This is a genomic window from Buttiauxella agrestis, assembly GCF_900446255.1.
In the GTDB taxonomy this organism is placed as follows: Bacteria; Pseudomonadota; Gammaproteobacteria; order Enterobacterales; family Enterobacteriaceae; genus Buttiauxella; species Buttiauxella agrestis.
On the sequence record NZ_UIGI01000001.1, the window covers coordinates 4,712,106 to 4,827,448 of the forward strand.

Annotated in this window: 95 protein-coding genes, 9 tRNA genes, 5 rRNA genes and 1 riboswitch (2 of these 110 cut by a window edge); of the genes, 28 read left to right on the forward strand and 81 right to left on the reverse strand. The window is 50.9% G+C overall.

The window, feature by feature from the left end:
• The 7 genes from DY231_RS22280 to pepQ all read right to left on the reverse strand — a co-directional run.
• Positions 1-467: ribosomal RNA gene (locus DY231_RS22280) — 23S ribosomal RNA — on the reverse strand; it reaches 2,442 nt to the left of the window's first position.
• A gap of 218 nt (positions 468-685) precedes the next feature.
• A tRNA-Glu gene (locus tag DY231_RS22285) sits at positions 686-761 on the reverse strand.
• Positions 762-846: 85 nt separating this feature from the next.
• Positions 847-2,386: ribosomal RNA gene (locus DY231_RS22290) — 16S ribosomal RNA — on the reverse strand.
• Together the 16S and 23S rRNA genes with 1 tRNA gene alongside form the textbook arrangement of a ribosomal RNA operon.
• A gap of 409 nt (positions 2,387-2,795) precedes the next feature.
• Complete coding sequence (hemG, locus tag DY231_RS22295; protein WP_115631577.1) at positions 2,796-3,329, reverse strand: menaquinone-dependent protoporphyrinogen IX dehydrogenase; 534 nt, start codon at positions 3,327-3,329, stop codon at positions 2,796-2,798.
• A 12-nt stretch (positions 3,330-3,341) separates the two neighbouring features.
• Positions 3,342-4,793 (reverse strand): Trk system potassium transporter TrkH, encoded by a 1,452-nt coding sequence (gene trkH / locus DY231_RS22300; protein ID WP_034461629.1) that lies wholly within the window; start codon positions 4,791-4,793, stop codon positions 3,342-3,344.
• A 44-nt stretch (positions 4,794-4,837) separates the two neighbouring features.
• Complete coding sequence (locus tag DY231_RS22305; protein ID WP_115631578.1) at positions 4,838-5,449, reverse strand: IMPACT family protein; 612 nt, start codon at positions 5,447-5,449, stop codon at positions 4,838-4,840.
• Positions 5,449-6,780 carry a Xaa-Pro dipeptidase gene (pepQ, locus tag DY231_RS22310; protein ID WP_115631579.1) on the reverse strand — a complete coding sequence of 444 codons (1,332 nt, stop codon included), beginning with the start codon at positions 6,778-6,780 and terminating at the stop codon, positions 5,449-5,451. Before pepQ ends, DY231_RS22305 begins: the two co-directional genes overlap by 1 nt.
• Positions 6,781-6,974: 194 nt before the next feature.
• Here pepQ and fadB point away from each other — a divergent pair, with 194 nt between their 5' ends.
• Positions 6,975-9,164 carry a fatty acid oxidation complex subunit alpha FadB gene (fadB, locus tag DY231_RS22320; protein ID WP_115631580.1) on the forward strand — a complete coding sequence of 730 codons (2,190 nt, stop codon included), beginning with the start codon at positions 6,975-6,977 and terminating at the stop codon, positions 9,162-9,164.
• Positions 9,165-9,173: 9 nt separating this feature from the next.
• On the forward strand, positions 9,174-10,337 hold the full coding sequence (fadA, locus tag DY231_RS22325; protein WP_115631581.1) for an acetyl-CoA C-acyltransferase FadA: 1,164 nt from the start codon (positions 9,174-9,176) through the stop codon (positions 10,335-10,337).
• A gap of 51 nt (positions 10,338-10,388) precedes the next feature.
• On the opposite strand, the gene fre is transcribed toward fadA, so the two are convergent.
• Complete coding sequence (fre, locus tag DY231_RS22330) at positions 10,389-11,090, reverse strand: NAD(P)H-flavin reductase (RefSeq protein ID WP_034461638.1); 702 nt, start codon at positions 11,088-11,090, stop codon at positions 10,389-10,391.
• A gap of 47 nt (positions 11,091-11,137) precedes the next feature.
• On the reverse strand, positions 11,138-12,631 hold the full coding sequence (gene ubiD / locus DY231_RS22335) for a 4-hydroxy-3-polyprenylbenzoate decarboxylase (protein WP_167333319.1): 1,494 nt from the start codon (positions 12,629-12,631) through the stop codon (positions 11,138-11,140).
• 176 nt (positions 12,632-12,807) lie between these two features.
• On the opposite strand from ubiD, the gene rfaH reads away from it, so the two are divergent.
• Entirely contained in the window at positions 12,808-13,296 is a 489-nt protein-coding gene (gene rfaH, locus DY231_RS22340) for a transcription/translation regulatory transformer protein RfaH (protein WP_034492129.1), read from the forward strand.
• A 35-nt stretch (positions 13,297-13,331) separates the two neighbouring features.
• Here rfaH and hemB read toward each other — a convergent pair whose 3' ends face one another.
• The 10 genes from hemB to udp all read right to left on the reverse strand — a co-directional run bounded on the left by hemB (position 13,332) and on the right by udp (position 22,332).
• Positions 13,332-14,354 (reverse strand): porphobilinogen synthase, encoded by a 1,023-nt coding sequence (gene hemB, locus DY231_RS22345; RefSeq protein ID WP_115631582.1) that lies wholly within the window; start codon positions 14,352-14,354, stop codon positions 13,332-13,334.
• 15 nt (positions 14,355-14,369) lie between these two features.
• Positions 14,370-15,149, reverse strand: a complete 780-nt coding sequence (gene tatD / locus DY231_RS22350; RefSeq protein WP_115631583.1) for a 3'-5' ssDNA/RNA exonuclease TatD — start codon at positions 15,147-15,149, stop codon at positions 14,370-14,372.
• Between the two features lie 65 nt (positions 15,150-15,214).
• Complete coding sequence (gene tatC, locus DY231_RS22355) at positions 15,215-16,000, reverse strand: Sec-independent protein translocase subunit TatC (protein ID WP_034492136.1); 786 nt, start codon at positions 15,998-16,000, stop codon at positions 15,215-15,217.
• 2 nt (positions 16,001-16,002) lie between these two features.
• Entirely contained in the window at positions 16,003-16,536 is a 534-nt protein-coding gene (gene tatB, locus DY231_RS22360; RefSeq protein WP_115631584.1) for a Sec-independent protein translocase protein TatB, read from the reverse strand.
• A 3-nt stretch (positions 16,537-16,539) separates the two neighbouring features.
• Positions 16,540-16,800: a Sec-independent protein translocase subunit TatA gene (gene tatA / locus DY231_RS22365; protein WP_034492140.1), complete on the reverse strand. Its 261-nt coding sequence runs from the start codon at positions 16,798-16,800 to the stop codon at positions 16,540-16,542.
• An 85-nt stretch (positions 16,801-16,885) separates the two neighbouring features.
• On the reverse strand, positions 16,886-18,526 hold the full coding sequence (gene ubiB, locus DY231_RS22370; protein WP_115631585.1) for a ubiquinone biosynthesis regulatory protein kinase UbiB: 1,641 nt from the start codon (positions 18,524-18,526) through the stop codon (positions 16,886-16,888).
• Positions 18,523-19,143 (reverse strand): ubiquinone biosynthesis protein UbiJ, encoded by a 621-nt coding sequence (gene ubiJ, locus DY231_RS22375; protein WP_115631586.1) that lies wholly within the window; start codon positions 19,141-19,143, stop codon positions 18,523-18,525. The genes ubiB and ubiJ overlap by 4 nt, the downstream gene beginning before the upstream one ends.
• A gap of 13 nt (positions 19,144-19,156) precedes the next feature.
• The gene (ubiE, locus tag DY231_RS22380) at positions 19,157-19,912 is read right to left on the reverse strand and encodes a bifunctional demethylmenaquinone methyltransferase/2-methoxy-6-polyprenyl-1,4-benzoquinol methylase UbiE (RefSeq protein ID WP_034492146.1); all 756 of its coding nucleotides are present in this window, start codon (positions 19,910-19,912) and stop codon (positions 19,157-19,159) included.
• Positions 19,913-20,002: 90 nt separating this feature from the next.
• Positions 20,003-21,436 (reverse strand): DNA recombination protein RmuC, encoded by a 1,434-nt coding sequence (rmuC, locus tag DY231_RS22385; protein ID WP_115631931.1) that lies wholly within the window; start codon positions 21,434-21,436, stop codon positions 20,003-20,005.
• 134 nt (positions 21,437-21,570) lie between these two features.
• Positions 21,571-22,332 (reverse strand): uridine phosphorylase, encoded by a 762-nt coding sequence (gene udp, locus DY231_RS22390; protein WP_034492150.1) that lies wholly within the window; start codon positions 22,330-22,332, stop codon positions 21,571-21,573.
• 267 nt (positions 22,333-22,599) lie between these two features.
• Here udp and DY231_RS22395 point away from each other — a divergent pair, with 267 nt between their 5' ends.
• The 3 genes from DY231_RS22395 (at position 22,600) to DY231_RS22405 (ending at position 25,122) form a co-directional block, all read left to right on the forward strand.
• On the forward strand, positions 22,600-23,427 hold the full coding sequence (locus DY231_RS22395) for a dienelactone hydrolase family protein (protein ID WP_115631587.1): 828 nt from the start codon (positions 22,600-22,602) through the stop codon (positions 23,425-23,427).
• Between the two features lie 361 nt (positions 23,428-23,788).
• Complete coding sequence (locus tag DY231_RS22400) at positions 23,789-24,655, forward strand: hypothetical protein (RefSeq protein ID WP_115631588.1); 867 nt, start codon at positions 23,789-23,791, stop codon at positions 24,653-24,655.
• A 2-nt stretch (positions 24,656-24,657) separates the two neighbouring features.
• Positions 24,658-25,122 (forward strand): DUF1240 domain-containing protein, encoded by a 465-nt coding sequence (locus tag DY231_RS22405; RefSeq protein ID WP_115631589.1) that lies wholly within the window; start codon positions 24,658-24,660, stop codon positions 25,120-25,122.
• Between the two features lie 82 nt (positions 25,123-25,204).
• Here DY231_RS22405 and metE read toward each other — a convergent pair whose 3' ends face one another.
• Positions 25,205-27,466 carry a 5-methyltetrahydropteroyltriglutamate--homocysteine S-methyltransferase gene (metE, locus tag DY231_RS22410; RefSeq protein WP_115631590.1) on the reverse strand — a complete coding sequence of 754 codons (2,262 nt, stop codon included), beginning with the start codon at positions 27,464-27,466 and terminating at the stop codon, positions 25,205-25,207.
• A gap of 125 nt (positions 27,467-27,591) precedes the next feature.
• Here metE and metR point away from each other — a divergent pair, with 125 nt between their 5' ends.
• Positions 27,592-28,545 carry an HTH-type transcriptional regulator MetR gene (gene metR / locus DY231_RS22415; RefSeq protein WP_115631591.1) on the forward strand — a complete coding sequence of 318 codons (954 nt, stop codon included), beginning with the start codon at positions 27,592-27,594 and terminating at the stop codon, positions 28,543-28,545.
• Here the strand turns inward: metR and DY231_RS22420 are convergent.
• The 3 genes from DY231_RS22420 to pldB all read right to left on the reverse strand — a co-directional run bounded on the left by DY231_RS22420 (position 28,433) and on the right by pldB (position 31,277).
• Positions 28,433-29,332, reverse strand: a complete 900-nt coding sequence (locus DY231_RS22420; RefSeq protein WP_115631592.1) for a carboxylate/amino acid/amine transporter — start codon at positions 29,330-29,332, stop codon at positions 28,433-28,435. The genes metR and DY231_RS22420 overlap by 113 nt on opposite strands.
• Before the next feature lie 112 nt (positions 29,333-29,444).
• Positions 29,445-30,251 carry a sugar/pyridoxal phosphate phosphatase YigL gene (gene yigL, locus DY231_RS22425; protein ID WP_034492166.1) on the reverse strand — a complete coding sequence of 269 codons (807 nt, stop codon included), beginning with the start codon at positions 30,249-30,251 and terminating at the stop codon, positions 29,445-29,447.
• A gap of 33 nt (positions 30,252-30,284) precedes the next feature.
• Entirely contained in the window at positions 30,285-31,277 is a 993-nt protein-coding gene (gene pldB, locus DY231_RS22430) for a lysophospholipase L2 (protein WP_115631932.1), read from the reverse strand.
• Positions 31,278-31,355: 78 nt separating this feature from the next.
• Between pldB and rhtB the strand changes: the two genes are divergently transcribed.
• Positions 31,356-31,976, forward strand: a complete 621-nt coding sequence (gene rhtB, locus DY231_RS22435) for a homoserine/homoserine lactone efflux protein (RefSeq protein WP_034492168.1) — start codon at positions 31,356-31,358, stop codon at positions 31,974-31,976.
• On the opposite strand, the gene rhtC is transcribed toward rhtB, so the two are convergent.
• The 3 genes from rhtC to pldA form a co-directional block, all read right to left on the reverse strand.
• Positions 31,977-32,600, reverse strand: a complete 624-nt coding sequence (rhtC, locus tag DY231_RS22440) for a threonine export protein RhtC (protein ID WP_115631933.1) — start codon at positions 32,598-32,600, stop codon at positions 31,977-31,979. It lies immediately after the preceding gene.
• A 67-nt stretch (positions 32,601-32,667) separates the two neighbouring features.
• Entirely contained in the window at positions 32,668-34,494 is a 1,827-nt protein-coding gene (gene recQ / locus DY231_RS22445; RefSeq protein ID WP_115631593.1) for an ATP-dependent DNA helicase RecQ, read from the reverse strand.
• A 30-nt stretch (positions 34,495-34,524) separates the two neighbouring features.
• Positions 34,525-35,394 (reverse strand): phospholipase A, encoded by an 870-nt coding sequence (pldA, locus tag DY231_RS22450; RefSeq protein ID WP_115631594.1) that lies wholly within the window; start codon positions 35,392-35,394, stop codon positions 34,525-34,527.
• Between the two features lie 172 nt (positions 35,395-35,566).
• Between pldA and yigI the strand changes: the two genes are divergently transcribed.
• Positions 35,567-36,037, forward strand: a complete 471-nt coding sequence (gene yigI, locus DY231_RS22455) for an acyl-CoA thioesterase YigI (RefSeq protein ID WP_034492175.1) — start codon at positions 35,567-35,569, stop codon at positions 36,035-36,037.
• A gap of 51 nt (positions 36,038-36,088) precedes the next feature.
• Positions 36,089-37,003, forward strand: coding sequence for an EamA family transporter RarD (gene rarD / locus DY231_RS22460; RefSeq protein ID WP_115631595.1), 915 nt, complete (start codon positions 36,089-36,091; stop codon positions 37,001-37,003).
• A gap of 36 nt (positions 37,004-37,039) precedes the next feature.
• Here rarD and corA read toward each other — a convergent pair whose 3' ends face one another.
• The 8 genes from corA to lptM all read right to left on the reverse strand — a co-directional run bounded on the left by corA (position 37,040) and on the right by lptM (position 43,967).
• A complete protein-coding gene (gene corA / locus DY231_RS22465) occupies positions 37,040-37,990 on the reverse strand; it encodes a magnesium/cobalt transporter CorA (RefSeq protein ID WP_034492179.1) in 951 nt (316 codons plus the stop codon).
• 163 nt (positions 37,991-38,153) lie between these two features.
• The gene (ysgD, locus tag DY231_RS25640; RefSeq protein ID WP_370451543.1) at positions 38,154-38,210 is read right to left on the reverse strand and encodes a YsgD/CorL family protein; all 57 of its coding nucleotides are present in this window, start codon (positions 38,208-38,210) and stop codon (positions 38,154-38,156) included.
• A gap of 148 nt (positions 38,211-38,358) precedes the next feature.
• On the reverse strand, positions 38,359-40,521 hold the full coding sequence (gene uvrD / locus DY231_RS22470; protein WP_115631596.1) for a DNA helicase II: 2,163 nt from the start codon (positions 40,519-40,521) through the stop codon (positions 38,359-38,361).
• Positions 40,522-40,578: 57 nt separating this feature from the next.
• Entirely contained in the window at positions 40,579-41,295 is a 717-nt protein-coding gene (gene yigB / locus DY231_RS22475; protein WP_115631597.1) for a 5-amino-6-(5-phospho-D-ribitylamino)uracil phosphatase YigB, read from the reverse strand.
• Positions 41,295-42,200 (reverse strand): tyrosine recombinase XerC, encoded by a 906-nt coding sequence (xerC, locus tag DY231_RS22480; protein WP_115631598.1) that lies wholly within the window; start codon positions 42,198-42,200, stop codon positions 41,295-41,297. The genes yigB and xerC overlap by 1 nt, the downstream gene beginning before the upstream one ends.
• Positions 42,197-42,901 (reverse strand): DUF484 domain-containing protein, encoded by a 705-nt coding sequence (locus tag DY231_RS22485; RefSeq protein ID WP_115631599.1) that lies wholly within the window; start codon positions 42,899-42,901, stop codon positions 42,197-42,199. The genes xerC and DY231_RS22485 overlap by 4 nt, the downstream gene beginning before the upstream one ends.
• Entirely contained in the window at positions 42,898-43,722 is an 825-nt protein-coding gene (gene dapF / locus DY231_RS22490) for a diaminopimelate epimerase (RefSeq protein WP_115631600.1), read from the reverse strand. The genes DY231_RS22485 and dapF overlap by 4 nt, the downstream gene beginning before the upstream one ends.
• Before the next feature lie 38 nt (positions 43,723-43,760).
• Complete coding sequence (gene lptM, locus DY231_RS22495) at positions 43,761-43,967, reverse strand: LPS translocon maturation chaperone LptM (RefSeq protein WP_034492195.1); 207 nt, start codon at positions 43,965-43,967, stop codon at positions 43,761-43,763.
• A gap of 128 nt (positions 43,968-44,095) precedes the next feature.
• Between lptM and cyaY the strand changes: the two genes are divergently transcribed.
• Positions 44,096-44,416 carry an iron donor protein CyaY gene (gene cyaY / locus DY231_RS22500; protein ID WP_115631601.1) on the forward strand — a complete coding sequence of 107 codons (321 nt, stop codon included), beginning with the start codon at positions 44,096-44,098 and terminating at the stop codon, positions 44,414-44,416.
• Here the strand turns inward: cyaY and cyaA are convergent.
• Positions 44,413-46,968 carry a class I adenylate cyclase gene (gene cyaA, locus DY231_RS22505; protein WP_115631602.1) on the reverse strand — a complete coding sequence of 852 codons (2,556 nt, stop codon included), beginning with the start codon at positions 46,966-46,968 and terminating at the stop codon, positions 44,413-44,415. The two genes, cyaY and cyaA, sit on opposite strands and share 4 nt — an antisense overlap.
• Before the next feature lie 281 nt (positions 46,969-47,249).
• On the opposite strand from cyaA, the gene hemC reads away from it, so the two are divergent.
• The 4 genes from hemC to hemY are packed head-to-tail and all read left to right on the forward strand — an operon-like array spanning position 47,250 to position 51,340.
• On the forward strand, positions 47,250-48,191 hold the full coding sequence (gene hemC, locus DY231_RS22510; protein ID WP_115631603.1) for a hydroxymethylbilane synthase: 942 nt from the start codon (positions 47,250-47,252) through the stop codon (positions 48,189-48,191).
• Positions 48,188-48,928 (forward strand): uroporphyrinogen-III synthase, encoded by a 741-nt coding sequence (gene hemD / locus DY231_RS22515; protein ID WP_115631604.1) that lies wholly within the window; start codon positions 48,188-48,190, stop codon positions 48,926-48,928. The genes hemC and hemD overlap by 4 nt, the downstream gene beginning before the upstream one ends.
• 28 nt (positions 48,929-48,956) lie before the next feature.
• Positions 48,957-50,141: a uroporphyrinogen-III C-methyltransferase gene (gene hemX / locus DY231_RS22520; protein ID WP_115631605.1), complete on the forward strand. Its 1,185-nt coding sequence runs from the start codon at positions 48,957-48,959 to the stop codon at positions 50,139-50,141.
• Between the two features lie 2 nt (positions 50,142-50,143).
• Positions 50,144-51,340, forward strand: a complete 1,197-nt coding sequence (gene hemY, locus DY231_RS22525) for a protoheme IX biogenesis protein HemY (protein ID WP_115631606.1) — start codon at positions 50,144-50,146, stop codon at positions 51,338-51,340.
• A 628-nt stretch (positions 51,341-51,968) separates the two neighbouring features.
• Here hemY and DY231_RS22530 read toward each other — a convergent pair.
• The 16 genes from DY231_RS22530 to trxA all read right to left on the reverse strand — a co-directional run bounded on the left by DY231_RS22530 (position 51,969) and on the right by trxA (position 65,674).
• A tRNA-Pro gene (locus DY231_RS22530) sits at positions 51,969-52,045 on the reverse strand.
• Positions 52,046-52,081: 36 nt separating this feature from the next.
• Positions 52,082-52,168: transfer RNA gene (locus DY231_RS22535), tRNA-Leu, on the reverse strand.
• Positions 52,169-52,184: 16 nt separating this feature from the next.
• Positions 52,185-52,260 (reverse strand) — tRNA-His (locus tag DY231_RS22540).
• 73 nt (positions 52,261-52,333) lie between these two features.
• Positions 52,334-52,410 (reverse strand) — tRNA-Arg (locus tag DY231_RS22545).
• A 156-nt stretch (positions 52,411-52,566) separates the two neighbouring features.
• A complete protein-coding gene (gene wecG / locus DY231_RS22550; protein WP_115631607.1) occupies positions 52,567-53,307 on the reverse strand; it encodes a lipopolysaccharide N-acetylmannosaminouronosyltransferase in 741 nt (246 codons plus the stop codon).
• A complete protein-coding gene (wzyE, locus tag DY231_RS22555; RefSeq protein WP_115631608.1) occupies positions 53,304-54,680 on the reverse strand; it encodes an ECA oligosaccharide polymerase in 1,377 nt (458 codons plus the stop codon). Before wzyE ends, wecG begins: the two co-directional genes overlap by 4 nt.
• On the reverse strand, positions 54,677-55,756 hold the full coding sequence (locus tag DY231_RS22560; protein WP_115631609.1) for a TDP-N-acetylfucosamine:lipid II N-acetylfucosaminyltransferase: 1,080 nt from the start codon (positions 55,754-55,756) through the stop codon (positions 54,677-54,679). Before DY231_RS22560 ends, wzyE begins: the two co-directional genes overlap by 4 nt.
• Positions 55,753-57,003 carry a lipid III flippase WzxE gene (wzxE, locus tag DY231_RS22565; RefSeq protein ID WP_115631610.1) on the reverse strand — a complete coding sequence of 417 codons (1,251 nt, stop codon included), beginning with the start codon at positions 57,001-57,003 and terminating at the stop codon, positions 55,753-55,755. The genes DY231_RS22560 and wzxE overlap by 4 nt, the downstream gene beginning before the upstream one ends.
• A 1-nt stretch (position 57,004) precedes the next feature.
• On the reverse strand, positions 57,005-58,135 hold the full coding sequence (rffA, locus tag DY231_RS22570) for a dTDP-4-amino-4,6-dideoxygalactose transaminase (protein ID WP_115631611.1): 1,131 nt from the start codon (positions 58,133-58,135) through the stop codon (positions 57,005-57,007).
• 4 nt (positions 58,136-58,139) lie between these two features.
• Positions 58,140-58,829 carry a dTDP-4-amino-4,6-dideoxy-D-galactose acyltransferase gene (gene rffC, locus DY231_RS22575; RefSeq protein ID WP_115631612.1) on the reverse strand — a complete coding sequence of 230 codons (690 nt, stop codon included), beginning with the start codon at positions 58,827-58,829 and terminating at the stop codon, positions 58,140-58,142.
• 25 nt (positions 58,830-58,854) lie between these two features.
• Positions 58,855-60,117 (reverse strand): UDP-N-acetyl-D-mannosamine dehydrogenase, encoded by a 1,263-nt coding sequence (wecC, locus tag DY231_RS22580; RefSeq protein WP_115631613.1) that lies wholly within the window; start codon positions 60,115-60,117, stop codon positions 58,855-58,857.
• A complete protein-coding gene (gene wecB / locus DY231_RS22585; RefSeq protein ID WP_115631614.1) occupies positions 60,114-61,247 on the reverse strand; it encodes a non-hydrolyzing UDP-N-acetylglucosamine 2-epimerase in 1,134 nt (377 codons plus the stop codon). The genes wecC and wecB overlap by 4 nt, the downstream gene beginning before the upstream one ends.
• A gap of 62 nt (positions 61,248-61,309) precedes the next feature.
• Positions 61,310-62,359, reverse strand: coding sequence for an ECA polysaccharide chain length modulation protein (gene wzzE / locus DY231_RS22590; protein WP_034492231.1), 1,050 nt, complete (start codon positions 62,357-62,359; stop codon positions 61,310-61,312).
• Between the two features lie 23 nt (positions 62,360-62,382).
• Positions 62,383-63,474 carry a UDP-N-acetylglucosamine--undecaprenyl-phosphate N-acetylglucosaminephosphotransferase gene (wecA, locus tag DY231_RS22595; RefSeq protein WP_115631615.1) on the reverse strand — a complete coding sequence of 364 codons (1,092 nt, stop codon included), beginning with the start codon at positions 63,472-63,474 and terminating at the stop codon, positions 62,383-62,385.
• A 252-nt stretch (positions 63,475-63,726) separates the two neighbouring features.
• A complete protein-coding gene (gene rho / locus DY231_RS22600) occupies positions 63,727-64,986 on the reverse strand; it encodes a transcription termination factor Rho (protein ID WP_034492237.1) in 1,260 nt (419 codons plus the stop codon).
• A 358-nt stretch (positions 64,987-65,344) separates the two neighbouring features.
• The gene (gene trxA / locus DY231_RS22605; RefSeq protein ID WP_034461718.1) at positions 65,345-65,674 is read right to left on the reverse strand and encodes a thioredoxin TrxA; all 330 of its coding nucleotides are present in this window, start codon (positions 65,672-65,674) and stop codon (positions 65,345-65,347) included.
• A gap of 131 nt (positions 65,675-65,805) precedes the next feature.
• On the opposite strand from trxA, the gene rhlB reads away from it, so the two are divergent.
• Both rhlB and gppA read left to right on the forward strand, forming a co-directional pair.
• Positions 65,806-67,077, forward strand: a complete 1,272-nt coding sequence (gene rhlB, locus DY231_RS22610) for an ATP-dependent RNA helicase RhlB (protein ID WP_115631616.1) — start codon at positions 65,806-65,808, stop codon at positions 67,075-67,077.
• A 5-nt stretch (positions 67,078-67,082) separates the two neighbouring features.
• Entirely contained in the window at positions 67,083-68,567 is a 1,485-nt protein-coding gene (gene gppA, locus DY231_RS22615) for a guanosine-5'-triphosphate,3'-diphosphate diphosphatase (protein WP_115631617.1), read from the forward strand.
• Position 68,568: 1 nt separating this feature from the next.
• On the opposite strand, the gene rep is transcribed toward gppA, so the two are convergent.
• Positions 68,569-70,590, reverse strand: a complete 2,022-nt coding sequence (rep, locus tag DY231_RS22620; protein ID WP_115631618.1) for a DNA helicase Rep — start codon at positions 70,588-70,590, stop codon at positions 68,569-68,571.
• Between the two features lie 82 nt (positions 70,591-70,672).
• Here rep and ppiC point away from each other — a divergent pair, with 82 nt between their 5' ends.
• Positions 70,673-70,954, forward strand: coding sequence for a peptidylprolyl isomerase PpiC (gene ppiC, locus DY231_RS22625; RefSeq protein ID WP_034492243.1), 282 nt, complete (start codon positions 70,673-70,675; stop codon positions 70,952-70,954).
• Positions 70,955-71,002: 48 nt separating this feature from the next.
• On the opposite strand, the gene ilvC is transcribed toward ppiC, so the two are convergent.
• Positions 71,003-72,478: a ketol-acid reductoisomerase gene (gene ilvC / locus DY231_RS22630; RefSeq protein ID WP_034492245.1), complete on the reverse strand. Its 1,476-nt coding sequence runs from the start codon at positions 72,476-72,478 to the stop codon at positions 71,003-71,005.
• A 166-nt stretch (positions 72,479-72,644) separates the two neighbouring features.
• Between ilvC and ilvY the strand changes: the two genes are divergently transcribed.
• Positions 72,645-73,538, forward strand: a complete 894-nt coding sequence (ilvY, locus tag DY231_RS22635) for an HTH-type transcriptional activator IlvY (protein WP_115631934.1) — start codon at positions 72,645-72,647, stop codon at positions 73,536-73,538.
• Here ilvY and ilvA read toward each other — a convergent pair.
• The 6 genes from ilvA to ilvL all read right to left on the reverse strand — a co-directional run bounded on the left by ilvA (position 73,535) and on the right by ilvL (position 80,083).
• A complete protein-coding gene (gene ilvA / locus DY231_RS22640) occupies positions 73,535-75,079 on the reverse strand; it encodes a threonine ammonia-lyase, biosynthetic (protein WP_115631619.1) in 1,545 nt (514 codons plus the stop codon). The two genes, ilvY and ilvA, sit on opposite strands and share 4 nt — an antisense overlap.
• 2 nt (positions 75,080-75,081) lie before the next feature.
• On the reverse strand, positions 75,082-76,932 hold the full coding sequence (ilvD, locus tag DY231_RS22645; protein WP_115631620.1) for a dihydroxy-acid dehydratase: 1,851 nt from the start codon (positions 76,930-76,932) through the stop codon (positions 75,082-75,084).
• A 61-nt stretch (positions 76,933-76,993) separates the two neighbouring features.
• The gene (locus tag DY231_RS22650; protein ID WP_115631621.1) at positions 76,994-77,926 is read right to left on the reverse strand and encodes a branched-chain amino acid transaminase; all 933 of its coding nucleotides are present in this window, start codon (positions 77,924-77,926) and stop codon (positions 76,994-76,996) included.
• Between the two features lie 19 nt (positions 77,927-77,945).
• Complete coding sequence (ilvM, locus tag DY231_RS22655) at positions 77,946-78,203, reverse strand: acetolactate synthase 2 small subunit (protein ID WP_034492255.1); 258 nt, start codon at positions 78,201-78,203, stop codon at positions 77,946-77,948.
• A complete protein-coding gene (gene ilvG / locus DY231_RS22660; protein WP_115631622.1) occupies positions 78,200-79,846 on the reverse strand; it encodes an acetolactate synthase 2 catalytic subunit in 1,647 nt (548 codons plus the stop codon). The genes ilvM and ilvG overlap by 4 nt, the downstream gene beginning before the upstream one ends.
• A 138-nt stretch (positions 79,847-79,984) precedes the next feature.
• Positions 79,985-80,083 carry an ilv operon leader peptide gene (gene ilvL, locus DY231_RS22665; protein WP_072009493.1) on the reverse strand — a complete coding sequence of 33 codons (99 nt, stop codon included), beginning with the start codon at positions 80,081-80,083 and terminating at the stop codon, positions 79,985-79,987.
• Between the two features lie 354 nt (positions 80,084-80,437).
• Here ilvL and DY231_RS22670 point away from each other — a divergent pair, with 354 nt between their 5' ends.
• Positions 80,438-81,946: a YifB family Mg chelatase-like AAA ATPase gene (locus DY231_RS22670; RefSeq protein ID WP_115631623.1), complete on the forward strand. Its 1,509-nt coding sequence runs from the start codon at positions 80,438-80,440 to the stop codon at positions 81,944-81,946.
• A gap of 39 nt (positions 81,947-81,985) precedes the next feature.
• On the opposite strand, the gene DY231_RS22675 is transcribed toward DY231_RS22670, so the two are convergent.
• Positions 81,986-82,324: a MaoP family protein gene (locus DY231_RS22675; RefSeq protein ID WP_034492261.1), complete on the reverse strand. Its 339-nt coding sequence runs from the start codon at positions 82,322-82,324 to the stop codon at positions 81,986-81,988.
• Between the two features lie 118 nt (positions 82,325-82,442).
• On the opposite strand from DY231_RS22675, the gene hdfR reads away from it, so the two are divergent.
• Entirely contained in the window at positions 82,443-83,267 is an 825-nt protein-coding gene (hdfR, locus tag DY231_RS22680; protein ID WP_115631935.1) for an HTH-type transcriptional regulator HdfR, read from the forward strand.
• Between the two features lie 80 nt (positions 83,268-83,347).
• On the opposite strand, the gene DY231_RS22685 is transcribed toward hdfR, so the two are convergent.
• From DY231_RS22685 to btuB, 9 genes are all read right to left on the reverse strand, one after another.
• Positions 83,348-83,423, reverse strand: a tRNA-Trp gene (locus tag DY231_RS22685).
• 55 nt (positions 83,424-83,478) lie between these two features.
• A tRNA-Asp gene (locus DY231_RS22690) sits at positions 83,479-83,555 on the reverse strand.
• Positions 83,556-83,618: 63 nt separating this feature from the next.
• A 5S ribosomal RNA gene (gene rrf, locus DY231_RS22695) occupies positions 83,619-83,734 on the reverse strand.
• Positions 83,735-83,846: 112 nt separating this feature from the next.
• Positions 83,847-86,755, reverse strand: a 23S ribosomal RNA gene (locus DY231_RS22700).
• Positions 86,756-86,974: 219 nt separating this feature from the next.
• A tRNA-Ala gene (locus tag DY231_RS22705) sits at positions 86,975-87,050 on the reverse strand.
• A 55-nt stretch (positions 87,051-87,105) separates the two neighbouring features.
• A tRNA-Ile gene (locus DY231_RS22710) sits at positions 87,106-87,182 on the reverse strand.
• Positions 87,183-87,254: 72 nt separating this feature from the next.
• Positions 87,255-88,794 (reverse strand): 16S ribosomal RNA (locus DY231_RS22715).
• 384 nt (positions 88,795-89,178) lie between these two features.
• Positions 89,179-90,045, reverse strand: coding sequence for a glutamate racemase (murI, locus tag DY231_RS22720; RefSeq protein ID WP_115631624.1), 867 nt, complete (start codon positions 90,043-90,045; stop codon positions 89,179-89,181).
• A complete protein-coding gene (btuB, locus tag DY231_RS22725) occupies positions 89,990-91,858 on the reverse strand; it encodes a TonB-dependent vitamin B12 receptor BtuB (RefSeq protein ID WP_115631625.1) in 1,869 nt (622 codons plus the stop codon). Before btuB ends, murI begins: the two co-directional genes overlap by 56 nt.
• Before the next feature lie 67 nt (positions 91,859-91,925).
• Positions 91,926-92,110, reverse strand: a riboswitch (cobalamin riboswitch).
• 110 nt (positions 92,111-92,220) lie between these two features.
• Here btuB and trmA point away from each other — a divergent pair.
• Positions 92,221-93,321: a tRNA (uridine(54)-C5)-methyltransferase TrmA gene (gene trmA, locus DY231_RS22730; RefSeq protein ID WP_115631626.1), complete on the forward strand. Its 1,101-nt coding sequence runs from the start codon at positions 92,221-92,223 to the stop codon at positions 93,319-93,321.
• 45 nt (positions 93,322-93,366) lie between these two features.
• Here the strand turns inward: trmA and DY231_RS22735 are convergent, their stop codons facing one another.
• The gene (locus DY231_RS22735; protein ID WP_115631627.1) at positions 93,367-93,723 is read right to left on the reverse strand and encodes a YijD family membrane protein; all 357 of its coding nucleotides are present in this window, start codon (positions 93,721-93,723) and stop codon (positions 93,367-93,369) included.
• Between the two features lie 15 nt (positions 93,724-93,738).
• Positions 93,739-94,383: an HTH-type transcriptional repressor FabR gene (fabR, locus tag DY231_RS22740; protein WP_115631628.1), complete on the reverse strand. Its 645-nt coding sequence runs from the start codon at positions 94,381-94,383 to the stop codon at positions 93,739-93,741.
• Positions 94,384-94,576: 193 nt separating this feature from the next.
• Between fabR and sthA the strand changes: the two genes are divergently transcribed.
• Positions 94,577-95,977, forward strand: coding sequence for a Si-specific NAD(P)(+) transhydrogenase (sthA, locus tag DY231_RS22745; RefSeq protein ID WP_034500091.1), 1,401 nt, complete (start codon positions 94,577-94,579; stop codon positions 95,975-95,977).
• Here the strand turns inward: sthA and oxyR are convergent.
• The 5 genes from oxyR to argC all read right to left on the reverse strand — a co-directional run bounded on the left by oxyR (position 95,951) and on the right by argC (position 101,686).
• On the reverse strand, positions 95,951-96,877 hold the full coding sequence (gene oxyR, locus DY231_RS22750) for a DNA-binding transcriptional regulator OxyR (RefSeq protein WP_115631629.1): 927 nt from the start codon (positions 96,875-96,877) through the stop codon (positions 95,951-95,953). The two genes, sthA and oxyR, sit on opposite strands and share 27 nt — an antisense overlap.
• A gap of 267 nt (positions 96,878-97,144) precedes the next feature.
• Positions 97,145-98,518 carry an argininosuccinate lyase gene (gene argH, locus DY231_RS22755; RefSeq protein WP_115631630.1) on the reverse strand — a complete coding sequence of 458 codons (1,374 nt, stop codon included), beginning with the start codon at positions 98,516-98,518 and terminating at the stop codon, positions 97,145-97,147.
• A 123-nt stretch (positions 98,519-98,641) separates the two neighbouring features.
• Positions 98,642-99,859, reverse strand: coding sequence for an argininosuccinate synthase (locus DY231_RS22760; protein ID WP_034500087.1), 1,218 nt, complete (start codon positions 99,857-99,859; stop codon positions 98,642-98,644).
• A 30-nt stretch (positions 99,860-99,889) separates the two neighbouring features.
• On the reverse strand, positions 99,890-100,666 hold the full coding sequence (gene argB / locus DY231_RS22765; RefSeq protein ID WP_115631631.1) for an acetylglutamate kinase: 777 nt from the start codon (positions 100,664-100,666) through the stop codon (positions 99,890-99,892).
• Positions 100,667-100,681: 15 nt separating this feature from the next.
• Complete coding sequence (gene argC / locus DY231_RS22770; RefSeq protein ID WP_115631632.1) at positions 100,682-101,686, reverse strand: N-acetyl-gamma-glutamyl-phosphate reductase; 1,005 nt, start codon at positions 101,684-101,686, stop codon at positions 100,682-100,684.
• A 184-nt stretch (positions 101,687-101,870) separates the two neighbouring features.
• Here argC and argE point away from each other — a divergent pair, with 184 nt between their 5' ends.
• The 4 genes from argE (at position 101,871) to DY231_RS22790 (ending at position 108,795) form a co-directional block, all read left to right on the forward strand.
• On the forward strand, positions 101,871-103,022 hold the full coding sequence (gene argE, locus DY231_RS22775) for an acetylornithine deacetylase (protein WP_115631633.1): 1,152 nt from the start codon (positions 101,871-101,873) through the stop codon (positions 103,020-103,022).
• 241 nt (positions 103,023-103,263) lie between these two features.
• The gene (ppc, locus tag DY231_RS22780; protein ID WP_034500080.1) at positions 103,264-105,915 is read left to right on the forward strand and encodes a phosphoenolpyruvate carboxylase; all 2,652 of its coding nucleotides are present in this window, start codon (positions 103,264-103,266) and stop codon (positions 105,913-105,915) included.
• 211 nt (positions 105,916-106,126) lie between these two features.
• On the forward strand, positions 106,127-107,857 hold the full coding sequence (locus DY231_RS22785; protein WP_115631634.1) for a phosphoethanolamine transferase CptA: 1,731 nt from the start codon (positions 106,127-106,129) through the stop codon (positions 107,855-107,857).
• A 77-nt stretch (positions 107,858-107,934) separates the two neighbouring features.
• Positions 107,935-108,795 carry a helix-turn-helix transcriptional regulator gene (locus tag DY231_RS22790; RefSeq protein ID WP_115631635.1) on the forward strand — a complete coding sequence of 287 codons (861 nt, stop codon included), beginning with the start codon at positions 107,935-107,937 and terminating at the stop codon, positions 108,793-108,795.
• Here DY231_RS22790 and DY231_RS22795 read toward each other — a convergent pair.
• The 5 genes from DY231_RS22795 to DY231_RS22815 are packed head-to-tail and all read right to left on the reverse strand — an operon-like array spanning position 108,782 to position 113,739.
• The gene (locus tag DY231_RS22795; RefSeq protein WP_115631636.1) at positions 108,782-109,126 is read right to left on the reverse strand and encodes a PTS fructose-like transporter subunit IIB; all 345 of its coding nucleotides are present in this window, start codon (positions 109,124-109,126) and stop codon (positions 108,782-108,784) included. The two genes, DY231_RS22790 and DY231_RS22795, sit on opposite strands and share 14 nt — an antisense overlap.
• A 21-nt stretch (positions 109,127-109,147) precedes the next feature.
• Entirely contained in the window at positions 109,148-110,023 is an 876-nt protein-coding gene (locus DY231_RS22800; protein ID WP_115631637.1) for a [formate-C-acetyltransferase]-activating enzyme, read from the reverse strand.
• Positions 109,989-112,286 carry a formate C-acetyltransferase gene (locus DY231_RS22805; RefSeq protein WP_115631638.1) on the reverse strand — a complete coding sequence of 766 codons (2,298 nt, stop codon included), beginning with the start codon at positions 112,284-112,286 and terminating at the stop codon, positions 109,989-109,991. Before DY231_RS22805 ends, DY231_RS22800 begins: the two co-directional genes overlap by 35 nt.
• 29 nt (positions 112,287-112,315) lie before the next feature.
• Positions 112,316-112,636 carry a PTS fructose-like transporter subunit IIB gene (locus DY231_RS22810; protein ID WP_115631639.1) on the reverse strand — a complete coding sequence of 107 codons (321 nt, stop codon included), beginning with the start codon at positions 112,634-112,636 and terminating at the stop codon, positions 112,316-112,318.
• 20 nt (positions 112,637-112,656) lie between these two features.
• On the reverse strand, positions 112,657-113,739 hold the full coding sequence (locus DY231_RS22815) for a PTS fructose transporter subunit EIIC (RefSeq protein WP_115631640.1): 1,083 nt from the start codon (positions 113,737-113,739) through the stop codon (positions 112,657-112,659).
• Between the two features lie 308 nt (positions 113,740-114,047).
• On the opposite strand from DY231_RS22815, the gene ptsP reads away from it, so the two are divergent.
• A protein-coding gene (gene ptsP, locus DY231_RS22820; protein WP_115631641.1) for a phosphoenolpyruvate--protein phosphotransferase crosses the window boundary here: on the forward strand, positions 114,048-115,343 show its 5' portion. Its footprint extends 1,206 nt past the window's final position; the window shows 1,296 of its 2,502 coding nt (coding positions 1-1,296); it begins with the start codon at positions 114,048-114,050; its stop codon lies off the right edge, out of view.

Consider the following 115,343-nt stretch of genomic DNA (forward strand, 5'->3'; position numbering starts at 1 on the left):
CTCACGGTACTGGTTCACTATCGGTCAGTCAGGAGTATTTAGCCTTGGAGGATGGTCCCCCCATATTCAGACAGGATACCACGTGTCCCGCCCTACTCTTCGAGTTCACAGTATGTGTATTTTTGTGTACGGGAGTATCACCCTGTACCCTGCGACTTTCCAGACGCTTCCACTAATACACAAACTGATTCAGACTCTGGGCTGCTCCCCGTTCGCTCGCCGCTACTGGGGGAATCTCGGTTGATTTCTTTTCCTCGGGGTACTTAGATGTTTCAGTTCCCCCGGTTCGCTTCGTTAAGCTATGTATTCACTTAACGATAGTGCAACGAATTGCACTGGGTTTCCCCATTCGGAAATCGTCGGTTATAACGGTTCATATCACCTTACCGACGCTTATCGCAGATTAGCACGTCCTTCATCGCCTCTGACTGCCAGGGCATCCACCGTGTACGCTTAGTCGCTTAACCTCACAACCCGAAGATGTCTCGTGAGACACAATCGATGTTGTGAAAATTTGAGAGACTCGAACACACCGCATTTTCCTTTCTTATTACGGAGAAAGGAAACAGTGTGTCGTTTCAATTTTCAGCTTGTTCCGGATTTTTAAAGAGCAATATCTCAAACGTGACTCGAAAGTCAGTTTTGAGATATGTGTGATAATGTCTTTCACATCATTATCTTAAGATGGCGTCCCCAAGGGGATTCGAACCCCTGTTACAGCCGTGAAAGGGCAGTGTCCTGGGCCTCTAGACGATGGGGACACGATATCCCGTTGAAGGGATCGCTTGCTCATTTACTTCTATCAGACAATCTGTGTGAGCACTACGCGGGTTTGTATCTATTAGGTAAGGAGGTGATCCAACCGCAGGTTCCCCTACGGTTACCTTGTTACGACTTCACCCCAGTCATGAATCACAAAGTGGTAAGCGCCCTCCCGAAGGTTAAGCTACCTACTTCTTTTGCAACCCACTCCCATGGTGTGACGGGCGGTGTGTACAAGGCCCGGGAACGTATTCACCGTAGCATTCTGATCTACGATTACTAGCGATTCCGACTTCACGGAGTCGAGTTGCAGACTCCGATCCGGACTACGACGCACTTTATGAGGTCCGCTTGCTCTCGCGAGGTCGCTTCTCTTTGTATGCGCCATTGTAGCACGTGTGTAGCCCTACTCGTAAGGGCCATGATGACTTGACGTCATCCCCACCTTCCTCCAGTTTATCACTGGCAGTCTCCTTTGAGTTCCCGGCCGAACCGCTGGCAACAAAGGATAAGGGTTGCGCTCGTTGCGGGACTTAACCCAACATTTCACAACACGAGCTGACGACAGCCATGCAGCACCTGTCTCAGAGTTCCCGAAGGCACTAAGCTATCTCTAGCGAATTCTCTGGATGTCAAGAGTAGGTAAGGTTCTTCGCGTTGCATCGAATTAAACCACATGCTCCACCGCTTGTGCGGGCCCCCGTCAATTCATTTGAGTTTTAACCTTGCGGCCGTACTCCCCAGGCGGTCGACTTAACGCGTTAGCTCCGGAAGCCACTCCTCAAGGGAACAACCTCCAAGTCGACATCGTTTACGGCGTGGACTACCAGGGTATCTAATCCTGTTTGCTCCCCACGCTTTCGCACCTGAGCGTCAGTCTTTGTCCAGGGGGCCGCCTTCGCCACCGGTATTCCTCCAGATCTCTACGCATTTCACCGCTACACCTGGAATTCTACCCCCCTCTACAAGACTCTAGCCTGCCAGTTTCGAATGCAGTTCCCAGGTTGAGCCCGGGGATTTCACATCCGACTTGACAGACCGCCTGCGTGCGCTTTACGCCCAGTAATTCCGATTAACGCTTGCACCCTCCGTATTACCGCGGCTGCTGGCACGGAGTTAGCCGGTGCTTCTTCTGCGAGTAACGTCAATCACTGTGGTTATTAACCACAATGCCTTCCTCCTCGCTGAAAGTACTTTACAACCCGAAGGCCTTCTTCATACACGCGGCATGGCTGCATCAGGCTTGCGCCCATTGTGCAATATTCCCCACTGCTGCCTCCCGTAGGAGTCTGGACCGTGTCTCAGTTCCAGTGTGGCTGGTCATCCTCTCAGACCAGCTAGGGATCGTCGCCTAGGTGAGCCATTACCTCACCTACTAGCTAATCCCATCTGGGCACATCTGATGGCAAGAGGCCCGAAGGTCCCCCTCTTTGGTCCGAAGACGTTATGCGGTATTAGCTACCGTTTCCAGTAGTTATCCCCCTCCATCAGGCAGTTTCCCAGACATTACTCACCCGTCCGCCGCTCGTCACCCAGGAGCAAGCTCCCTGTGCTACCGCTCGACTTGCATGTGTTAGGCCTGCCGCCAGCGTTCAATCTGAGCCATGATCAAACTCTTCAATTAAAAGCTTGATTTGCTTCAACTCGTGAAGCGGTGCTCAAAAATTAACTTTCGTAATAATTCAACTAAATGAATTACTGCTTGGTCACTCTTCAAGACTTGATATTTTTTTGATACCCGAAGGTATCTGAGATATCAATCCTGCGAGTGCCCACACAGATTGTCTGATAAATTGTTAAAGAGCAGTGAGTCAGGCGCTTTCGCTTGCTAACTCGAGGTGGCGTATATTACGCTTTCCTCTTTCAGAGTCAAGCGTTTATTTTCGCTTTTCATCTGGCTGACGGCCCGGTTTGTAAGCCGTTGTGCCGTGTCAGTGGAGGCGCAGTATAGGGATTTTCCGGAAGCTGACAAGTGTTTATTGCAAAAAAATGACTGAGCGCCTCTTTTTTCGACAAAACGACCATTTTGTACATTATTTGCTGTTTAAATGGGCTATCTCTTGCGCGAAACGGGCCACCTGAGGCCAATCGGTATAAACAACTTCTTTACTAATATCTGTTTCGCCGCCAGTCATCTTCATGATTAAGCGAATCATCACGCGATCGTACCAACGATAACGCGGATAACGCAGCGCACCCGCAAACACCGCGCAGTGTTTTGGCTGCCAGGGGGACGTCAGCAAGAACTTGCGCGTATAAGAGTTAGTTTGTGGGGAGCGCTTCTCTGGTTTACGCGCCACCAGGTTTACAGAAAAGAAAGCGCTGGGGATCTTATTCAACGCTTGCTGATGCTTCTTCACGAAAGCCGCCACTGAAGAATGGAAATGCCCGTAACGGATAGAAGCACCAATCACTACACGTTCGTAATTGCCCCAGGCAATTTCGCCACTGCGATGCAAGTTAACCACATCACTCTCAACACCCAGCTCTTTCAGCTCAGATGCTATATAAGAAGCAATCTCGCGAGTTTGACCATCACGGGTCGAAAACAGAATTAAAGTTCTCACTACAGGCTCCGGTTACTCTCGCCAGAAAGTTGGCGTAAACAATACAAGTAAAGTAAACACTTCAAGACGACCAAACAGCATGTTAGCGATCAGTATCCATTTCGCCACAGGATTCATGCTGGCAAAGTTGTCTGCCACGACACCCAAACCAGGGCCAAGGTTATTCAGTGTTGCCGCCACGGAAGCAAAAGCTGAGAAGTCATCCACGCCCGTCGCAATAATCGCCAGCATACTCACGATAAAGACCAATGCATAAGCGGAGAAGAATCCCCACACCGCTTCAAGAATACGTTCGGGCAGCGCGCGGTTGCCGAGCTTGATGCTATATACCGCATTTGGGTGCACGAGGCGTTTCAGCTCGCGGTTCCCCTGCTTGAATAACAGTAGAATACGAATGACCTTCAGGCCGCCGCCCGTTGAACCCGCGCAACCCCCTATAAAAGCAGAGCACAGCAACAACACCGGTAAGAACAAGGGCCAACGCGCGATACTGTCGGTGGTGAACCCAGCGGTCGTGGCCATCGAGACAACCTGGAAGAATGCCTGATTCAGCGTTAACAGTGCCGTCTGGTAAGTATTATGGAACCACAATACCAGGGTACAAATAGCCACCAGCGTAAGTTGTACGCCAATGAACATACGGAATTCAGGGTCGCGCCAATAAACTTTTAAATTACGCCCGCTTAATAAAGAGAAGTGCAAACCGTAGTTACAACCAGAGATCAGCAGGAAGATGGCGATAATGGTATTAATGGTGGGACTATCAAAATAACCAATGCTGGCGTCATGAGTGGAAAACCCCCCAATCGCGATAGTCGCAAAACTATGGCCAATGGCATCAAACGCCGGCATGCCCGCAAACCAAAGTGCCAGAGCGCATGCAACGGTTAACAAGACATAGATGAGCCATAGGGTTTTTGCAGTATCCGCGATACGCGGGCGCATCTTATTATCTTTAAGCGGCCCCGGCATTTCAGCGCGATATAACTGCATCCCGCCCACGCCGAGTATCGGCAAAATAGCCACGGCCAGCACGATGATCCCCATGCCGCCAAACCACTGCAGCATTTGCCGATAAAACAGAATGGCGTGAGGAAGCGTATCAAGCCCGACTAGCGTCGTCGCCCCGGTAGTGGTTAAGCCCGAGAACGATTCAAAGAACGCATCGGTAATAGTGAGATTAGGCTGTTCCGCAAAAATAAAGGGCAACGCCCCCACGCTCCCCAGCACTGTCCAGAAGAGTACGACGATCAGGAATCCTTCTCGCGGTTTCAGCTCACTTTTTTGCCGCCTGTTAGGCCACCACAAAAAAGAACCAATGAGTAACGCTGCGAAGAAAGTCTGGGTGAAAGCTCGGCCAGCACCATCGCGATAAATTAAAGCTACCAACCCGGGAATAATCATGGTCACAGAAAATAAAATGACTAACAGACCAACGATTCGGGTTATGGCGCGAAAATGCATTTCAGCCGCTTCCTTAACTATCAAAAAATAACGAGAGGGAATTATTATTCAGCCGGCAATAAATGCAATGCACCGCGGCTAAAATCAGCAAGTCTGACTGAAAAGTCAGCGAGTTTTGCGTGCGGCAACGCCACACGTAATAATACAGATGCCTGAAAATCACTTTGCACCAGAATGCCATCGAACTGCTTAAGCAATGTTTCGATTCCCGTAAGCTGGGCATAATCACACTGCAAAGTATATTCGGTTAACGGAACTTTGAGCACAGTAGGCAATTGATTTAACGCCGCCTGCACGCCACCGCCATAAGCTTTTACCAGGCCGCCCGTTCCGAGCTTAATACCGCCAGAGTAACGCACGACGACAGCAGTGATTTCGCCGATACCACTTCCCATTAGCTGGGCAAGCATTGGCTTACCGGCAGTGCCTGCTGGCTCACCATCATCAGAAAAGCCTAATTGCTGGGAGTCATCAGGCGCACCAGCGACCCAAGCCCAGCAATAATGCCGGGCATCCGGGTGTTCAGTACGCACGTGTTCAAGAAACGCTTTCGCCTCTATTACGCCAGTCGTATGCGCGACCAGCGTAATAAAGCGACTCTTCTTGATTTCCTCAGTGACCGTGACGGACTCAGCAGGAATCAGCCAGCTATCCATTACGCCAGTTTCAAATCACGCGTCATGTTTTCAACACTGTTTTCGTAAACAATCACGTTGTCTTCAATGCGAACGCCACCGAAAGGTTTCATTGCTTCAATGCGCTGCCAATCGAAGTGTTTGCTGTACTGGCCTTCGCGCCACGGTGCGAGTAAAGACTCAATGAAGTAAATGCCCGGCTCGATAGTCAGAACCATCCGCGGCTCCAGAATACGCGTGCAGCGCAGATACGGATATTGAGAAGGCGCAGCCATGTGCGTCCCGGTGTCATCCTGCATGAAGCCAGCGACATCATGCACCTGCAAACCCAGCGGGTGACCCAGACCGTGCGGCATAAATGGCCCGGTAATCCCGGTTTCCACCATCGCTTCTTCGCTAATACCAGTTACTAGCTTATGGCGGTTCAGCAGCTTCGCAATACGTTGATGGAACTGAATATGGTAATCGGTGTAACGCACACCCGCTTTCAGGGTGTCAATCAGCGCCAGTTGTTCGGTATTAACGTCTTTCACCAGTTGAGCATAATCGTTATCGCTGTTTGCTGACCATGTGCGCGTCAAATCCGCCGCGTAACCGTTATATTCCGCGCCAGCATCCAACAGGAAACTGCGCATTTCAGCAGGCGCACGGTTATCGAGTTTGGTGTAATGCAGAACGGCTGCGTGCTCGTTGAGCGCCACAATATTGCCGTAAGGCACATCGGTATCGCGATGCCCGGTTGCGGTCAGATAAGCCTGGTTGATATCAAATTCGCTCATCCCGGAAAGGAAGGCTTCATGTGCAGCCTGATGACCAACCACTGCGGTTTTCTGCGCTTCACGCATACACGCCAGCTCGTAGTCAGTTTTATAAGAGCGATGATAATGCAGATAATCAATCACGCCTTTCGGGTTGATGTTAGCACCCTGAATTTCAAGCTGAATGGCGCGTTCTGGCACCGGCCCGATATAACCGATATTCCCACGCGCAGCAGGCAACTGACTGCCAATACCGTCTGCTTTTGGCAGAGCAATCACTTCAACTTCGTCAGTCCAGAAGGATTCTGGCAGCGGTTCAACGTTGTGCCAGTAATCAACCGGCAGGTAGAACCACAGCTTAGGTTTGTTCACGCCATCCACCAGCAGCCAGCAGTTTGGCACTTGTGTCACCGGAACCCAGGCTTTGAATTGTGGGTTAACTTTGAACGGATACGGATGATCATCGAGGAAGACGTTGACTAGCTCGCCCGAGTGAATCAACAGCGCGTCGAGATTAAAACGCGCCAGAACATTGCGGGTACGTTCCTGCAAAGTTGCCACATGATCTTTATAAAGTGAGGCCAGTGAATCCATGATTTACCCTTCTGTTTTTTTCATAAACTGAACGCCACGCATCTTAGCACACCGGAAAGTTTGCGAACTTATTTCCAGTGGCTGTGATCATCTTTGCAAATATTTAAAGAGTTATTTGCATTTCATTAACATCAATTCCACACTCCTCTCCATCTGGTACGACCAGATCCCATTGCTGGATTCAGGAGACTGACATGCTCTACCAAGGTGAAACCTTACATCTCGACTGGCTGGAAGATGGCATCGCAGAACTGGTATTTGATGCGCCCGGCTCAGTGAACAAACTCGACACCGCGACCGTAGCGAGCCTCGGCCACGCGCTGGATGTACTGGAACAGCAGCCCGGTCTGAAAGGCCTGTTGCTCAGTTCCAATAAAGCCGCGTTTATCGTTGGCGCTGATATTACCGAATTCCTGTCGCTGTTCCTGGTTCCTGCGGAGCAACTGACCCACTGGCTGCAATTTGCCAATAGCGTCTTCAACCGCCTGGAAGATTTGCCGGTCCCAACCATTGCTGCGGTAAATGGTTATGCGCTTGGCGGCGGCTGTGAATGCGTGCTGGCAACAGATTATCGTCTGGCCACACCAGATACCCGCATTGGCCTGCCAGAAACCAAACTGGGCATCATGCCTGGTTTCGGTGGATCAGTCCGTTTACCTCGTTTGCTGGGCGCTGATAGCGCACTGGAAATTATCACCGCAGGTAAAGATGTCGGCGCGGTTGAAGCGCAAAAGCTCGGCTTAGTCGACGGCATCGTTAAAACTGAAAAACTGCGCGACGGCGCACTGGCGATACTACGTCAGGCTATCAATGGCGATCTGGACTGGAAAGCCAAACGCGCGCCAAAACTGCAACCGCTGAAACTGAGCAAAATCGAAGCCACCATGAGCTTCACGATTGCCAAAAGCATGGTGATGCAGATTGCGGGTAAGCACTACCCTGCTCCGATGACGGCAGTCAAAACCATCGAAGCCGCGGCACGTTTGGGCCGTGACGAAGCATTACAACTGGAGACTCAAAGTTTCGTGCCGCTGGCGCGTTCTAATGAGGCCCGTGCGCTGGTCGGGATTTTCCTCAACGACCAATACATAAAAGGTCAGGCGAAGAAGCTGACCAAAAATACCGAAACCCCGAAACAGGCAGCCGTTCTTGGTGCCGGGATCATGGGCGGCGGCATTGCTTACCAGTCTGCCTGGAAAGGCGTACCGGTATTAATGAAGGATATTAACGAGAAGTCGCTGGAGCTGGGCATTAACGAAGCCAGCAAGCTGCTGAACAAACAGCTGGAACGCGGCAAAATTGACGGCATGAAACTGGCGGGTGTGATTGCCACCATTCATCCGACACTGGATTACGCTGGTTTTGAGCGTGTCGATGTGGTGGTTGAAGCGGTGGTTGAAAACCCGAAAGTGAAAAAAGCCGTTCTGGCAGAAGTGGAAGATAAAGTGCGCCCGGATACCGTTCTGGCGTCGAACACCTCGACCATTCCGATTGGCGAACTGGCTAATAGCCTGAAGCGTCCGGAAAACTTCTGCGGTATGCACTTCTTTAACCCGGTGCATCGTATGCCTTTAGTGGAAGTCATTCGCGGCGAGAAAACTTCTGAGCAAACTATCGCGAAAGTCGTGGCGTGGGCCAGCAAAATGGGCAAAACGCCAATCGTGGTGAACGACTGCCCAGGTTTCTTCGTCAACCGCGTGCTGTTCCCTTACTTTGCAGGCTTTAGCCAGTTGATGCGCGACGGTGCCGATTTCCGTCAAATCGACAAAGTAATGGAGAAACAGTTCGGCTGGCCGATGGGTCCGGCGTATCTGCTCGACGTTGTCGGGATTGATACCGCACACCACGCTCAAGCAGTGATGGCGGCAGGGTTCCCGCAGCGTATGCAGAAAGATTATCGCGATGCAGTCGATGCCATGTTTGACGCAGGCCGCTACGGTCAAAAAACCCAGCAGGGTTTCTATCGCTACAAACAAGACAGCAAAGGCAAACCGCGCAAAGAGCAGGATGAAGCGACTAACGGTCTGCTGGCCGATGTCAGCAAGCCGCGTCACGACTTCAGCGACGAAGAAATCATCGCTCGCATGATGATCCCAATGGTCAATGAAGTCGTACGCTGCCTGGAAGAAGGCATCATCGCAAGCCCAGCAGAAGCAGATATGGCACTGGTTTACGGTCTGGGATTCCCTCCATTCCACGGTGGCGCATTCCGCTGGTTAGATACCATTGGCAGTGCGAAATATCTCGATATAGCGCAACAGTACGAACATCTTGGCCCGCTCTACCAGGTGCCGGACGGTCTGCGTACTAAAGCGTCCCGTAACGAGCCGTACTATCCACCGGTTGAGCCAGCGCGCCCAGCCAGTGACCTGAAAAGTGCCTGAGGAGTGATTATGGAAAAGGTTGTAATTGTTGATGCCATCCGCACCCCGATGGGCCGTTCAAAAGGCGGTGCGTTTCGCAATTTGCGTGCAGAAGATTTATCAGCCCATTTGATACGTGGAATTTTGTCGCGCAACCCGGCATTAGAAGCCGCTGCGCTGGATGACATTTACTGGGGTTGCGTGCAGCAGACGCTAGAGCAAGGTTTCAATATTGCGCGTAACGCCTCGCTGCTGGCGGAGATCCCACATTCGGTTCCGGCTGTTACGGTAAACCGCCTATGTGGATCATCCATGCAGGCGCTGCATGATGCTGCTCGCATGATTCAGACCGGCGATGCACATGCTTGCCTGATCGGTGGCGTGGAACACATGGGTCACGTACCGATGAACCACGGCGTTGATTTCCATCCTGGCCTGAGCCGCAACGTCGCCAAAGCCGCAGGCATGATGGGTTTAACCGCCGAGATGCTATCGCGTATGCATGGTATTAGCCGTGAAATGCAGGATCAGTTTGCCGCACGTTCACACCAGCGCGCATGGGCTGCTACCGAAGCAGGTCATTTCAAAAATGAAATCCTGCCAATCGGCGGCCATGATGCAGACGGCGTGCTTAAGCGTTTTGATTACGATGAAGTGATTCGCCCGGAAACGACTGTTGAAGGTCTGGCGGCGCTGAAACCGGCATTTGACCCGGTCAACGGTACCGTTACGGCGGGCAGCTCTTCTGCGCTTTCCGATGGCGCATCAGCGATGTTGCTGATGAGCGAAACCCGAGCCAAAGAACTCGGCCTTAAAATTCGCGCATACGTTCGCTCGATGGCCGTTGTGGGCTGTGATCCCTCTATTATGGGCTACGGTCCGGTTCCGGCATCACAACTGGCGTTGAAAAAAGCGGGCCTGACTGCCGCCGATATCGACCTGTTTGAGATGAACGAAGCGTTCGCCGCGCAGATCCTGCCGTGCATTAAAGATCTGGGCTTGATGGATAAGATCGACGAGAAGATTAACCTGAATGGCGGTGCAATTGCGTTGGGCCACCCGCTCGGTTGCTCCGGTACACGCATTAGCACCACGCTGTTAAACCTGATGGAACGTCGCGATGCACAGTTTGGCCTCGCCACCATGTGCATCGGATTAGGCCAGGGTATTGCCACTGTTATTGAACGAGTTTAGTTGCTTTAATTGTTGTTATTCCCGCCCGTCAGGGGCGGGTTTTTTATTGCATCAAATAAACGAAAACGCATCGCCAAACATACGATCAACCTGCGCACTACGTTCATTGCAGAACAAGTCACGAGCAATTTTCGCCATTTCAAAACGTCCGGCAATATAGATGTCGTGTCCGGCAAGCGTTCCGTAATCCTGCATCACGGCAGTTAAAACCGTGCCCGTACGTCCACGCCAACCCTCTTCCGGCTGTTCAACAACCGCCTCAACGCGCAGGTTTGGATGAACCACTGACAACGCTTCTAATTCTGACAGGTCATAAAGATGTTTATCTTCACGGCCACCCCAGTAAATCGCGATTTCACGTTGTGGATTACGCGCCAGCGCCGTCAGCAGAATAGAACGGACGTATGAGAAACCGGTGCCGCCTGCAATCAAAATCAGCGGGCGATCTTCGTCATCACGCAGCCAGGCATCGCCGTGCGGGATATCAACGACGATTTCTTTCTCTTTGAGAATTCGGTCCATCACGGCCATGGCGTACAAATTGATCTCTGAAGCGCCAATATGCAGCTCGATAAACTCATGGTCGCTCGGCGTGGATGCCATGGAGAACGGACGTTTGTCGCGCTCATCCATCACCACCATCAAATACTGCCCGGCCTGAAAGGAGAATTTCGCTTCCGGCAGTAATCGAACGCGATATACCGTGTCAGTTATCGCTTCTACCGAGGTCACTTTACAGCTTAAGGTTGTCATGCTTCCCCTCTGTCGGGTCAATAATGCAAAACGGTAAAATCCGCCGCTCAGGCGTTTTTACTGTCGTCGAAAATAGCCAGCTCGTCCCAGATTGCATCTATACGCGCACATACTTCTGCATCTTTCTTAATAGGACGACCCCACTCACGTTGGGTTTCCCCCGGCCATTTATTGGTGGCATCCAGTCCCATTTTTGAGCCAAGACCGGAAACCGGCGAGGCAAAATCCAGGTAATCGATCGGCGTGTTCTCTACCAGAACGGTATCACGTGCCGGATCCATACGCGTGGTGATGGCCCAAATCACATCGTTCCAGTCACGCGCGTTAACATCGTCATCACATACGATGACAAACTTGGTGTACATAAACTGCCGCAGGAAAGACCAGACGCCCATCATCACGCGTTTAGCATGACCCGCGTATTGTTTCTTAATCGTCACAACCGCGAGGCGATAGGAGCAGCCTTCCGGCGGCAGATAAAAATCGACAATTTCCGGAAATTGCTTCTGCAAAATCGGCACAAACACTTCATTGAGCGCCACGCCCAGGACGGCAGGTTCATCCGGCGGGCGTCCGGTATAAGTTGAATGGTAAATCGGATTCTGCCGCTGAGTAATATGCGTCACGGTAAATACCGGGAAGTCATCTACTTCATTGTAGTAGCCCGTATGGTCGCCATATGGCCCTTCTGGCGCCATTTCGCCCGGCTCGATATACCCTTCCAGCACAATTTCAGCACTGGCTGGCACTTCGAGATCGTTCGAAATACATTTCACAACTTCAGTTTTGGTTCCACGCAGCAAACCAGCAAAGGCATATTCAGAAAGCGTATCCGGTACAGGGGTGACTGCACCAAGAATTGTTGCCGGATCAGCGCCTAATGCTACAGAAACCGGGAAGCGTTCACCGGGATGTTCCGCACACCATTCCTGGAAATCCAGCGCGCCGCCACGATGTGACAACCAACGCATAATCAGTTTGTTTTTACCGATAAGTTGCTGGCGATAAATGCCCAGATTCTGGCGCTCTTTATGCGGACCACGCGTTACCGTTAAACCCCAGGTAATCAGCGGTGCGGCATCTTCCGGCCAGCATTGCATGATAGGGATACGCGATAAATCGACTTCATCCCCTTCAAAGATTTGCTCCTGACAAGGGGCATTACGCAGCCGTTTGGTCGGCATATTCAGGACTTGCTTGAACTGAGGAAGTTTATCGAATAAATCGCGGAAGCCTTTTGGCGGCTCAGGCTCTTTCAGGAAGGCCAGTAACTTACCGACTTCGCGCAGTGCAGAGACATCCTCCTGTCCCATTCCCATCGCGACACGCTTCGGCGTACCAAACAGGTTGCACAGCACTGGCATATCGTACCCTTTTGGGTTTTCAAACAGCAGTGCGGGGCCATTGGCGCGCAAAGTACGATCGGCAATTTCAGTCATTTCCAGGTATGGATCGACTGGCATCGCGATACGCTTGAGTTCGCCGCGTTGTTCGAGTAGTTCCAGAAAGTCGCGTAGGTCGTGGTATTTCATGCAATTAATCGTAGTCAGGATTTTGCGCTCATTATACGGTCTTCATGCACCGCATGCTGTATTTTTGTTAATAACGCGTAAATGGGTAACGGATGACCAATCGGTGTTTGGTTATACTTATGCTGTCTATCCCTCATAACGGCCTTTTGCTATTCTTCCTCGGTTGATTAGGAAAAAGAGAAATTATGGAATCCTGGTATCTGCTCTACTGCAAACGGGGTCAATTACTGCGGGCGCAAGAACATCTTCAGCGCCAGGAAGTTAATTGCCTCACCCCGATGATCACACTCGAAAAGATCGTGCGAGGCAAACGCACTGCGGTCAAAGAACCATTGTTCCCAAACTATATGTTTGTCCAGTTTGACCCTGAAACTATTCACACGACGACAATCCATTCAACCCGTGGTGTCAGCCATTTCGTGCGCTTCGGTGCCCAGCCTGCGACCGTTCCGGCTGATGTCATCGAACAACTGGTGAATTACCAGCCTGAAAATGTCACCGACCCTGAAACGCCGTACCCTGGCGATAGCGTGGTGATAACTGAAGGGGCATTTGAAGGTCTGGAGGCGATTTTTGGCGAGCCGGACGGCGAGGCTCGTTCGATGCTGCTGCTTAATCTGTTAAATAAACAGGTTATGCAGAGTGTGAAGAACACAGACTTTAAAAAGAAATAAGTAAGGCCAGCAAATGCTGGCCTTACTTTTAGCATCTAGCGCTGCATTTGTTCATCGTGCAACCACTGCGCGACACGCTTCGAGAAGTACGTCAACACGCCATCAGCGCCAGCACGTTTAAAGCACAACAGTGATTCCATAATGGCCGGTTTTTCTGCCAACCAGCCATTTTGAATCGCGGCCATATGCATCGCATATTCGCCAGAAACCTGGTAGGCGAAAGTCGGCACACCGAAAGTATCTTTCACGCGACGAACCACATCCAGGTACGGCATGCCCGGTTTCACCATCACCATATCCGCGCCTTCTTGCAGATCTTGTGCGACTTCCTGCAATGCTTCATCACCATTGGCTGGGTCCATCTGATAAGTCTTTTTATTGCCGCCTTTCAGATTGCCTGAAGAACCAATTGCATCGCGGAACGGACCGTAATAACAGGAAGCGTATTTTGCCGCATAAGACATGATTTGCGTATTCACGAAGCCATCCCTTTCAAGCTGGTCGCGAATCGCACCGATACGGCCATCCATCATATCGCTTGGTGCAATAATTTCGGCTCCGGCTTCTGCATGAGACAACGCCTGGCGCACCAGAATCTCACGGGTAATGTCGTTGATAACATAACCGTCCTGGTCGATGACGCCATCCTGGCCGTGGGTGGTATACGGATCGAGCGCAACGTCAGTCAGTAAACCCAATTCCGGCACAGCGTCTTTCAGCGCACGCACCGCACGCTGGACCAGGCCATTTGGGTTATAGGCTTCTTCGGCGTGCAGTGATTTTCCGGCGCTTTCAATAACCGGGAACAGAGACAATACCGGCACACCCAGCTTCGCAACGGTTTCCGCCTCTTTGAGCAGCAAATCGATAGTCATGCGGTAAACACCCGGCATCGACGTGACTTCTTCCTGGCGATTCTGACCTTCCATCACGAATACAGGATAGATAAGGTCATTAACCGTTAATTGATTCTCGGCGACCAGGCGGCGGCTGAAATCGTGACGACGGACGCGGCGCATACGGCGACCAGGAAACGTACCGGGAAATGCATAGCTCATTGATTTTCTCCTGATTTAAGCCAGCCGAAAAAGACGACGGGCATTGTCATCTGTTACTTGCGCAAGCCAGGCGGGGTCTTCTCCGCGCCATTCGGCCACCTTGTTCAGGATATGAGGCAAGTAGCAGGGTTCGTTCCGCCGGGAAGCAGGTTTTGGTTTTAGATCCCGCGGTAACAAATAAGGCGCATCAGTTTCCAGTAATAACTGATGCGCTGGAATCACCGGCAATAACTCACGTAATTCAAGGCCGCGACGCTCATCGCATACCCAGCCGGTTACACCGATGAAAAGCCCACGAGCCAGACATTCACGGGCCTCGTTTTCAGTGCCTGTAAAGCAGTGCAGCACCACGCCGGGCAATTTATCGAGCCACGGGTCGAGCAATGCAATAAAGCGTTCGTGTGCTTCACGGCAGTGTAAAAATACCGGCATCATCAGGTCGGCCGCCAGGGCCAATTGTGCGGTAAAAGCGCGTTCTTGTTCAGCAGGTGTTGAAAAATTACGGTTAAAATCCAGGCCGCACTCGCCAATAGCCACGACTTCCGATGCACCAGCAAGTTCACGAATGGCGAGTGCCGTTTCGTCCTGCCATTGGCTGGCGTCATGCGGGTGAACACCGGCTGTAGACCAACAACCCTGATACTGTTGCGCCAGTAAAAGCGCCTGCTGGCTTTCGTGAAGGTTTGTGCCCGTCAGCAACATACCGCTCACTCCTGCAAGCTGTGCACGGGCAACAACATCCGCATGCTCTTTGGCAAATTGAGAGCTGGTAAGATTTACACCGATATCAAACATAGTGCCTTCTAAATTGTGCCTTCCAAACGACGACCGCCCTGATGGGCGGCCTGATATTATGACTCTTACTTAGAGTGATCGTCTTCTGCTTCTGGTGCTTCTTCCGGGTCTTCTTCCTCACCTCTTCTACGCCCTTTACCGACATAGAAACGAGAGAAGAAAATCCCTACTTCAAACAGGCAGTACATCGGAATCGCCAGCAGCGTCTGCGAGAACACATCCGGTGGTGTTAACAGCATCCCGACCACAAACGCACCAACTAAAATGTACGGGCGTTTCTGTTTCAGCGCTTCGGGTGAAGTTACTCCCATCCAGCACAGCAAAATAATGGCAACCGGCACTTCAAACGCCACACCGAACGCCATAAATAAAGCCATGACAAAATCGAGGTATTTCGTAATGTCGGTCGATACGATTACACCAACTGGGGCTGTTTTGGTCAGGAAACCAAATGCCAGCGGGAAGACAACGAAGTAAGCAAAGGCGATGCCGATGTAGAATAACAGCGTGCTGGAAAACAGCAGTGGCATCACCAATTTGCGCTCGTGCTTATAGAGTGCAGGCGCGATAAACGCCCAGATTTGATAAAGAATGACTGGAGCCGATAAGAACACGGCGACATAAATTGTCAGTTTAATTGGGGCAAAAAACGGCGACGCAACATCGGTCGCAATCATCGTTGACCCAATCGGCATCTGCTTAATCAGCGGGGCTGAGACAATCTGATAAATGTCGTTGGCAAAGTAAACCAGTGCCAGGAAAATCACCAGCACAGCGATAATGCTATTTAACAGTCGCTTGCGCAGCTCTATCAGATGGCTGATAAGCGGTTGGGTATCTTCAACGGCCATGTTTACGGTTTATCACTCGAAGGTTGAGAAGAAACTGGAGTTTTGACTGGCTCTGCTACGGGCTTAATCTGAGGCTGAACTAACTCGACAGATGCTTCTTCCGTTGCAGTTTCAGGCACTTTTTCAGGTGCACTAGTCTGATGTGCAGCCGCTGCAGGTGTCACACCGTCGTGACTGTCCTCGGCATCTTTGACCAGCGGGTTATGGATGGTATGAGCCTCGTCACTCGCCTTTTCGGGTTCATGCGTGTACGAGCGCTTCATAGACTCAGCCGCCTGACGCAGCTCATCCATGGAGGCTTTTAACTCCGGAGTCAGGTTATCCATGCTCGCTTTTTCAACCTTCTTCAGGCTGTCTTGCAGCTCCTGGATTTTCAGTTCCTGAACCAGTTCATTTTGTACGGTTGCCGCAAGCGAACGCAGGGCGCGCACCCAGCCAACAACCGTTTTAACGGCCACAGGCAAACGTTGTGGCCCGAGAACAATCAGGCCAATTACGAATACCAGTAGCAGTTCACCGAAACCAATATCGAACACGGTTTACACCTGCTCTTTATCGTTGCTCTTTGCTTCGTCTTTCTTCACTTCGCCAGGTTGCTTATCAGCAAGCGTTTTCGCTGTGAAATCAGCATCCTGAACGGATTTGTCTTTCTCTTTGTCTTCATCGTCACCCATGGCTTTTTTAAAGCCTTTGATGGATGCGCCCAAATCAGAGCCGATAGAACCGAGTTTTTTGGTGCCGAAAAGCAGAACGACGATCACGGCAATGATCAACAATTGCCAAATACTGATACCACCCATAATGTTGCCTCAAAGTCACAGTGATAAAAAGAATAACGGTCTGTATTGTACCGCACGTTGTCTGTTAAAAACGATTAAAAACAACTCAGGCCGAACGCCGCCAGCCAATCAACCAGGTCACAATGCCGCCAGCCATTATCCAGGCGGGCATGAATTCCCATTCGGGCTTGTTAATGAGTAATAACGTGCCGCTTATCATCAGCGTCGCACCGATGCCGAACAGGTAGCGAGATTGCGCCTGCCGAACCTGATTGCGTTGTAAATCACGCGTTATTTTATCAACACTATTTTGTAATTGTTTACCCTGGCGCAAACTGTCGTACATCAGTTCCGGTAGTTCTGGCATTTTTTCAATCCAGAACGGCGCTTTCTCTTTAAGGGTACGAATAAGTGCCGGTATTCCAACCTGATCTTTGATCCAGTCTTCCAGGAAAGGCTTGGCCGTTTTCCACAAATCCAGTTCTGGATAAAGCTGTCTTCCGAGGCCTTCAACGTAAAGAAGCGTCTTTTGCAGCAAAACAAGCTGCGGCTGAACTTCCATATTAAAGCGTCGAGCCGTGTTAAACAGGTTCAGCAATACATGGCCAAAAGAAATCTCTGCCAGTGGTTTCTCGAAGATAGGTTCGCAAACAGTACGAATCGCAAACTCAAAGTCTTCAACGTTGGTATCGGGAGGCACCCAGCCAGAGTCCACATGCAACTCGGCCACTTTGCGATAATCACGGTTAAAGAAAGCAATAAAGTTCTCTGCCAGATAGCGCTTATCTTCTTTATTGAGCGAGCCAACAATGCCGCAGTCGATACCGATATATTGCGGATCTTCCGGGTGCTCGTAGCTAACAAAGATGTTGCCAGGATGCATATCAGCATGGAAGAAGCTGTCGCGGAAAACCTGAGTGAAGAACACCTGCACGCCACGTTCTGCCAACAATTTCATGTTAGTGCCTTGTTTGTGAAGCATGGCAATATCAGAAACGGGAATGCCGTAGATGCGCTCCATCACCATCATGTCCTGGCTACAATAGTCAGAGAACACTTCCGGCACATACAGCATTGGGCTGTCTTCAAAATTCCGGCGCAACTGGATAGCGTTCGCAGATTCACGCAGAAGATTCAGCTCATCAATGAGTGTTTTTTCGTATTCACGCACCACTTCCAGCGGACGCAAACGCCGACCATCAGGCAGGAGCCGCGGCACCCAACGCGCGAGGCGATAGATAAGCTTCATATCGGCTCGAATAATCGGCAGGATATCCGGGCGAATCACTTTGATCACCACTTCTCGGCCATTTTCTTTCAGGCGAGCCGTATGAACCTGAGCGATAGAAGCCGACGCCAACGGTGTGATATCAAAATCATCAAACCAGGACTCAACAGGAATGCCGCCCATCGCTTGTTCGATTTGTTGTTTTGCTAAAGCCCCATCAAACGGTGCTACGCGGTCCTGGAGCATGGCAAGCTGGTCGGCTATTTGCGGTGGAAACAGATCGCGACGAGTTGAGAGCATCTGCCCAAACTTAATCCACACCGGCCCCAGTTCCTGTAATGCCAGGCGTAAACGCTCACCGAGGAGTTTGTCTTTATGGCGGTTTGGCATCCAGAAAAGCATGCGTCGCCAGATACGTAACGGCAGCGTTATGCGAATACGTGGGATCAGCTCATCCAGACCGTAACTCAAGAAAGTGCGAACGATGAAATAGAGGCGGCGAATTTCTCCAGGCGTCATTTGTTCTCCAGTTTTTCCAGTCGCGCAACGAGTGCTTCGACCTGACGTTCGACTGCTGCCGTTTCCTCAGCAAACCATGCGACTTCCAGCGACCCCGGAGCCATCTTCCACTCTTCAGTAATCGCTTCTGAAAGATATTGTTGGTTGCGGGTAAAGCCTTTTTTTAGCAACTTACTGCCGCCGCGAATCACCTTGCCGATGCCTTCTGCAGCAATGTCTCCGATATACGGAGCCATTAATTCTGCCGGATCAAATTCAGCAAGGTCCATCAACGCAACCCAATTCTGAACGACCTGAAGATCGCCTTCCACTTCCAGCTCACCGCTACGAATCAGCGCCGTAAGCTGTTGCCTGTCGCGCAGTTTTGGCAGAGTGCCAAGCGCGGTTTTCACCACGCAATCAGCGTCACCTTCCCATTGACCTAACACGTCAATTTGCTGCTCGCTGAAGACTAAAACGAGGGGCGAAGCGAACTCTTTTAGCTCGACACGCAACACCTTACCCATTAAGCGCTGACGTGCCGCTTTTAATCCCCGGTCACGCCAGAGAAAGGTATTGAGAACACTTTCAATCCCGGCAGTGATTAGCGGCGTAACTGAAGAAAGCAGCAAAGGCATCACGAACTCCCTGTCAGAATTTATAACCACGGTGCAAAGCAACAACGCCAGCGGTCAGATTGAAGTAAGTGGTGTTCTCAAAGCCTGCATCTTCCATCATCGCTTTCAGCGTTTCTTGATCCGGGTGCATGCGAATCGACTCCGCCAGATAACGGTAGCTTTCTGCATCCTGCGCCACGATTTCACCGATACGCGGCAGAATATGGAATGAGTACGCGTCGTAGGCTTTACTCAGGGGTTCGATAATCGGTTTGGAGAATTCCAGAACCAGCAGGCGACCACCTGGCTTTAATACGCGATACATAGAACGCAGAGCTTTCTCTTTGTCTGTCACATTACGCAGGCCGAAAGAGATAGTGATGCAGTCAAAGAAGTTATCCGGGAATGGCAAAGCTTCGGCGTTAGCCTGAACATAGTTCACATTGCCAACCACACCGATATTGCGAAGTTTCTCGCGGCCCATTTTCAGCATTGAGTCGTTGATATCTGCCAGAACCACTTCACCTGTTTCACCGACCAGACGAGAGAATTTAGCGGTTAAATCACCGGTGCCTCCCGCTAAATCGAGTACACGCTGACCACGACGGACACCACTGCAATCAATGGTGAAACGCTTCCAGATGCGATGGATGCCGAATGACATCAGATCATTCATTACGTCGTATTTTGCGGCCACAGAGTGGAACACATTAGCGACCATATCGGCCTTTTGCTCTTTCGCTACAGTGCGAAAACCAAAGTGTGTTGTTTCCTGGGATTCTTCAACCATCTCAATGCCTGCTTGTCCAAAAAATGTTTGTGAAGTGTAACAGAATGAGGCCTAAAGCCCTATGCTTCAAGCCATGCGCTTGACCCGGGTTTAACGTTCACCCACGATATGTCGGTTATCCAAACTATTGTCAGCCAGGTTTTCTTCATCTAATTCATGCTCGTGGCGAGCTGAATTATCGTCTTCTTCAAATCTGGCCTGCTCGACCAAATCTGGATTAATCTCACGTTTAACTTCAACGCCCAGGCCACGAAAAGCATCGGCCTGCACGAGAATATTGCCACGTCCCGAAGCGAGTTTTTTCATCGCCTGTCGATAGTTATCCTGCGCTTTATCGAGGCTCTGGCCTATCGCCGACATATCATCAACAAAGAGGCGCATTTTGTCATACAACCGACTGGCACGTTCGGCAATTTGTTGCGCATTCCGGCTTTGATGTTCATAACGCCACAAATTGGCAACGGTTCTTAATGCCACCAACAATGTGGTTGGGCTAACCAGCATGATGTTATTTTTGAGCGCTTCACTGATGAGTTCAGGCTGGCGGTCAATCGCCAGTAAAAATGCAGGTTCGACGGGGATAAACATCAACACATAATCCAGCGAACGCAAACCCGGTAACTGCTGATAATCTTTGCGGCCCAGCATACGAATGTGATTACGCATCGCTGCAATATGTTCATTGAGCGCACTTTCTCGCGTTAACTCGTCGTCGCCATTGTAATAACGTTCATAGGCCACCAGCGTCATCTTGGCGTCGATCACCACATCTTTGCCTTGCGGCAAACGTACGATGACATCTGGCTGCATACGGCTGTTATTTTCGAGCTGGATATTCACCTGAGTTTCGTATTCATAACCTTCACGTAAACCGGATGCTTCCAGTACGCGGGTCAATACGACCTCGCCCCAGTTACCCTGCGTTTTGTTATCCCCTTTCAGGGCTTTGGTGAGGTTAAGCGCCTCTTGCGCCATCTGAGAATTTAGCTGCTGAAGGTTGCGGATCTCGTGAGTCAGCGTGTGCCGCTCGCGAGCCTCCTGCCCAAAGCTTTCTTGCACCTGGCGGCGAAAGCCATCCAGTTGTTCGCGCAATGGCGACAGCAAGCCATTCAAACTTTGGCGGTTTTGTTCTTCAACTTTTCGGCCGCTTTGTTCAAAGATTCGGTTGGCAAGGTTTTCAAATTGTTCGCTGAGGCGTTGTTCGCTGTTAAGCATCTGGCGATGTTTATCGTCAGCATTAAGACGGGTTTGCTCAAGCAACGTGGAAAGCTCACGGATGTCTGCTTCCTGCGCACTGTTGATTTCTAGCTGCGTGCGCAATTCGCGATTGAGTTGCTCACACTCTTCTTTCCAGTGCTGATTTTGCTGCAACTCCTGCCGGGAGGCAGTCAGTTCACCGTAGATTTCTCGTTGTTCTTCATACAGAGCGGATTGCCGCTGCGCTGCCCGCAAACTTGCCAGCAACCAGCCGGTCAGAACCCCAGCCAGCGCAATACCAGTCCCGAATAAAATAGAAATATCCACAGTCACTCCCAAAAAGTCATGCCAGGCATCAGCAAAATAAAATTCTGCTGTATAAATGTCCAGATGAAAAGGGATTTCCTGCGAGGCGTTACGCAAAGCGTAAAAATAAGCCGGCTTGCACCGGCTTTAGGGGATTAAATTAAGCGACGAGCCGCTTCGACCACGATTTTCACCGCGTGGCTTTCGGTTTTCTTCATGGTTTCCGCGTTAGGAATTTCTTGCTGGGTACGGTTCACAATCACGCCTGCAACCATACCGGCACGCAGACCCTGGCTTGCGCACATGGTCAACAGTGTGGCGGATTCCATCTCATAGTTCATCACGCCCATCTGCTGCCACTCTTCCATGGAGCCTTTGTAGCGGTTCACTACGCGGCCTGAGAAGGTGTCGTAACGCTCCTGGCCCGGGTAGAACGTATCGGAAGACGCCGTCACGCCAATGTGCGTGGTCGCGCCGATAGATTTCGCAGCTTCAACCAGTGCGGTGGTACACGCAAAATCAGCAACCGCAGGGAATTCCATTGGCGCGAAGTGCAGGCTGGCACCATCAAGGCGCACAGAAGCCGTAGTCACCAGAACATCACCAACATTGATATGTGGCTGAATTGCACCGGTCGTGCCAATACGCAAGAAGGTACGAATGCCCAACTGCGCCAGTTCTTCCACAGCGATAGAAGTAGACGGACCACCGATACCGGTTGAGCAGACGATCACTGGCTTGCCGTCTAACTCAGCACGCCAGGTAGTAAATTCACGGTGGGCAGCCAATTTGACCGGCTTGTCCATCAGTACAGCGATTTTTTCAACTCGCTCAGGGTCGCCCGGGACGATGGCAAGTGTTGCCCCCTGCAGGTCGCTTTTAGTGAGGCCGAGGTGAAAAACATCAGACTTGGACATAACAGACTCCTCTGTTTAATAGGTTGGCTTGCATTGCTTAGAGGTACTGTACAGAACCCCGACAAAGAATTTCGTGACGCATTTCACTTTGAATGAAACAAGTTACATTATTTTCAACTGAAATAGTGATGAAAATCACATTTATGCAGATATTCATTCATTGCGCTTATACCGAAACAACTGACACCGACCCCCCCCCAAATTCATTCAATTTGCACGGGGTTGGCTATAGTTACCGCTGTGCGCTATTAAAAAAGGATAATGACAATGAAAGAAGAACGACAATCAGGTCAATCGCCGGGCGGAAATTTCGCACCCGCGGCCTCCCCTCTTGCTTCCACTGTATTACATACCCCGGACGACAGAGTTTTGGCAGGGGAAACCTCTATACCCACTCAGGGCGAAAACATGCCCGCTTACCACGCCAGGCCGAAAGGTGTTGAAGGCTCTTTACCGATCGTCATTGTGGTGCAGGAAATTTTCGGCGTACATGAACATATTCGCGATGTCTGCCGTCGCCTGGCGTTAGAAGGCTATCTCGCTGTCGCGCCGGAACTCTACTTCCGCCAGGGCGATCCTAATGATTTTGCTGATATTCAGACGCTGTTTAGCGGGCTGGTTTCTAAAGTTCCCGATGCGCAAGTTCTGGCAGATCTCGACCACGTTGCCAACTGGGCAGCGAGAAATGGCGGTGATGCGCACCGCCTGATGGTGACTGGTTTTTGTTGGGGCGGACGTATCGCATGGTTATACGCCGCGCATAATCCGCAATTGAAAGCGGCGGTCGCCTGGTACGGTAAACTGGTGGGAGAAAAATCGCTGAATTCTCCTCATCACCCGGTCGATGTGGCTATCAACCTTAATGCACCAGTACTCGGACTATACGGCGGGCAAGATACGGGAATACCGCTGGATACCGTAGAAACCATGCGCCAGGCGTTACGCGCAGCGAATGCTAACGCGGAAATTATCGTCTATCCCGAAGCAGGCCATGCCTTCAATGCAGATTATCGTCCAAGCTACCATGAAGAATCAGCAAAAGATGGCTGGCAGCGTATGCTGCGCTGGTTCGAGCGTTACGCGGCCAAGAAGTAACGGATTTCGCCCTGGTACTACCGGGGCATTTACCCTATCAATAATAAGTGTATTAGCTCACACTCTTCACTCTGCTTTTTTTAATTCTGTCGCCTTCCAGCACGTTGGTGTATGGATTATTTATTACATCTGGAAGTGAAGGTGGGCTTAAGTGGGGGAAGTTAGTTCTATAGCCTGTTACATATTTTTATTTGCTTATATATTTAATCAATAATTTACAGGATGGGCATTAACTATATAAATAGTTAATAACCGGATTGATTCTATAAATAATTTGCATCCCTTTATTCTTAAGAACAGAATCTAAAAATATTTTGTTTACAGCACATTTCTTAAGAAACCATGATAAAGGGAATAAGTCATGTCAGAACTGAGGCCGCATAAACCCAAAGACTATTTGTTAGACGAGCATACCTTTAGCTCCTATCCCAGCATGAACCCCGCAATGCGTGATATGGCCGTAATGAATGGTTCATTTATTACAGAAAGTCGCTACATTATGTTGCTGACACTGGATGAAGCACAAAGTGTAGTAGATGAACTTCTCGGCAAAGTTGATTATATGTTCTCTTACCGGGCTGGCCCCGGGAATATCAAAGACGGTCTGGATGGCTTTCGAACAGCCAGTAAATTGATGACATACCATAATGAATTTGGAAAACTCGTTATCAGATTCCAGTCACTGGGAATCAGAGCGCTAAAATGCCGTATAGGCGGAACGGATTATATTAAGTTAACAGGCTACCCTGCATTACGGCGTGTTCTCAATGGCACTCGTTATAGTTTACGCAATCCACAAATACTGGAAATGGGGATTGGAATACGTGGACTCGGTTCTTCAATTGTTAAAGGCACTAAATTTTGTATTTGTTGCTCACTTGCCTGGCGAGCCGTAGAGCTGATATTTAAATCGAATTATGATCTGGTTGATTTTTTAGTTGATGTCACGATGGACGTGGCAAAGATTATTGTGTCGAGTGTGGCGGTTGGGGTTGTGGGTGGGGTTGCTGTTTTGGCAAGTCTGCCGGTAATTGTTACAACATCTGTTGTTATCATAGCAGGTATAGCTCTAAATATAGGATTAAATGCATTAGATGATCAGCTTGGTTTATCTGCCAGCCTAAAAGAAAAATTACGCATTGCCCTGGCAGAAGAGCAACGGATCAACGAGTGGAATCAACAGCATTCTTCACCATTTTTAAACTTACTCGCGAATACATCGGACTAAAAATGAGCAGAGAAACTATTTTAGAATGGCTACTGTATCGTGGCGCTGCTTTCGTTTTGATTCTCATAATGTACGCATTACTTTATTTCATATTGTTTTCCGTACCGATGTACGATCTCCGATCATTATTATTACATAATGAGATCATTGTTTATCATGCTAAAGCTGTCGCTTGTGTAGGGGCCATACCTCTTTGCATCTATTCTATATTCGTTGCTCTTCGAGTATTTTTTACCAAAGGAGTTAAACCACCTACAACACAAACCTCTATTGGTAAGGTCTGTAGCGGCGTTTGTGTCATTGTAACTTTCTTATCATTCATCATCGCATTCTTAATCCCCATCGGATTAATGTTTTCACCTTATAGCAATTGCCCGCAAGAAAAACTCGGCAATTATTATGTCACTGATTTGGAACTCTGTAAGACCATCGAACCCAGAAACTGGAAGATAGAGAAAAAGCAATAATGCCGGATGAGGCTGTGCTTATCCGGCATAAACGTTTAAATTTTGTAGGGTGGATAAGCGCCAGCGTCATCCACCGGTTTACTTAAGCGTTACGCAGATTCTGTGCCGCTTTCACCATGTTTGCCAGTGCCTGGCGAGTTTCCGTCCAGCCACGGGTTTTCAGACCGCAGTCCGGGTTCACCCACAAGCGTTCTGCCGGAACAGACTCTGCCGCGTTCCTTAGCAGAGCTTCAATCCATTCCACACTCGGCACATTCGGTGAGTGAATGTCATATACGCCCGGCCCGATTTCGTTCGGATATTCAAACTCTTTAAACGACTCCAGCAAGTCCATATCCGAACGTGATGTTTCAATGGTAATCACATCTGCATCCAGCGCCGCAATGGAATCCATGATGTCGTTGAACTCGCAGTAACACATGTGAGTGTGGATTTGCGTGTCGTCTCGCACCACGGCGGCGTTCAGGCGGAAAGCTTCCACACCCCATTCCAGATATGCCTGCCAGTCGGACTGGCGCAGCGGTAAACCTTCGCGCAGTGCCGGTTCATCAATCTGAATGATGCCGATACCTGCGGTCTCGAGATCCTCCACTTCATCCCGCAACGCCAGAGCGATTTGTTTCGCGATGGTTTCACGGCTCACATCTTCGCGCGGGAATGACCAGCACAAAATCGTCACCGGGCCGGTCAACATGCCTTTTACCGGTTTATCCGTCAGAGACTGGGCATACTTCGCCCATTCCACAGTGATCGCTTCCGGGCGGCTGATATCACCAATCACAACCGGCGGTTTCACGCAGCGGGAACCGTAGCTCTGAACCCATCCATTTTGGGTAAACGCGAAGCCGTCGAGGTGCTCGCCGAAATATTCCACCATATCGTTACGCTCTGCTTCACCATGCACCAGCACATCGAGGCCTAAACGTTCCTGCTCGGCAACAGCCTGTTTGATGTGTTCCGCGATGCCGGTGCGGTAATTATTGGCATCCAGGTTCCCTTTCTTGAAATCGAGGCGCAGACCGCGAATTTCAGTGGTTTGCGGGAACGAACCGATGGTGGTCGTCGGCCATGCTGGTAAGTTAAAGCGCTGACGCTGGGCCTGAGCACGAACGGTATATTCGCTCTGACGTTGGCTATCTTGCGCGGTGATTTTTGCCAGGCGCTGTCCTACTGCTGCGTTATGTACGCGCTGTGAATGGCGACGAGCCTGAATCGGCGCACTCCACTCTGCCAGTTTTTCTGTGTTGCCACTGTTCAGCGCATCAGTGAGCAAAGACAACTCGGCACATTTTTGCAGAGCGAAGGCAAACCAGCTTTTTACTTCTGCATCCAGACGAGTTTCAACGTTCAGGTCGATTGGGCTATGTAACAACGAGCAAGAAGAGGCGACCCAAAGATCACGCTTGCCCACCAGATCTTTAAGATGCGCATATTTTTCCGTTAAATCAGCACGCCAGACGTTACGGCCATTAATCACACCCGCCGACAGCAGCCAGTTGGCTGGCAGTTGTTGATGCAGTGCATTGATATCGTCTTTGCCATGCACGAAGTCGACGTGCAAACCCTGAACGGGCAGCGCCGTAATCGTATTCAGATTGGGCGTCACGCCTTCAAAATAGGTGGTCAAGAGCAGTTTAACGTTACCCGCCAGCGCATCGTAAGCCGATTGGAACGCATCCAGCCACTCCTGCGGTAACTCCAGCACCAGCGCCGGTTCGTCGATTTGCACCCATTCGATGCCGCGTTTTGCCAGTTCCGCCAGCACCTGTTGGTAAACTGGCAGAATATCTTTCAGCAGGCTCAGGCGGTCAAACGGCTCGCCTTTCACTTTACCCAGCCACAGATAAGTCACCGGGCCAAGCAGCACAGGTTTCACGTTGTGGCCGAGTGAGAGCGCTTCGTCGACTTCATCCAGAAGCTGCGTCCAGGTCAGCTTGAACTGCTGGCCTTTGGTGAATTCCGGGACCATGTAGTGGTAGTTGGTGTTAAACCATTTGGTCATTTCAGCGGCTGCGGCTGGCTCACCTGTGGGTGCGCGGCCACGACCCAAACGGAACAAAGTATCGATATCGACGCTACCGTCCGCGTTCTGATGACGAGCCGGCACATTGCCAAGCAGCAAGCTGGTGGTCAGAACGTGATCGTACCAGGCGAAATCGCCCACCGGCAGCAGTTCCACGCCAGCTTCTTTTTGTTGTTCCCAGTGGCGAGCACGCAGTTCGCGGCCCACCGCCAACAATTCTTCCTGGGTGGAGTTGCCAGCCCAGTAACTTTCTTGCGCTTTTTTCAGTTCGCGACGTAGACCAACGCGAGGAAAACCGAGGGTGTGATTTTTAATAGTCATTTTTTTACCTCATAAGATTTATGAAACCCGAAGGATTTAGCCGTCCAGATGTTTACACATCCATATTGTGCAGGTACTGTATATTCCTCAAGCGCAATTTGCTCATGCCGAAGTGAAGGACTTTCATGATCGAGATCAAACACCTGCGGACGCTCCAGGCGTTACGAAATTGCGGCTCTTTAGCCGCCGCCGCCTCCGCGTTGCATCAAACCCAATCGGCGCTCTCTCATCAGTTCAGCGATCTGGAGCAGCGGCTTGGGTTCCGCCTGTTTGTCCGTAAAAGTCAGCCGCTGCGCTTTACTCCGCAGGGCGAAGTGCTGTTGCAACTGGCAGAACAAGTGCTGCCGCAGATTAGCCGTGCGCTTCAGGCATGCAATGAACCGCATCAAACCCGGCTTCGCATCGCGATTGAGTGCCATAGCTGTATTCAGTGGCTAACGCCTGCACTGGAATACTTCCACAAGACCTGGCCGCAGGTAGATCTGGATTTCAAATCTGGCGTGACGTTTGACCCACAACCAGCTTTGCAGCAGAGCGAGTTGGATATCGTTTTAACGTCTGACATTCTGCCGCGCAGCGGTCTGCACTATTCGCCGATGTTTGATTATGAAGTGCGCCTGGTGCTGGCAACGGATCACCCGCTGGCGAATAAAACGCGTATTGAGCCGGAAGATTTGAGCAGCGAAACGTTATTGATTTACCCGGTCCAGCGCCAACGTCTGGATATCTGGCGGCATTTCCTGCAACCCGCAGGCGTTAGTCCATCGCTGAAAAGTGTCGATAACACGTTGTTGTTGATTCAGATGGTGTCGGCACGCATGGGAATTGCAGCGCTGCCGCATTGGGTAGTGGAGAATGTTGAACGCCAGGGTCTGGTTGTAACCAAAACCCTGGGTGAAGGACTGTGGAGCCGGTTGTACGCTGCCGTGCGCGATGGCGAGCAGCGTCAACCGGTGACGGAAGCCTTTATTCGCTCGACGTGTTCACACGCTTGTGAGCATCTGCCGTTTGTGAAGAACGCGGAGCGACCCAATGGCGATGTACCCATAGCGAAGCCATTATCACCGACCCACCAATAATAAAACTCGGCCAGTGGGGTTGCTCTTGCCAGATGGCGAGGTTAACCAGCAGCCCCGCCGGAACATGCACGTTGTTCATGATGCCGAGCGTGCCCGCATCCACCTGCGTGGCACCGTAGTTCCACATGAAGTACCCCAATCCTGACGCGACAACCCCAAGCCACACCAGAATGCCCCATTGCAGATGGGTCGTCGGCAGTTTTTGCGGGTTCCCAAGCGCAAACCAGGCCGTAACGGCCACGATTAAAGCCCCGAGATAAAACCATGAAAATGCGCAATGCTGTGGCATCGGGCGCGTTTCCATCAGGCGTTTGTAGCCCACCATTCCGATAGCGAAACAGAGGTTTGCCGCCTGTACCAAAAGCAGGCCAATCCAGAAGTGATCGCTAACTTTATCGTAGCGAATAATTGCCGCACCAATCACCGCAAGCCCTGCGCTTAACGCATAGCCCCAGCGCAGTTTGTTGCCACTGATCAGGTCGTAAATCAGCGTAACGTAAAGCGGCGTCATTACCGTAAACAGCAGGAATTCCGAAACGGTGAGGTAGAGGTAAGCCTGGAAACTAAACAGGTACATCACGCCGAGTTGTAACGCGCCCACCAGCATGTACAGCAGCAGCGTTTTCGCGCTGTAGCCTTTGAAGCGCAGGAACGGCAGGAACACTAACGCTGCAAGTCCGACGCGCATCAGCACGGAAAAATAGCTGTCGACATGCCCGGCGAGATATTCGCCAATCAGGCTAAAAGAGAAGGCCCACAGGATTGTGGTGATGATGAGTAACGGCACGATGAAGTCTCAACTACAGGCAATTTATTCACCATTGTAGCGAAGGGGATGAACCAGATCTGAACTATTTGGTTGACGAGTGGTGATTTATTCACCACTCGCTTTTCACGAATCAATCTTTACCGAGGAACATCTTACGCAGGTAATGTGGAACCGCGTTATCCGCGTTGGTGCCGATGACTTCCAGTTCTGGCAGCAAGTCTTTCAGGCGCTGGTGAGCGTTGCCCATGATGCAGCCTTTGCCCGCCATGCTGAGCATTTCAGCGTCGTTCATGCCGTCGCCAAAGGAAATACAGTCTTTCAGGCCGTAGCCCATCGCTTTGGATACTGCCTCCAGCGCATGGCCTTTTGACACGCCACCCGCCATCACTTCCAGGCAAGTCAGCGTCGAGAAACTCACGTTCACGCGGTCACCCCAGCGAGCGAGCAACGCTTGCTCCAGCGGCAGCAATTTTTCGTGAGAATCACAGGTGAAGAACACTTTGCTGACGCCATCGGCTTCCAGCAAACCTGGCTCAAACAGGCTGTAGTTAAACACGGCTTCTTTAAAATACTTCATCTCTTCAGGACGATGGCGGTTCATAAACCACTGGTCGCCGCGATAGACGTTGGTCACGATATCTTGATTGGTATGCACGACACCAAAGAGATCCTGAGCGATGTCATGGTCGAGATCGTGGCTGAACACCAGGTTGCCGTCAGTATCATGTACGCGCGCGCCGTTAGAGGTGATCATGTAGGCTTTGATTTCGAGGTTATCGCGAATTTGCCCCACGTCGATATGGTGGCGGCCCGTTGCGAAGACGAAATTAACTCCTTCAGCAGTGAGCAGTTTCAGCGTTTCTTTTGCATACGGAGTAAGAAGGTGATCGGGGGACAGCAACGTGCCATCTAAGTCAGACGCAACGACATGGTACATAGGATTTGGAACCTCTGGTGTTTAAGTCGGTATTTAGTTATGCCTATCAAAAAAAGCGATGATGGCATTCAGCGCTTCGGTCCGCATATCGTCCTTTTCGAACAGGATCTCATGATACGCACCGTTTATGACGTAAGGTGTTTCCCCCTCACAAGGGTTGCCCGCCGCGGCTCGAATTTCACAGAATTGATCATGCGCGCGATTATCAACTACACGTTCTTCTTCTGCTTGCAGGATAAAAATCGGCGTGGTGATAGCAGTGGCTCCCGCTAAAACCTGTTCTCCTGCGAGTATCCCTTCTCTTACCCAGTGATTTGTTGGCCCGCCAACCCGTAACGCTGGCTCGTCAGCATAAAAACGCAGGTTGCGGCGGTAACGTTCACGGCTATGAGTCAGGACATTAACGCTAAATGGTAAGGCACGCCAGCGGCCTGTTCCGATTGCATAACCTTCACGAAAACGCTGATGTCCCTCGGCCCAGTCAAGAATATGGCGCACCATCCAGTCCGGCCAGCGCAGCGCGATGCCAAACATTGGCGCACAAAGTGCAACCGCATCAAAACATTGTGAGTTTTTTTCAAGCCACAGCGTGATGATTGCGCCTCCCATGGAATGCGCTAACGCATAGCGTTTTCTCCACGGGCCATTAGCGACTTCATGTTGATAAAAGCGGTCAAAATCGTCGACATAGTCGCTAAATCTCGCAACATGGCCACGATGTGAATCCGATAGCATGCGTCCTGAACGGCCTTGCCCGCGATGGTCGATGATTAAAACATCGAATCCACAATGGAATAAGTCATAAGCCAGTTCAGCATATTTGACGTAGCTTTCGATGCGCCCAGGGCAAACAACAATCACCCGGTCATGATCCTGCGAGCGAAACCGTACGTAGCGTACCGGCACTTCGTCGACGCCTGAAAATTCACACTCTTCGCGCTGTCGCCAGAAGTCCATCAGCGGACCGGTGGTGAAAGCTGCAAAGGCGTTTTCCCTGTTTGACCATCCATTTTTATGCTGAGTCATATCGCTTTTTGTGATTCGTAGCACGCTCATCAACAATAGCGTATTGTGGCATAAAAGTGTCCATCCAGGGAATTTCACATGAGCGTTGAGTGGTGGTTAACCTATCTTTTGACCACGATAATTCTGAGTCTTTCACCCGGTTCCGGGGCGATAAATACAATGACCACCGCCATTAGCCACGGCTATCGCGGAGCAGCGGCGTCGATTGCAGGGCTGCAAACCGGGCTGGCGATTCACATCGTATTAGTTGGGATTGGCCTCGGCGCATTGTTTTCACGTTCGCTGCTGGCATTTGAAATTCTGAAATGGGCGGGGGCGGCTTATCTCATCTGGCTGGGCATTCAGCAATGGCGTGCCGCTGGGGCCATTGACTTGAACACTCTCGCCACGAGCCAGCCACGCAGTCGTCTGTTTAAACGTGCAATTTTTGTGAATCTGACCAACCCCAAAAGCATTGTGTTTCTGGCTGCACTTTTCCCGCAGTTTATCGCACCCCATGAGCCACAAGCCGCGCAGTATTTAGTGCTCGGTGTAACCACCGTAGTGGTCGATATTATTGTGATGATTGGCTATGCGACGCTGGCAACGCGAATTGCAGGCTGGATTAAAGGGCCAAAGCAGATGAAAGCGTTGAACCGTGTATTTGGCTCATTGTTTATGCTGGTTGGCGCACTCCTTGCGGGAGCACGCCAGGCATAATTAACGGGAGATGATCAGGTGAATACCGAATCCGGCAAACAATGCACCGGCAACTCCATCAATCCACTTCGCAACGCGCTGATAACCACGGCGCATTTGCGGCAGTGCGAACAAGCTGGCCACGACGGTGAACCAGGCAAAGGTTTCCAGGGCAATCATGATGAATAACCCCCAACGCTCGGCGCTGCCAACATCATTACTGACGAACAGTGAAAACACGCTGCCGAAGTAAATGATAGCTTTAGGATTCGAGAGATTGGTCAGCAGGCCTTTCAGGAAACTACGTCCGCTGCGAGCCAGCTCAACACTGACTTCTTCTGTCGGCTTAACCGTTTCTTTTTTCAATGCGCTGCGTAGCATCTGATAACCCATCCAGCACAGATACAAGCCCCCGCCGACCATAATAATACTGTGTAACCATGCCATTTTTTCAAGGATAAGGTTAAGGCCGAGTAACGCCACACCTGCCCAGACCATGACGCCGCAGGTAATACCCAGCACACCCATCATGGCTTCTTTACGTGAACGGCTAACGGCTGTCTGCGAGACAAAGAAGAAATCCGGGCCAGGGGTAATCAGTGCGACGATATGTAGAACCGCCACCGTGAGGAAAAGCATCAACATAGGAAATAACTCGCGCAAAAAATATTCAATGAAGGGTTATCCTGCCACGTTCGGGCAGGACTGGCTACTACTCATCTTCGCCGTCGACATGGCTACGAATAAGTGCCATAAACTCGCGGCCAAAGCGTTCCAGTTTTCGCGTGCCGACACCGTTAACGCCCAGCATTTCACCTGGAGAGAGCGGCATTTGTTCAGCCATTTCGATAAGTGTTGCGTCGTTAAACACCACATAGGGCGGGATATTTTCTTCATCCGCAATGGCTTTACGCAGCTTGCGCAATTTGGCGAACAACTTACGGTCGTAGTTCCCGCCGAAGACTTTCGGGCTGGATTTTGATTTGATTGCCACAATACGCGGCACCGCCAGCATTAACGGTTCTTCGCCACGTAAATACGGGCGAGCCGCGGCGGTGAGTTGCAACGCCGAGTGTTGAGCAATGTTTTGCGTCACCACGCCGAGGTGAATCAACTGGCGGATAACGCTGACCCAGTGCTCGTGGGTCTGGTCACGGCCAATGCCATAGACAGGTAATTTGTCATGTTGTAACTCGCGGATACGCTGGTTATTAGCACCGCGCAGCACTTCTACCACGTAACCCATACCAAAGCGCTGATTGACGCGATAGATACACGACAGTGCTTTTTGCGCATCCACCAGCCCGTCGTAACGACGCGGCGGATCGAGGCAAACATCGCAGTTGCCGCAAGATTGCTGGCGACCTTCACCAAAGTAATTCAACAACACCAGGCGGCGGCACGTTTGCGCTTCGGCAAATGCGCCCATCGCGTTGAGTTTGTGGCGCTCGATATCCTGCAATTGTCCGACCGGTTTTTCTTCGAGACATTTACGTAACCACGCCATATCGGCCGGATCGTAAAATAACATCGCTTCTGCGGGGAGGCCGTCACGCCCGGCGCGGCCGGTTTCCTGGTAGTAAGATTCGATATTACGTGGGATATCAAAGTGCGCGACAAACCGCACATTGGGTTTGTTGATGCCCATACCAAAAGCCACGGTGGCGACAACAATTTGCAGATCGTCGCGCTGGAATTTTTCCTGCACTTCGGCGCGAACCTGGTGTTCAAGCCCGGCGTGATAAGCGCCAGCGCTAATCCCCTTGCTTTGCAGACGCGCGGCGGTGTCTTCAACTTTTGCGCGGCTATTGCAGTAAATAATGCCGGATTTACCGCGCTGGTCTTGTACGTAACGCATCAATTGATCGAGAGGTTTAAACTTCTCCATCAGCATGTATCGGATATTTGGACGGTCGAAGCTGCTGATTTGAATAAGCGGATCGTGCAGGCCGAGTAGGCGCACGATATCGGCACGCGTGGTGTCGTCAGCCGTTGCGGTGAGGGCAATAAATGGCACCGTCGGCAGGCGTTGACGCAACTGGCCTAAAGCGGCGTATTCCGGGCGGAAATCGTGACCCCATTGTGAAATACAGTGCGCTTCATCCACCGCGATCATCGACAAATGCCACTGGCTGATTTGGTCGATGAAGTTATCCATCATCAGACGTTCTGGTGCGATATAAAGCAGGCGGATTTGCCCGGTACGGCAACCCGCCATCACTTCTTGCTGCTGTTCACGAGTTTGCGTGGAGTTAAGACAGGCCGCCGCCACACCGTTTGCCAGCAGCTGATCGACCTGGTCTTTCATCAGGGAAATCAGCGGGGAAACGACAACCGTCAGCCCGCCAAATACCAATGCCGGAATCTGGTAGCACAGGGATTTGCCACCGCCGGTTGGCATGACAACCAGGGAATCACGCCCTTCCAGCACCGTTTCGATGATGGTTTCCTGACCCGGGCGGAACTGTTGATAGCCAAAGGTATCTTGCAAAACCTGTCTGGCCAGCACTGCCTGATTAATTACTTCCGCCTGTGTCACGCTTTCCCCACCACAAAAACCGCCAATTTCTTAGAACAGATCGTTAAGCATAACGCCGACACCGAAGCGTGTCTGGTTAAAGTTGTAATCAATTAATGACTCGCCGTAGCCGCTATAAAGTTGGGTATAGAGGCGAACGTGTTTAGTCACCGGATAACTAAAGCCTAATTCCGCGCCGCCGTAGCCGGTATTCCAGTTGTACTGGCCTTTCATACTCAAAATGGCATCGCCAAACTGGTAGCCGACGCGCAACTGGTAATAGCCCATGTATTTCGTGATGTCCGGGTTATCGTCAGTGCTGCCGATGACATACCACGGCTTCGCTTCCACCATCCAGTTACCGTTTTCCGCCATCAGACGCGTGTAGAGGCGGTTCCAGCTACGGGAGGTTGGGTCGGAACGACCATTGGAGTCGTGATTATAGCCAAATTCAACATCACGCAATGTCCAACCCGCGAATGACTCGTCCGTTGCAAAGCCCAGGAAAACTTGCGGCTCATAGTTGGTTTCGCGGAAAGGTGCAGATTCACCGCTGTTCGACAACTGCCACCAGGATTTCTGAGTATAGGAAGCGCCCAGAACGGAATTTGGCCCGACAATGCCACGCCAGATAGGGAACGCGAGGCTCAGTTGGAATTTCACTTCGTCTTTTCTGGCATTATCAGACCAGTTGTAACTGCGGATCGCTTCTTTATTGAGATCGTCTGTCACCGTATAAATCAAATAGTTAGTTTCATACGGATAGAGCGTGAATGGATTATCGTGCTCCAGAAGCATATTGGCGATGATGCTACCGCGTACCGCGGGTTTGTCATGCACTTGTTTGATTGTTGCTTCCTGTGCGTAAGCAGTCAGAGGCAACAGGCTCGCAGCCACTAACCATCCCAGAAACTTGCGCATCGGCAATATTCTCCTGAATAAAAAAGGTTTCAAATTATTTTCTGAGACACATTCTACATAGGAATGAATGTGCACGCTCGGTCTACATTTCTTAAAGTGGCAATCAACGATTACGAAGCATAAAATAAACAACTAATTAACATTGAGACTTTGTTTTGATCGAGGATGATCCATGTCTACCCCATTTCTGACCCCTGAAGCTGCCCTCCAACTGGTTGGTGAGATTTTTGTTTATCACATGCCTTTTAACCGGGCGCTGGGTCTGGAACTGATACGTTACGAGAAAGACTACGCCGAGCTTTGCTTCAATAACCAGCCGATGATGGTAGGAAACTGGGCACAAAGTATTTTGCACGGCGGGGTGATTGCCTCTTCGCTGGACGTCGCGGCAGGCCTGGTTTGCGTGGGCAGCACGCTGACTCGCCACGACAGCATTAGCGAAGAAGAACTACGCCAGCGTCTGTCAAAAATGGGCACCATCGACCTGCGTGTCGATTACCTGCGACCAGGGCGTGGGCAACGTTTTACCGCCAGTAGCAGCCTGCTGCGTGCCGGGAATAAAGTCGCGGTTGCGCGTGTGGAATTACACAACGAAGACCAGCTGCATATCGCCAGTGCGACGGCGACCTACATGGTAGGGTGAGAAGATAAATCCTGTTACTATTTGCACACTATTTACCAACGAGTTCTTTTCATGGATGCGAAACAAACCCGCCAGGGCGTGTTACTTGCGCTGGCGGCGTACTTTATGTGGGGCATCGCGCCTGCATATTTCAAGTTAATCCACTATGTCCCGGCTGATGAAATCCTGACGCATCGCGTGATTTGGTCATTCTTCTTTATGGTGGTGCTGATTAGCCTGAGCCGCCAGTGGCCACAGGTGAAAAAATCCTGTCAGAACCGTAAGAAGGTTTTTGCCATGGCACTCTCGGCGGTGCTGATTGGTGGTAACTGGCTGCTGTTCATTTGGGCGGTGAATAACAATCACATGCTGGAAGCCAGCCTGGGGTATTTCATCAACCCGCTGGTTAACGTATTGCTGGGAATGATTTTCCTCGGCGAACGTTTCCGCGCAATGCAGTGGGTGGCGGTAGGTCTTGCCGCTTGTGGTGTTCTGGTTCAACTGTGGACATTCGGCTCGCTGCCAATCATTGCTCTGGGCCTGGCGTTTAGCTTCGCGTTTTACGGGCTGGTGCGTAAGAAAATTGCCGTGGATGCACAAACTGGCATGTTGGTGGAAACGCTATGGCTGTTGCCCATTGCCGCAATTTACTTATTTGGCATCGCTGACAGCTCGACCAGTCATATGGGGCAAAACTCGATGTCGCTGAACTTACTGCTGATTGCGGCGGGCGTGGTAACAACGATTCCATTGCTGTGTTTTACCGCAGCGGCCACCCGCCTGCGCCTCTCGACACTGGGTTTCTTCCAGTATATTGGCCCAACGCTGATGTTCCTGCTGGCAGTGACGTTCTACGGTGAAGTGGTGGGCAAAGATAAGTTGCTGACCTTTGGCTTTATCTGGGCCGCGCTGGCGCTGTTTATTCTTGATGCGGTTTATACGCAGCGAAACTCACGGATTGCGGCGCGCACGGTCGCGCAGAAGTAAAAAAGGGAGCCAATCGGCTCCCTTCTCATTTTCTTCTCACAACCAGTTTTTACGCTTGAAGTAGAGATACGGCGCGAGGCCTGCGAGGATCATGACGATAATCGCCGCCGGATAACCGAAGCTCAGTTTCAACTCGGGCATAAACTCAAAGTTCATCCCGTAGCTGGATGCCACAAGCGTCGGCGGCAGGAATACGACCGATACCACCGAGAAGATCTTGATGATGCGGTTCTGCTCGATATTGATAAAGCCCATCGCCGCCTGCATCAGGAAGTTCACCTTCTGGAACAGCGATTCGTTGTGTGGCAACAGGGATTCGATATCGCGCAGGATCTCACGCGCCTGCTCAAGCTGACCGCTCGGCAAACGTGCTTTACGCACCAGGAAGTTGAGCGCGCGTTGGGTATCCATCAGACACAAACGGACTTTCCAGCCGATATCTTCAAGCTCAGCCAGCGTTGAAAGTGCTGCGTCATATTCATCGCCCTGGTGCCCTTCCATGATTACACGGCTAAGTTTTTCGAGATCGCTATAAATGTTTTCGATTTCGTCTGCCAACTGTTCGATTTTGGTTTCGAACAAGTCGAGCAGTAATTCGTAAGCGTTGCCGTCAACCATATTCTGGCTACGAGCACGCATACGATAGAGGCGAAACGCAGGTAATTCGCGCTCACGCAGCGTAAACAGGCGGCCTTCACGAATGGTGAATGCCACGGTGCTGTTGCCCGCGTGATCGTCTGCATCTTCATAAAAGAAAAATGAGTGGATGTGCAAACCGTCTTCGTCTTCAAAAAAACGCGCGGATGCTTCGATGTCTTCCAGTTCCGGGCGGGTTGCCAGGCTTTGTCCAAGTTCCGTTTGCACGCGCTGACGCTCGCTCTCTTCAGGCTCGACCAAATCAACCCAAACAGAATTGCTCAGGTTATCGGCCTCATCAAGCTCGAGACGGGACAGACGATTGTTTTCCAGTTGAAATGCGCTCAGCATGACCGGTACTCCCAATGCAAAAAATATCAGGGACAGTTCGGTTGGCACACAGACAGAAACAATATAAGTTTCAGACCATTAAAAAGTCTGACTCATTGCGACGGGATATACGAGATATGGGGTCGCCGACAACCACTAAGGCTATCAGCATTCGAGGATAGCCTTAGAAGTTGTACCTGGATGACAGGTAATTGAGCCAGTATTTACTGGGTGTGTCCAAGGCGAGTGTCCTCTTAGCGTAATCGTGCGCGCATGTTACGCCACCACAAATATGGCGTCAACACGCAACGGGACACCGCTTGCGAATAAATACCCTCGGTGTTTAAAGGGTAGCAAAAGCGTAAAAAACTATGAGTTATTCCGCTGACTTACACGGTTTCAAGACGTGCATAAGCGGCAACTAACCACTTAATTCCTTGTCCTGGGAATGCCACCTGAACCCGGCTATGTTCGCCGCTCCCTTCCAGGTTAACGATGGTGCCTTCACCAAATTTTGCATGACGGACACGCTGCCCAAGTTTGTAGCCAGTGTCGTTTTCGGAAATTGGCGTTCCCATGCGTTGATGGCTTACCGGGCGGCTAATGCTGGCGCGCAGGCGAACTTCTTCCACGCAGTTTTCAGGCAACTCGCCAATGAAACGAGAAGGACGGTGGTACACCTCTTTGCCGTACAGACGGCGGGTTTCGGCATAGGTAATCGTGAGTTTTTGCATCGCTCGCGTCACGCCGACGTAAGCCAGGCGGCGTTCTTCTTCCAGACGCCCGCCTTCATCCAGCGACATCTGGCTTGGGAACATGCCCTCTTCCATACCGACGATGAATACTTGCGGGAACTCCAGCCCTTTCGCCGAGTGCAGCGTCATCAGTTGAACTGCGTCTTGCCAGGTATCGGCTTGCCCTTCCCCGGCTTCAAGTGCCGCGTGAGACAAGAACGCTTGCAGCGGCATCAGGTCTTCGTCTTCATCCTGATAGCTGAACTGGCGTGTTGCCGTGACCAGTTCTTCTAAGTTTTCGATACGCGTCTGGCCTTTCTCGCCCTTTTCCTGCTCATACATAATCATTAAGCCCGAGTCTTTAATAACCCGGTCGGTTTGTACGTGCAGCGGCATATCGATAGTTTCATGAGCCAGCGCGTCGATAAGTTCCATAAAGCGTTGCAGCGCAGAAGCCGCACGGCCCGCCAGCGCTTTTTCTTGCAGCAGCAAACGGCAGGCCTGCCACAATGTGAGTTGTTTATCGCGGGAGGTCTGGCGCACCACGTCTAATGTGCGATCGCCTATGCCGCGCGTTGGGGTGTTAACCACGCGTTCAAACGCCGCATCGTCATTACGGTTAGCAATCAGGCGCAGATACGAGAGCGCATCTTTGATTTCCTGACGTTCGAAGAAGCGCATCCCGCCGTAAATGCGGTATGGCATGCTGACCTGCAACAATGCTTCTTCGAGCACGCGCGATTGGGCGTTGCTGCGGTACAAAATCGCGCAGTGTTCAAGCGCTCCGCCATTTTCCTGCCACGTTTTGATGCGGTTAACCACAAAACGCGCTTCATCTAATTCGTTGAATGCGCAATAAAGTGAGATCGGCTCGCCGTCGCTGCCATCCGTCCACAATTCTTTGCCTAAACGACCTGAGTTATTGGCAATCAGGGCGTTGGCGGCATTCAGAATGTTGTTGGTGGAACGGTAGTTTTGCTCAAGGCGAATCGTTTGTGCGCCGGGGAAATCGGTCAGGAAGCGTTGGATGTTCTCCACTTGCGCCCCGCGCCACCCGTAGATTGACTGATCATCGTCACCCACGATCATCACTTTGCCAGTATCACCCGCCAGCATGCGAATCCACGCGTACTGAATGCTGTTGGTATCCTGGAATTCGTCCACCAGAATGTTGGTAAAGCGTTCGCGGTAGTGGTTAAGAATATGGGGTTTGTTCAGCCACAACTCATGAGCACGCAGCAATAGTTCGGCAAAATCCAACAGGCCTGCGCGGTCACAGGCTTCCTGATAGGCCTGATAAACTTTCTGCCAGGTTTGCTCGACTGGGTTGCCATAGCTTTCAATGTGATGCGGACGCAAACCTTCGTCTTTTTTGCCGTTAATAAACCACATTGCCTGGCGTGCCGGCCACTGTTTATCATCGAGATTCATGGCTTTAATCAGGCGTTTTAACAAGCGCAGCTGATCTTCGCTGTCCAGTATTTGAAAATCCTGCGGCAGGTTAGCGTCCATGTGATGCGCACGCAGCAAGCGATGTGCAAGGCCGTGGAAGGTGCCCACCCACATACCGCCCTGGCTGGTTCCCATCAACTGGCCGATACGGTGGCGCATTTCCGCCGCCGCTTTGTTGGTAAACGTCACCGCCATAATGGAATACGGCGAGCAGTTTTCCACGCTAATCAACCACGCAATGCGGTGCACTAATACGCGCGTCTTACCACTACCCGCCCCTGCCAGCACCAGCATGTTGCTACGCGTGGCTGCGACGGCTTCGCGCTGTTTGTCATTGAGGCTGTCGAGCAGGTAAGAAACGTCCATTGGCACCGCCGTTGAGGAGATAAAAATATACTGTGGTTTTATACAGAATTAATCAGATTATATCAGCGCGGTGAGGGATGCCAACTGCGAAATTTCCAGATGTGGCAATAAACGGCTGTCATTAATCTGCATCAGGTCGCCATCGCGCAGGTTTATCCAGCATGCCTGCATCCCACAGCGGACGGCTCCGGCAACGTCTGTCGTCAGGTCATCACCCACATGCAAAATGTGGCCGAGCGGTACATCGAGCTTTTCAGCCGCCAGGTGATACATGTCGTTGAATGGCTTAGAGCGTCCGTCAGGTCCGGCACGCAGTACAAACTTGAAGTACTTATCGAGGCCGAAAAGGTGCGGCTCGGCGTTACCGTTGGTAATCGCCACCAGCGGCCATTTCTCACCCAGTTTTGCTAATGTGTCGTGCGTTTCTTGCGGCACGTCGATTTGGCTGCGCCAGTGGGCGAAATTCGCCATACAAGCCAGTGCGCCAGCGGCTGCTTCATCTGCTGACAAACCCGCGTCCAGCATCGCTTGTTCAACGGCACGGCGACGCCATTCGGTCACATCGTGGTAAATATCCGGTTCTGCGAGGCGCAGCGCATGCCGAATATGCAGAAAATCTTGACGTTGCAGGTGGTTAAGCTTCGGATGGTAATTCTGCACGAAGCTCATTGATTCACGTTCGGTACGCGTAATCACTTCGCGGTTGTCGTACAGGGTGTCGTCGAGATCGAAAGTGAGCGCGGCAATAGGCCCAAGTGGACGGTAAAAGTGCATTACGATTTCCCTCGTTTAGCGCGTGGATGCGCTGCATCATACACTGAGGCTAAGTGTTGGAAGTCGAGATGGGTATAGATTTGCGTAGTAGAAAGGTTGGCGTGGCCTAATAATTCCTGCACGCCGCGCAGATCCCCGCTCGATTCCAGCATATGCGTGGCAAATGAATGGCGCAGTTTATGTGGATGCACATGGCTGTTTAGCCCCTGTTTTATTCCCCACTCGCTAAAGCGTTTTTGAACGTTACGTGCCGAGATACGTTTCCCCTGCTTTGAGAGAAATAACGCATCGTCATCCGGACCAAAAAGCTCACGCAGATCCAGCCAGTGCTCAATCCAGGTCACAGCAGATTTCCCCACCGGCACCCGACGCTCTTTGCTGCCTTTCCCCATCACCCACACTTCACCCGTCGCCAGATCGATGTGGCGGCAGTCCATATTCACCAGTTCGGAAAGACGCAAACCTGCGCCGTACATCACTTCAAGCATCGCACGGTCGCGTACCGCGAGCGGATCGTTAATGTCGATATCCAGCAGGCGGCTCACGTCATCGACGTCGATATTTTTTGGCAGGTGGCGACCTGCTTTCGGCGTGGAAATCCCTTTTGCGGGATTGGCTTTGAGTTGGCCCTGGCTAACACACCAGTCGAAGAAACTTCGTAATGCAGAAAGACGTAACGCCAGGCTTGATGCCCCTAGCCCCGCCTTGCGGCTGCGAACCGTGATTGAACGAACCGCTGCGGCGTCGCACTGTTGCCAGGTACTCAGTTTCATCTCGCTTGCCAGGCCGATTATCGCGGTGAGCTGGCGGCCATAATTGAGTAGAGTCAGCGGGCTTAACTGGCGCTCCACTTTCAGGTAGCGCAGAAAGCCGTCAACAGCGATTTGCAGCGGGGAGTCGGTCATACCCGCTCAACCCAACGCTCCAGCAAATCTGGCAACATCAGCGCCAGTTCATGCAGTAATTGTGTGCCTTGCCCTTCCTGGTAATGCTGAGGATCACGACTACTGAATACCAGTACGCCTAAATCCGCATCGCTACCCATCAGAGAAAGCGCCACCGAGCCAATCGCTTTCGCCTGAGGCAAAACGACCAGTAACTCAGGGCCATTTAATGATCCAAGATAATGCTGCCTGTCGCCCAGGCGTTGAATACGCAGCGGCTCAAAAGCCTGGCGATTCAATGCCAGATGGGTGAAATCAGAAGGAGCACCAATCCGCCAACGGTCTGCAAAAAGACGCACATTCGCGCCCGCCAGACCCATTTCACGCGCCCAACGATGCAAGCGATTCAGCATGTCCTGCAAGCTGGTGGCAGAAGCCAGACGGCCTTGCAACTTCAGTAAGCGGTAGAACAAACCTTCGTTGGTACTCGCCTGCTCCATCAGCAAGGTCATGTTTTCTTCAAGAAAATTGATGTGGTTACGGCTACGCGCCATATGCCATTCAACCAACGAAACGCTGCCACGCACCGGGTGCGGGACTTGCATCTGTTCTACATGCTGGGCGTTACGAATAAAGAAATCGGGATGACGTAACAGATATTCCGCCACCATGCGGTCATCCAGTTCCAGTACGGCTTCTTGCTGTTCCTCGGCGTTCTTCATAGATGTATAAATCCATCATAGACGTGGGCCGCCGGGCCGGTCATAAACAACGGGGTTCCCGGCCCTTTCCAGGCGATATCAAGACGGCCACCAGGCAGCTCCACGCGAACCTGTTCCGCAAGTATTCCTTGCAAAATGCCTACGGCGACTGCGCCGCAAGCGCCACTGCCACAAGCTTGTGTTTCTCCGGCACCGCGTTCATAAACACGCAGGCGGATATGTTCTTTGGTCACGACTTGCATAAAACCGATGTTCGCGCGCTCAGGGAAGCGTTCGTGGTTTTCCATCACCGGCCCCAGTGTTTCCACGGCGGCGGTCGTCACTTCGTCAACCTGAATAACGCAGTGCGGATTACCCATCGACACGACGCCGCACATAATGGTCTGTTCGGCGGCACGCATAATATAGGTCTTTTCCGCTTTGTTGGCGCGGAACGGCACGGCGGACGGTTCGAAATTCGGCTCGCCCATATTTACGCGCACCAGTTCATCTTCCGTCACGCTGAGAACCATGCGGCCATTAGCTGTACTGACACGAATATCGCGTTTGTTCGTCAGCCCTTTCAGGCGCACAAAACGAGCAAAACAACGTGCGCCATTGCCACATTGTGAGACTTCGCTGCCGTCGGCATTGAAAATACGGTAATGGAAATCGAGGTCAGGATCGTACGGCGGTTCAACCACCAGCAACTGATCGAAACCCACACCTAAATGCCGGTCGGCCAGGCGACGAATCAACTCAGGGGAGAAATAGACATTTTGAGTCACCGCGTCGACGACCATAAAGTCATTGCCAAGGCCATGCATCTTTGAGAACTGCATCTTCTGCTCCATATACGCGGCTACTTTTTAAATGTTTTCTAGTAGATAACCTGAGTCGGTGCGTTATCAGTCCCACGGTCGTTACGTTCCGGCGCGGTAGATTGTGTTTGTTTATCCGGTGTTACCTGGCTCGTAGGCTTGGTTTTGCCATCAGCGGGCGGAAAATACAGAGGCCCTTTAAGACCGCAGCCAGAAAGACTGGAAAGTGCCAGCAAGAGCGCCAGTGGGCAGAAAATTTTCTTCATTATTGAGATGCCTGTAATCCAATATTCTGTCTTCTATCATCGCAGGTGATCCCTGAAAAGCAATACTCTTTTCTATTGGCGGGCGTTGCTTTTATACTGCCCTAAAGACGAACAACTGAGAAAAACATATGAACGACAGTGAATTTCATCGCCTGGCTGACGGCCTGTGGTCAACAATCGAAGAACGCCTGGATGACTGGGATGGTGACAGTGATATCGACTGCGAAATTAATGGTGGCGTGCTGACGCTAAGTTTTGAAAATCGCAGCAAGATTATTATCAACCGCCAGGAGCCTTTGCATCAGGTGTGGCTTGCCACCAAAAGTGGGGGTTACCATTTTAATCTGAAAGACGATAAGTGGATTTGCGACCGCAGCGGCGCTGAGTTTTGGCAGTTGCTGGAAGAAGCCTGCACACAGCAAGCTGGAGAACCAGTTAGCTTTAGCTAGCTATTGCTGTACTGCTGAAGCAGCGGGGTTGAGCTATCGTCATGATTAGCCGACGTCGCTGCTGTAATAGCCTGGGTGCGGAATGGAATCACCTGCGAGCGCCCATCTACTTTCACAATCTGATAAAACTGTGGCAAGTTGAAGTTGATAAAGCTTGAGCCATAGGTAAAGCGGTCGTGTGAAGACGAGTAGAAGCGGCTGACGTCGCGCACTAAATCTTCTTTGCTTCCTTCACAGTGGTGATAAACCTCTGCCCGGTTAGTCTCATCCAGAATATAGATATTAAATCCCTGGTCCTCATTCGATTCTTCAAAGAAGAACTGAATGATCCCTTCACTGGCAAAACCATCTACCACCGGCGGCAACTGAACCTGCTGGTTAGTTTCAACCTGCACCGACAAGCCATGCAGTTTGTTATGGGAAATCGCGCCGTAGAACTCGACCGCATTCTCCAGTTTTTGCACTGAAACGCTCAGGCGTTCAAAGAACAGTCCCCACGTTTGGCCAGAAATACGCAGCGCTTTAAAGCGACCCGGCTCCTGACGTGTGCTCGATAAACGGAAATCGATACATTCAGAAACCAGTTGCTGAACGCGCGTGCGGATAAGTCCGCGCAGATGCTGGCTATAGCAGAACACTTCAACGCTATCCGGTGGCGCGGCATCCTGGTGCATTTTGCCCAGAATAGTTTTCAGCGCCTCAATCATTGATTGTTCACCGTTGAAATGCAGGGTACGCACTTCATTCCACGAGTTGCGGTAAAGCAGGTCAACGCTTCCCACCAGGCACTGTTGCTGCTGCCCGAAACTGAACACATCCAGTTTACGGAAATCGAAATGAACCACCTGATTGCGGAACGCCGCCGTCGGGTCGTATTCGAGGTTAATGATAATAGAAAGATGACGAATTTCGCACGGGCTATACAACGCTTTGGCGGTTGGCGCAGGCAAACGCAGCGGGAAGTGGTGCGAAACGTCAGCCACCATTTCCTGCAATTTTGGCAAATCACAAATGCCGTTGCCCTTAATAAACAGGCGGGTGCGCGAGGTCAGCAGGCCGTTGAAGTAGGCCCATGCCACCAGCTTATTAAGATAACGGTTATATTCCAGCGGTTGATGGCTGATGATGGAATCCATGTTTGGCGCGCGGTTGTAGAGATACCAACCTGAACGGTTAGCACGACCCGGCGGAACATGAATAAAGGTCAGGTTCGGTTCTGACAAATCAGGGGAAATCTGCGGGTTAACCAGCGTGACTTTCCCCGGTAGCGCTTCAAACGCAGCGTACAGTTTACGGGTCAACACACCGATATCCTGCGGGCTGGCACTCACGCTGAGGTTGTTACGGCGAGCGAAGCGAATCAGGTTGCGATAGCTTTGCATCATCGCATCCAGAAGTTCGTTGTGCGCATCGCGGACCTGGTCGATTTTCCAGTTAGCGCGGTTATCGAGCATCGCCAGGCGTGGTTCATCCCAGCCCCAGTCTTTGACCAGTTGGCTTAAGACTTCACGACGCCAGCCTACACAGGCACGCTCGCGGGACAATTTTTCGCACACTTTCAGATAGAAACAACGACGCACTAAATCCAGGCGCGCAGTGTCTTCGATTTGCGTGAGGTAATGGGTCACACGCTCCAGCATCATGCAGTACGGATCAAGCCCAAAAGAGACTATCTCGCCATCATGCAAGCGCTGCTTAATGTCTTTTGCCAGTAAACGAGTATTCGGGTATTCCCAGGAATAGGCTTCCAGCAGCAGCGTTTTGAGCACCGCTTTATAAGGTGAATCGATACTTTTATAGAGCTGCCACAAACTGGCACCAAAGTACTCTTCCGCCGACAGCGTGCTTAAACCACCAAGATCCAACCATTCGTTTGGCGTGAGCACGCCCTGCGAGTAGAGGCTCATTACGTAATCGTCGTAATGATCTTCTTCGTCGCCAGGCACCATACTCCACAGAATACGTTTACCCGCCAGGCGCACTGCGGTGCGGTAGAATTCATCGAGCAACAAGATGTGTTGGGTTGACCCACAATCTTCGCCGCCCAGACTGCCACTTTCGTTGTGGCGGAAGCGGTTTTCATCAATCAGGAAGAAGCTGACCTCAACGCCTAGCGAAGCGGCCCAGCTTTCCAGCACGCTACATTTACGTTGCAGCAACTGACGCTCGTCGTTATCGAGCCATGACTGGTGACAAACCCAAATATCCAGATCGGATGAACAGCTCTGCCCAACGGACGAGGTGCTGCCCATTGAATAAAGGCCAGTGATAGGCAATTCACCCGATTCTGTTGTCTGCGGCGGCATGCCGCGCATCAATTCGAGTTCGTTGAGGTAGTGACGTTGGGTTTCATCAGGCGTGTAGATGCATATGCCATGTGGAACGTTACCCTCAAGGTAACCTGGCATCAGCGGGTGATGATAATGTAACAATGTTGGCAGAAGACTGTAGACCTGTTGGAAAGCAGGCCCCATGGCAGCAAGTGCGCGATCTACACGCAGTTGGTTAATGGCATCCAGTCTCTGTTTAAGAGTCTCAATATAGAGGTACAAGACATATCGCCTGATGGTTTCAGTATTACGAAAAAACCCGTTTCCCGGTTGTTGCCTCTATTATAAACGACAAGGCAAAGAATTGCTGGAAACGTGATCAATTTAACACCTTGCTGGTTGACCGTAAAGAAAGATGCGCTACTCGCCAAGTTCCTTACCGTCTACCCGCTTTATCTTCCATAATACGAAATATGTCCCTCTTTTCCGCAAACCCGTTGAAACTGACAGCCTTCCTTGAAGAGTGGTAGGATGGTCAGGGACGATAATTACGGTAACAAGCAATGTTAGACAATGTATTAAGAATTGCCACTCGCCAAAGCCCATTAGCACTTTGGCAAGCACAATATGTCAAACAACGCCTCGAAGCGTGCCATCCCCAGCTCACGGTTGAACTGGTACCTATGGTTACGCGTGGCGACATCATTCTTGATACACCGCTGGCAAAAGTCGGCGGCAAGGGATTGTTTGTCAAAGAGTTGGAACTCGCACTGCTTGAAGGCAGGGCAGATATCGCCGTGCATTCAATGAAAGATGTGCCGGTCGAATTTCCTGAAGGCTTAGGTTTAGTGACCATTTGCGAACGCGACGATCCTCGCGACGCCTTTGTCTCGAATAATTTCGCCAGTCTGGATGATTTACCCGCAGGCAGCGTCGTGGGTACTTCAAGCCTACGCCGCCAGTGTCAGATTGCCGAACGTCGCCCGGATCTGGTGATTCGTTCTTTGCGCGGCAACGTTGGCACCCGTCTGGGTAAACTCGACAACGGTGATTATGACGCGATTATTCTGGCGGTCGCCGGGCTTAATCGACTGGGTCTGAAATCACGTATCCGTTACGCATTGCCTGCGGAAGTATCTCTGCCTGCTGTTGGCCAGGGCGCGGTGGGTATTGAATGCCGTCTTGATGATGAACGCACTAAAGAACTGCTCGAATCGCTCAATCATGAAGAAACGGCCATTCGCGTGCGTGCTGAACGCGCCATGAATATGCGCCTTGAAGGTGGATGCCAGGTGCCGATTGGCAGTTATGCAGAATTGAGAGACGGTGAGCTATGGCTGCGGGCATTAGTGGGCGCACCTGACGGCTCTGTTCTGGTTCGCGGTGAACGTCGCGGCAAACCAGAAGACGCCGAAGTCATGGGCGTTTCGCTGGCGGAAGAGCTTCTCGATAAAGGCGCGCGCGAAATTCTTGCTGCCGTTTATGACGGAGATGCTCCGGCATGACGATACTGGTCACCCGCCCTTCCCCCGCAGGGGATGAATTAGTGAGCAGACTGCGCGCACTGGGGCAGGTGGCGTATAGCTTTCCTCTCATCGAGTTTTCCCCAGGACGGCAGTTGGATAAATTGCCGTCCATGCTGGCGAGCCTTTCCGAAGGTGACCTGGTATTTCTGTTATCGCAGCACGTCATACATTTTGCTCATCCGCAATTAAAGCAGAACGCTATGTCATGGCCTGCAAGTCTTGCCTGGTTTGCTATTGGACGTACAACTGCGTTAGCTTTTCACACTGTGAGCCATTTGCCGGTTCGTTATCCGCAAGACAGAGAAACGACGGAAGTGTTGCTACAATTACCTGAATTACAAAATGTTGCCGGGAAACGGGCGCTCATTTTGCGTGGGAATGGTGGTCGTGAACTGTTGGGCGAAACGCTGGCAGAACGCGGTGCAGAAGTCACCTTCTGCGAATGCTACCAAAGAAATGCCAGGATTTATGATGGAACGGAAGAAGCCTTTCGCTGGCGCGAACGTGGGGTTTCAACGCTGGTCGTAACGAGCGGTGAAATGCTACAACAACTTTATGCGCTCATTCCCGAATGGTATCGAACAAATTGGTTACTCCGCTGCCGGCTTATCGTCGTCAGTGAGCGTCTGGCAGGCCTTGCCCAGGAACTGGGTTGGCAAGATATTCGGGTCGCCGATAACGCTGACAATGATGCGCTGCTTCGCGCATTACAATAAACCTAAAATATTATAATGGGACGCCACAATGACGGAACAACATAATACCTCCGCCATGGTTGAAGAAACCAAACCGGCGGTGGAAAGCACGCCACTTCCAGAACAACCACCGCAAAAAAATCGTAGTGGAATTGCGGGCATTGCGCTGGGTGCTATCGCCATTGCTATTGCACTTGCGTTAGGTGGCGGTCTTTACAGTTATGGTAAGCATCAGGCAGCGGCGCAAAATGCCAACACTGATGCCCTGGCAACGCAACTGACCGCGCTACAAAAGCAGCAAGAGCAGCAAGAGCAGCAGCAATCAGCTCTGGAAGCCACCATCAAGCAGCAGGCCACTGCACTTGAAGAGTCGAATCGCCAACAGGCAAATCTGGCGCGTGAACTGAATGAAGTACAGCAAAAAGTCGCTACTATTTCTGGCAGCGATGCGAAAACATGGTTACTGGCACAATCCGACTTTCTGGTGAAATTGGCAGGGCGCAAACTGTGGAGCGATCAGGACGTCACGACCGCCGCCGCATTATTGAAAAGCGCCGATGCCAGCCTGGCAGATATGAATGACCCAAGCCTGCTTCCCGTTCGCCGTGCGCTAACAGACGACATTTCAACGCTGTCTGCGATTACTCAGGTTGATTACGACGGGATAATTCTCAAGCTCAATCAGCTTTCTAATCAAGTTGATAACCTGCGTCTGGCGGATAACGATACCGACGATACGCCGATGGATTCCGACGGCAGTGAACTTTCCTCTACCGTCACTGAATGGCGTCAAAATCTCACCAAAAGCTGGCACAACTTTATGGATAGCTTCATTACTATCCGCCGCCGTGACGAAACGGCCGTTCCGCTTTTGGCTCCGAACCAGGATGTTTATCTACGTGAGAACATCCGTTCGCGCTTGCTGGTTGCAGCGCAAGCAGTGCCACGTCATCAGGAAGAAACCTACAAGCAATCGCTGGAAAATGTTTCGACCTGGGTGCGTGCTTATTACGACACCAGCGACAGTGTGACAAAATCCTTCCTTGATGATCTGGACTCTCTCAGCCAGCAAACCATCAATATGGATGTCCCGCAAACTCTGGAAAGCCAGCCGCTACTGGAAAAGCTGATGCAGACTCGGGTGCGTAATTTGCTCGCTCAACCCGCTGCAAATGGCAGCGCTCCAGCAGAACCCGCGCCTGAACAGGCTCCTGCACCCGCTCAAGGAGAATAAGCATGATTAAAGTCTTATTACTCTTTCTGCTGTTGATCGCCGGGATCGTTCTTGGGCCAATGTTAGCCGGGCACCAGGGTTACGTTCTGATTCAGACTGACAACTACAACGTCGAAACTAGCGTCACGGGTCTGGTGATCATTCTTATCCTGACCATGGTAGTGCTCTTCGCCATTGAATGGGTGCTGCGCCGTGTATTCCGCACCGGTGCTCGTACTCGTGGTTGGTTTGTTGGGCGCAAGAGCAGTCGCGCACGTAAGCAAACAAAAGCTGCATTGCTGAAACTGGCTGAAGGTGATCACCAGCAAGTTGAAAAACTGATGCTGAAAAATGCCGATCATGCCGAGCAACCTGTGGTGAACTACCTTATGGCGGCCGAAGCTGCACAGCAACGCGGGGATGAAATTCGTGCTAACCAGCATCTTGAACGTGCTGCCGAACTGGCGGATAACGATCAATTACCGGTCGAGATTACCCGTGTACGTTTGCAGTTAGCCCGCAATGAAAATCATGCCGCGCGTCATGGTGTCGATAAGCTGCTGGAGATTTCTCCGCGCCATCCTGAAGTTCTGCGTCTGGCAGAAATGGCATATGTCCGCACCGGTGCGTGGGGTTCGTTACTCGATATTTTGCCAGCAATGGACAAAGTACAGATTGGTGACGAAACTCATCGCCTCGCATTGCAACAGCAAGCCTGGATTGGCTTGATGGATCAGGCAATGGCAGAGCAAGGCAACGATGGTCTGAAAACCTGGTGGAAAAATCAAAGCCGTAAGACTCGTCACGAAACCGTGCTGCAAGTCGCGATGGCAGAGCATCTTATTGAATGTGACGATCATGACGCCGCGCAGGAAATCATTCTTGATGGCCTGAAACGTCATTATGACGAACGTTTGATATTACTGATGCCGCGCCTGAAATCTGGCAATCCGGAGCAGCTTGAAAAAGCTCTGCGCCAGCAGATCAAAACGCAGGGCGATCGCCCACTGCTATACAGCACGCTCGGCCAGTTGCTGATGAAACACGGTGAATGGCAGCAGGCATCCGAGGCTTTCCGTGAGGCAATTAAACAGCGCCCAGACGCTTTTGATTACGCATGGCTGGCTGATTGCCTGGATAAACTGCATAACCCGGAAGAAGCGGCTCTGATGCGCCGTGACGGCCTGCTACTCACCCTGCAAAACAACACGGGTTCGTAACACCCAAGGGCGATCTCTTCGCCCTTTTCCTTTCTCAAATTCCTTTTCCGTATGCAAAAAAAAACACCTGCCAATTGGCAGGTGTTAAAACAGGTCTGTATGACAACTAAGTGGTGCTTCACTCAACGTTGTGTCCATGGTGTTGGATGAGGTCTGAAAGACGACATCTGTCGGTGGACGATAAGCACCGTAATCGGCTCTGCGTCATTCCTGGGTTTATGAAGCCTAAGCAAACATAAGAAGTGGAATGAGCATCTACACATATATTATTGCATGATGCATGCCAGGTTTGTATTCGAAATTAATATGACAATGTAATTTCTTTTTGATCAGTATGTTATGCGATTCATTGTTGCCGCGGCGCTGACTGTTTAAGGACCCAGGATGGATAGCACGAGTGTCTCCATTTAGAGACATATAAACAGACAATTAAAACTAATCATTTATATCAATGAGTTATGAGTCACCAAACGACGACAATAAAAGCAGGAATGTCGCGAATAAGAGACTGGGATTGAAATGGACTGTTTTCGTAAGGGTGTCGGATGACGCTGCGCTTATCCGACCTACGAAACGGTAAACTACAGACGTAAAAAAACCCAATCTTTCGATTGGGTTTTCTTGAATTTGGTCGGCGAGAGAGGATTCGAACCTCCGACCCACTGGTCCCAAACCAGTTGCGCTACCAAGCTGCGCTACTCGCCGAAATACTGCTTCACTTCTTATTGCTTAACTTAGAGATGGTGCGAAGAGAGGGACTTGAACCCTCACGTCCGTAAGAACACTAACACCTGAAGCTAGCGCGTCTACCAATTCCGCCACCTTCGCAATATCACTAAATTAATGGGGTGGCTAATGGGACTCGAACCCACGACAACTGGAATCACAATCCAGGGCTCTACCAACTGAGCTATAGCCACCACTGTAAATCTTTTCGCGCGGTCTACCTTCTTAAGAAGGGATTCCGCCGCAGCTCCAGCGCCATTCAATCAATGGTGCGCCCGACAGGATTCGAACCTGAGACCTCTGCCTCCGGAGGGCAGCGCTCTATCCAGCTGAGCTACGGGCGCATAGCGCCGTTGCGGGGTCGGATATTACGGCCTTCATGCCCACCTGTCTAGTGCTTATTTCAATAAAATGCGCATTTGGTTACGCTTTGCACATTCTGATGATTATACAGCCAAAAATACCCGCTAAACTCGCTTTATCTCTACAAACACTGCCGCTTACAGCCGTCCTGTGTAATGCCAGCCCAGATAACGCAGCAGCTTTATTTGACGCGTAATGCGGCTCGGTTGCGACAATAAGCGATATAACCACTCCAGACCCAAGTTTTGCCAGACCTTTGGCGCACGCTTCACATGGCCGGTGAAAACATCGTAGGTGCCACCCACGCCCATATACAAAGCATCTGGATAAACCTTGCGGCAATCGCGCATGAAGATTTCCTGGCGTGGCGATCCCATCGCGACCGTGATTATCGCCGCACCACTGTCGCGAATACGCTCGAATAAAGCGGCTTGTTGTTCGGGTTTAAAGTAGCCATCCTGGCTACCGACAATATTGACCTGCCACTGCCCACGCAGCTTTGCTTCAGTTTGCGCCAGTATTTCCGGTTTGCCGCCAATCAGAAACACAGGTGTGCCTTCCCGCCCGGCACGCTGCATCAATGCTTCCCAGAGATCGGCTCCTGGTACACGCGACACCACGGCCCCCGGAAACTTTTTACGAATCGAGCGCACAACGCTGATGCCATCTGCGTATTTGTATTCCGCATTTTCGATTAACGTTCGCACTTCTTGCTCGCGTTCAGCAGCAAGGATTTTCTCAGCGTTAATCGCCACCAGCGTCCCGCTACGCAGCGAGCCGCCTGCGTAGAGATAATCCAAAGCATGTTGCATATCGCGCCAGCCCAAAAGCTCCAGACCGCGAATCGCATAAGACGGTGCGGTAGTTAGCTCGTTCATGATATTCCTTGTGATGCATTTTGGGAGTCAGACATCACGCGTGGCGAACGACGTAGCCGTTGATGTACCAATCCCGCACTATCAAATAACCAGTAAAGGAGTTTTGCCAGCAACAGGCAGGCGCCAAAAATCACAATGAAAAACACCACGCGTGAAACAAAGGAATCCAGCCCCTCTCGCGCCAGCACAATCATGTTAAAGATGGCCCCGAAACAGAAGCTATGCAAAATGGCGGCTTTATACTTGTTGGTTTCACGGTTGCCCAGTTCATACAACCAATCAAACCATTTGATAATCAGACCCACCACAACGGCACCCAGCGGGATAAACCACACGCCGCCCATAACCACCAGCGATCCAATTAACGTCGGTGAAATCGCCAGCCCTGAATGGTTGTTGAGGATTTCCCAGGTAAAGTAGTTCGCGCTATTCAGGACGATACCTGGGCGACTCGGCCATAGCCAGGTGGGGATAAAGACATAGAAATCACGCACAATCGGTGCCAGGCCCTGGAACTCAATTTTGTCGTAATTTTGCAGCAGTAACCCTAGATTTTCCCACGGCGAGAAAGTATCGCGCGTCAGATACAAGAAGGTATAAAACGCTTCGTCGCCGCTCACGTCCATGCCGTAGCGCTTTAGCGCCAACCAGAACATGCCGACAATGCCGAATATCCCCGCAGCCGCCAGCATCCACAACGAAATCCAGCCGCGAATAATACCGATGAACAAGAAGATGGCGAACGCAATGATAATATTGGCGCGAGTCCCGCCGACAATCATGTAAGTCAACAAACCAAACGCGACGGTGCTGACCAGGAAAAACATCCAGGAACGGCCATCCTGTTTGAGGAAATAGACCACCAACATCGCGGGAATAAAGAAGTAGAAGAAGCGTTTTAACGCAACGCCCGAGACTTCGCTGGAGAATATCTGGCTGTACGAATGCAGTTTAAACAGCAAAAAACCGTTATGCATAAAGAAGATGCCGACGCTCACCAATGCCACTACGGCCAGCATCACCCACGTCAAATGCGTTTCAACGCGATTCATCGTAAACACCGGCCGCCGCACCGCGTTGCTGCGTTTCTCCCGCAACCGTGTTTTGTAGGCAACATAATAGATGCCGTAAAAACATGCGGCGGCTAGCTGCGCTTGCAACAGAACGTCTGCTGGAACGACGGACACCCCAAAGCGGAAGACTAATGTGCAGGTAAACGGAAAGCCGAAGAAAAACGTCAGCAAATACAATAATGAGAAGAAGACATTGAAATTGAAACGTACCCGGCGGAATTCCTGGTACGTTAAAACGCCAATGAACATTACCGAGGCAAACCAGACCACAAACAAACCGCCAAATTGCAGCAAACTCATGCGGTTTCTCCTGATGCAATGTCCAGTGCCCGAGTCCACCCATCAATATAATTAGGGTTAAAGAAGGCAATTTGCTGTTTATCCAGTAAGCGTAGCTGACGCTGCGCTTCGCGCACAATAGGCTCATCAAGCGGGTCGCCGGCGAATAACACCGGAATGTGCTGCTCCGTCATATCCTGCCAGAAAGGGTTTTTGCGGCTCAATACGCAGGGTATTCCCGCCTGAATCAGCAGACAAAGGGTACCGATTCCTTGCTGGCGATCGAAAATGAAATAGCCGAGGTCACACTGACGCAACATCGCCAGATAATCATTAAATTCCATTTTTTCGGTCAAAATTTGCAGGTTTTCTTCGCTGAATAACGCTCGACCAGCCTGCTGCACTTCATTGATATAAGTATTATTGTTGGCCGGATAACCCATTGGCACGACCACGCGAACCGTATCGCCAAACTGATCGTGAACAGCTTTGAGCGCCGCAATATGCTGGTTGCTCAGGTCGCCTGAATTGCCGACCAGCACCGTCATTTTGCCTGTTTTAGGTTCACTGTTGGCAAGCGTGTTGAGCGCTGGGTCCATACGCGTCGGGAAATAAATCAGTTCACCCGGCACGCGCGGGTAGCGTTCGTGAAAATAATTCAGGTCGCCGCGAGTTGCAAACACGCGTCCCACTCGGCCCTGCGCGATGCGACGCAGCAGGTAAAACAGCCGAAACTTGAGGCTATTGGAGGCTTCATACAGATCGGCGCCCCAAATGTGCCAGTTCATCTGAGCAGGTTTCAAACCGCCCGTCAGCAGGGAAATCCACAACGCACTATTAAATTGACCATGGAAGAAAAAGCGTTGTTGCCGATTATCACGGGCCTTTTCAATGACGGCCTGTGCCAGCGCTTTTTTGGTTGGATAAAGCATGACTGCAAGCGTCGGAAAAGCCGACAGCAGCGAGTCGTCCTGTGACACCACCATAAACTGGCGGGCGTGCGGATTCTCGGTAGCCAGTGCGTCATGAAAGAAACGCAGTACCGTTTGATTATGATGCGGGATATCCGATCCCAAAACGTGAATCAGTGTCGTCATGCTCGTCTACGATAAATAAGAAAAACGCTGCAACAGAGCGTGAAGTAAATGATATACGTTGCCATATAAGCCTGCGCCGCGCCGAGGGCGCCATGCGCAGGTATAAGCCAATGCGAAAAACCGGTCAATAAAGCAAACTGGCTGATTTCAGTCAAAATATAGAAGCGAAGCGAGGCTTTCGCTATCACCAGATAACCAAATACGTAGGAGCCCACTTTCAGTACGTCACCCACCAGTTGCCAGGCGAAAAGATCGCGCATCGCAATAAACTTATGCGAAAAAAGCAGCCAGATGGCGAAGTCACGTAATAGCCAGACGGTGAAACTCGCCAGAGCTACGGCGGGCAGCACAAATTTCAGTGAGCGAAGAATCTCGCGGCTGATGTCATGTTTGCTGGTCAGGCGGGAAAGCGTTGGCAGCAAATACACGCTAAACGAAGCGGTGATAAATTGCAGATACGCATCTGAAATACTGCTCACACCTTGCCAGATTCCGACATCATCCCAGCTGTAATGCGCGGCAAGCAGATTTCGCATCATCACATACGCCACCGGCAACGTTACCGAGGTAATCAGCGCCATGATGGTGAACTTGCCAAGACTGCTGGCGTAGACTTTATCCCACTGCGGTTTGAGATAACCGAGCGGTACGTGTTCGCGGCGAACCAGCATAATGCCAGCAGGAATCAGTACCAGCGCAGGCACCAACGCCAGTCCCAACAGCGCCCCCTGATAACCACCCAGGCGGTAGCAAAGGTAATATGCCAATACGCCAATCAGGCTGCCGCCAATCAGTGCCAGCGCATTGCCCGCCGCATCACGAAAGCCCTTCATGATAGCCAGCGACAAGTTCGCCCAGGCAATACCCATTTGCACGAGCGCAACCAGACGCACTAATCCCTGGTAGTTTTCATGCCCGAATAATCCAAGGCTAATCGGCTTTGCGGCCACCACAAAAATAATGGCTAAAAGCGTCGAGAAGCCCAACACCATGGCTGATGACGTCCCGATGACTTTGCGTAGCTGCTCGGGTTGGTCGTGATACTGCGCGACATATTTAGTCACGCCATTGAAGATCCCGGCCCCGGCAAGCACACCTAAAACGGTGACCATCTGGCGGAAGTTTCCAGCCTGTCCAACACCACTTGGGCCGTATGCCACTGCCAGCAGTTTCACCACCAGCAAACCAGCAGCAATTTTTACCAGCGTGGACCCTGCGGTCCACACTGAAGCTTTCGCGAGTGACATATCAGGAGAAGAAGCTTAACAACGTATTGATAACAGTACGCTGGTTCGCTGGAGACAGGTTATAGAACAGTGGCAAGCGCAGCAGGCGCTCGCTTTCTTTAGACGTGAAACGGTCTTCGCCGTGGAAGTAACCAAACTTCTCGCCAGCCGGGCAATCATGTAATGGGATGTAATGGAACACCGCCATAATTTCTGCCTCTTTGAGATAGGCAATCAGCGCGCTGCGGTCTTCGATATCCCGCAGCTTGATATAAAACATGTGCGCGTTCTGCACACAGTCTTTTGGAATCGATGGCAGTTCAATGCGCCCGGCTTTAGCCAGAGGTGCCAGCGCGTCGTTATAGGCATGCCACAGTTTCAGACGCTGTTGGTTAATCTTTTCAGCGGCTTCCAGTTGCGCCCAAAGATACGCGGCTTGCAGATCTGCCATCAGGTAGCTTGAACCAATATCGCGCCAGGTGTATTTGTCCACCTGCCCACGGAAGAACTGGCTGCGGTTGGTGCCTTTCTCGCGAATAATTTCCGCACGCTCGATAAGCGATGCGTCGTTTATCAGCGTCGCCCCACCTTCACCGCCTGCGGTGTAGTTTTTGGTTTCATGGAAGCTGAAACAGCCAATGTGGCCAATTGTTCCTAAAGCGCGGCCTTTATAGGTCGACATCACACCCTGTGCGGCATCTTCCACCACAAAGAGTTTATGCTTAGTCGCAATCGCCATAATGGTGTCCATTTCGCAGGCAACCCCCGCATAATGAACCGGAACAATCGCACGCGTTTTCTCGGTGATAGCCGCTTCAATCAACTTCTCATCGATGTTCATGGTGTCCGGACGAACATCGACAAACACAATTTTGGCCCCGCGCAATACAAACGCATTAGCCGTGGAAACAAAGGTATAGCTCGGCATGATCACTTCATCGCCGGCCTGGATATTCAACAGGAGTGCCGCCATTTCCAGCGAGGCGGTGCAGGATGGCGTCAGCAGCACTTTTTTGCTGCCAAAACGATGCTCCATCCACTGCTGGCAACGACGAGTGAAACCGCCATCGCCACAGAGCTTGCCGCTACCCATCGCAGCCTGCATGTATTCGATTTCGGTACCTACTACTGGAGGAGCATTAAATGGGATCATTTTTTCACCTGTATAACCAGAAGGCGGTGCTTTCAATATTGGCACCGCTTTGAATATAACGTCGCAGAGCAGCAGTATTGCTGGTTTGCGTAGCCACTCGCAGCGTATGTAAACCGCGTTGCTGACACCATGAACGGGCAGCATCCATTAACTGTCCGCCCACTCCGCGTCCAGCGAGTAATCCGATACGCGCTTCAGTTTCGCTGAGTTGGCGCATGCTCACAAAACCCTGTACCGCTTCGCCATTTTTTAGCACGAGGCATTCATGGTCGAAGGTGCCAAGCACGGCGTTCTCAATCCACTGGGCGTAAAATCGACCACTATCAGCAGGCTGATACCAGGGTGCGCGAAAACGGCTTTGTATGAATATTTGGGCAGCCATTTCCCGCAAAATAGCGATATCCGCGTGGGTCGCACGCGGCAATGCAAGTGCAGCATTTTGCGTGCCAACGGTTAGTGCAAAATCGACTTCCCCTTCAACCAGTTTAAAACCGAGTTGCTGTAAACCATCCAACAGAGCGGTTTGATGGGTAGCGATTTTCGCCTGCACACGGGAATAAGCGTCGAGATGATGTGAAGTCAGCAGCGGGGTATCGTCTGCAAAACGCAGAATTGCGCTGTTCACCGCAAAGAATTGATTCTCCCAATCAAGAGATTCAATTCTTGCGTGAACAGGAAGAGATAAAAGCGTCATGGGCTTTTTCAGTGCCTGGCGTGGTTTAGCGCCAGACTCCTTTGGTATCAACAACCCAGCGTTGCTGAACTTGCTCACCCGGGATGGCTTTGAATGCCTGGTGATCAACCAACATCACCAATACATCCGCTTGCGCGAGGGCTTCATCTGTCGAGGTGAGTTCACAGTGCCCGACCAGTTTTTTCGGCAACTGGTGGATGTTTGGCTCAACAGCCAGTGTTTTACCGCTATGCCAGGCGCTGAGCATCTCAGCAATTTCCATGGCTGGGCTTTCACGCAGGTCGTCAATATTGGGTTTAAAGGCCAGACCGAAGCAGGCAATCGTAATTTCACTGGCCCGTTTGCCTGTTTCTGCAAGGCAATCAGCAACGGCCGCTTTCACCTGGTTGATGACCCAGTGCGGTTTACCATCGTTAACTTCACGCGCGGTACGAATCAGTTGTGCCTGTTCCGGGTTCTGCGCCACGATAAACCACGGATCTACCGCAATACAGTGCCCACCGACCCCAGGGCCAGGCTGCAAAATATTGACGCGCGGATGTCGATTCGCCAGGCGAATCAATTCCCAGACGTTGATCCCTTGATCGGCGCAAATCAGTGAAAGCTCGTTGGCAAAGGCAATATTCACGTCACGAAAACTGTTCTCGGTGAGCTTGCACATTTCCGCAGTACGGGAGTTCGTCACCACGCACTCGCCCTCCAGGAAGATTTTGTACAGTTCGCTCGCACGAGCAGAACAGACTGGCGTCATACCGCCAATCACACGGTCGTTCTTGATAAGCTCGACCATCACCTGGCCTGGCAGCACGCGCTCAGGGCAGTAAGCGACGTTGATATCTGCCGCTTCACCTGCCTGGTGCGGGAAAGTCAGGTCAGGACGCAATTCGGCTAACCACTGCGCCATTTGTTCGGTTGAACCAACGGGAGAAGTGGACTCGAGAATGACCAGTGCACCTTTCTTTAAAACTGGGGCGATAGACTCAGCCGCAGCTTTGACAAAAACCATATCTGGCTCGTGGTCGCCTTTGAAAGGAGTCGGCACCGCAATCAAATAAGCATCTGCTGCAACGGGTTGGGTACTGGCACGTAAAAAACCGCCTTCCACCGCCGTTTTAACCACCTTATCCAGATCCGGCTCAACAATATGAATAGCACCACGATTTATGGTGTCTACCGCATGCTGGTTGATATCAATACCGACGACGTTTTGCTGTTTTGAAGCAAAAGCAGCCGCAGTCGGTAATCCGATATAGCCAAGACCAATAACAGAGATGGTTGCAAAACTCATTGTTGTGTCACCTGATTATTCTTCAATGCAGCCAAAATTTGTTCACAAGCTTTGCCATTTCCGTAAGGGTTATGTGCCCGGCTCATGATTTGATATTCATTTTCGTCTTTCAGCAAACGTGTAACCTGGCGGACAATTTCTTGAGTATCCGTCCCGACCAAACGAACAGTACCTGCATCAACAGCTTCAGGACGCTCAGTGGTATCACGCATAACCAGCACGGGTTTACCCAGTGACGGTGCTTCTTCCTGGATGCCGCCTGAATCAGTGAGGATCAGGTAAGCCTGGTTCATCAAATAGACAAACGGTAAATATTCCTGTGGGTCGATCAGCACCACATTTTTGACATCGCCAAGAATACGAGTCACAGGCTCGCTGACATTCGGATTCAGATGCACTGGATAAACAATCTGAACATCACTGTTTTCTTTGGCAATTTCAGCTAACGCGTGACAAATTCGCTCAAAACCATCGCCAAAGCTTTCGCGGCGGTGGCCGGTAACCAGAATCAGTTTTTTGCTGCTGTCCAGGAACGGATGGCACTCCGCCAGGGAAAGGCGCAAGTTGTTATCGGCATAGACACGGTCACGAACAGAAATCAGCGCATCAATGACAGTATTACCAGTCACGAAGATTTTACTGTCACTGATATTTTCACGTAGCAGGTTCTGTCGGGAATTCTCAGTCGGCGCAAAATGGTACATCGCCAGATGCCCGGTAATCGTTCTGTTCGCCTCTTCAGGCCACGGAGAATAGAGATCCCCAGTACGCAAACCCGCTTCAACATGCCCGACAGGAATACGCTGATAAAAAGCGGCCAGACTAGTGGCAACTGTGGTTGTCGTATCGCCATGAACCAGCACTACATCGGGTTTAAATGACTCAAGTATCGGCTTTAATCCCTCGAGAATGCGGCAGGTAATTTCTGTCAGCCCTTGCCCCGGCTTCATGATGTTCAAATCATAATCCGGCTCGATAGAAAATAGATTCAGCACTTGATCCAACATCTCGCGATGCTGTGCTGTCACGCAGACTTTTGCGTCAAAAAACGCGTCTTTTGCCAACGCTTCAACCAGAGGAGCCATTTTAATAGCCTCCGGACGCGTGCCAAAAACAGTTAACACTTTCACAGCAATTCTCTTTGGTTAAAAAAGGTGAAGGCCGTCCATCGAGCCTTCACCGGGTAAGGGCGTTATAACAATTTTGGACGGCGGGCTAATGCCACACCAGCGCCAATCAGGGCCCCAACCATACCCCACATAATCAGCAAGAATGCCCGGCGCGGGCTATCGCGCTTCACAGGTTCTTCAGGGGTACGTAAATAGCGGTAGGTTTGGAAGCGAGCGTCGAGCGTTGGCCCCACGTTCAGCGTCGACAACATGGCACGATTCTGGTCATAGTCGATGTCATAGTTTGGCCCTACTGCCTGCAAGCTTTCAAGGCGTGCTTGCAACATAGGACGTCCTAACATGAACATTTCGGAATCGGGTAACTCGTCGGCAGGAACTTCGGTTTCACTTTTAGCAATATTTTGCTGCTGCGCAATCTTCAGCGCTTGCTCAACGCTATGAACTTTGCGGTCGTAAATAGACTTAGCGACTTCTTCCTGGCGTTTAACTTGCGCCTTCATCTGTACAGTGCGAGCAGACCAGGCACCCGTCAACTCTTCGTTCAGATGGCTCGCCGCACGCTGGCTGGCAAAAGCCACATACTGACGCAGCAAGTTATTGGCATCAGCCGCAGTCTCAGCGATTAATTTCACACTGTCGCTGGTATTACGAGCGATGTCACCGGCTGTAAATTGAATATTATCAACAAGTTCATCTAATAGTGCGGCATCAACTTTACTGTTGCCAACCTGACGCTGCTTGTAATAGTCAGTCTGTAACCAAAAATCACGGCGTGTATCGTAGGCAGACAGCTGCATGATGAATTCTTTGTACGCTTCATCCATCACCGAAGGTTGATCAACCGGCAGCATGTTGGCTCTGAGGTCGAGATTACGCAGGAACTGCTGCTGCGAATAATATCCACCCAACATATTGACTGTCGGGCGATCGGTTATCGCGTTAGCGCTCCATTCTTGCCTGGCAAAGAAGGTGTAGATTAACGCAATGGCAGCAAACAAGACTGCGATACCCATAATCCACAACTTCCCTTGCCACAGTGTCCGGAATAAACCACGAATGTCCAACTCGTTGTCTACCATCCCCGGGTTATTTCCTGGCACGTTTTGTTTCATCACTTCCCCAATTACTTTCAGAATTAAGAAATGTTGCTGCTGTTTCTGCGTTGCCGACGTTTATGACGTCTTATGAAACGCGCCACTTTCCAGGCTCGTTTGATGCAATAATCATATAGGACAAATGCTAGCAAGAATAATGCCAACATTACCCATTCAGGTATGGAATGTATGTATTCTGCTGCTACGCCAATGCCCGCGAGTAACGCTGCGGCAGCGGTGATGAGCACAAAGGCCTGACGGGAAGTAAAGCCCGCGCGCATGATTAAATGGTGAATATGCTGGCGGTCTGGAGAGAATGGACTCATCCCCTTACGTAACCGGCGATACATAATGGCAATCATATCCATGAGTGGAATAGCGATAATCCACAGCGCTGTTACCGGGCTAATAGGATGCGTTTGCCCTTGCGTGGTTTCCAGCAAGATCCAGATAACGGTAAAGCCAATAAGTGTACTGCCTGCATCACCCATAAATACTTTATAGCGACGACCCAGTACCCCGAGGTTTAAAAGAATATAAGGCAAGATGGCAGCTATCATTGCGAAGCACCACATCGCCAGACTCAATTGCCCGTCGAAATAAAGGATGATTCCCATTGCCGCAAAGGAGACGCAAGAAAGGCCACCTAACAGGCCGTCAATACCATCAACCATGTTGAAAGCATTTATTGCAGCCCAGACTGCGAACAAGGTTAAAAAATAACCGAATGGGCCGAGCACCATTTCCCACGAGCCGAAAATATACCCAAGACTTACCAGGTATAATTTACCGACAAACATCATCACAAGGCCGATTAATGCCTGAACAGACGCTCTAATTTTTACGCTGATATCAAAGCGGTCATCCAGAGCACCGACAAGCACCAGTACCCCTGCACAGGTTAAATAAAGCCACGCATGCGGGATGTAATAATTAGCAATCAGGAAGGTAAAGCAGATACCGGCATAAACAGATATGCCTCCGACCAAAGGAATGAGCCCCTGGTGGCGTTTGCGGAAGTTAGGTTTATCGACCAGACCGATTCTTTTTGCTGCCTTGCGCGCAAAAAAAAGAAATACGGTAGTAAATAAAAAAATACTTATCAGGTCAGTTCCAGCGGTGATTAAATTCACAGTGCAAGCTCTCTGCAAAATAAAAGGTCAAGGCAATCTCATTCAAAGTGTGCCCCGTCCAATGGTTATATACATCTAATCCCTGAACATCCTGCTTATTATTTAAGCAACACTGTCCGAGTGTTGATACTAATAACAATATGGCATCCGTTGCCACAGTGGGTGCTTAACTGCGATCGTTAATTCTATATCGTATATACCACTAAAGAAAAACGCCACGTCTAAGCGTGGCGTTCCCCGAGTTTTTGTTGCTTACGAGCGCTTCATCATATCGAAGAAGTCTTCGTTGGTTTTCGTCATCGCCAATTTGTTGATGAGGAATTCCATTGCATCAATCTCACCCATTGGATGGATGATTTTGCGTAAGATCCACATTTTCTGCAGTTCTTCCTGGGTAGTCAGCAGCTCTTCTTTACGTGTACCTGAACGATTATAGTCGATAGCAGGGAATACGCGTTTCTCAGCGATTTTACGCGCCAGATGCAATTCCATGTTGCCGGTACCTTTAAATTCTTCGTAGATAACTTCATCCATTTTAGAACCGGTATCAACCAGAGCCGTTGCGATGATAGTCAAACTACCACCCTCTTCCACGTTACGTGCCGCACCGAAGAAACGCTTAGGACGATGCAGGGCGTTAGCATCCACACCACCGGTCAGTACTTTGCCTGATGCAGGTACAACGGTGTTGTAAGCACGAGCCAGACGAGTAATGGAGTCGAGAAGAATGATGACGTCTTTCTTATGCTCAACCAGACGCTTCGCCTTCTCGATGACCATTTCAGCAACCTGAACGTGGCGAGATGCGGGTTCGTCAAAGGTGGACGCGATAACTTCGCCTTTCACCAGACGCTGCATCTCAGTCACTTCTTCCGGACGTTCGTCAATCAGCAGAACCATCAGCACGCAGTCTGGGTGGTTATAAGCAATGCTGGTTGCAATGTTTTGCAACAGCATGGTTTTACCGGCTTTAGGCGGAGCCACAATCAGGCCACGCTGGCCGCGACCGATTGGCGATGCCAGATCCAGTACACGAGCGGTTAAGTCTTCGGTAGAACCATTACCACGTTCCATGCGTAAACGAGAATTTGCATGCAGCGGGGTTAAGTTTTCAAACAGGATTTTACTACGCGCGTTTTCTGGTTTGTCGTAGTTAACTTCATTAACTTTCAGCAGCGCAAAGTAACGTTCACCTTCTTTCGGCGGACGAATCTTACCGGAGATGGTATCCCCTGTGCGGAGGTTGAAACGGCGGATTTGGCTGGGAGAAACGTAGATGTCATCAGGACCGGCGAGGTAGGAGCTGTCTGCAGAGCGGAGGAAACCAAATCCGTCCTGCAATATCTCCAGCACACCGTCACCAAAGATATCTTCGCCACTCTTCGCGTGTTGCTTCAGGATGGAGAAAATAATGTCCTGCTTGCGCATACGGGCTTGGTTTTCCAGCCCCATATTTTCGCCGAGAGTAATCAGCTCAGAAACCGGCGTATTCTTTAATTCGGTAAGATTCATAATGGTGGGTTCTTAAACTCGGGGTAAATCTCGAACATGTATCGTGAATGGTATGGCAGGATCATCCATGCCTGTTTAATGGCCACCACCACATGTCTTATCGCTGCCTGGTCATAGGAAAAACGCAGAACTGAAACGACACGACGGAATGGGTGATACGCCCGAAATCGATTATGCGACCTGATGTTCACTGTAAAACAGCGTCTTAGTGAAATTTAACGGGAAGCATCGGGTATTACAAAGATTCAAACTACAAGACAAGTTCAAAATGCAGTAAAAGTAACTTAGCATGACTGACGCCGGGCGTCCAGCAGCTCACAAAAAATTGCAAACCGCGCACGCACCGGCTGAGATTCCGTTATGCCAGATTAGCGTCGAGGAACTCTTTTAACTGGCCTTTAGACAGCGCACCAACTTTGGTCGCAGCCACTTCACCGTTTTTGAACAGCAACAGAGTTGGGATACCACGGATACCATATTTTGGCGCCGTGCCCGGGTTCTGATCGATGTTCAGTTTAGCAACGGTCAGATTGCCCTGATATTCATCAGCGATTTCATCAAGAATCGGGGCGATCATCTTGCATGGACCACACCACTCTGCCCAGAAATCAACCAGAATCAACCCATCAGCTTTTAGCACGTCCGTGTCGAAACTGTCGTCAGTCAGGTGAATAATTTTATCGCTCATGTTCTACTCCGCAGGATTGTGTCTACCTTGTTGGTGTAGCCTCAACCAACTTGGGGTGACTTTATTTCACCCCGTTTATTTCAACGGATGTGCTTTCGTAAAGCAATAGTAAACTGATATTCTACCACACTATGAGCAAAACACATTTGACCGAACAGAAGTTTTCCGACTTCGCCCTGCACCCTAAGGTGATTGAAGCCCTTGAAAATAAAGGGTTCCATAACTGCACCCCAATTCAAGCACTGGCACTACCGCTGACACTAGCGAATCGTGACGTTGCAGGGCAGGCGCAAACCGGTACTGGCAAAACGATGGCGTTTTTAACGTCAACGTTCCATTATTTACTCTCTCACCCGGTTCCAGAGAATCGCCAGGTGAACCAGCCGCGTGCTTTAATTATGGCACCGACTCGTGAACTGGCAGTGCAAATTCACTCAGATGCAGAGCCACTCGCGCAATCAACCGGCCTCAAACTCGGCCTGGCATACGGTGGTGATGGCTACGACAAACAGCTTAAAGTGCTGGAAAGTGGTGTTGATATTCTTATCGGCACGACGGGTCGTTTGATCGATTACGCAAAACAAAACCACATTAACTTAGGCGCAATTCAGGTTGTGGTGCTCGATGAAGCCGATCGTATGTACGATCTGGGCTTTATAAAAGATATTCGCTGGTTGTTCCGTCGTATGCCGCCCGTCACTCAACGCCTGAACATGCTGTTCTCCGCTACATTATCTTACCGTGTGCGTGAGTTGGCGTTTGAGCAAATGAACAACGCGGAATACGTTGAAGTTGAACCGGAGCAAAAAACCGGTCATCGCATTCAGGAAGAGCTGTTCTACCCTTCTAATGAAGAGAAAATGCGCCTGTTGCAGACACTCATCGAAGAAGAGTGGCCAGACCGCGCAATTATCTTTGCTAACACCAAACACCGTTGTGAAGATATCTGGGGCCACCTCGCCGCTGATGGACATCGTGTCGGTCTGTTAACTGGCGATGTTGCACAGAAAAAACGTCTGCGCATTCTTGAAGAATTCACCCGTGGCGATCTCGATATTCTGGTCGCAACCGACGTAGCAGCACGTGGCTTGCATATTCCTTTAGTCACACATGTGTTCAACTACGATCTTCCGGACGATTGCGAAGACTACGTTCACCGTATTGGCCGTACTGGCCGTGCTGGCGAAAGCGGTCATTCCATTAGCCTGGCATGTGAAGACTACGCGCTGAACCTGTCCGCTATTGAAACCTACATCGGTCACTCAATCCCGGTCAGCAAGTACAAAACTGAAGCACTGTTAAGCGAACTTCCTCCACCGAAACGCCTGACTCGTTCCCGCCCGGGTAACGGTCCTCGTCGTAATGGTGGCGCTTCCCGTGGTAATCGCCGTCGCACAGGTTAAAATTTATGCTCAGCTCCACCTCACTGTATGCTGCAATTGATTTAGGCTCTAATAGCTTTCATATGTTGGTGGTACGTGAGGTGGCAGGGAGTATACAAACCCTTGCCCGGATTAAGCGAAAAGTCCGCCTGGCTGCGGGTTTAAGCAAAGATAATACGCTTTCACGTGAAGCAATGGAGCGCGGGTGGCAATGCCTGCGCTTGTTTGCTGAGCGCCTCCAGGATATCCCCCAAACACAAATTCGTGTGGTCGCCACCGCAACTCTCCGCCTTGCCACCAACGCTCAGGAATTCATTGACCAGGCTGAAAAAATTCTTGGCTGCCCGGTGCAAATTATTCAAGGCGAAGAAGAAGCACGTCTGATTTATCAAGGTGTTGCCCATACTACCGGGGGTGCCGATCAACGCTTAGTCGTTGATATAGGTGGAGCTAGCACTGAGCTTGTGACCGGAACAGGTGCGCAAACTACAGCCCTATTTAGTTTATCGATGGGCTGCGTAACCTGGCTTGAGGGGTTCTTTAGCGACCGAAACTTAGCGAAAGAGAACTTTGATGCCGCCGAAGCCGCCGCAAAAGAGGTTCTGCGCCCGGTATGCGACTCATTAAAACATCATGGCTGGAAAGTGTGCGTCGGTGCGTCGGGTACTGTGCAAGCACTGCAAGAGATCATGATGGCGCAGGGAATGGACGAGCGAATTACTCTGGCTAAACTTCAGCAGTTGAAGCAAAGAGCAATTCAGTGCGGGCGGCTTGAAGAGCTGGAAATTGAAGGTTTAACGCTGGAAAGAGCGTTGGTATTTCCAAGCGGCCTTGCGATTTTAATCGCTATCTTTGAAGAGTTATCAATCGATTGTATGACGCTTGCCGGCGGTGCGTTACGTGAAGGGCTGGTTTACGGAATGCTTCATTTGACCGTGAATCAGGAAATCAGAAGCCGCACGGTGCGCAATATCCAACGTCGTTTTATGGTGGATACAGGCCAGGCAGAACGCGTCCAACAACTCGCTCAGGCTCTTGCAAAACAGGTTGCAGATGTATGGAACCTGACGCCACTCAGCATTGAAATGCTTAACAGCGCCGCTTTGCTTCATGAAATTGGCCTGAGTGTAGATTTTAAACAAGCGCCACAGCATGCTGCATATCTGGTGAAAAACCTCGATTTACCGGGTTATACGCCAGCACAGAAAAAACTGCTGGCGACTCTGATGCTGAACCAAACCAACCCGGTCGATCTTTCTTCTCTCCACCAGCAAAACGCCGTCCCGCCACGCATTGCTGAAAATATTTGCCGCCTGTTGCGACTGGCTATTATCTTTGCCAGCCGTCGTCGCGACGATATCTTGCCAGAAATCACTCTGAGCGTTGAAGGTGAAAACCTACAGCTTGGACTGCCTGAAAAGTGGCTCGAATGCCACCCTCTCGGTGCAGAATTACTTGCGCAAGAAAGCCTGTGGCAAAGCTATGTCCACTGGCCTTTGACGATTAAGTAACTTAACTTTTACGTGCTTTTGCCAGCATTTCACGGATGTTGGCAACATTACTCTGACCTTTATTCATCCGTTCTTCTGGCGAAACTACCTTCCGTTCCGTTTCCCATTGCAAATCATCTTGCGGTAATTCAAGCAAGAAACGACTCGGTTCCGGGCGAATTAATTCACCATATTGTCGGCGCTCTTTGCACAGCGTAAAAGTCAGCTCTTTCTGCGCACGGGTAATTCCTACGTACGCGAGACGGCGCTCTTCTTCGATATTGTCTTCATCAATACTGCTCTGATGCGGAAGAAGCCCTTCTTCCATTCCCACTAAAAATACATAGGGGAATTCCAGCCCTTTCGAGGCATGAAGAGTCATCAGCTGAACCTGATCGGCTTCTTCGTCACTTTCACCGCGTTCCATCATATCGCGCAGTGTAAAGCGAGTGACTACTTGAGTTAACGTCATCGGTTCGTCGATTTCTGAACCCTCAAGCATTTCTGTCATCCAGCTAAACAGTGTGTTGACGTTCTTCATGCGCATTTCGGCAGCTTTCTGGCTGGGAGATGTTTCGTACAGCCAGCTTTCGTAATCAACGCCGTGAATCAAATCGCGAACGGCCGCAATGGGCTCACGCTCAGCCAAAGTAGCCACGTCACGAAGCCAGTGAGTAAAACGCTGGAGCGACTCAAGGCCGCGCCCGCTTAACGTCTGGCTCAGGCCCATATCGAAACTGGAGTGAAACAAACCTTTATTACGTTGCATCGCCCAGGCACCTAGTTTTTGCAACGTCGCAGAGCCAATTTCACGTTTTGGCGTATTCACAATCCGCATGAATGCACTGTCGTCATCCGGATTAGTCAGCACGCGAAGATAAGCCAACAGATCTTTGATTTCCGGGCGCGAGAAGAACGAAGTGCCACCAGAAATGCGATAAGGAATGCGATTCTGCATCAGCATCTTTTCAAATACGCGCGACTGGAAATTCCCGCGATAAAGTATGGCGTAGTCTTTGTAGTTGGTTTTATTGATAAAGTGATGAGCAATCAGCTCGCCAGTCACCCGCTCGGCCTCATGATCTTCACTATTTGCCGTCACCACTTTTAGCTCGGTGCCGTATCCCAGCTCAGAAAAAAGGCGCTTTTCAAAAACGTGCGGGTTGTTGGCAATAAGAATGTTTGCCGCCTTCAGAATACGTCCGGAAGAACGGTAATTCTGTTCAAGCTTAATGACCTGCAATGCGGGGAAATCCTGGCTCAACAGCACCAGGTTTTGTGGTCTGGCACCGCGCCAGGAGTAAATCGACTGGTCGTCATCGCCTACCACGGTGAATCTTGCCCGCGCACCGACCAGTAATTTCACCAGTTCGTACTGGCTGGTGTTGGTATCCTGATATTCATCCACCAGCAAATAGCGAATGCGATTTTGCCAGCGTTCCCGGACTTCTTCATTACGTTGTAAAAGCAGCGTCGGCAGCAAAATTAGATCGTCAAAATCCAGCACATTGCAGGATTTCAAATGCGTATCATACAGGCCGTAGCAATGAGCAAAGATTCGGTCACGCTCGCCTTTGGCCTGCGCAGCGGCCTGCGATGGCGACATCAGATCGTTTTTCCAGTTTGAGATCGTCGAGATCAGTTGCTGCAATAATGTCTTATCGTCTTCAAGCAATCCTTCCGTCAGATCTTTCAACAACGCCGTCTGGTCGGTGTCGTCGAATAACGAGAAGTTAGGCTTCATCCCCAGCGCCGCGTACTCACGTTTAATGATCTCAAGGCCTAAGGTGTGGAAGGTGGAGATCAATAAGCCGCGCGCTTCTTTGCGCCCCAGCGTTTGCGCCACGCGTTCTTTCATCTCTCGCGCCGCTTTATTGGTAAAAGTCACGGCGGCAATATGGCGAGCCTGATAACCGCATTCGCGGATCAAATACGCCATTTTATTGGTGATCACACGTGTTTTGCCCGAGCCAGCGCCCGCCAGGACCAGGCAGGGTCCAGTGACAAATTCGACGGCTTGTTGTTGGCCAGGGTTTAAACGCATAGGGTCACTCAGTGAAAGTCAGGAGGGTATAAAAAGTACATGGTATTATATCCACCATAATCCATACTACCAAGGCACTATCATGGCAAAAACCGCGGCAGCATTGCATATCCTTGTTAAGGAAGAAAAACTGGCCCAGGAAATTCTGACTCAGCTTCAGAATGGCGGCGATTTCGAAAAGCTAGCTAAAAAACATTCCACCTGCCCATCAGGCAAAAAAGGTGGTCACTTAGGTGAGTTCCGCCAGGGCCAGATGGTTCCAGCGTTCGATAAAGTGGTGTTCTCCTGCCCGCTGCTGGAGCCATACGGCCCGCTGCACACGCAGTTCGGTTACCACATCATCAAAGTGTTATACCGTAATTAACAGAAAGGCCGGGGAATTCCCCGGCCTTTTTATTTTTTGGCTTCGCGATTAGCCCGCGACAGCGATACGCTTCATATCTTTCATATAACCGCGCAGTTTCTTGCCAACGGTTTCGATTTCATGGTTACGAATCGCTTCGTTCACATCACGCAGTTGCGCGTTATCAACCGCTCCAGCTGGGATTTCTTTACCCAAATCACCTGCTTGCAGCGTGGTCATGAACTCTTTCAGCAATGGCACTGCCGCGTAAGAGAACAGGTAGTTGCCGTACTCAGCGGTATCAGAGATAACCACGTTCATTTCGTACAGACGCTTACGGGCGATGGTGTTCGCAATCAGCGGCAGCTCATGCAGTGATTCGTAGTAAGCTGATTCTTCGATGATGCCCGCATCAACCATGGTTTCGAATGCCAGCTCAACGCCCGCTTTCACCATTGCGATCATCAGAACGCCTTTATCGAAGTATTCCTGCTCGGAAATTTTACCGTCAAACTGTGCAGCGGTTTCGAATGCAGTTTTGCCGGTCTCTTCACGCCAGGTCAGCAGGTTTTTATCGTCATTTGCCCAGTCAGCCATCATGCCGGAAGAGAATTCGCCGGAGATGATGTCATCCATATGTTTCTGGAACAGCGGAGCCATAATCGTTTTCAGTTGCTCAGACAAGGCATAAGCACGGATTTTTGCCGGGTTGGACAAACGGTCCATCATCAGCGTAATGCCGCCTTGTTTCAGCGCTTCGGTGATGGTTTCCCAGCCGAACTGAATCAGTTTTTCTGCATACGTTGGGTCAGTGCCCTCTTCCACCAGCTTGTCGAAGCACAGCAGAGAACCCGCTTGCAGCATGCCGCACAGAATAGTTTGCTCACCCATCAGGTCAGATTTCACTTCAGCTACGAAGGAAGATTCAAGAACACCAGCACGATGACCGCCAGTGGCAGCAGCCCAGGCTTTAGCGATGGCCATGCCTTCGCCTTTCGGATCGTTTTCTGGGTGAACCGCAATCAGGGTCGGAACACCGAAACCACGCTTGTATTCTTCACGAACTTCAGTGCCCGGGCATTTTGGCGCAACCATCACCACAGTGATGTCTTTACGGATTTGCTCGCCCACTTCAACCACGTTGAAACCGTGGGAGTAGCCCAGTGCTGCGCCATCTTTCATCATTGGCTGAACGGCTTTTACTACTGCGGAGTGCTGCTTGTCTGGCGTCAGGTTAACAACCAGATCCGCTTGCGGGATCAGTTCTTCGTAGGTGCCAACTTTAAAACCGTTTTCGGTCGCTTTACGCCATGAAGCGCGTTTTTCAGCGATAGCTTCTGCACGCAGAGCATAAGCAACATCCAGACCGGAGTCGCGCATGTTCAGACCCTGGTTCAGGCCCTGTGCGCCACAGCCGACGATGACGACTTTTTTGCCTTTGAGGTAGCTTGCTTCATCAGCGAATTCTGCGCGCGCCATGAAACGACATTTACCCAATTGCGCCAACTGCTGACGCAGGTTCAAAGTGTTGAAATAATTAGCCATCGTGGTGGTACTCCGTAGTCGTTGTGTTGTGCTTTTATAAGGTTCGCCAGCCGTGTCTTGCTTGCGATAATGAACTCACTATATGACAGGAAATGCGTTGCTTAAATTGATATATTAACAACGTGACGTTGCAATTTATGCAACGTAAAAACGAGGGCTGATGACCATGGATTTGCGCGACCTGAAAACGTTTCTTCACCTCGCAGAAAGCCGCCATTTCGGCAGAAGCGCTCGGGCTATGCACGTCAGCCCATCCACGCTTTCGCGCCAAATCCAGCGCCTGGAAGACGATCTGGGTCAGCCTTTGTTTTTACGCGATAACCGTACCGTTACGCTGACTGAAGCGGGCGATCAGCTCAAACAGTTCGCTCAACATACGCTTTTGCAGTATCAGCAAATGCGCCACACCATCGGGCAAGAAGGGCCATCACTCACCGGCGAGCTACATCTTTTTTGCTCCGTCACCGCCGCCTACAGTCATTTACCACCCATTCTGGATAGATTCCGTGCTGAGCATCCAAATGTTGAGATCAAACTGACCACCGGCGATGCCGCCGATGCGGTAGAAAAAGTGGATTCCGATGAAGCGGATCTTGCGATTGCCGGTAAGCCAGAAACGTTACCTCCCGGCGTTGCTTTCTCGATTCTGGATAACTTATCCGTAGCACTTATCGCACCCGCACTGGCCTGCCCGGTGCGTGCTCAGGTTAATCAGCCCGATCCTGATTGGGCGAAAGTGCCGTTTATTTTGCCGGACCAAGGTCCGGTGCGCCGCCGAATTGAGTTGTGGTTCCGCCGCCAAAAAATCAGTAATCCGTTTATTTATGCGACGGTTGCGGGCCATGAGGCGATGGTTTCGATGGTGGCGCTGGGCTGTGGTGTGGCGCTGATTCCAGAAATCGTGCTGGAAAATAGTCCCGAACCGGTGCGCAACCGCGTGCAGGTTCTGGAACGAAACGATGAAAACACGCCCTTTGAGCTGGGCGTTTGCGTACAAAAAAAGCGGCTCAATGAGCCGCTTGTGCATGCATTCTGGAAATTACTACCCGGTAACCACTAACCCGCGAGGAAGAAGCGGAATGCCGGGTTATTGGTTTCGTCGTGGCAATCGTAACCCAACTCGTTGAGACGGGTTTCGAAATCCGGTTCGTTTTCACCCAGTTCAAACGCCGCCAAAACACGGCCATAATCCGTGCCATGACTGCGATAGTGGAACAGGGAAATATTCCAGTGTGTCCCGAGCGTTTGCAGGAATTTCAGCAAAGCGCCTGGCGACTCAGGGAATTCGAAACTGTACAACCGCTCGCGCAGTGGCTTAGACGGTCGCCCGCCCACCATGTAGCGTACGTGCAATTTCGCCATTTCGTCATCAGACAAATCGACAACGCCATAGCCGCCAGCATTCAATAGTTCGATAATTTCGTGTCGTTCTTCCACGCCACGCGTCAACCGAACACCGACGAAAATGCAGGCTTCTGACGAATTCGAATAGCGATAGTTAAACTCAGTGACCGAGCGCCCACCCAGCACCTGGCAGAATTTCAGGAAGCTGCCTTTTTGCTCAGGGATCGTCACGGCGAGTAACGCTTCACGCTGTTCGCCCAGCTCGCAACGTTCAGAAACGTAACGCAGGCCGTGGAAGTTAACGTTCGCCCCGGATAATACGTGAGCGAGGCGTTCACCACGGATCTGATGCTGCTGGATGTACTTTTTCATCCCCGCCAGCGCCAGAGCACCAGACGGTTCAGCAACCGCACGAACATCTTCGAACAGATCTTTCATCGCAGCGCAGATAGCATCGCTATCTACCGTAATGATGTCGTCGAGGTATTCCTGGCACAGACGGAACGTTTCATCGCCGATGCGCTTAACCGCGACGCCTTCAGCAAACAAACCGACGCGCGCCAAATCAACGGGCTTGCCCGCATCGAGTGCTGCTTTCAGGCAGGCTGAATCTTCCGCTTCAACGGCAATCACTTTGATTTGTGGCATCAGTTGTTTGATCAACACCGCCACACCCGCTGCCAGACCGCCGCCGCCGACCGGTACGAAAACGCGATCGATATGCGCATCTTGTTGCAGCAGTTCCAGCGCCAGTGTGCCCTGCCCGGCAATGACTGCCGGGTGGTCAAACGGAGGAACGTAAGTGAAGCCTTGCTGCTGAGAAAGTTCGATGGCTCGAGCTTTCGCTTCATCAAAGTTGGCACCGTGTAGCAGGACTTCACCGCCAAATGCGCGGACGGCATCAACTTTGATATCCGCTGTCGAAACAGGCATCACTATCAAAGACTTGATACCCAAACGCGTTGAAGAAAGCGCAACACCTTGTGCATGATTGCCCGCTGAAGCCGTAATCACGCCGCTGGCTTTTTGCTCACTGTTCAGCCCCGCAATCATGGCGTATGCGCCGCGCAATTTGAAACTGTGCACCGGCTGGCGGTCTTCACGCTTCACCAGAATCACGTTATCCAGCCGTGAGGAGAGCTTTTCCATCTTCTGCAACGGTGTAACCTGCGCGACTTCGTAAACCGGTGCGCGCAGTACAGCTCGCAGATATTCCGCCCCGCAAGGGGCGTCAGGTAGTGGTTGTGACTCGGCCATGATTAGCCTCCAAGCTTACTTTTATCGCGCACCGCGCCCTTATCGGCACTGGTGGCAAGCATGGCGTAAGCGCGCAGAGCGAAGGAAACCTGGCGTTCACGCGCACGTGGAGTCCAGGCTTGCGCACCGCGAGCTTCTTGCGCTTCACGACGTGCAGCCATTTGCTGCTCGTTCAATTCCAGTTGGATGCCACGGTTTGGGATGTCGATGGCAATCATGTCGCCATCTTCAATCAGCGCAATATTACCGCCGCTTGCCGCTTCAGGCGAAACGTGACCGATAGAAAGGCCAGAGGTACCACCAGAGAAACGCCCATCAGTGACCAGCGCACAGGCCTTGCCCAGCCCCATAGATTTCAGGAAGGTCGTTGGGTAGAGCATTTCTTGCATGCCCGGCCCGCCTTTTGGCCCTTCGTAGCGAATAACGACCACGTCGCCCGCGACGACTTTGCCGCCAAGGATTGCTTCAACCGCATCATCCTGGCTTTCGTAGACTTTTGCAGGGCCACGGAATACCAGGCTTTCGTCGTCCACACCCGCTGTTTTCACAATGCAGCCATTTTCAGCAAAGTTGCCGTAAAGCACCGCCAAACCACCTTCCTGGCTATAGGCATTTTCTTTGGAACGGATACAACCGTTTTGGCGGTCAACATCCAGAGAATCCCAACGGCAGGACTGCGAGAAAGCTTTTGTGGTACGAATGCCCGCCGGACCTGCGGAGAACATGCTTTTCACGCTTTCGTCTTTGGTCAGCATGACATCGTATTGTTCCAGCGTTTGCGTCAGGGTCAGACCCAGAACGTTTTTCACATTGCGATGCAGTAAGCCACCACGATCCAGTTCGCCCAAAATACCAATTACGCCACCCGCACGGTGCACATCTTCCATATGGTATTTCTGGGTGCTCGGCGCGACTTTACACAGCTGAGGCACTTTGCGAGAAAGCTGGTCTATATCCGTCATGGTGAAATCGAGTTCTGCTTCCTGAGCGGCCGCCAGTAAGTGCAGAACGGTATTCGTTGAGCCGCCCATCGCAACATCCAGCGTCATGGCGTTCTCAAACGCTTCTTTGCTGGCGATGCTACGTGGCAATGCACTTTCATCATCCTGCTCGTAATAACTTTTGGTCAGCGCGACGATGCGTTTACCGGCATTCAGGAACAACTCTTTACGATCGGAGTGCGTTGCCAGCAGAGAACCGTTACCCGGCTGAGACAGGCCCAGCGCTTCTGTCAGACAGTTCATGGAGTTAGCCGTGAACATACCGGAACAGGAGCCGCAAGTTGGGCAAGCGGAACGTTCGACCTGCTCGCTTTGCTCGTCGCTCACTTTCGGGTCAGCGCCCTGGATCATCGCATCAACCAGGTCGAGCTTGATGATTTGGTCAGACAGTTTGGTTTTCCCGGCTTCCATCGGGCCGCCGGAAACGAAGATGACCGGAATGTTCAGGCGCAAAGAGGCCATCAACATCCCTGGGGTGATTTTGTCGCAGTTGGAGATACATACCATGGCATCGGCGCAGTGTGCGTTGACCATGTACTCCACGGAGTCGGCGATAAGCTCGCGTGACGGCAGAGAATAAAGCATGCCGCCGTGACCCATGGCGATGCCGTCATCAACGGCGATGGTGTTGAATTCTTTAGCCACGCCGCCGGAGGCTTCGATTTGTTCGGCGACTAATTTACCCAAATCGCGCAGGTGAACGTGTCCTGGTACGAATTGAGTAAAGGAGTTCACTACCGCAATAATTGGCTTGCCGAAATCGTCATCGGTCATCCCAGTTGCGCGCCACAAAGCGCGGGCACCCGCCATATTACGGCCGTGGGTGGTGGTGGCTGAACGGTACTTAGGCATGCTTATTTACTCCAGTCTGTCTGTCGAGCGGACGGTAATCACCATCCGCTTAGTTATATTTTTACTTAGGGTTGACCTGATCTAACCAGCCCCATTTATCTTCTGTTTCGCCAGTGAACAGACCAAAGAATGCCTGTTGAATACGTTTAGTGACAGGGCCACAACGGCCTTCACCCACTTGAATGCGGTCTACGCTACGAACTGGCGTGATTTCCGCAGCAGTGCCTGACATGAACACTTCGTCCGCCAGATACAGGGATTCGCGAGACAACACTTGCTCACGCACTTCGATACCCAGATCTTTTGCCAGTGTGATAATTGCGTCACGGGTAATGCCTGGTAATGCGGAAGAGGTAAATGGCGGGGTAAACAGGATGCCGTCTTTCACTTCAAACAGGTTTTCACCTGCGCCTTCTGACAGGTAGCCGTTCACGTCCAGCGCGATGCCTTCTTGATAACCATGGCGACGAGCTTCGCTGCCAACCAGCAAGGAAGAAAGATAGTTACCGCCCGCTTTCGCCGCAGTTGGAATGGTGTTTGGCGCTACACGGTTCCAGGAGGAAACCATCGCGTCGATCCCTTGATCCAGCGCTTCTGCGCCGAGATATGCACCCCATGGGAAGGCTGCGATGATCACATCTGTGGTATAGCCATCTGGCGGGTTCACGCCCATACCGACATCACCAACAAACACTAATGGGCGGATATACGCGCTGGTCAGGTTATTTTTACGAATAACGTTACGGCAGGCTTCCATCAGCTCATCAACACTTTGTGATACAGGGAAACGATAGATTTTTGCGGAGTCACGCAAACGCTGCATGTGTTCACGATGGCGGAACACCACTGGGCCAATGTGAGATTCGTAGCAACGGATACCTTCAAATACCGATGTGCCGTAATGTAGCGCATGGGACATTACATGGACCTTTGCCTCGCCCCACGGCGTCATCTCACCATTGAACCAGATGTAATCAGCTTTCTTCGTCGTCATTGTTCTCTTCCTTCTGCGCTCAGGCGCGGATTTGTTGTGTTGTTTGTTGCTGGATTTCGACGCGACCAACGTCCACCAGTTTGCTTAATTGACTAAACAGTAATTCGACTGGGCGCAGGCTGGCAACGGTCAATTCAATATTAATATCGTCAGTATTCCCCAGCGTGACCATGTTCATAGAACAAACCTGAAAACCGCGATGGCGCACGACGCGTAACACGCGCTCCAGCGTTTCTGGACGAAAACGGGCCGTTACTGCGAGCTGATGTTGCATCATGATAATTTCTCCAGCATTTGTGAGTTACTGGCACCGGGTGGCACCAACGGCCAGACATTTTCGTACTCATCAATTGAGACGTGAAGCATGTATGGGCCATCGCTGTTCAACATCGTTTCGATGGCAGCTTCTACCTGGTCTTTACGGGTAATGTGTTGGCCTGGGATACCAAAGGCGCTGGCCAGCATGAGGAAATCAGGGTTATCGGAGAGGTTGGTTTCACTATAACGTTCGGAGAAAAACATTTGCTGCCACTGGCGAACCATTCCTAAACGCTGGTTATCCAGTAAAACGATTTTCAACGGCAGCTGTTTTCGTTTTACGGTGCCCAACTCCTGAACATTCATCATGAAAGAGCCGTCACCCGAGATACAGATGACCGTATCATTTGGTCGCGCAACCTGTGCGCCAACTGCCGCTGGTAAACCAAAGCCCATTGTCCCCAGGCCACTGGAAGTGATGAAATTTTCCGGGCGCGTGAAGGACATATGCTGGGCCGTCCACATCTGATGCTGGCCCACATCGGTCGTCACCACGCATTCCTGCGGCTTGCGGTCGGAGATTTGTTTCAGTAATAACGGGGCAAAAATAGCTTCGCCGGGATGATCGTAACGCCATGGGTTTTCAGCGCGCAAAGTGGCTACGTCTTGCTGCCAGTCAGCGATATCCAGAGGTTGCTGCAACGCCTGTAATAACTGGACCAAATCCCCCTGCAACCCAACGTGTGCCTGACGCAGCTTGCTCAGCTCGGCCGGGTCGATGTCCATATGGATCACTTTCGCGTGCGGGGCAAAGGTATTCAGCTTGCCGGTAACACGGTCGTCAAAGCGTGCGCCGACGGCAATCAGCAAGTCGCACTCTTGCACCGCAAGGTTCGCCGCTTTGGTGCCGTGCATGCCCAACATACCGGAATAAAATGGGTGGTCAGCCGGAACCGCACCCAGGCCTTTTAACGTGACGGTGGAAGGCATATTGGTAACCGCAATAAATTCGCGCAGCGCAGGAACCGCCTGAGCCATACCAACCCCACCGCCGACATACAACATCGGCTTGCGAGCACTCGCAATCATTTCACGAGCCTGTTGCAGCTCGGCATATGGAATGGCGAAATCATCTTCAACCGTCGACAACCACGGCTCCAGATCCCCTTGCGCTAATTGAATATCTTTAGGGATATCAACTAATACCGGGCCGGGACGGCCAGAATTTGCGATTTCAAATGCTTCAGCGAGCACGCGAGGTAAATCTTCAAAAGATTCAACGAGGAAACTATGTTTAGTGCAGGCAAGTGAGAGGCCTAAAACATCGACCTCCTGGAAAGCATCGGTCCCGATCAATGGAGCGGCAACCTGGCCTGTGATGGCAACAACAGGAACGGAGTCTAATAACGCATCAGCAAGGCCGGTTATCAGGTTGGTCGCACCAGGTCCAGAAGTGGCGATGCAAACCCCTGTTTTTCCAGTAGAACGTGCATAACCAATGGCGGCCATTGCGGCACCTTGCTCATGGCGGCAGAGCAAATGTTCGACCCCACCGTCATATAAAGCATCGTAGACTGGCATGATTGCGCCACCCGGATAGCCGAAAACTGTCTCAACACCCTGCGCTCGCAACGCATGTACCACCCACTGCGCACCATTCATAGTTAGTTCCCCGTCTCACTACTGGAGAAACAGCATTTTATGCTGCAACGCATTGTCTGTTCCTCTCCAAATTTTTTACCCAACAAAAAACCCCCGGACCTTTCGGTGCGGGGGTTCTTTTCGATTCAGGCTTGATTTTTAAGCCTTTCTTTCTCCAAGTGCAGCCCCGCACGGTGGAATAATAATCACCACCACGCTAATCACGACCAGGCTAATCACTTGTAGAAGGGCTTTCATGTTTGTTTATTCTGTCTACTTGTTCGAAGTAATGCCTACAGAGTTATCACAGTGTTTGATCAAAGCACAAGAATTTTTTATGAACGACCCGGGAGATTAAAATTAAAAATTGATAAAAGATTATTGTTTTCAGTAAATAACAAGATAGTGAAAATATTTCATAAAGAGCCAATTCTTATTGTTCTCGTCTGGTCTTAGCGAAAAAATAATTTTTTGCGGGGCGTGTCGCAGAAAAATTGCTGTGAAAAGAAATCCGACCGGAAAGTCTGGAAAGCATTTCGAAGAACTCTCATTTGACACTTTAGGCCACATTAGCAAGCTGACAGGATAAAGCTCATTCCAAAGGAGCGAACTATGTCACTGGCAGTTGTTAACACAAGAGCGGCATTAGGCATTGCAGCCCCATTGGTCACCGTTGAGGTTCATATCAGCCAGGGATTACCGGGCTTAACCCTCGTTGGTTTGCCGGAAACCACTGTACGGGAAGCGCGAGACCGGGTGCGCAGCGCCATCATTAACAGTGGATATACGTTTCCGGCCCGTAAAATCACGATAAACCTTGCGCCCGCGGATCTTCCCAAAGAAGGCGGACGATATGACTTACCTATCGCTCTGGCGTTGCTGGCAGCTTCAGAGCAGCTTTCAATTGATAAACTGGAGCAATATGAGTTCGTGGGTGAACTTGCGCTTACGGGGGCACTACGCGGCGTTCCAGGTGCAATTTCATCAGCAATGGAGGCTTTAAAAGCAGGAAAGAAGATCATTATTGCAGATGAAAATGCCACAGAACTCGGTTTGATTGAGCAGCCCGGCTGCCTTATTGCAAACCACCTCACTCAAGTCTGCGCATTCCTTGAAGGAAAAGGTGATTTACTCGCTCCAGAAAAGCTACCGCAGCCAGAGGTTGAATATGGACAAGATCTCAATGAGATTTTTGGGCAATCGCAAGGGAAACGAGCGCTGGAGATAACGGCAGCTGGCGGGCATAACCTTCTGCTTATTGGGCCACCCGGCACGGGCAAAACCATGCTAGTCAGCCGCCTCAATACATTGCTCCCCCCATTGAACGATGGTGAAGCGCTGGAGAGTGCGGCGATCATAAGCCTGGTCAATCCGCACTCACTACAACAGCAATGGCGCCAGCGCCCTTTCAGAGCGCCTCATCACAGTGCTTCGTTGACTGCTATGGTAGGGGGAGGAACGATTCCAAGACCCGGAGAAATATCACTGGCGCACAATGGCGTGCTGTTCCTCGATGAGCTTCCGGAATTTGAACGCCGGGTTCTGGATGCATTACGTGAGCCTATAGAATCGGGTGAAATTCATATATCCCGAACACGAGCCAAAATTAGTTACCCTGCAAAATTCCAACTACTGGCCGCCATGAATCCTAGCCCGACAGGGCATTATCAGGGTAAGCATAACCGTTGTACGCCTGAGCAGACACTTCGCTACCTCAGCAGGCTTTCAGGGCCATTTTTGGATCGTTTTGATTTATCCGTTGAGGTCCCTCTTCCTCCATCAGGGATTTTAAGCAATCCGGGTTTGAACGTTGAAAGCAGCGTTGATGTGAGGGCGCGTGTGATAGACACGCAGCGGCGACAATATGAACGCCAGCAAAAACTCAATGCCAGGCTGGATAACCACGAAATCAAGATGCATTGTTCTATTGAGCACAATGATGCGATCTGGCTGGAAGAGACGCTGGTGAAACTGGGATTATCGATACGAGCCTGGCACCGTTTATTAAAGGTTGCTCGAACCATTGCAGATATTCAGAAAAGTGAACAGATAAGGCGGGAACATCTTCTGGAAGCACTCAGCTACCGTGCAATCGACCGTTTGTTGATTCATTTACAATAGTTAGCAGGATAAAAAAATGGGGCTTTCGCCCCATTTCTGTTAATCATCGCTTTCGGTGTAGTCTTCAACCGCATCTGCCTGCGGCTTGCCACCGGAGAGAGTATGGAAACGCTTAGGACGCTTGATTCGCGTCATATACTTGCTCCACACGCGTTCGGCATCAGTGACTGGCTCACGCTCGCCGCGGCAAACCGCAACAAACAGAACTTCTTCTTCAGTACCAGGTTCACGCTTGCCGAGATCCAGCTCATTGAACGCATAACCATGACGCTCTAACAGCTGGGCCTCTTTGATGGTGAAATCACCATGGCGAGCAAACCCGCGCGGATAATGTTTATTGTCGAAAAACCGATTAGTCGTCGTAAAGCTTTCCGCCATCCTGCACGCTCCTAATTCTCTTGGTCGAGCTATTTATGGCGCGGAGTATTAGTTACGCTTGACAGAGCGTCAAACAAAACATTTAAATCATAACGACAAATTTTTTTGGGAGTGGGTCGTGGATACTGAATTACTAAAAACGTTCCTCGAAGTGAGTCGAACGCGACATTTTGGGAGGGCTGCGGAGGCACTTTATCTAACGCAATCAGCCGTTAGCTTCCGTATTCGCCAATTAGAGAACCAACTCGGGGTAAATCTTTTTACCCGCCATCGCAATAATATTCGGCTGACGACAGCTGGCGAGCGTTTACTGCCGTATGCAGAAAATCTTATGAGTATTTGGTTAACGGCCAAAAAAGAGGTTTCTCACACCTCACAACACAATGAATTAACGATTGGTGCCAGCTCATCACTTTGGGAATGCATGCTTTCAGAGTGGCTTGTGGCGCTTTATCAACAACATAAAGACCTGCAATTTGAAGCACGTATATCCCAACGAAAATCGTTAGTTAAGCAATTGCATGAACGACAACTTGATCTGCTGATCACGACTGAATCTCCTAAGATGGATGAGTTTTCCAGTCAATTACTGGGACATTTTGACCTGGCACTTTTTTCTGCTGCTCAGCAAACGTCAAAAGCAGAGTTAAAGTATTTACGTCTGGAATGGGGGCCTGATTTTCAGCAGCATGAGACGGGACTGATTAGTAATGATGGCGTTCCGATACTGACAACCAGCTCAGCTCAAATCGCCTACAAGCTACTACAACAGCTCAATGGATGTTCATTTTTACCCGTGGAGTGGGCCAAGAAACGAGAAGGGATTTACCTTGTGCCTGATAGCACTACGCTTTCACGCCCTTTGTATGCAATTTGGTTACAAAATAGCGATAAACAAAGCACAATCAAAGAGTTATTAAAGACACCACTTATAGCGCAGTAATGCGCTTTTGTCGTTCGGCAGTATATCCTAGGGGAATTTTAGGCAAAAAAAAATCCTTTGCCGAAGCAAAGGATTATATATGGCAGGGGCGGAGAGACTCGAACTCGCGACACCCGGTTTTGGAGACCGGTGCTCTACCAACTGAGCTACGCCCCTAGATAACGCTTAGTATTATGCCCGCTAATTTAGCAGGCATAATTTTTTTAATAAGTGGCGGAACGGACGGGACTCGAACCCGCGACCCCCTGCGTGACAGGCAGGTATTCTAACCGACTGAACTACCGCTCCACCGAATTTCTTTCTTACTACCACCAGATGTCACATTCTGGCTTTTACTGCTTTGAATTTGGAGCCTGGCAGTTCCCTACTCTCGCATGGGGAGACCCCACACTACCATCGGCGCTACGGCGTTTCACTTCTGAGTTCGGCATGGGGTCAGGTGGGACCACCGCGCTAGTGCCGCCAGGCATATTCTGTTTCATCAACCGTCATGTTATCCACATAACCATCGACTTAAAATCTCGGTTCAAGCTGAAAATCAAATGCTTAGTCTCTCAACCAAAACACCTTCGGTGTTGTAAGGTTAAGCCTCACGGATCATTAGTACTGGTTAGCTCAACGTATCGCTACGCTTACACACCCAGCCTATCAACGTCGTAGTCTTCAACGTTCCTTCAGGGGAATCAAGTTCCCAGGGAGAATTCATCTCGGGGCAAGTTTCGCGCTTAGATGCTTTCAGCGCTTATCTTTTCCGCATTTAGCTACCGGGCAATGCCATTGGCATGACAACCCGAACACCAGTGATGCGTCCACTCCGGTCCTCTCGTACTAGGAGCAGCCCCCCTCAATTCTCCAGCGCCCACGGCAGATAGGGACCGAACTGTCTCACGACGTTCTAAACCCAGCTCGCGTACCACTTTAAATGGCGAACAGCCATACCCTTGGGACCTACTTCAGCCCCAGGATGTGATGAGCCGACATCGAGGTGCCAAACACCGCCGTCGATATGAACTCTTGGGCGGTATCAGCCTGTTATCCCCGGAGTACCTTTTATCCGTTGAGCGATGGCCCTTCCATTCAGAACCACCGGATCACTAAGACCTGCTTTCGCACCTGCTCGAGCCGTCACTCTCGCAGTCAAGCTAGCTTATGCCTTTGCACTAACCTCACGATGTCCGACCGTGATTAGCTAACCTTCGTGCTCCTCCGTTACGCTTTAGGAGGAGACCGCCCCAGTCAAACTACCCACCAGACACTGTCCGCAACCCGGATCACGGGTCTACGTTAGAACATCAAACATTAAAGGGTGGTATTTCAAGGTTGGCTCCATGCAGACTGGCGTCCACACTTCAAAGCCTCCCACCTATCCTACACATCAAGGCTCAATGTTCAGTGTCAAGCTATAGTAAAGGTTCACGGGGTCTTTCCGTCTTGCCGCGGGTACACTGCATCTTCACAGCGATTTCAATTTCACTGAGTCTCGGGTGGAGACAGCCTGGCCATCATTACGCCATTCGTGCAGGTCGGAACTTACCCGACAAGGAATTTCGCTACCTTAGGACCGTTATAGTTACGGCCGCCGTTTACCGGGGCTTCGATCAAGAGCTTCAGCTTGCGCTTAACCCCATCAATTAACCTTCCGGCACCGGGCAGGCGTCACACCGTATACGTCCACTTTCGTGTTTGCACAGTGCTGTGTTTTTAATAAACAGTTGCAGCCAGCTGGTATCTTCGACTGCCTTCAGCTCCATCCGCGAGGGACTTCACCTACCGACAGCGTGCCTTCTCCCGAAGTTACGGCACCATTTTGCCTAGTTCCTTCACCCGAGTTCTCTCAAGCGCCTTGGTATTCTCTACCTGACCACCTGTGTCGGTTTGGGGTACGATTCGTTGTTACCTGATGCTTAGAGGCTTTTCCTGGAAGTGCGGCATTTGTTACTTCAGCACCGTAGTGCCTCGTCATCACACCTCAGCGTTAGATAAGAGTCCGGATTTACCTAAACTCTCCGCCTACATGCTTAAACCGGGACAACCGTCGCCCGGCTAACATAGCCCTCTCCGTCCCCCCTTCGCAGTAACACCGAGTACAGGAATATTAACCTGTTTCCCATCGACTACGCCTTTCGGCCTCGCCTTAGGGGTCGACTCACCCTGCCCCGATTAACGTTGGACAGGAACCCTTGGTCTTCCGGCGAGCGGGTTTTTCACCCGCTTTATCGTTACTTATGTCAGCATTCGCACTTCTGATACCTCCACCAGACCTCACAGTCCAGCTTCAACGGCTTACAGAACGCTCCCCTACCCAACAACGCCTAAGCGTCGCTGCCGCAGCTTCGGTGCATGGTTTAGCCCCGTTACATCTTCCGCGCAGGCCGACTCGACCAGTGAGCTATTACGCTTTCTTTAAATGATGGCTGCTTCTAAGCCAACATCCTGGCTGTCTGTGCCTTCCCACATCGTTTCCCACTTAACCATGACTTTGGGACCTTAGCTGGCGGTCTGGGTTGTTTCCCTCTTCACGACGGACGTTAGCACCCGCCGTGTGTCTCCCGTGATAACATTCTTCGGTATTCGTAGTTTGCATCGGGTTGGTAAGCCGGGATGGCCCCCTAGCCGAAACAGTGCTCTACCCCCGAAGATGAGTTCACGAGGCGCTACCTAAATAGCTTTCGGGGAGAACCAGCTATCTCCCGGTTTGATTGGCCTTTCACCCCCAGCCACAAGTCATCCGCTAATTTTTCAACATTAGTCGGTTCGGTCCTCCAGTTAGTGTTACCCAACCTTCAACCTGCCCATGGCTAGATCACCGGGTTTCGGGTCTATACCCTGCAACTTAACGCCCAGTTAAGACTCGGTTTCCCTGCGGCTCCCCTATACGGTTAACCTTGCTACAGAATATAAGTCGCTGACCCATTATACAAAAGGTACGCAGTCACCCCATAAAAGAGGCTCCCACTGCTTGTACGTACACGGTTTCAGGTTCTGTTTCACTCCCCTCGCCGGGGTTCTTTTCGCCTTTCCCTCACGGTACTGGTTCACTATCGGTCAGTCAGGAGTATTTAGCCTTGGAGGATGGTCCCCCCATATTCAGACAGGATACCACGTGTCCCGCCCTACTCTTCGAGTTCACAGTATGTGTATTTTTGTGTACGGGAGTATCACCCTGTACCCTGCGACTTTCCAGACGCTTCCACTAATACACAAACTGATTCAGACTCTGGGCTGCTCCCCGTTCGCTCGCCGCTACTGGGGGAATCTCGGTTGATTTCTTTTCCTCGGGGTACTTAGATGTTTCAGTTCCCCCGGTTCGCTTCGTTAAGCTATGTATTCACTTAACGATAGTGTGACGAATCACACTGGGTTTCCCCATTCGGAAATCGTCGGTTATAACGGTTCATATCACCTTACCGACGCTTATCGCAGATTAGCACGTCCTTCATCGCCTCTGACTGCCAGGGCATCCACCGTGTACGCTTAGTCGCTTAACCTCACAACCCGAAGATGTCTCGTAAGACACAATCGTATGTTGTGAAAATTTGAGAGACTCGAACACACCGCATTTTCCTTTCTTATTACGGAGAAAGGAAACAGTGTGTCGTTTCAATTTTCAGCTTGTTCCGGATTTTTAAAGAGCAAATACTTCTCAGCACACTGTTAAACAGTACACTTAGAAGTAATTTTTTTGACTGAATACTATTAGTAAGTAATGGTGGAGCTATGCGGGATCGAACCGCAGACCTCCTGCGTGCAAGGCAGGCGCTCTCCCAGCTGAGCTATAACCCCATACAGTCACTAACAGATACCTTTATTCCAAATCTCAAAACACAGGCGTGAGAATTGGTAGGCCTGAGTGGACTTGAACCACCGACCTCACCCTTATCAGGGGTGCGCTCTAACCACCTGAGCTACAAGCCTATAAAGGTATTCTGCTCGTTATTCTTCATCAGACAATCTGTGTGAGCACTACGCGGGTTTGTATCTATTAGGTAAGGAGGTGATCCAACCGCAGGTTCCCCTACGGTTACCTTGTTACGACTTCACCCCAGTCATGAATCACAAAGTGGTAAGCGCCCTCCCGAAGGTTAAGCTACCTACTTCTTTTGCAACCCACTCCCATGGTGTGACGGGCGGTGTGTACAAGGCCCGGGAACGTATTCACCGTAGCATTCTGATCTACGATTACTAGCGATTCCGACTTCACGGAGTCGAGTTGCAGACTCCGATCCGGACTACGACGCACTTTATGAGGTCCGCTTGCTCTCGCGAGGTCGCTTCTCTTTGTATGCGCCATTGTAGCACGTGTGTAGCCCTACTCGTAAGGGCCATGATGACTTGACGTCATCCCCACCTTCCTCCAGTTTATCACTGGCAGTCTCCTTTGAGTTCCCGGCCGAACCGCTGGCAACAAAGGATAAGGGTTGCGCTCGTTGCGGGACTTAACCCAACATTTCACAACACGAGCTGACGACAGCCATGCAGCACCTGTCTCAGAGTTCCCGAAGGCACTAAGCTATCTCTAGCGAATTCTCTGGATGTCAAGAGTAGGTAAGGTTCTTCGCGTTGCATCGAATTAAACCACATGCTCCACCGCTTGTGCGGGCCCCCGTCAATTCATTTGAGTTTTAACCTTGCGGCCGTACTCCCCAGGCGGTCGACTTAACGCGTTAGCTCCGGAAGCCACTCCTCAAGGGAACAACCTCCAAGTCGACATCGTTTACGGCGTGGACTACCAGGGTATCTAATCCTGTTTGCTCCCCACGCTTTCGCACCTGAGCGTCAGTCTTTGTCCAGGGGGCCGCCTTCGCCACCGGTATTCCTCCAGATCTCTACGCATTTCACCGCTACACCTGGAATTCTACCCCCCTCTACAAGACTCTAGCCTGCCAGTTTCGAATGCAGTTCCCAGGTTGAGCCCGGGGATTTCACATCCGACTTGACAGACCGCCTGCGTGCGCTTTACGCCCAGTAATTCCGATTAACGCTTGCACCCTCCGTATTACCGCGGCTGCTGGCACGGAGTTAGCCGGTGCTTCTTCTGCGAGTAACGTCAATCACTGCGGTTATTAACCACAATGCCTTCCTCCTCGCTGAAAGTACTTTACAACCCGAAGGCCTTCTTCATACACGCGGCATGGCTGCATCAGGCTTGCGCCCATTGTGCAATATTCCCCACTGCTGCCTCCCGTAGGAGTCTGGACCGTGTCTCAGTTCCAGTGTGGCTGGTCATCCTCTCAGACCAGCTAGGGATCGTCGCCTAGGTGAGCCATTACCTCACCTACTAGCTAATCCCATCTGGGCACATCTGATGGCAAGAGGCCCGAAGGTCCCCCTCTTTGGTCCGAAGACGTTATGCGGTATTAGCTACCGTTTCCAGTAGTTATCCCCCTCCATCAGGCAGTTTCCCAGACATTACTCACCCGTCCGCCGCTCGTCACCCAGGAGCAAGCTCCCTGTGCTACCGCTCGACTTGCATGTGTTAGGCCTGCCGCCAGCGTTCAATCTGAGCCATGATCAAACTCTTCAATTAAAAGCTTGATTTGCTTCAACTCGTGAAGCGGTGCTCAAAAATTAACTTTCGTAATAATTCAACTAAATGAATTACTGCTTGGTCACTCTTCAAGACTTGATATTTTTTTGATACCCGAAGGTATCTGAGATATCAATCCTGCGAGTGCCCACACAGATTGTCTGATAAATTGTTAAAGAGCAGTGAGTCAGGCGTTTTCGCTTGCTAACTCGAGGTGGCGTATATTACGCTTTCCTCTTTCAGAGTCAAGCGTTTATTTTCGCTTTTCATCTGGCTGACGGGCCGGTTTGTAAGCCGTTGTGCCGTGTCAGTGGAGGCGCAGTATAGGGATTTTCTGGAGGCTGACAACCCCTATTTTCAATTTTTATTTCAACCGTCGTTTTTTTATTCAAAATTGCTGCGAACTGCCAGTTTTTCGAGCCTTTGGAAGCCATAACGCAGCAATACGGGTGTTAATTGCGCAATCTCAGGAGTGAGTCCCATACAGAAAGCAATATTCTCATCCGCAGAGAATGCATTCGGAGATTCATGCTCTAAGAGCCACACGGTTCGACGCGCAATCGCAGCGCCCGAATCTATCAGCCGGGTACCTTCCGGCAGGACTTGCAGCAACTCTTCTTCTAATAGTGGGAAATGGGTGCAACCTAATACCACGGTATCTGGCGGCTCTTTCATTCTCAGCCACGGGCGCAGGATTTTACGCAGTTCCTCAAGATCAACTGGCTGGCCATGTAACTTGGCCTCAGCTAACTCCACCAGTTCCGCCGAACCGAGCATTTCGATTTTGCATTCTGACGCAAAGCGTGCAACCAGTTCGTGAGTATAAGGACGGCGAACTGTGCCGCGAGTCGCCAGCAACCCTACAACACCATTAGTCGTCAAACGCGCAGCTGGCTTAATAGCAGGAACAACACCGACAACAGGGAAGGCGAACTTTTCGCGAAGCGCAGGAAGTGAAACGGTGCTCGCAGTATTACAAGCAATGATGGCGAGTGCGAGCGGGTAGCGTTCCTGAACCGCAGTCACAATTTCTACCACGCGCTCAACAATAAACTCTTCGCTTTTCTCGCCGTAGGGAAATGCTACGTTATCGAAAGCATATATATAGTGCAGGTCAGGCAAAAGCTGCCGGACTTCGTCATACACAGAGAGCCCACCGACACCGGAGTCAAAAACCAGTACGGTGGGACGTGTATTAGAAGGTATAGCTGCCAGTGAGGTAGTATTCCCGTCCTGGGGTTTGATAGCCATAAACCGTCTCGTAATCTTTATCGAACAGGTTGGCAATTCTACCACGAACGGTTAGCTGTGAGGTGACCGGATATGACGCGGAAACATCAACAGTACTGTAACTCGGCAAAACCTGCTGAGTCGGGCTATACGAAGAAGTGTTGTTGTCGTAGCGTTTGCCGTAGTACTGCCACGCAACATCCATATCAACATTAAACATACTCCAGTCGAGCTGATACTTAGCCTGACGCTTGGCACGACGAGCCAGCACCTCATCCGTCTGGTCATCACGCGGGTCCATATACTGAAGCGTCACTTTATGGGTAAAGATGCCAGTATCAACGCTACCCGTCCATTCCAGCCCTTTGATGGTCGCGGACTTGATGTTGTCGTAATTCCCTTCGAAAGATCCCGGAGCAGAATAGTAAGTAATCAGGTTTTCTATCTGGTAATGATAAGCCGACAAGCGCCAATCTACTGGCCCTGTTAATCCTTCAAGCCCGGTTTCCCATTGTTTAGACTCTTCTGGCTTCAGGTTTGGATTTGAGTCGATACCAAAGCGTGTCGAACCAAACTGCTGCCCAAGCGATGGTGCGAGGAACCCGGTGCCGTAAGAAACCGTGGCACGATAACCTTCAACAAACTCCCACCCTGCGGCCGTCTGCCATGTGCCATGCCAGCCAAATTGTTCGTCATTGTCTTCACGCCCAGAGGCTTCCAGCGTCACATCGCCAAACTGCTGCTGACCGCTGAGGTAAACACCGGTGTTATCGCGCTTATAGGTATCTGACATTGCCGTATCTGAAGACGTCAAGCGCTGCTGCTGCCAATCAACGCCTGCACTGACTGAGCCATTTCCTACAACAAAGTTATTACCCCACTGAATGTTACGCTGGGTCATATTGTCGAGAGTGGTACCGTCGTTATAGCGGCCATTCACGCTGCTATAGTTGTAGTCTTTTACTTTTTGATAGCTAGCCAACAACTGAGAAGAGTAAAGGCCAGAATGGAAGCGCATGCCCGCATCGAATGTCTGGTTGTAAAGTTGCTCTTCATCGCCACCGCCAGCGTACCCATACGACCCCTGGTCGTAATCGGTATTGTTGGTATAACCGTAACCACGGAAGAAACCATCAAACTCGTCACTGAACTTGTGCTCAAGCCCGCCCCAGAAAGATTTGCTGCGATAACCATCGCGGTCACTATCGCCGCTATAAGGTGAATCCGGCAGGACGTTGAAACCTTTGGTCATTTCATACGAACCCGCGACCGTCGCCACGGTGTCACCAAAACGATGACGCAAAGTACCGTCGTATTGCTGATAGCCGTTCGAGCCTACACCCGCATTGATTTGCGATTTCTCTTCATCGGTCTGCGTGATGATATTCACCACGCCGCCAATTGCACCCGATCCATAAACCGCTGAACGAGGGCCGCGAATGTATTCCACGCGTTGCACTAATGAGAGGGGGATTTGATTAATATCAGCAGTGTTAGAAATCCCTGGGCGAGCGATAGGAATACCGTCTACCAGCACTAACACATGGCTTGCATTGGTTCCGCGAATAAACATAGAAGAACCTTGCCCAATGCCGCCGTACTGCGCGATATCCACGCCAGGCAAACGACGCATAACATCGTTAAGCGATTTTGCCTGCCACTGGTCGATATCTTCCCGGGTAACAACATCGGTTGGAGCCAGAACAGTATTTACCGGTTGCTGAAAACGGTTAGCCGTTACTACCAGGCTATCATCAGAATTGCTGTCTTGCGCCCAGCCTGAAAAAGCCGTTACGGACAACGCCGTAAACAGCGAAAGTTTTTTTAACTTCATTTATATAAGCATCCGCTTTCCAAAAAGGATGCCGCAGACATAACCGATAGCACGCGATAGTTATGACAAATTGCGACGTATACCGGCAGGTCTTCGGGCTTGGATGTGTTTTACGGATGATGACTTCCCACTTATATAAGCAGTGTCTGCACATGGCATTCATCCCACTATTCCTTACCGCTGCGCGTCAGCCCCAGAATTGCACTGGGTTCCCTTTTAACTTATAAAAAGGCCGGAAACGCTATGCTACGATTTTGTTAATAAGTTTGTCTATAAACATCAAAGTGCAACAGCACTGGACATCAGGAACCTATTCCCTACAATTCGCCGCGTAGTTTGACTCTATTAACAGGTATCAGCTCATGACCCCCGAACATCTCCCAATTGAACAGTACGACGCGCAACTGGCCGAAAAAGTCGCCCGCTTGCAAAGCATGATGGCCCCTTTTGCAGCGCCTGCGCCGGAGGTGTTCCGTTCACCGGTCAGCCATTACCGGATGCGTGCTGAATTTCGCATCTGGCATGATGAAGACGATCTGTACCACATCATGTTTGACCAGGAGACGAAGCAGCGCATTCGGGTTAACACCTTCCCGGCAGCCAGCTCGCTCATCAACGCGTTGATGCCTGCAATGCTCGACGGCGTGCGTGATATTCCCGCCCTGCGCCATAAGCTCTTCCAGATTGATTATCTGACGACAATGAGCAACCAGGCGGTTGTTTCACTGCTATATCACCGCAAACTGGGTGAAGAATGGCAAGAACACGCCCAGGCGCTGCGCGATAAGCTGCGTGCTCAGGGTTTCAACGTTCACTTAATTGGCCGCGCCACCAAAACCAAAATCGAGCTGGATCAGGATTTCATCGACGAGCGTTTGACCGTTGCGGGCAAAGAGATGATTTATCGCCAGGTGGAAAACAGTTTCACGCAACCCAACGCGGCGATGAATGTTCATATGCTGGAATGGGCACTGGATGCGACTCAAAACTCAAGCGGCGATTTGCTGGAACTGTATTGCGGCAACGGTAACTTCTCGCTGGCACTGGCACGTAACTTTAACCGCGTGCTGGCAACTGAAATCGCCAAGCCGTCTGTTGCTGCCGCGCAATACAATATTGAAGCGAATGAAATTGAAAACGTGCAAATCATTCGTATGGCAGCTGAAGATTTTACCCAGGCAATGAATGGCGTGCGTGAGTTTAACCGCCTGAAAGGCATCGACCTGAAAAGCTACCAGTGCGAAACGATTTTTGTCGATCCACCGCGCAGCGGCCTAGATAAAAATACCGTGAAGATGGTGCAGGCGTACCCGCGTATTCTCTACATTTCCTGCAATCCGCAAACCCTGTGCGAAAACCTGGAAACATTGTGCGAAACGCATAACGTGTCGCGCCTGGCGCTATTCGACCAGTTCCCTTACACGCACCATATGGAATGCGGCGTGTGGCTGACACGTAAATAGCAAAACGGACGCTTCGGCGTCCGTTTTTGTTTTTAGCTCAGGGGATTATTCAGCAAACTGCGTTTTAAGCGCCCGGACTTTAAAGCCAATCCAGAACAATAATGCGACTGAAAGTACCGATGGCAGGAAGTTAGAACCCATTGCCGGATATTCAGCACGCACAACGGCGCTGTACAACAGCACTCCCAGCACAAAACAAGCCGCTGCAATACTTGGCAGACCAACCGGCATCGTGCGGTTTTGGTAGCGATGATGCAAACAGTACACCGTCAGCACCAGCGTAATAATAGGGAAAATGGAAAACGGCACAACCGAGCTAAACAACGCGGCAAACGTTCCGTTAATCGCAAGGCCCGCGATCAACGCTAACCCGAGCGTACCTCTCTCTTGTAACTGTTTCATTGCTCTTCCTTTCAATCACTCTTCGGATATTTGAGCTAATGCCACTTTCTCTTGCTCCCGGCGATACCAGTAATACGCACCTTTTGAAATCATACGTAACTGAAGCACCAGTCGCTCTTCAAGCTGACGACGCTGATCGGCATCAACGTCCAACGCTTCGGCACCAGCACTAAAGACAATCGTCACCATCGCTTCAGCCTGCGCCTCAGTGAAACTGCGCGGCATGCGATTTTCGAGTTCCAGATAGTCCGCAAGTTCCGCAATAAAATGCTGAATTTCACGCGCGACAGCGGCACGGAACGCGGCAGACGTTCCAGACCGTTCACGCAACAGCAAGCGGAATGCGTTGGGATTATTACCGATAAATTCCATAAATGTTGAGACAGAAGTTCGAATTACGCTCCCGCCTTTGGCAATTCGTTGGCGAGCCTGGCGCATTAACTGGCGCAACATTAGGCCGCTTTCATCAACCATGGTCAGACCCAGTTCATCAACATCACGGAAATGGCGATAAAACGATGTTGGCGCAATTCCTGCCTCACGGGCGACCTCGCGCAAACTCAGGCTGGCAAAACTCCGTTCAGCACTTAATTGACTAAACGCGGCTTCGACCAGAGAACGCCTGGTTCTTTCTTTTTGTTGCGCTCTTACACCCATCATGTTGCCTGAATCTCTTAAATCGACGTCGCACTATACCAGAGAATAACTTAACTGGTTTTATACAGGTTTGTGAATGATTGTTTACGCGAGCTTGCTCGCGTTACGCAGCAAAAAGCACAACGACAATTGGGTTATCCCGGCGTTAATGTTACCATCGTGTTGCTTTTATGTATAAGAACAGGTAAGCCTTACCATGTCACACACCTACGATTATGACGCAGTAGTAATTGGTTCCGGCCCAGGCGGCGAAGGCGCTGCAATGGGGCTGGTGAAACTTGGAGCAAGGGTAGCTGTTGTTGAGCGCTACCATAACGTGGGTGGCGGCTGTACCCATTGGGGAACCATCCCCTCGAAAGCCCTCCGCCACGCCGTCAGCCGCATTATCGAATTTAATCAAAACCCTTTATACAGCGACCACACCCATCTACTCCGTTCTTCCTTCGCCGACATTCTCAATCATGCCGACAGCGTAATTAACCAACAGACTCGTATGCGCCAGAGCTTCTATGAGCGCAATCGCTGCGAGATGCTGCAAGGCGATGCACGTTTTGTCGATGCGCATACTATTTCGCTGGAATGTCACGATGGTTCGGTGGAGATGATTACCGCCGAGAAATTCCTGATAGCCTGTGGCTCGCGCCCGTATCGTCCACCGGAAGTCGATTTTTCACATCCGCGTGTGTACGACAGCGATTCCATTCTTAACCTGCACCACGAACCCCGCCACGTCATTATTTATGGCGCGGGGGTGATTGGTTGCGAGTACGCATCGATTTTCCGTGGCATGAACGTCAAAGTTGATTTGATTAACACTCGTGACCGTCTGCTGGCGTTTCTCGATCAGGAGATGTCTGATTCGCTCTCTTACCACTTCTGGAACAGCGGCGTGGTTATTCGTCACAACGAAGAGTTCGAGAATATTGAAGGTGTGGAAGATGGCGTGATTGTGTCGTTAAAGTCTGGCAAAAAAGTGAAAGCTGACTGCCTGCTTTATGCGAACGGGCGCACCGGTAATACCGATTCTTTGTCACTGGAAAATGTGGGGCTGGAAGCCGATGGTCGTGGTCTGTTGAAGGTCAACAGCATGTATCAGACCGCACAGCCGCACATTTATGCAGTAGGCGATGTGATTGGTTATCCAAGTCTGGCCTCAGCGGCTTACGATCAGGGCCGAATCGCTGCACAAGCGATGGTCAAAGGTGAAGCGACGGCGCATCTGATTGAAGATATCCCGACCGGTATTTATACCATTCCGGAAATCAGCTCAGTCGGGAAAACCGAACAGCAGTTAACATCGATGAAAGTACCGTACGAAGTAGGTCGGGCGCAGTTCAAACACCTTGCTCGCGCACAAATCGTCGGTATGAACGTGGGCACACTAAAAATTCTCTTCCATCGTGAGACGAAAGAGATTTTAGGGATTCACTGCTTTGGTGAACGCGCGGCCGAAATTATTCACATCGGCCAGGCGATTATGGAACAGAAAGGTGGCGGCAATACCATTGAGTACTTTGTTAACACCACCTTCAACTACCCAACTATGGCGGAAGCCTATCGGGTAGCAGCTTTAAACGGCTTGAACCGCTTGTTTTAACGCTGGCTCAAAATGGCCATCCATATGGGTACGGATGGCCTCTGCGAGTTGCTCATAGCGACCACGCAGCGGAGAACCCGGACGATAAACCAGGCCGATAGTACGACGCGGCTCTGGTTTATAACATGGCAAATAAACCACGCCATCGCGGCAACGTTCGTTCGGCACAGCCAGCGCAGGTAACAATGTGATACCGCTTCCGGCGGCGACCATGTTGCGCAGCGTTTCGAGGCTGGTTGCACGGAAATGGGTATCTTCATCGGCACCCGCTTCAAAGCAGAAACCTAACGCCTGATCGCGCAAACAATGCCCGTCTTCCAGCATCAGCAGTTTTTCACCAGCCAAATCAGACAACGGCACGCGATCGCGATCTGCCCACGCGTGATCCTGGTAAATCGCCAGCATCATCGGCTCGTCAAACAATGGCACTTCGATAAACGCTTCGCTCTCTTTCACCAATGCCAGAATTGCACAGTCGAGTTTTCCGCTATCAAGCTGCGCTAACAGTTGATGGGTTTGCGCCTCGTGCAGGTACATTTCCAGCTTAGGGAAGGTTTTGTGCAGTTCCGGGATAATCTGCGGTAACAGATAAGGCCCAACAGTGGGGATCAAGCCAATGTGCAGCGGCCCGGACATCGCCTCGCCCTGCTGACTTGCCATCTCTTTGAGCACTTTAACTTCGCGCAACACCGTACGTGCCTGATCCACCAGCAGCAAACCCGCCTGAGTGAACAAGACTTTACGGCTGGTACGTTCAAGCAACATTACGCCAAGTTCATCTTCAAGTTTACGAATCTGACCGCTAAGCGTTGGCTGACTGACATGGCAGGCATCCGCTGCCCGACGAAAGTGACGATGTTCTGCCAGCGCCACCAGGTATTCTAGATCACGAATATTCATTCTCTATCCTCCGTCGCCATGATAGCCCATGGCGATAGAAATCATAGCAACGAACGATTATCCCTATCAACCATTGATGTTGAATAATAGCCAGCAACAGCACAAACCATCCATGACCAGGTTGTGCTGTAGGGAACTCCTCTGTTCTCCGAACTAAAACTGAAGCCAACGTGAGTTATTTAGCGGACGTAATGTCCGCTCTTTTTTTATCCGCTAAAAACAAAAAAGCCCGGCACAAGGCCAGGCTCATTTTGTAACGCAATGATTTTAGATCAATCGTTGTTTCGCGTCGCTAATCGCCAAAGCCACCTGCTGAGGAGACACGCCGCCTTTTGCTGCGCGCTTATCAAGGCAGGATTGCAAAGACAGAATCGGATAAACATCATCACCAATCGTTGCGCTGAATTTCTGCAAATCGGTGAGTGACAATGCTTCCAGCGCTTTGCCCTGGCGAATCGCTTCTACTACAGCTTCACCGACGATATGGTGCGCTTCACGGAACGGTACGCCTTTCGCTACCAGGTAATCAGCCAGTTCAGTTGCGTTAGCATAACCCTGCTCGGCGGCTTCTTTACAGCGCGGGCGTTTAACCTGAATACCATCCAGCACCAGCACCGACATATGCAAGCAATCCATCCAGGTATCGAGCGCGTCGAACAGGCCTTCTTTGTCTTCCTGCATATCTTTGTTATACGCCAGCGGCAGCCCTTTGAGGGTCATCATCATACCCGTCAGCGCACCCTGCACACGGCCACATTTGCCACGGATAAGCTCCAGCGCATCCGGGTTTTTCTTCTGTGGCATGAGGGAAGAGCCTGATGTCACGCGGTCAGACAACTCAACAAACCCTGCTTCGCCGGTATTGAAGAAAATCAGATCTTCAGCGAAACGCGACAGGTGAACCATACCGATGGAAGCATCAGAAAGCAGTTCCAGCACGTGGTCACGATCGGAAACACTGTCCAGGCTGTTGCGCGTTGCCGACGCAAAACCTAACCAACCCGCCAGTTGTTCACGGTCGATTTCATAAGCCGTGCCCGCTAACGCGCCGCTGCCCAACGGGCTAACGTCGAGGCGCTCGAGGGTGCTTTGCAAACGGCTTTCATCACGCGCCAGCATTTCAACATAAGCCAGACACCAGTGCGCAAAAGTCACCGGCTGTGCACGTTGTAAATGGGTATAGCCCGGCATCACAGCGTCTTGATTGTTTTCTGCGGTTTCAACCAGCGCATGTTGCAGTTGGCGAGTGGCTACGAGCAGTTCGCTAACCTGCATTTTGCACCACAGTTTAAGATCGGTGGCGACCTGATCATTACGGCTACGGCCAGTGTGGAGTTTCTTACCCAGCGCACCGACTTTATCGATGAGCTTGCCTTCCACCCAGCTGTGAATGTCTTCCGCATCGCTCTCAAGAATCGCCTGCGGATTGGCCTGCACGTCTTCCAGCAGGACATTCAATGCCTGCTCAAGCTCCTGCTGCTCAGCAACAGTCAGAACACCAACAGTAACAAGCGCTTTGGACCAGGCGACAGAACCCACAATATCAAACTCCGCCAATCGGTAATCAAAGCGTAATGAATCATTGAACGATTTGAACCGCTGGTCTGCTGCCTGAGTAAAACGTCCACCCCAAAGTGCCATATTGATGCTCCATAAATTATCGTCTTGTTCCCCCTCACCCCGCCCCTCTCCCCTGGGAGAGGGAGAAAAGAAAGTCCCCTCTCCTGGGGGAGAGGGTTAGGGTGAGGGCTATTAATTAAAAAACTACTTCTTCAATTCATTCAATGCACGAATACGTGACGACAAAGAGAACAGACGGATAAAGCCGCCCGCGTGGCTGTGGTCATACACTTCATCTTCGCCAAACGTTGCGAACTCTTCGCTATACAGGCTGTTCGGAGATTTTTTCTGCTTCGCAGTGACATGGCCTTTATACAGCTCCAGCACCACTTCACCGTTCACTTCTTCTGCCAGCGATTCCGCAGATGCCTGCAGAGATTTACGCAGCGGTGCGAACCAACGGCCATCGTAAACCACGTAGGACATTTCCAGGCCCAGTTGCTCACGCCATTTGAAGCTATCGCGGTCCAGAACCAGTTGCTCAACGCCACGCAGAGCCGCCATCATAATGGTGCCCCCTGGAGTTTCGTAGCAACCACGGGATTTAATCCCTACCAGACGGTTTTCGACGATATCAATACGACCGATGCCGTGCTTAGAACCCATCTTGTTCAATGTTTCCAGGCACTGGAATGGCGTCATCGCTTCGCCGTTTACGGCAACGACTTTGCCTTTCTTAACGGTAACGGTAACTTCTTCTGCCTGATCGGGCGCTTCTTTAGGATCAACAGTCCAGACCCAGCAATCTTTGTTCGGTGCATTCCACGGGCTTTCCAGCACGCCGCCTTCGGTAGAGATGTGCCATGCGTTTTCGTCACGGCTATAGATTTTCTCAAGAGAAGCGGTAGTCGGGATGTCACGCTCTTTCAGGTAATCCAGCAGTGCTTCACGGGAACGCAGGTTCCACTCACGCCATGGCGCAACCACTTTCAAATGTGGAGCCAGTGCAGCCCATGCAGACTCGAAACGCACCTGGTCGTTTCCTTTGCCGGTCGCACCGTGACACAGCGCATCTGCGCCCACTTTGTTTGCCACATCAACCAGCGCTTTAGCGATAAGCGGACGCGCCATAGAAGTCCCCAGCAAGTAGGTGCCTTCGTACAGTGCGCCGGTCTGCAATACCGGGTAAACGTAATCGCTGATGAACTCTTCGCGCGCATCAACGACGTAGCATTCAGTGGCGCCAGAGCGCAGGGCTTTTTGCTCAACGCCTTGCAGGTCTTCACGATCCTGGCCGATATCCACTACACACGCGACCACTTCACAGCCGCCGTAGTTTTCTTTCAGCCATGGAATGATGGCAGAAGTATCCAGGCCGCCAGAGTATGCGAGAACGATTTTTTTGATTCCGTGATTTTGCATTGTCTTATCCTTCAAAAACTTAATTTTAAACTAGGCCAGAATACGGGTGCCGATGGCGACGCCGTTAAACAAAGAGGGAAGCTGTTCCGCATGACGCCAGGATGCAATATCCACCGGGCGACCCAGCGTGCGTGCTGCATCCAGCGCCGCGTTAACTTTCACTATCATGCCGTCGGTAATAATGCCCTGAGCGATTAACTGCTCCGCTTTCGCCGCCGTCATTTCTGCAATACGTTGCCCTTTGCCATCCAGAATCCCGCTCACGTCGGACAGCAGAATCAGGTCAGCACCAAGCGTTGCCGCCAGCGCCGTCGCCGCCTGGTCAGCATTCACGTTCATCAACTCGCCTTCGGCGGTCACGCCAATAGAGCTGACAATCGGCAGGAAGCCAGAATCTAAAAGCGTGGTAATCAACTTTGCCGAACCCGGTTTCGCCAGGCCCACATGACCCAACGCTTCATCGAGTTTGGTCACGGTTACGCTGTCGCCATCACCTAGGCAAAGACCGACACCATTGATGCCATGCTTTTTCGCCCACGCCAACAACGTTTTGTTCGCCGTACCCGCCAGCGCACCGGTAATAATGTCAATCTGGTCAGCAGGCGTCACACGCAGGCCGTTTTTCTTCGTCACCGGCAATGAGAGCTTTTTCATTAACTCATCTACCAGGCATCCGCCGCCGTGCACAATAACCAGCGGGCGTTGATGGGATTCGCGGTAATTGACCAGCGCGGTAAACAGACGCTCCAGCGCTTCTTCGCTATCCAGCAGCACGCCACCTAATTTGATAATTAATGGATTCATCATGTCACCCGGCGTTAATTAAATAAGAGACTGTGTTTCGGCAAAGCCAAAACGAATATTCAGGCACTGCACTGCTTGAGCCGATGCACCTTTAAGCAGATTGTCTTCAGTTGCGACAACAATCAGATGCTCACCCTGCACGGCAAAACCAATATCGCAGAACGGCAGGCCAACAACATTTTTTAGCGCTGGCACACCATTCTCATACAGGCGCACCAGAGGTTTATCTTGATATGCCTGGTTAAAAGCATCAGCGACTTGCTGCTGCGTCACGCCATCTTTCAGGCGGCAGGTAATGGTTGCCAGAATCCCACGCGGGAAATTGCCCAGGTGCGGAGTAAAAATGACTGGCGTCCCCAAATGCGTGACAATTTCGGGATGATGGCGATGGTTAAAAATGCCATACGGTTGCAGGCTCACTTCGCAGAAACTGTTGGACATCGCCGCTTTACGCCCGGCACCGCTAACGCCGCTGGTCGCATTGATAACCGGCCACTGGTTCAAATCCAGCAGTCCGCCCTCAATCAAAGGTTTTAACGCCAGTTGCGAAGCCGTTGGGTAACAGCCCGGAACGGAGATCAAACTGGTTTCTTTCAGCTTGTCGCTTTCCCATTCCGCCAGGCCATAAACCGCTTGCTCAAGCAATTCAGGATGCTGATGCGTAAAGCCATAATAGAGCTGATAGAACCTGGCATCGTTAACGCGGAATGCACCGGAAAGATCGATGACGACACAGCCTTTCGCCAGAAATTGCGGCGCCAGGTCATGGCTCACTTCATGGGCTGTTGCGAGGAACACCACATCTACGCCGTCAGTAAATTTGCTGATATCTGACATTGGCTGTAACGGCAAGTCGACGATACCTTTTAGCTGCGGATGCAAATCAGATATCAACTTTCCTGCGTCATTACTTTGCGCTGAAACCGTCAATGCGGTTATGTTCATATGAGGATGGCGATTCAAATAGGTCACAAGTTCTGCGCCCGCATAACCGCTGGCACCAACAATCAGCGTATTCAACATCTCGGCTGTACACCTTCTTAGGTTGTGTCTGCTAAAGGTGTCAGCTGGTAAGCCATCACCCAACGTACATTTACGTGGTTAAATCCACCGGAACCTGGGGTTCCCTTACGGCAACAAATATTGTATTTTTATTCAATATAACTGCATGATTATGTATACCAACCCGAGCTAAGGCCTGTCAACAGTGAAGATGAAATTACCTCCTTTTATCGAGATTTACCGCGCGTTGATCGCGACTCCTTCCATCAGCGCCACCGACAGTGCGTTGGATCAGAGCAATGAGTCTTTAATCAATTTACTGGCGGGATGGTTCCGCGATCTTGGATTTAAAGTCGAAATCCAGGCGGTGCCGGGTACGCGCAATAAATTCAATATGCTGGCGAGCACCGGAAGCGGCGCTGGCGGGTTGTTGCTGGCGGGTCATACCGATACCGTGCCGTTTGATGATGGCCGCTGGACACGCGACCCCTTCACGCTGACCGAGCACGAAAATAAGCTCTACGGCCTCGGCACAGCCGATATGAAAGGTTTCTTTGCGTTTATTCTCGATGCGCTGCGCGATGTCGATGTCACGACGCTTAAAAAACCACTTTATATTCTGGCGACTGCCGATGAAGAAACGACGATGGCAGGTGCGCGTTATTTCTCTGAAACCACCAGCCTACGTCCGGATTGCGCCATCATCGGCGAACCGACCTCTTTGCAGCCAGTGCGTGCGCATAAGGGCCATATCTCGAATGCGATTCGCATTCTCGGCCAGTCCGGTCACTCCAGCGATCCGGCTCGCGGTGTCAATGCTATTGAGTTAATGCATGACGCTATCGGCCACATTATGTCGCTGAAAAACACGCTGAAAGAACGTTATCACCATGACGCTTTCACCGTGCCGTATCCAACGCTAAATCTTGGCCATATTAGCGGTGGCGATGCTGCCAACCGCATTTGTGCCTGCTGCGAACTGCATATGGATATTCGCCCGCTGCCGGGGCTGACATTAAATGATCTGAACGGTTTGCTTAATGAAGCGCTGGAACCGGTTAGCCAAAAATGGCCAGGCCGCCTGACGATTTCCGAACTGCATCCGCCAATTCCGGGCTATGAATGCGCCAAAGATCACCAGTTGGTGCAAGTGGTTGAGAAATTGCTCGGCGCGCAAACAGAAGTAGTGAACTACTGCACCGAAGCACCATTTATTCAAACCCTTTGCCCGACGTTAGTGCTCGGACCGGGTTCCATCAACCAGGCGCACCAGCCGGACGAATACATCGAAACACGTTTTATCGAGCCAACTCGCAAACTGATCACACAGGTAGTGCATCATTTTTGCTGGCATTGAAAAATAGCGATTCAGGGGGTTTTGCCCCCTTTTTACGCTGCTTTTTAGCGGATCCTCATAAGAAACGCTTATCCACGAAGTTAGTAATTAAATTTCATGAATTAGCGCAATTTATTCGTTTGCTGAAACGATTTCGTAGCAATTGACGAAAGTAGACTTACGTGGCTTTATAAAGACGGTGTTGAACCTTCACGGGTGAAATTAAATTACATATTAGATTGGATAGGGTGTCTGGGGTCATATGAACGAACAGTATTCCGCTTTGCGAAGTAATGTCAGTATGCTCGGCAAGTTGCTCGGGGATACCATCAAGGATGCGTTAGGTGAAAACATTCTTGACCGCGTAGAAACAATCCGCAAATTGTCTAAGTCCTCACGGGCTGGCAATGAAGCCAACCGCCAGGAGCTGCTAACCACGTTACAGAACCTGTCTAACGACGAACTACTTCCTGTAGCCCGTGCATTCAGCCAATTCCTGAACCTGGCCAACACCGCCGAGCAATATCACAGCATTTCCGCCAATGGCGAAGCTGCCAGCAATCCTGAAGTTATTGCTAAGACACTCCAAAAATTAAAAAATCAGCCCGATCTTAGCGAAGACGCCATTCGTAATGCTGTTGAGTCATTGTCACTGGAATTAGTGCTGACCGCGCACCCAACCGAAATTACCCGTCGCACCCTGATTCACAAGCTGGTTGAAGTTAACAGTTGCCTGAAGCAACTCGACCACAGCGACATCGCCGATTACGAACGCAACCAAATTATGCGTCGCCTGCGCCAACTGGTCGCTCAGGCCTGGCACACCGATGAAATTCGTAAGCACCGACCTTCCCCAGTAGATGAAGCAAAATGGGGCTTTGCGGTAGTAGAAAACAGCCTGTGGGAAGGGGTTCCAAACTACCTGCGTGAGCTGAACGAACAGCTTGAAGACAACCTGAATTACAAACTGCCGGTCGATTTTGTCCCGGTACGTTTCACCTCATGGATGGGCGGCGACCGTGACGGCAACCCGAACGTGACCGCTGATATTACTCGCCACGTCCTGCTGTTAAGCCGCTGGAAAGCCACCGATCTATTCCTGCGTGACATCCAGGTGCTCATTTCCGAACTTTCAATGGTGGAATGCACACCTGAGTTGAGCGAACTGGCTGGCCCTGACGCTGCGCAAGAACCTTACCGCTGCATCATGAAAGGCATTCGTCAGCAGTTGCTGTCGACTCAAGCCTGGCTGGAAGCTCGCCTGAAAGGCCAGCGCCTGCCAAAACCAGAAGGTTTACTGACTCAAAACGAACAGCTTTGGGATCCGCTTTATGCATGTTACCAGTCGCTGCAAGCGTGTGGCATGGGCATCATCGCTAACGGCCAACTGCTTGATACCCTGCGCCGCGTGAAGAGTTTTGGCGTGCCGCTAGTGCGTATTGATGTCCGCCAGGAAAGCACTCGTCACACCGAAGCACTGGGCGAAATGACGCGCTACCTGGGCATTGGTGATTACGAAAGCTGGTCTGAAGCAGACAAGCAAGCATTCCTGATCCGTGAACTGAATTCTAAGCGTCCACTTCTGCCGCGCCAGTGGGAGCCAAGCGACGATACCCGCGAAGTGCTGGAAACCTGCAAAGTGGTTGCCGAAGCCCCGCGTGGCTCCATCGCCGCTTACGTTATTTCCATGGCGAAAACCCCATCTGACGTGCTGGCTGTTCATTTGTTGCTGAAAGAAGCCGGTTGCACCTTCGCACTGCCTGTTGCTCCGCTTTTCGAAACGCTCGACGACCTGAACAACGCCGATGATGTCATGACACAGTTGCTGAATATCGACTGGTATCGCGGCTTTATTCAGGGCAAACAGATGGTCATGATTGGCTATTCTGACTCGGCAAAAGATGCAGGCGTCATGGCGGCATCATGGGCGCAGTACCAGGCTCAGGACGCGCTGATCAAAACCTGCGAGAAAGCGGGAATTACACTGACGCTCTTCCATGGACGCGGCGGTTCAATTGGCCGTGGCGGTGCACCAGCACACGCTGCTCTGCTTTCTCAACCACCGGGAAGCCTGAAAGGCGGCCTGCGCGTGACTGAGCAAGGCGAGATGATTCGCTTTAAATACGGTCTGCCAGAAATCACTATCAGTAGCCTGTCGCTCTACACCAGTGCGATTCTCGAAGCCAACCTTCTTCCGCCGCCAGAACCGAAGAAAGAGTGGAAACATATCATGGAGGATCTGTCTGTCACCTCATGTGATATGTATCGTGGATACATACGCGAAAACGAAGATTTCGTGCCGTACTTCCGTTCGGCAACACCAGAGCTGGAGCTGGGTAAACTGCCGCTGGGCTCTCGCCCTGCAAAACGTAAACCTAACGGTGGCGTTGAGTCCCTGCGTGCCATTCCGTGGATCTTCGCCTGGACGCAGAACCGCCTGATGTTGCCAGCCTGGCTGGGTGCCGGTGCTGCGCTACAAAAAGTGGTGGAAGACGGCAAACAGGACGTGCTGGAAACCATGTGTCGCGACTGGCCATTCTTCTCAACGCGCCTCGGCATGCTGGAAATGGTCTTTGCGAAAGCCGACCTGTGGCTTGCGGAATATTACGATCAGCGTCTGGTGAAACCAGAGCTGTGGGCGCTTGGCAAACAGCTGCGCGACCAACTGGAAGCCGACATCAAAGTGGTGCTGGATATCGCCAACGATTCGCATCTGATGGCAGACCTGCCATGGATCGCCGAATCTATTCAGCTGCGTAATATCTACACCGACCCGCTGAACGTATTACAGGCTGAATTGTTGCATCGTTCGCGTCAGTCTGAAGAGAAAGGCGAAGAACCAGACGCGCAGGTAGAACAAGCGCTAATGGTGACTATTGCTGGTGTTGCAGCAGGTATGCGTAACACAGGCTAAGTTAAACCCTTTAACAATCCCCCGTGAAAAAAACGGGGGATTGTTAAATTCAACTGTCTTAATTCATTCACATTTCATATATTTCCGCCTGCAAACTTTTCGTTCAAAACTCATACCACGAACGAGCATATGGCCTTTTTCACCTTGATTAAGGTTTGATTAAGATTTAATCGCCAAACTAGGCGATACTTTTTGTCGACAGGCACAGTTTATGTTTTCTATAAAAAACCAAGCTAAACAAAAGTTTAGCTGGATAGCTCTGGGATGGGCATTACTCTTTTTTTGGTTTTTCTCCACGGCATTACAAGCCAAAATATTAATCAGCGGATATAGCGGCACTAACGGCTTACGTGACTCTCTGTTATACAGCTCCCTTTGGCTTGTCCCTGTATTCTTGTTCCCTGCGCGGACGCGGATCATCGCCGCAGTCATTGGCGTAGTGCTTTGGGCAACATCATTAGCGGCAATCTGTTATTTCGTTATTTACGGGCAGGAGTTTTCACAAAGCGTTCTGTTTGTCATGTTCGAATCAAATGCAGGCGAAGCCGGTGAATATTTAAGCCAGTACTTTAGCCTGAAGATTGTCCTGACAGCGCTTATCTACACTGCGATATGCCTATTCCTGTGGTCCCGTCTACGCCCTGTGTACATCCCTAAACCATGGCGCTGGTTGGCATCGCTCATTATCCTTTATGCATTAATTCTGCACCCATTGGTCCGCAATGCGATAAACCATCAACCGTTTAGCAAAACCGTTTCCGGTCTTTCTTCACGCATGGAACCCGCGGCACCGTGGCAGTTTATTTCTGGCTACTATCAATACCGCCAGCAACTGGACAGCCTGAATAGCCTGCTTAACGAAAACAATGCTCTGCCTCCGCTGGCGAATCTTAAAGACGAAAACGCCAATACACCGCGCACTTTAGTGCTGGTTATTGGGGAGTCTACCCAACGCGGTCGCATGAGCCTGTACGGCTATTCAAGAGAGACAACGCCGGAACTGGATACGTTGTCTAAATCAGATAAAGGGATGACGGTATTTAACGACGTAGTGACTTCACGTCCTTACACCATCGAAATTCTCCAGCAAGCTTTAACCTTCGCGAACGAGAAGAACCCAGATCTTTATCTGAGCAAGCCGACGCTGATGAATATGATGAAACAGGCAGGATATAAAACCTTCTGGATTACCAATCAGCAGACAATGACCGAACGTAACACCATGCTGACGGTATTCTCGCGCCAGACTGATAAACAGTTCTATATGAATCAGCAGCGTACGCAAAGTGCACGTGAGTACGACAGTAATGTACTGGCACCGTTTAAAGAAGTCCTGGCCGACCCTGCACCAAAGAAATTCATCATTGTGCATCTGCTCGGAACACACATTAAATACAAGTACCGTTACCCAGAAAACTGGGGGAAATTTGATAATCAAACGACCGGAATCCCTGCCGGCTTAAGCGATGATCAAAAGGAAGCGTGGAACGATTATGACAACGCTAACCTGTATAACGATCACGTTGTCTCAAGCCTGATTAAGGATTACAAGGCCACCGATCCGAATGGTTTCCTGCTCTATTTCTCAGACCATGGTGAAGAGGTTTACGATACGCCACCGCATCAAACTCAAGGCCGTAACGAGGAAAACCCAACCCGTCACATGTATACGGTGCCATTTATTCTTTGGGCTTCCGAAAAATGGCAGGCGGAACATCCGCGTGATTTCTCAGCGGACGTTAATCGCAAATACAGCAGTTCAGAGCTGATACATACCTGGTCTGATTTGGCAGGACTGAGTTACGACGGATTCGATCCGACCCGCTCAATAACCAGCCCGGAGTTTAAAGAAACAACTCGCTGGATTGGTAATCCGTATAAGAAAAATGCACTGATCGACTATGACACCTTGCCTTTCGGCGATCAGAAGGGTAATCAGTAAGTTGCTGACCAGGCCATCTCAAAAATGAGGTGGCCTGGTGATTACTCTCTCATCCTTCTGACCCACTGCGGGGCGTTATGAACTACGACGTGAGCCAACTTATTTCTCATCTGCTCAATAGCCCCTCAGGCATTCAGCGTATCTGGCTTGCAGACAGCCAAACCGCCCCATCCGAACTTGCTTATCAGGTTGATTTTCCGCGAATCGAAGTCGTGTTAGATGGCGTTTTAATGGACGCCTGCGATGCGGGAATGCCGGCCAGACTTGAGCAGCATGACGTGCTCTACGTTCCAGCAAAATGCTGGAACAACCCGCAATGGAATTCGCCCGTCACGACGTTAAGTATTCTATTTGGCAAACAGCAACTTGGATTCAGTATTCTGCGATGGGATGGAACGACGTTTAAAACACTGGGTAAACAGAACGTTGCTCGCCGCGGGCCGCGAATCGGCTCGTTTTTGCTTCAGGCACTCAACGAACTGGTCATGCAACCACACGATCAGCAAACAGCGCGGTTTATTGTCAGTAGTATTCTGAGTCATTGTACTGATTTGCTTGATAGCCAAATCCAGACCGCTTCACGTAGTCAGGCACTTTTCGAAGCCGTGCGGGAATACATTGATGAAAATTATGCAGAACCTTTAACCCGAGAGTCTGTTGCTCAGGTATTTCATATCTCACCGAACTACCTTTCACATCTTTTTCAGAAAACCGGTACGGTGGGCTTTAACGAATATCTAAACCACACCCGCCTGGAACATGCCAAAACATTACTGAAACGCTACGAATTGAAGGTGAAAGAGGTGGCTCATGCCTGCGGTTTTGTCGACAGCAACTATTTTTGCCGTTTATTCAGGAAGAATACCGAGCGATCGCCGTCGGAATATCGACGCCAGTATCATAGTCAGTTGACGGAAAGAACAATTAATCGAGAATAATACGAGTGTCTTGCGGAGTGCCAAAAATTCGTCGCGCCGCCGACATCGCTTTTTGCGGCTCGCGCAGGAATGCATTAATACCGGATTGCACACAACGGCAATGTACGAAACGCGCCGCTCCCGCCAGCTCAATATCGGTGATCAGCAATACCACATCGGCTTGTTCGATATCCGTTTGCGACAACTCATTTTCAATTCCTAGCGCACCTTGAGTTTCGATTTTTACGGTCCACTTTTCTTGCTGACAGAGCTTTTCGAGCCGTTCCGCCGCCATATAGGTATGAGCGACACCACTAACACATGCTGTTACTGCGACTAAATGTCGAGTCATCTCCGCTCTCCTCTATGAAAACTAACCGCCAATGGTTACATGATACCCTGCACTTTCTGCCATCTGCCGCAATAGTGCGATTTCTGAAGCATCAGGTGGCACTATTCCCCTCATATCCCATGCTCGCCCCAACAATTGATATTTTGCCTCACCGTATTGATGGAAAGGTAGCAGGTGGATTTCGGTAAGTTTTAAGGGGGCAAGGAATTGGAGTATTGCAGCCATATTACCTTGCTCGAGGGTATACCCCGGAATCAAAGGCACTCGGGGGATGACCCGAATACCCGACTCGACCAACAATTTAAGATTTGCCAGGACCCTGGGTTGATTGATATTCAGCACGGATTTTGCTTTCTCGGTGTCCATGATTTTCAAATCGAACAGGACTTCGTCGCACTGCCGCGCCAGAGCAAGCACTTTTTCAGATGCAGCATCACCAGCGGTTTCAATAGCAGTATGGATTCCTAGCGATTTCAGACGCTTGAGAAAACGAGTCGCAACAGCCGCCTGCATCAATACCTCGCCGCCTGAAAGCGTAACGCCACCTTTTGATGACCGGAAGAAAACGTCATCTTTCAGCACCTCTTTTTCGAGTTCGGCCAGCGAATAATCACGACCAATGCTTTCCATTGCCCCTGAGGGGCATTCATCTACATCATTCTGACAAGTCGGACAGTGCAGGCATTTTGATAAACGCCGCACGGTTTCAATCTTCCCGGAGATTGACTCCGGGTTTGCGCACCACGGGCAGTAATGTGGGCAGCCTTTGAAAAAAACCACTGTCCTGATGCCATTGCCATCATTCAGGGAGTAGCGCTGGATATTGAAGATACGCGCTTTTGCCTCCCCGTCTTCGATCACCTCACAACTGATGCGCGGTACGGCGGATAATGTCATCCTGAATCTCCTTCGACAGCTCCACAAAGAAAGCGCTGTACCCGGCAACTCGTACTACCAGCCCGGCATAATCTTGCGGCCGACTTTGCGCATCACGTAGCGTTTCGGCGTTCACCACGTTGAATTGAATATGCTGCAATTTAAGCTTAGAAAACGCTCCGAGGAAATCTGCCAGTTTATGAAGTCCAGCGTCCCCTTCCAGCGTGCTGGGGGTAAATTTCACGTTCAACAATGTGCCATTGGAGAGCAAATAGTTATCCAGCTTGCTGACAGATTTTAGTACCGCTGTCGGCCCCTGGCAGTCTTGCCCCAGCATGGGTGATAATCCCCCATCGGCAAGTTGTTCGCCCGCATATCGCCCGTCAGGTGTTGCACCGACCACCGCGCCAAGTGGCACATGCGCCGACACCGTGTATGAGCCTGGCGTGAAACTGCCGCCGCGTGGATTACGGTATTTTTCGACCTCTTTGCAGTAAAAGCGCAACAGATCGGCGCTGATGTTGTCCACTTCGTCGATATCATTGCCATATTTTTCAAAGCGATTAATTAAACGCGCACGTATTTGTTTCCCTTCCGGGCTTTCAAAGTTATCTTTCAGCACCGCCAGAAGTTCATCAAAACTTAACCGCTGCTGCTCAAACACCATACCGTTGAGCGCATGCAATGAGTCGCTAAGATTGGCGATGCCTATTCCCTGAACACCCGAGAAGTTATAGCGGGCGCCACCTTCAGTAATGTCTTTACCGCTTTGCAGGCAATCATCGATAAACGATGAAAGTAACGGTACTGGTGCCCAATCACGATGGCCGATATCGCAGATGTTGCTGCCCTCAACCATCAGTTTGATGTAGTGGCAAATTTTGTCGCGGATTTGCTGCAACAGGCTCTGATAGTCCAAAGCGCTGTTGCCTTCGTTTTCCAGCAAAACAATTTCCATCACCTTCAAGAGATTAAACATGGCGATGTCATGCAAGCCGTAAGTTCGCCCGGGAATGGATAGCTCTACGCATCCTACAACGGCGTAATCACGTGCATCTTCCAGCGAAACGCCCCGGTTCAGGAATGCAGGCACAACGACTTCATCATTGAAGATTTGTGGAATCCCCGTTCCGAGGCGCACGGTTTCAGCTGTTTTCAGCAGGAAGGGGCGGTCAATCAGCTCATTTACCCGCACCCCAAGGTTCGGCTGCGGTAATTGGATACTCTGGTAGGCATCAAGACACAGGAAAGAAAGCACGTTCACAGCGCTACGCCCGTTTTCAGTCAATCCGCCCAGTAAAATGGTGTAGCCCGTTGGGAAACCAGCAAAATAACGAGCACTGCTGGTGGATCGCAGTAAAACGATGTCATTACATTTTACCCACAGCGACTCCAGCAGCTCGCGCAAAAATTCAGGGCTTTCCCCCTGATTCAACGAGGTCTGGTAAAACGGCAGCATGTATTGATCGAAGCGCCCCAACGACAGCGAACTAGCGTTCGATTCATACTGGAGAATAATGTTCATGTACCAGAACAGCTGACAAGCCTGCCAGAAGTCTTTCGGACGTGATTCGGCATTGTGGCGAGAAATGCTAGCCATTTTCAATAACTCACCCTGCCGCTCGACATCTTCGCATTCAGCCGCCAGTTTCTCGGCCAACTCAGCGTAACGCAGGATATGCCGCTGTGAGGCTTCCAGCAGGATTAATGCTGACTGATAGAAATGGTTATCGGGTGATTTACGGCAGTGCTCACGCAATTCCTCCACCAGTTTACCCAAACCGTTTTGTAACAGGCGCGGGTAATCAATAATGATATGCCCCTGCCCTTTATCAGTTTGGTTGACGCTAAAAATTTGCGTTTTTACCGCCTCTTTGACGTCATCCGTCATTTGGCTATTGATGAAATCTTTCATCGAACGCTTTTCCCAATAAGGGTAAAGCTGTTCCCGGTATAACGCTTTATCCTGCTCGCTAATTTCAAACCTGTCTTGCGGGCGAGTCGGGAATTGATCCAATTCTTTGAGCAACCAATAAGGGTCCATCTCCGGCGACATAATCCCGGCGCGCGGTTTTACGGTTCGATTACCCGCAATCAACTCATCCTCTCGAATCGCTATTTGCACGTTATCCAGAATGTACGCTGTTGCTTTAGCCCGGCGTAACAGCACATGTTCACCTTCCGTTGTGCGGTGGCTGACGGTGTAAAGCACCGCGCGCTCCAGAGAAATTTCTCGCGGTTGGGCAAACAATGCTGATTTCAAACGTTCGATACGATGAGTCATGATGTGCTCCTTACTGGTCAGTCAAAGGCTCAGGCGGTTTGTGCCAGATGGGCTTCAATCTTGCTCATGATGGCGTCGGCACGTTTCACTGCATCACTGATATTGACGCGCACAATCGTTTTACCGGAAAAGCGCTCTTCCATTTTGATGCCGATATCCTTGGTCAGAATCACCATATCCGCACTGGCGATATCCTCAGCGGTGAGTTCATTTTCAAGACCGATTGAGCCTTGAGTTTCCACTTTCACTTCCCAACCTTTTGCCTTGGCGGCACCTTCAAGTGCTTCAGCAGCCATGTAAGTATGAGCAACACCTGATGGGCAAGCAGTAACAGCAATAATCTTCGTCATGGTTAATTCCTTTTTATCAATCAGTTAATTTCGAAATCCAGGTCCAGATCGTCTTCAGCCTTCGCGGACGTATCAGTCTGCTTTTTACGGGCATAAGTTTTCAAAAGATTCACGCAGACTGCGGTGACGATGGCCCCCACCAACAACGCAAGAACAAAACCAAACTTACCTTCAACAACCGGCAGCACAATTAATCCGCCCCAGCCTGCATAACATTGCGCTCCCATGAGTGCGGCAGTGGTTGCCCCACATGCAGACCCGAGCATAATGGAAGGGATAACACGTAATGGATCGGCAGCCGCAAACGGAATCGCTCCTTCAGTCACACCCACACACCCCATGACCAAAGCCGCCTTGCCTGCCTCACGCTCTTCACTACTAAAGTTCTTGCGGTTCATCAGCGTTGCGAGGCCTAGCCCTAATGGCGGAACAGCGATTCCCACAGCAGCAATAGCCACCACGCTATACACGCCTTGTGCGACGCAAATCAGCATAAAGGCGTAAGCCACTTTGTTAACCGGACCACCCATATCAAAGGCCAGCATCAGCCCCATGATCACCGCCAGAACCACAATGCTGCCTTGCTGCATTCCTTGCAGCCAATGAGTCAGATTACCGGTCAGCGCACCGACAGGTTCTCCTAAACCCCACATCATGATGCCCGCAGTAATAAAGGTGCCGACAATAGGAATGACAAAAATGGGCATCACCGAGCGCAGTATTTTTGGCACCGGGATTTTCTTGATATAGAAGACAACAATGCCACCGATGATCCCGGCGATGATTGCGCCAAAGAACCCGGCCCCAAAACTGTTCCCCACCCAGGCACCTATTGCACAAGGGGCGAGCGCAGAACGCTCTGCAATTGAATAGCCGATGTAGGCCGCGAGGAACGGAACCATTAGCGTTAAACCTGCAACGCCTATATCAAACAGTTTTTTCAGATTGGGGTCGCTCAGAGCATCCGGTACAGCACCTTTGCCATACAGCATGACGGAAACAGCCAGCAAAATGCCGCCTGCCACCACGAAGGGAATCATATGCGACACACCGGTCATTAAATGCTGTCGCGTGTTTTTGAGGATCTGGACCAACTCTTTCATAAAGCACTCCCGGCCTTAGCGGCATATGTCCAAAATATTGGGGACACAATAGGCAATCTGGGCAGTGACAGACAGTGGATAAAAACGTCATTTACTGGATTTTTGTAATACGAAAATAGAAATGCGATCCGCCTCAAAACTTAACATTACGGGTTTCATTACTTGCTTAATCAGGTTTTGTGAGGCATCTCGCAAATACTCGCACACAATACATTTATCCAGTTTTTGACAGTTTTGTCTCATGGCGACTCACGGCAAAGGCCACTTATTCTGTAGCCATTGTTTTGAGTTGGTTCAGGAGAACTTCTATGGCACTGGTTATTCATTTCCGCTGTGATTTACCAAACGGAGTACATGCTCGCCCCGCCAGTCTTGTTGAAACACTATGCAATCAGTTTTCCTCAACGATTGAATGGCATAACTTGCGCACCGATCGTCATGGTGATGCAAAAAGTGCATTGTCACTTATCGGTACAGGGACATTAAAAGGGGACGACTGCCAAATTCGGGTTGCTGGTAACGATGAAGATCATGCTTTCGCCATGCTTTCCACCTTCATACAAGATGAGTTTCCTCACTGTGACGCCCCACTACCGGAAGTACAAAACAGCGAAATTGCCCCTGTTCCAGAATCTCTCTCACGCCTGAATCCCTCCTTCTTCCGTGCAAATCCGGTGTGTGCCGGAAGTGCCAGCGGAATACTCATTCCGCTCGCTTCACTCGATTTGAACAAACTAGGGGATTTGCCTGCGGCACGAAGCATTGACGTGGAACAAGCGGCACTTAAGAGCGGGCTTGAGCAACTACTAAGAGCTATTAATCTCCGTCAACTCGCCAGCGACGGTACGGCTAGCGCTATTCTTGAAGCACATCGATCCCTTGCGAGTGACATTTCATTACGCACGCAGCTTCTGGAACAGATACATGCAGGTGCAAGTTGCGCGGCAGCAATAGTGAAAACAGCAGCATACTTCTGCGCTCAGTTTTCTCAGTCAGAAAGTGTGTACCTGCAAGAGCGTGTACTTGATGTCCGGGATGTCTGCTTCCAGCTGTTACAGCATATCTATGGTGAAACGCGCTTCCCAACGCCCGGCAAATTACAGCAGGAAGCCATCTGTGTAGCAGATGAAATTACACCCAGTCAGTTTCTGGAATTGGATAAGACCTTACTCAAAGGGCTTGTGCTGCGCAGCGGCGGAACGACCTCCCACACGGTAATTCTGGCTCGCTCATTTAATATCCCAACACTTGTGGGAATGGATACAGATGCACTGCGCCCGTGGTTGCAACAAACGGTACAAATCGACGGCGATCTTGGCCTCATCGTCGTCAATCTTACCGATTCGGTAAAACGCTATTACCAACAAGAAGCCAGGGTGCAGCAAGTTCTGCGCAATCAGCAAAAAGAATGGCTCAACCAGTTGGGGCGCACCGCGGATGGTCTTCGTCTGGAAGTGGCCGCCAACATTGCTCATTGTGTTGAATCGGCTCCGGCGTTTAATAACGGTGCAGAAGCTGTTGGTCTGTTCCGCACTGAAATGCTGTATATGGACCGCGTGCATGCTCCTTCAGAAGATGAACTTTACAATATCTACTGCCAGGCG

Excerpts from the sequence above, each read along its gene's own strand:
- trkH (WP_034461629.1), bottom strand. The coding sequence starts at position 4,793 with ATGCATTTTCGCGCCATAACCCGAATCGTTGGTCTGTTAGTCATTTTA.
- DY231_RS22305 (WP_115631578.1), bottom strand. The coding sequence starts at position 5,449 with ATGGATAGCTGGCTGATTCCTGCTGAGTCCGTCACGGTCACTGAGGAA.
- pepQ (WP_115631579.1), bottom strand. The coding sequence starts at position 6,780 with ATGGATTCACTGGCCTCACTTTATAAAGATCATGTGGCAACTTTGCAG.
- fadB (WP_115631580.1), top strand. The coding sequence starts at position 6,975 with ATGCTCTACCAAGGTGAAACCTTACATCTCGACTGGCTGGAAGATGGC.
- fadA (WP_115631581.1), top strand. The coding sequence starts at position 9,174 with ATGGAAAAGGTTGTAATTGTTGATGCCATCCGCACCCCGATGGGCCGT.
- fre (WP_034461638.1), bottom strand. The coding sequence starts at position 11,090 with ATGACAACCTTAAGCTGTAAAGTGACCTCGGTAGAAGCGATAACTGAC.
- rfaH (WP_034492129.1), top strand. The coding sequence starts at position 12,808 with ATGGAATCCTGGTATCTGCTCTACTGCAAACGGGGTCAATTACTGCGG.
- hemB (WP_115631582.1), bottom strand. The coding sequence starts at position 14,354 with ATGAGCTATGCATTTCCCGGTACGTTTCCTGGTCGCCGTATGCGCCGC.
- tatD (WP_115631583.1), bottom strand. The coding sequence starts at position 15,149 with ATGTTTGATATCGGTGTAAATCTTACCAGCTCTCAATTTGCCAAAGAG.
- tatC (WP_034492136.1), bottom strand. The coding sequence starts at position 16,000 with ATGGCCGTTGAAGATACCCAACCGCTTATCAGCCATCTGATAGAGCTG.
- tatA (WP_034492140.1), bottom strand. The coding sequence starts at position 16,800 with ATGGGTGGTATCAGTATTTGGCAATTGTTGATCATTGCCGTGATCGTC.
- ubiB (WP_115631585.1), bottom strand. The coding sequence starts at position 18,526 with ATGACGCCTGGAGAAATTCGCCGCCTCTATTTCATCGTTCGCACTTTC.
- ubiJ (WP_115631586.1), bottom strand. The coding sequence starts at position 19,143 with ATGCCTTTGCTGCTTTCTTCAGTTACGCCGCTAATCACTGCCGGGATT.
- ubiE (WP_034492146.1), bottom strand. The coding sequence starts at position 19,912 with ATGGTTGAAGAATCCCAGGAAACAACACACTTTGGTTTTCGCACTGTA.
- udp (WP_034492150.1), bottom strand. The coding sequence starts at position 22,332 with ATGTCCAAGTCTGATGTTTTTCACCTCGGCCTCACTAAAAGCGACCTG.
- DY231_RS22395 (WP_115631587.1), top strand. The coding sequence starts at position 22,600 with ATGAAAGAAGAACGACAATCAGGTCAATCGCCGGGCGGAAATTTCGCA.
- DY231_RS22400 (WP_115631588.1), top strand. The coding sequence starts at position 23,789 with ATGTCAGAACTGAGGCCGCATAAACCCAAAGACTATTTGTTAGACGAG.
- DY231_RS22405 (WP_115631589.1), top strand. The coding sequence starts at position 24,658 with ATGAGCAGAGAAACTATTTTAGAATGGCTACTGTATCGTGGCGCTGCT.
- metE (WP_115631590.1), bottom strand. The coding sequence starts at position 27,466 with ATGACTATTAAAAATCACACCCTCGGTTTTCCTCGCGTTGGTCTACGT.
- metR (WP_115631591.1), top strand. The coding sequence starts at position 27,592 with ATGATCGAGATCAAACACCTGCGGACGCTCCAGGCGTTACGAAATTGC.
- yigL (WP_034492166.1), bottom strand. The coding sequence starts at position 30,251 with ATGTACCATGTCGTTGCGTCTGACTTAGATGGCACGTTGCTGTCCCCC.
- pldB (WP_115631932.1), bottom strand. The coding sequence starts at position 31,277 with ATGACTCAGCATAAAAATGGATGGTCAAACAGGGAAAACGCCTTTGCA.
- rhtB (WP_034492168.1), top strand. The coding sequence starts at position 31,356 with ATGAGCGTTGAGTGGTGGTTAACCTATCTTTTGACCACGATAATTCTG.
- rhtC (WP_115631933.1), bottom strand. The coding sequence starts at position 32,600 with ATGTTGATGCTTTTCCTCACGGTGGCGGTTCTACATATCGTCGCACTG.
- pldA (WP_115631594.1), bottom strand. The coding sequence starts at position 35,394 with ATGCGCAAGTTTCTGGGATGGTTAGTGGCTGCGAGCCTGTTGCCTCTG.
- yigI (WP_034492175.1), top strand. The coding sequence starts at position 35,567 with ATGTCTACCCCATTTCTGACCCCTGAAGCTGCCCTCCAACTGGTTGGT.
- rarD (WP_115631595.1), top strand. The coding sequence starts at position 36,089 with ATGGATGCGAAACAAACCCGCCAGGGCGTGTTACTTGCGCTGGCGGCG.
- corA (WP_034492179.1), bottom strand. The coding sequence starts at position 37,990 with ATGCTGAGCGCATTTCAACTGGAAAACAATCGTCTGTCCCGTCTCGAG.
- uvrD (WP_115631596.1), bottom strand. The coding sequence starts at position 40,521 with ATGGACGTTTCTTACCTGCTCGACAGCCTCAATGACAAACAGCGCGAA.
- yigB (WP_115631597.1), bottom strand. The coding sequence starts at position 41,295 with ATGCACTTTTACCGTCCACTTGGGCCTATTGCCGCGCTCACTTTCGAT.
- xerC (WP_115631598.1), bottom strand. The coding sequence starts at position 42,200 with ATGACCGACTCCCCGCTGCAAATCGCTGTTGACGGCTTTCTGCGCTAC.
- DY231_RS22485 (WP_115631599.1), bottom strand. The coding sequence starts at position 42,901 with ATGAAGAACGCCGAGGAACAGCAAGAAGCCGTACTGGAACTGGATGAC.
- dapF (WP_115631600.1), bottom strand. The coding sequence starts at position 43,722 with ATGCAGTTCTCAAAGATGCATGGCCTTGGCAATGACTTTATGGTCGTC.
- lptM (WP_034492195.1), bottom strand. The coding sequence starts at position 43,967 with ATGAAGAAAATTTTCTGCCCACTGGCGCTCTTGCTGGCACTTTCCAGT.
- cyaY (WP_115631601.1), top strand. The coding sequence starts at position 44,096 with ATGAACGACAGTGAATTTCATCGCCTGGCTGACGGCCTGTGGTCAACA.
- hemC (WP_115631603.1), top strand. The coding sequence starts at position 47,250 with ATGTTAGACAATGTATTAAGAATTGCCACTCGCCAAAGCCCATTAGCA.
- hemD (WP_115631604.1), top strand. The coding sequence starts at position 48,188 with ATGACGATACTGGTCACCCGCCCTTCCCCCGCAGGGGATGAATTAGTG.
- hemX (WP_115631605.1), top strand. The coding sequence starts at position 48,957 with ATGACGGAACAACATAATACCTCCGCCATGGTTGAAGAAACCAAACCG.
- hemY (WP_115631606.1), top strand. The coding sequence starts at position 50,144 with ATGATTAAAGTCTTATTACTCTTTCTGCTGTTGATCGCCGGGATCGTT.
- wecG (WP_115631607.1), bottom strand. The coding sequence starts at position 53,307 with ATGAACGAGCTAACTACCGCACCGTCTTATGCGATTCGCGGTCTGGAG.
- wzyE (WP_115631608.1), bottom strand. The coding sequence starts at position 54,680 with ATGAGTTTGCTGCAATTTGGCGGTTTGTTTGTGGTCTGGTTTGCCTCG.
- DY231_RS22560 (WP_115631609.1), bottom strand. The coding sequence starts at position 55,756 with ATGACGACACTGATTCACGTTTTGGGATCGGATATCCCGCATCATAAT.
- wzxE (WP_115631610.1), bottom strand. The coding sequence starts at position 57,003 with ATGTCACTCGCGAAAGCTTCAGTGTGGACCGCAGGGTCCACGCTGGTA.
- rffA (WP_115631611.1), bottom strand. The coding sequence starts at position 58,135 with ATGATCCCATTTAATGCTCCTCCAGTAGTAGGTACCGAAATCGAATAC.
- rffC (WP_115631612.1), bottom strand. The coding sequence starts at position 58,829 with ATGACGCTTTTATCTCTTCCTGTTCACGCAAGAATTGAATCTCTTGAT.
- wecC (WP_115631613.1), bottom strand. The coding sequence starts at position 60,117 with ATGAGTTTTGCAACCATCTCTGTTATTGGTCTTGGCTATATCGGATTA.
- wzzE (WP_034492231.1), bottom strand. The coding sequence starts at position 62,359 with ATGAAACAAAACGTGCCAGGAAATAACCCGGGGATGGTAGACAACGAG.
- rho (WP_034492237.1), bottom strand. The coding sequence starts at position 64,986 with ATGAATCTTACCGAATTAAAGAATACGCCGGTTTCTGAGCTGATTACT.
- trxA (WP_034461718.1), bottom strand. The coding sequence starts at position 65,674 with ATGAGCGATAAAATTATTCACCTGACTGACGACAGTTTCGACACGGAC.
- rhlB (WP_115631616.1), top strand. The coding sequence starts at position 65,806 with ATGAGCAAAACACATTTGACCGAACAGAAGTTTTCCGACTTCGCCCTG.
- gppA (WP_115631617.1), top strand. The coding sequence starts at position 67,083 with ATGCTCAGCTCCACCTCACTGTATGCTGCAATTGATTTAGGCTCTAAT.
- rep (WP_115631618.1), bottom strand. The coding sequence starts at position 70,590 with ATGCGTTTAAACCCTGGCCAACAACAAGCCGTCGAATTTGTCACTGGA.
- ppiC (WP_034492243.1), top strand. The coding sequence starts at position 70,673 with ATGGCAAAAACCGCGGCAGCATTGCATATCCTTGTTAAGGAAGAAAAA.
- ilvC (WP_034492245.1), bottom strand. The coding sequence starts at position 72,478 with ATGGCTAATTATTTCAACACTTTGAACCTGCGTCAGCAGTTGGCGCAA.
- ilvY (WP_115631934.1), top strand. The coding sequence starts at position 72,645 with ATGGATTTGCGCGACCTGAAAACGTTTCTTCACCTCGCAGAAAGCCGC.
- ilvA (WP_115631619.1), bottom strand. The coding sequence starts at position 75,079 with ATGGCCGAGTCACAACCACTACCTGACGCCCCTTGCGGGGCGGAATAT.
- ilvD (WP_115631620.1), bottom strand. The coding sequence starts at position 76,932 with ATGCCTAAGTACCGTTCAGCCACCACCACCCACGGCCGTAATATGGCG.
- DY231_RS22650 (WP_115631621.1), bottom strand. The coding sequence starts at position 77,926 with ATGACGACGAAGAAAGCTGATTACATCTGGTTCAATGGTGAGATGACG.
- ilvM (WP_034492255.1), bottom strand. The coding sequence starts at position 78,203 with ATGATGCAACATCAGCTCGCAGTAACGGCCCGTTTTCGTCCAGAAACG.
- ilvG (WP_115631622.1), bottom strand. The coding sequence starts at position 79,846 with ATGAATGGTGCGCAGTGGGTGGTACATGCGTTGCGAGCGCAGGGTGTT.
- ilvL (WP_072009493.1), bottom strand. The coding sequence starts at position 80,083 with ATGAAAGCCCTTCTACAAGTGATTAGCCTGGTCGTGATTAGCGTGGTG.
- DY231_RS22670 (WP_115631623.1), top strand. The coding sequence starts at position 80,438 with ATGTCACTGGCAGTTGTTAACACAAGAGCGGCATTAGGCATTGCAGCC.
- DY231_RS22675 (WP_034492261.1), bottom strand. The coding sequence starts at position 82,324 with ATGGCGGAAAGCTTTACGACGACTAATCGGTTTTTCGACAATAAACAT.
- murI (WP_115631624.1), bottom strand. The coding sequence starts at position 90,045 with ATGGCTATCAAACCCCAGGACGGGAATACTACCTCACTGGCAGCTATA.
- btuB (WP_115631625.1), bottom strand. The coding sequence starts at position 91,858 with ATGAAGTTAAAAAAACTTTCGCTGTTTACGGCGTTGTCCGTAACGGCT.
- trmA (WP_115631626.1), top strand. The coding sequence starts at position 92,221 with ATGACCCCCGAACATCTCCCAATTGAACAGTACGACGCGCAACTGGCC.
- DY231_RS22735 (WP_115631627.1), bottom strand. The coding sequence starts at position 93,723 with ATGAAACAGTTACAAGAGAGAGGTACGCTCGGGTTAGCGTTGATCGCG.
- fabR (WP_115631628.1), bottom strand. The coding sequence starts at position 94,383 with ATGATGGGTGTAAGAGCGCAACAAAAAGAAAGAACCAGGCGTTCTCTG.
- sthA (WP_034500091.1), top strand. The coding sequence starts at position 94,577 with ATGTCACACACCTACGATTATGACGCAGTAGTAATTGGTTCCGGCCCA.
- oxyR (WP_115631629.1), bottom strand. The coding sequence starts at position 96,877 with ATGAATATTCGTGATCTAGAATACCTGGTGGCGCTGGCAGAACATCGT.
- argH (WP_115631630.1), bottom strand. The coding sequence starts at position 98,518 with ATGGCACTTTGGGGTGGACGTTTTACTCAGGCAGCAGACCAGCGGTTC.
- DY231_RS22760 (WP_034500087.1), bottom strand. The coding sequence starts at position 99,859 with ATGCAAAATCACGGAATCAAAAAAATCGTTCTCGCATACTCTGGCGGC.
- argB (WP_115631631.1), bottom strand. The coding sequence starts at position 100,666 with ATGATGAATCCATTAATTATCAAATTAGGTGGCGTGCTGCTGGATAGC.
- argC (WP_115631632.1), bottom strand. The coding sequence starts at position 101,686 with ATGTTGAATACGCTGATTGTTGGTGCCAGCGGTTATGCGGGCGCAGAA.
- ppc (WP_034500080.1), top strand. The coding sequence starts at position 103,264 with ATGAACGAACAGTATTCCGCTTTGCGAAGTAATGTCAGTATGCTCGGC.
- DY231_RS22785 (WP_115631634.1), top strand. The coding sequence starts at position 106,127 with ATGTTTTCTATAAAAAACCAAGCTAAACAAAAGTTTAGCTGGATAGCT.
- DY231_RS22790 (WP_115631635.1), top strand. The coding sequence starts at position 107,935 with ATGAACTACGACGTGAGCCAACTTATTTCTCATCTGCTCAATAGCCCC.
- DY231_RS22795 (WP_115631636.1), bottom strand. The coding sequence starts at position 109,126 with ATGACTCGACATTTAGTCGCAGTAACAGCATGTGTTAGTGGTGTCGCT.
- DY231_RS22800 (WP_115631637.1), bottom strand. The coding sequence starts at position 110,023 with ATGACATTATCCGCCGTACCGCGCATCAGTTGTGAGGTGATCGAAGAC.
- DY231_RS22805 (WP_115631638.1), bottom strand. The coding sequence starts at position 112,286 with ATGACTCATCGTATCGAACGTTTGAAATCAGCATTGTTTGCCCAACCG.
- DY231_RS22810 (WP_115631639.1), bottom strand. The coding sequence starts at position 112,636 with ATGACGAAGATTATTGCTGTTACTGCTTGCCCATCAGGTGTTGCTCAT.
- DY231_RS22815 (WP_115631640.1), bottom strand. The coding sequence starts at position 113,739 with ATGAAAGAGTTGGTCCAGATCCTCAAAAACACGCGACAGCATTTAATG.